The organism is Hydrogenibacillus schlegelii (genome assembly GCF_001653195.1).
Taxonomy (GTDB): Bacteria; Bacillota; Bacilli; order Thermicanales; family DSM-22653; genus Hydrogenibacillus; species Hydrogenibacillus schlegelii.
In genome coordinates this window covers 1-113,471 of record NZ_JXBB01000034.1, presented here as the reverse complement: position 1 = coordinate 113,471, position 113,471 = coordinate 1, and the positions used below count along the sequence as shown (strand labels likewise).

104 protein-coding genes, 3 tRNA genes, 1 pseudogene and 1 riboswitch (1 of these 109 running past the window's edge) are annotated in these 113,471 nt (G+C 68.3%); of the genes and pseudogenes, 81 read left to right on the top strand and 27 right to left on the bottom strand.

The genetic code is table 11. The annotated features are described in order from the left end of the window. From SA87_RS09055 to SA87_RS09040, 4 genes are all read left to right on the top strand, one after another. Nucleotides 1-562, top strand: the 3' portion of a protein-coding gene (locus SA87_RS09055) for a biotin transporter BioY (RefSeq protein WP_082718094.1). Its footprint begins 50 nt before the window's first position; only the last 562 of its 612 coding nucleotides appear in the window; the start codon falls outside the window, past its left edge; it ends in the stop codon at nt 560-562. Nucleotides 563-796: 234 nt separating this feature from the next. Continuing rightward, nucleotides 797-1,132 (top strand): phage holin family protein, encoded by a 336-nt coding sequence (locus tag SA87_RS09050; protein ID WP_066202199.1) that lies wholly within the window; start codon nt 797-799, stop codon nt 1,130-1,132. Nucleotides 1,133-1,289: 157 nt separating this feature from the next. Then, nucleotides 1,290-3,047, top strand: coding sequence for an arginine--tRNA ligase (argS, locus tag SA87_RS09045; RefSeq protein WP_066202197.1), 1,758 nt, complete (start codon nt 1,290-1,292; stop codon nt 3,045-3,047). A 65-nt stretch (nt 3,048-3,112) separates the two neighbouring features. Next, entirely contained in the window at nt 3,113-3,400 is a 288-nt protein-coding gene (locus SA87_RS09040; RefSeq protein ID WP_066202194.1) for a hypothetical protein, read from the top strand. A gap of 110 nt (nt 3,401-3,510) precedes the next feature. On the opposite strand, the gene SA87_RS09035 is transcribed toward SA87_RS09040, so the two are convergent. Further along, nucleotides 3,511-3,717 (bottom strand): SpoIIIAC/SpoIIIAD family protein, encoded by a 207-nt coding sequence (locus SA87_RS09035; RefSeq protein WP_066202192.1) that lies wholly within the window; start codon nt 3,715-3,717, stop codon nt 3,511-3,513. An 81-nt stretch (nt 3,718-3,798) separates the two neighbouring features. Here SA87_RS09035 and SA87_RS13260 point away from each other — a divergent pair, with 81 nt between their 5' ends. Genes SA87_RS13260 through SA87_RS09025 form a run of 3 tightly spaced genes read left to right on the top strand, consistent with a single transcriptional unit; the run spans nt 3,799 to nt 6,279 of the window. Further along, complete coding sequence (locus SA87_RS13260) at nt 3,799-4,008, top strand: hypothetical protein (protein WP_156423446.1); 210 nt, start codon at nt 3,799-3,801, stop codon at nt 4,006-4,008. After that, nucleotides 4,005-5,936 (top strand): hypothetical protein, encoded by a 1,932-nt coding sequence (locus SA87_RS09030; RefSeq protein WP_066202189.1) that lies wholly within the window; start codon nt 4,005-4,007, stop codon nt 5,934-5,936. Before SA87_RS13260 ends, SA87_RS09030 begins: the two co-directional genes overlap by 4 nt. 40 nt (nt 5,937-5,976) lie before the next feature. Next, nucleotides 5,977-6,279 carry an Fpa/YlaN family protein gene (locus tag SA87_RS09025; RefSeq protein WP_066202187.1) on the top strand — a complete coding sequence of 101 codons (303 nt, stop codon included), beginning with the start codon at nt 5,977-5,979 and terminating at the stop codon, nt 6,277-6,279. 104 nt (nt 6,280-6,383) lie between these two features. On the opposite strand, the gene SA87_RS13255 is transcribed toward SA87_RS09025, so the two are convergent. The 5 genes from SA87_RS13255 to ftsW (SA87_RS09000) all read right to left on the bottom strand — a co-directional run bounded on the left by SA87_RS13255 (nt 6,384) and on the right by ftsW (SA87_RS09000) (nt 12,211). Continuing rightward, nucleotides 6,384-6,548, bottom strand: coding sequence for a hypothetical protein (locus tag SA87_RS13255; protein WP_156423496.1), 165 nt, complete (start codon nt 6,546-6,548; stop codon nt 6,384-6,386). 92 nt (nt 6,549-6,640) lie between these two features. After that, nucleotides 6,641-8,119, bottom strand: a complete 1,479-nt coding sequence (locus SA87_RS09015; protein WP_066202185.1) for a Ger(x)C family spore germination protein — start codon at nt 8,117-8,119, stop codon at nt 6,641-6,643. Next, nucleotides 8,112-9,263, bottom strand: a complete 1,152-nt coding sequence (locus tag SA87_RS09010) for a GerAB/ArcD/ProY family transporter (protein ID WP_066202183.1) — start codon at nt 9,261-9,263, stop codon at nt 8,112-8,114. Before SA87_RS09010 ends, SA87_RS09015 begins: the two co-directional genes overlap by 8 nt. After that, entirely contained in the window at nt 9,260-10,894 is a 1,635-nt protein-coding gene (locus tag SA87_RS09005) for a spore germination protein (RefSeq protein ID WP_169793267.1), read from the bottom strand. The genes SA87_RS09010 and SA87_RS09005 overlap by 4 nt, the downstream gene beginning before the upstream one ends. A gap of 180 nt (nt 10,895-11,074) precedes the next feature. Then, nucleotides 11,075-12,211 carry a putative lipid II flippase FtsW gene (ftsW, locus tag SA87_RS09000; RefSeq protein ID WP_066202297.1) on the bottom strand — a complete coding sequence of 379 codons (1,137 nt, stop codon included), beginning with the start codon at nt 12,209-12,211 and terminating at the stop codon, nt 11,075-11,077. 95 nt (nt 12,212-12,306) lie between these two features. On the opposite strand from ftsW (SA87_RS09000), the gene SA87_RS08995 reads away from it, so the two are divergent. Further along, nucleotides 12,307-12,747: a CBS domain-containing protein gene (locus tag SA87_RS08995; RefSeq protein ID WP_066202178.1), complete on the top strand. Its 441-nt coding sequence runs from the start codon at nt 12,307-12,309 to the stop codon at nt 12,745-12,747. Nucleotides 12,748-13,054: 307 nt separating this feature from the next. Here SA87_RS08995 and SA87_RS08990 read toward each other — a convergent pair whose 3' ends face one another. After that, nucleotides 13,055-13,306 carry a DUF2626 family protein gene (locus SA87_RS08990; protein ID WP_066202176.1) on the bottom strand — a complete coding sequence of 84 codons (252 nt, stop codon included), beginning with the start codon at nt 13,304-13,306 and terminating at the stop codon, nt 13,055-13,057. Between the two features lie 162 nt (nt 13,307-13,468). After that, nucleotides 13,469-14,167 carry a helix-turn-helix transcriptional regulator gene (locus SA87_RS08985; RefSeq protein ID WP_066202174.1) on the bottom strand — a complete coding sequence of 233 codons (699 nt, stop codon included), beginning with the start codon at nt 14,165-14,167 and terminating at the stop codon, nt 13,469-13,471. A 166-nt stretch (nt 14,168-14,333) separates the two neighbouring features. Between SA87_RS08985 and SA87_RS08980 the strand changes: the two genes are divergently transcribed. Continuing rightward, complete coding sequence (locus SA87_RS08980) at nt 14,334-15,008, top strand: hypothetical protein (RefSeq protein WP_066202172.1); 675 nt, start codon at nt 14,334-14,336, stop codon at nt 15,006-15,008. A 137-nt stretch (nt 15,009-15,145) separates the two neighbouring features. Here SA87_RS08980 and SA87_RS13545 read toward each other — a convergent pair whose 3' ends face one another. The 4 genes from SA87_RS13545 to SA87_RS08960 form a co-directional block, all read right to left on the bottom strand. Next, nucleotides 15,146-16,276, bottom strand: a complete 1,131-nt coding sequence (locus SA87_RS13545) for a Ger(x)C family spore germination protein (RefSeq protein WP_066202170.1) — start codon at nt 16,274-16,276, stop codon at nt 15,146-15,148. Nucleotides 16,277-16,317: 41 nt separating this feature from the next. Continuing rightward, complete coding sequence (locus tag SA87_RS13540) at nt 16,318-17,502, bottom strand: hypothetical protein (RefSeq protein WP_066202168.1); 1,185 nt, start codon at nt 17,500-17,502, stop codon at nt 16,318-16,320. Then, the gene (locus tag SA87_RS08965) at nt 17,502-18,917 is read right to left on the bottom strand and encodes a spore germination protein (protein WP_169816947.1); all 1,416 of its coding nucleotides are present in this window, start codon (nt 18,915-18,917) and stop codon (nt 17,502-17,504) included. The genes SA87_RS13540 and SA87_RS08965 overlap by 1 nt, the downstream gene beginning before the upstream one ends. 90 nt (nt 18,918-19,007) lie before the next feature. Beyond that, nucleotides 19,008-19,514, bottom strand: a complete 507-nt coding sequence (locus SA87_RS08960) for an N-acetyltransferase (RefSeq protein WP_066202165.1) — start codon at nt 19,512-19,514, stop codon at nt 19,008-19,010. A 308-nt stretch (nt 19,515-19,822) separates the two neighbouring features. Here SA87_RS08960 and SA87_RS08955 point away from each other — a divergent pair, with 308 nt between their 5' ends. From SA87_RS08955 to SA87_RS08765, 39 genes are all read left to right on the top strand, one after another. After that, entirely contained in the window at nt 19,823-20,209 is a 387-nt protein-coding gene (locus SA87_RS08955) for a DUF3397 family protein (protein ID WP_156423481.1), read from the top strand. A gap of 102 nt (nt 20,210-20,311) precedes the next feature. Further along, nucleotides 20,312-21,568: an adenosylhomocysteinase gene (locus tag SA87_RS08950; RefSeq protein WP_066202161.1), complete on the top strand. Its 1,257-nt coding sequence runs from the start codon at nt 20,312-20,314 to the stop codon at nt 21,566-21,568. A 116-nt stretch (nt 21,569-21,684) separates the two neighbouring features. After that, complete coding sequence (gene mraZ / locus SA87_RS08945; protein ID WP_066202294.1) at nt 21,685-22,116, top strand: division/cell wall cluster transcriptional repressor MraZ; 432 nt, start codon at nt 21,685-21,687, stop codon at nt 22,114-22,116. Nucleotides 22,117-22,294: 178 nt separating this feature from the next. Further along, complete coding sequence (gene rsmH, locus SA87_RS08940) at nt 22,295-23,218, top strand: 16S rRNA (cytosine(1402)-N(4))-methyltransferase RsmH (RefSeq protein ID WP_066202159.1); 924 nt, start codon at nt 22,295-22,297, stop codon at nt 23,216-23,218. Between the two features lie 31 nt (nt 23,219-23,249). Then, on the top strand, nt 23,250-23,849 hold the full coding sequence (locus tag SA87_RS08935) for a hypothetical protein (protein ID WP_066441283.1): 600 nt from the start codon (nt 23,250-23,252) through the stop codon (nt 23,847-23,849). Next, nucleotides 23,849-26,083: a penicillin-binding transpeptidase domain-containing protein gene (locus SA87_RS08930; protein WP_066202155.1), complete on the top strand. Its 2,235-nt coding sequence runs from the start codon at nt 23,849-23,851 to the stop codon at nt 26,081-26,083. Before SA87_RS08935 ends, SA87_RS08930 begins: the two co-directional genes overlap by 1 nt. Nucleotides 26,084-26,294: 211 nt before the next feature. Further along, nucleotides 26,295-28,247 carry a stage V sporulation protein D gene (locus SA87_RS08925; protein ID WP_245637697.1) on the top strand — a complete coding sequence of 651 codons (1,953 nt, stop codon included), beginning with the start codon at nt 26,295-26,297 and terminating at the stop codon, nt 28,245-28,247. A gap of 342 nt (nt 28,248-28,589) precedes the next feature. Beyond that, complete coding sequence (locus SA87_RS08920; protein ID WP_066202292.1) at nt 28,590-30,107, top strand: UDP-N-acetylmuramoyl-L-alanyl-D-glutamate--2,6-diaminopimelate ligase; 1,518 nt, start codon at nt 28,590-28,592, stop codon at nt 30,105-30,107. Then, nucleotides 30,098-31,597, top strand: coding sequence for a UDP-N-acetylmuramoyl-tripeptide--D-alanyl-D-alanine ligase (locus SA87_RS08915; RefSeq protein WP_082910517.1), 1,500 nt, complete (start codon nt 30,098-30,100; stop codon nt 31,595-31,597). The genes SA87_RS08920 and SA87_RS08915 overlap by 10 nt, the downstream gene beginning before the upstream one ends. Then, a complete protein-coding gene (gene mraY, locus SA87_RS08910) occupies nt 31,597-32,556 on the top strand; it encodes a phospho-N-acetylmuramoyl-pentapeptide-transferase (RefSeq protein ID WP_066202151.1) in 960 nt (319 codons plus the stop codon). Before SA87_RS08915 ends, mraY begins: the two co-directional genes overlap by 1 nt. A gap of 111 nt (nt 32,557-32,667) precedes the next feature. Continuing rightward, on the top strand, nt 32,668-34,266 hold the full coding sequence (locus SA87_RS08905) for a Mur ligase family protein (RefSeq protein ID WP_066202149.1): 1,599 nt from the start codon (nt 32,668-32,670) through the stop codon (nt 34,264-34,266). Further along, on the top strand, nt 34,232-35,344 hold the full coding sequence (gene ftsW / locus SA87_RS08900) for a putative lipid II flippase FtsW (protein WP_066202147.1): 1,113 nt from the start codon (nt 34,232-34,234) through the stop codon (nt 35,342-35,344). The genes SA87_RS08905 and ftsW (SA87_RS08900) overlap by 35 nt, the downstream gene beginning before the upstream one ends. 123 nt (nt 35,345-35,467) lie before the next feature. Beyond that, a complete protein-coding gene (gene murB, locus SA87_RS08895) occupies nt 35,468-36,373 on the top strand; it encodes a UDP-N-acetylmuramate dehydrogenase (protein WP_066202145.1) in 906 nt (301 codons plus the stop codon). Nucleotides 36,374-36,387: 14 nt separating this feature from the next. Beyond that, entirely contained in the window at nt 36,388-37,677 is a 1,290-nt protein-coding gene (gene murA / locus SA87_RS08890; RefSeq protein ID WP_066202144.1) for a UDP-N-acetylglucosamine 1-carboxyvinyltransferase, read from the top strand. Nucleotides 37,678-37,800: 123 nt separating this feature from the next. Further along, nucleotides 37,801-38,502, top strand: coding sequence for a cell division protein FtsQ/DivIB (locus SA87_RS08885; RefSeq protein WP_066202143.1), 702 nt, complete (start codon nt 37,801-37,803; stop codon nt 38,500-38,502). A 24-nt stretch (nt 38,503-38,526) separates the two neighbouring features. After that, entirely contained in the window at nt 38,527-39,759 is a 1,233-nt protein-coding gene (gene ftsA, locus SA87_RS08880) for a cell division protein FtsA (RefSeq protein WP_066202141.1), read from the top strand. A 209-nt stretch (nt 39,760-39,968) separates the two neighbouring features. Further along, nucleotides 39,969-41,063: a cell division protein FtsZ gene (gene ftsZ, locus SA87_RS08875; RefSeq protein ID WP_066202288.1), complete on the top strand. Its 1,095-nt coding sequence runs from the start codon at nt 39,969-39,971 to the stop codon at nt 41,061-41,063. A 62-nt stretch (nt 41,064-41,125) separates the two neighbouring features. Next, nucleotides 41,126-42,337, top strand: coding sequence for a sigma-E processing peptidase SpoIIGA (locus SA87_RS08870; RefSeq protein ID WP_082718221.1), 1,212 nt, complete (start codon nt 41,126-41,128; stop codon nt 42,335-42,337). A 107-nt stretch (nt 42,338-42,444) separates the two neighbouring features. Continuing rightward, the gene (gene sigE / locus SA87_RS08865) at nt 42,445-43,191 is read left to right on the top strand and encodes an RNA polymerase sporulation sigma factor SigE (protein WP_245637696.1); all 747 of its coding nucleotides are present in this window, start codon (nt 42,445-42,447) and stop codon (nt 43,189-43,191) included. Nucleotides 43,192-43,517: 326 nt separating this feature from the next. Beyond that, nucleotides 43,518-44,294 (top strand): RNA polymerase sporulation sigma factor SigG, encoded by a 777-nt coding sequence (sigG, locus tag SA87_RS08860; RefSeq protein ID WP_066202137.1) that lies wholly within the window; start codon nt 43,518-43,520, stop codon nt 44,292-44,294. A gap of 199 nt (nt 44,295-44,493) precedes the next feature. Then, nucleotides 44,494-44,823: a YlmC/YmxH family sporulation protein gene (locus tag SA87_RS08855; RefSeq protein WP_066202284.1), complete on the top strand. Its 330-nt coding sequence runs from the start codon at nt 44,494-44,496 to the stop codon at nt 44,821-44,823. Nucleotides 44,824-44,966: 143 nt separating this feature from the next. Beyond that, complete coding sequence (gene pgeF / locus SA87_RS08850; RefSeq protein WP_066202135.1) at nt 44,967-45,797, top strand: peptidoglycan editing factor PgeF; 831 nt, start codon at nt 44,967-44,969, stop codon at nt 45,795-45,797. Between the two features lie 70 nt (nt 45,798-45,867). Further along, on the top strand, nt 45,868-46,290 hold the full coding sequence (locus SA87_RS08845) for a cell division protein SepF (RefSeq protein WP_245637695.1): 423 nt from the start codon (nt 45,868-45,870) through the stop codon (nt 46,288-46,290). After that, nucleotides 46,283-47,092: a YlmH family RNA-binding protein gene (locus SA87_RS08840; protein ID WP_066202130.1), complete on the top strand. Its 810-nt coding sequence runs from the start codon at nt 46,283-46,285 to the stop codon at nt 47,090-47,092. Before SA87_RS08845 ends, SA87_RS08840 begins: the two co-directional genes overlap by 8 nt. Before the next feature lie 160 nt (nt 47,093-47,252). Next, nucleotides 47,253-47,747, top strand: a complete 495-nt coding sequence (locus SA87_RS08835) for a DivIVA domain-containing protein (RefSeq protein WP_066202129.1) — start codon at nt 47,253-47,255, stop codon at nt 47,745-47,747. Between the two features lie 173 nt (nt 47,748-47,920). After that, the gene (gene ileS, locus SA87_RS08830; protein WP_066202283.1) at nt 47,921-50,704 is read left to right on the top strand and encodes an isoleucine--tRNA ligase; all 2,784 of its coding nucleotides are present in this window, start codon (nt 47,921-47,923) and stop codon (nt 50,702-50,704) included. 238 nt (nt 50,705-50,942) lie between these two features. Beyond that, nucleotides 50,943-51,482, top strand: coding sequence for a TraR/DksA C4-type zinc finger protein (locus tag SA87_RS08825; protein ID WP_066202128.1), 540 nt, complete (start codon nt 50,943-50,945; stop codon nt 51,480-51,482). Nucleotides 51,483-51,542: 60 nt separating this feature from the next. Continuing rightward, the gene (locus SA87_RS08820; RefSeq protein ID WP_169816946.1) at nt 51,543-53,513 is read left to right on the top strand and encodes a putative bifunctional diguanylate cyclase/phosphodiesterase; all 1,971 of its coding nucleotides are present in this window, start codon (nt 51,543-51,545) and stop codon (nt 53,511-53,513) included. Nucleotides 53,514-53,533: 20 nt separating this feature from the next. Further along, a complete protein-coding gene (gene lspA, locus SA87_RS08815) occupies nt 53,534-53,992 on the top strand; it encodes a signal peptidase II (protein ID WP_245637694.1) in 459 nt (152 codons plus the stop codon). Beyond that, complete coding sequence (locus tag SA87_RS08810; protein ID WP_082718465.1) at nt 53,989-55,188, top strand: RluA family pseudouridine synthase; 1,200 nt, start codon at nt 53,989-53,991, stop codon at nt 55,186-55,188. Before lspA ends, SA87_RS08810 begins: the two co-directional genes overlap by 4 nt. A 473-nt stretch (nt 55,189-55,661) precedes the next feature. Further along, on the top strand, nt 55,662-56,201 hold the full coding sequence (gene pyrR, locus SA87_RS08805) for a bifunctional pyr operon transcriptional regulator/uracil phosphoribosyltransferase PyrR (protein WP_066202279.1): 540 nt from the start codon (nt 55,662-55,664) through the stop codon (nt 56,199-56,201). Nucleotides 56,202-56,267: 66 nt separating this feature from the next. After that, nucleotides 56,268-57,671, top strand: a complete 1,404-nt coding sequence (locus SA87_RS08800; RefSeq protein ID WP_066202124.1) for a uracil-xanthine permease family protein — start codon at nt 56,268-56,270, stop codon at nt 57,669-57,671. Between the two features lie 68 nt (nt 57,672-57,739). After that, nucleotides 57,740-58,975, top strand: coding sequence for an aspartate carbamoyltransferase catalytic subunit (locus SA87_RS08795; RefSeq protein WP_066202122.1), 1,236 nt, complete (start codon nt 57,740-57,742; stop codon nt 58,973-58,975). Next, nucleotides 58,935-60,284 carry a dihydroorotase gene (locus SA87_RS08790; protein ID WP_066202121.1) on the top strand — a complete coding sequence of 450 codons (1,350 nt, stop codon included), beginning with the start codon at nt 58,935-58,937 and terminating at the stop codon, nt 60,282-60,284. Before SA87_RS08795 ends, SA87_RS08790 begins: the two co-directional genes overlap by 41 nt. A 136-nt stretch (nt 60,285-60,420) precedes the next feature. Continuing rightward, entirely contained in the window at nt 60,421-63,645 is a 3,225-nt protein-coding gene (gene carB, locus SA87_RS08785) for a carbamoyl-phosphate synthase large subunit (RefSeq protein ID WP_066202118.1), read from the top strand. Beyond that, nucleotides 63,642-64,481, top strand: a complete 840-nt coding sequence (locus tag SA87_RS08780; RefSeq protein WP_066202116.1) for a dihydroorotate dehydrogenase electron transfer subunit — start codon at nt 63,642-63,644, stop codon at nt 64,479-64,481. The genes carB and SA87_RS08780 overlap by 4 nt, the downstream gene beginning before the upstream one ends. Next, a complete protein-coding gene (locus SA87_RS08775) occupies nt 64,462-65,457 on the top strand; it encodes a dihydroorotate dehydrogenase (protein WP_082718467.1) in 996 nt (331 codons plus the stop codon). Before SA87_RS08780 ends, SA87_RS08775 begins: the two co-directional genes overlap by 20 nt. Continuing rightward, a complete protein-coding gene (pyrF, locus tag SA87_RS08770; protein ID WP_066202114.1) occupies nt 65,454-66,302 on the top strand; it encodes an orotidine-5'-phosphate decarboxylase in 849 nt (282 codons plus the stop codon). The genes SA87_RS08775 and pyrF overlap by 4 nt, the downstream gene beginning before the upstream one ends. After that, nucleotides 66,299-66,940: an orotate phosphoribosyltransferase gene (locus tag SA87_RS08765; protein ID WP_066202112.1), complete on the top strand. Its 642-nt coding sequence runs from the start codon at nt 66,299-66,301 to the stop codon at nt 66,938-66,940. The genes pyrF and SA87_RS08765 overlap by 4 nt, the downstream gene beginning before the upstream one ends. On the opposite strand, the gene SA87_RS08760 is transcribed toward SA87_RS08765, so the two are convergent. Then, nucleotides 66,909-67,277, bottom strand: coding sequence for an Hsp20/alpha crystallin family protein (locus SA87_RS08760; RefSeq protein ID WP_082718468.1), 369 nt, complete (start codon nt 67,275-67,277; stop codon nt 66,909-66,911). The genes SA87_RS08765 and SA87_RS08760 overlap by 32 nt on opposite strands. 197 nt (nt 67,278-67,474) lie before the next feature. Between SA87_RS08760 and SA87_RS08755 the strand changes: the two genes are divergently transcribed. Together SA87_RS08755 and SA87_RS08750 are read left to right on the top strand one after the other, a co-directional pair. Continuing rightward, nucleotides 67,475-68,158, top strand: coding sequence for an NfeD family protein (locus SA87_RS08755; RefSeq protein WP_169816945.1), 684 nt, complete (start codon nt 67,475-67,477; stop codon nt 68,156-68,158). Continuing rightward, complete coding sequence (locus SA87_RS08750; RefSeq protein ID WP_066202106.1) at nt 68,139-69,083, top strand: SPFH domain-containing protein; 945 nt, start codon at nt 68,139-68,141, stop codon at nt 69,081-69,083. The genes SA87_RS08755 and SA87_RS08750 overlap by 20 nt, the downstream gene beginning before the upstream one ends. Nucleotides 69,084-69,099: 16 nt before the next feature. Here the strand turns inward: SA87_RS08750 and SA87_RS08745 are convergent, their stop codons facing one another. Beyond that, nucleotides 69,100-69,783, bottom strand: a complete 684-nt coding sequence (locus SA87_RS08745) for an MgtC/SapB family protein (RefSeq protein ID WP_066202104.1) — start codon at nt 69,781-69,783, stop codon at nt 69,100-69,102. Between the two features lie 454 nt (nt 69,784-70,237). On the opposite strand from SA87_RS08745, the gene SA87_RS08740 reads away from it, so the two are divergent. After that, nucleotides 70,238-70,477 carry a hypothetical protein gene (locus SA87_RS08740; protein WP_066202102.1) on the top strand — a complete coding sequence of 80 codons (240 nt, stop codon included), beginning with the start codon at nt 70,238-70,240 and terminating at the stop codon, nt 70,475-70,477. A 186-nt stretch (nt 70,478-70,663) separates the two neighbouring features. Here the strand turns inward: SA87_RS08740 and aceA are convergent, their stop codons facing one another. After that, the gene (gene aceA, locus SA87_RS08735) at nt 70,664-71,944 is read right to left on the bottom strand and encodes an isocitrate lyase (protein ID WP_066202100.1); all 1,281 of its coding nucleotides are present in this window, start codon (nt 71,942-71,944) and stop codon (nt 70,664-70,666) included. Nucleotides 71,945-72,102: 158 nt separating this feature from the next. Here aceA and SA87_RS08730 point away from each other — a divergent pair, with 158 nt between their 5' ends. The 6 genes from SA87_RS08730 to SA87_RS08705 all read left to right on the top strand — a co-directional run bounded on the left by SA87_RS08730 (nt 72,103) and on the right by SA87_RS08705 (nt 76,703). Then, a complete protein-coding gene (locus SA87_RS08730; protein WP_066202098.1) occupies nt 72,103-72,360 on the top strand; it encodes a hypothetical protein in 258 nt (85 codons plus the stop codon). A 235-nt stretch (nt 72,361-72,595) separates the two neighbouring features. Further along, nucleotides 72,596-73,078: a hypothetical protein gene (locus SA87_RS08725; RefSeq protein ID WP_066202096.1), complete on the top strand. Its 483-nt coding sequence runs from the start codon at nt 72,596-72,598 to the stop codon at nt 73,076-73,078. Nucleotides 73,079-73,106: 28 nt separating this feature from the next. After that, nucleotides 73,107-74,951, top strand: coding sequence for an LTA synthase family protein (locus SA87_RS08720; protein WP_066202094.1), 1,845 nt, complete (start codon nt 73,107-73,109; stop codon nt 74,949-74,951). A 2-nt stretch (nt 74,952-74,953) separates the two neighbouring features. Continuing rightward, nucleotides 74,954-75,967: an EamA family transporter gene (locus SA87_RS08715; protein WP_066202092.1), complete on the top strand. Its 1,014-nt coding sequence runs from the start codon at nt 74,954-74,956 to the stop codon at nt 75,965-75,967. 89 nt (nt 75,968-76,056) lie between these two features. After that, on the top strand, nt 76,057-76,500 hold the full coding sequence (locus SA87_RS08710) for a YugN family protein (RefSeq protein ID WP_066202090.1): 444 nt from the start codon (nt 76,057-76,059) through the stop codon (nt 76,498-76,500). 117 nt (nt 76,501-76,617) lie between these two features. Beyond that, nucleotides 76,618-76,703, top strand: a tRNA-Leu gene (locus tag SA87_RS08705). Nucleotides 76,704-76,976: 273 nt separating this feature from the next. Here the strand turns inward: SA87_RS08705 and SA87_RS13535 are convergent. Next, the gene (locus tag SA87_RS13535) at nt 76,977-77,144 is read right to left on the bottom strand and encodes a hypothetical protein (RefSeq protein WP_169816944.1); all 168 of its coding nucleotides are present in this window, start codon (nt 77,142-77,144) and stop codon (nt 76,977-76,979) included. A gap of 358 nt (nt 77,145-77,502) precedes the next feature. Here SA87_RS13535 and SA87_RS08695 point away from each other — a divergent pair, with 358 nt between their 5' ends. Continuing rightward, nucleotides 77,503-77,784 carry an acylphosphatase gene (locus SA87_RS08695; protein WP_066202082.1) on the top strand — a complete coding sequence of 94 codons (282 nt, stop codon included), beginning with the start codon at nt 77,503-77,505 and terminating at the stop codon, nt 77,782-77,784. 158 nt (nt 77,785-77,942) lie between these two features. After that, nucleotides 77,943-78,365, top strand: a complete 423-nt coding sequence (locus tag SA87_RS08690; RefSeq protein WP_066202080.1) for an Asp23/Gls24 family envelope stress response protein — start codon at nt 77,943-77,945, stop codon at nt 78,363-78,365. A 57-nt stretch (nt 78,366-78,422) separates the two neighbouring features. On the opposite strand, the gene SA87_RS08685 is transcribed toward SA87_RS08690, so the two are convergent. From SA87_RS08685 to gltX, 3 genes are all read right to left on the bottom strand, one after another. Further along, nucleotides 78,423-78,498, bottom strand: a tRNA-Glu gene (locus SA87_RS08685). Nucleotide 78,499: 1 nt separating this feature from the next. Next, nucleotides 78,500-78,573 (bottom strand) — tRNA-Gln (locus SA87_RS08680). Nucleotides 78,574-78,732: 159 nt separating this feature from the next. Then, nucleotides 78,733-80,256 (bottom strand): glutamate--tRNA ligase, encoded by a 1,524-nt coding sequence (gene gltX, locus SA87_RS08675; RefSeq protein ID WP_066202078.1) that lies wholly within the window; start codon nt 80,254-80,256, stop codon nt 78,733-78,735. 188 nt (nt 80,257-80,444) lie between these two features. On the opposite strand from gltX, the gene SA87_RS08670 reads away from it, so the two are divergent. After that, nucleotides 80,445-82,418, top strand: coding sequence for a glycoside hydrolase family 13 protein (locus tag SA87_RS08670; protein ID WP_066202076.1), 1,974 nt, complete (start codon nt 80,445-80,447; stop codon nt 82,416-82,418). Continuing rightward, nucleotides 82,415-82,834: pseudogene (locus SA87_RS08665) on the top strand (DUF2621 family protein); the annotation flags it as partial. The gene SA87_RS08670 and the pseudogene SA87_RS08665, both read left to right, overlap by 4 nt. A gap of 287 nt (nt 82,835-83,121) precedes the next feature. On the opposite strand, the gene SA87_RS08660 reads toward SA87_RS08665, so the two are convergent. Then, the gene (locus SA87_RS08660) at nt 83,122-83,946 is read right to left on the bottom strand and encodes a class I SAM-dependent methyltransferase (RefSeq protein WP_066202073.1); all 825 of its coding nucleotides are present in this window, start codon (nt 83,944-83,946) and stop codon (nt 83,122-83,124) included. A 190-nt stretch (nt 83,947-84,136) separates the two neighbouring features. On the opposite strand from SA87_RS08660, the gene SA87_RS08655 reads away from it, so the two are divergent. The 3 genes from SA87_RS08655 to SA87_RS08645 all read left to right on the top strand — a co-directional run bounded on the left by SA87_RS08655 (nt 84,137) and on the right by SA87_RS08645 (nt 85,931). Continuing rightward, nucleotides 84,137-84,568 (top strand): cell wall hydrolase, encoded by a 432-nt coding sequence (locus SA87_RS08655; RefSeq protein WP_066202070.1) that lies wholly within the window; start codon nt 84,137-84,139, stop codon nt 84,566-84,568. Nucleotides 84,569-84,887: 319 nt separating this feature from the next. Continuing rightward, nucleotides 84,888-85,337: a spore coat protein GerQ gene (gene gerQ, locus SA87_RS14295; protein ID WP_066202275.1), complete on the top strand. Its 450-nt coding sequence runs from the start codon at nt 84,888-84,890 to the stop codon at nt 85,335-85,337. Between the two features lie 141 nt (nt 85,338-85,478). Continuing rightward, nucleotides 85,479-85,931 (top strand): hypothetical protein, encoded by a 453-nt coding sequence (locus SA87_RS08645; protein WP_066202068.1) that lies wholly within the window; start codon nt 85,479-85,481, stop codon nt 85,929-85,931. Nucleotides 85,932-86,161: 230 nt separating this feature from the next. Here SA87_RS08645 and serA read toward each other — a convergent pair whose 3' ends face one another. From serA to SA87_RS08630, 3 genes are all read right to left on the bottom strand, one after another. Next, nucleotides 86,162-87,880, bottom strand: coding sequence for a phosphoglycerate dehydrogenase (gene serA / locus SA87_RS08640; RefSeq protein ID WP_082718236.1), 1,719 nt, complete (start codon nt 87,878-87,880; stop codon nt 86,162-86,164). Then, nucleotides 87,877-89,022 (bottom strand): pyridoxal-phosphate-dependent aminotransferase family protein, encoded by a 1,146-nt coding sequence (locus SA87_RS08635; protein WP_066202066.1) that lies wholly within the window; start codon nt 89,020-89,022, stop codon nt 87,877-87,879. Before SA87_RS08635 ends, serA begins: the two co-directional genes overlap by 4 nt. A 561-nt stretch (nt 89,023-89,583) precedes the next feature. Continuing rightward, nucleotides 89,584-89,931 (bottom strand): hypothetical protein, encoded by a 348-nt coding sequence (locus SA87_RS08630; protein ID WP_169816943.1) that lies wholly within the window; start codon nt 89,929-89,931, stop codon nt 89,584-89,586. Nucleotides 89,932-91,685: 1,754 nt separating this feature from the next. Here SA87_RS08630 and SA87_RS13530 point away from each other — a divergent pair. Next, nucleotides 91,686-91,805, top strand: a complete 120-nt coding sequence (locus SA87_RS13530) for a stage V sporulation protein M (RefSeq protein ID WP_169793278.1) — start codon at nt 91,686-91,688, stop codon at nt 91,803-91,805. Between the two features lie 124 nt (nt 91,806-91,929). Here the strand turns inward: SA87_RS13530 and rpmB are convergent, their stop codons facing one another. Further along, nucleotides 91,930-92,118 carry a 50S ribosomal protein L28 gene (gene rpmB / locus SA87_RS08625; RefSeq protein WP_066202062.1) on the bottom strand — a complete coding sequence of 63 codons (189 nt, stop codon included), beginning with the start codon at nt 92,116-92,118 and terminating at the stop codon, nt 91,930-91,932. 106 nt (nt 92,119-92,224) lie between these two features. On the opposite strand from rpmB, the gene SA87_RS08620 reads away from it, so the two are divergent. From SA87_RS08620 to SA87_RS08590, 7 genes are all read left to right on the top strand, one after another. Further along, entirely contained in the window at nt 92,225-92,581 is a 357-nt protein-coding gene (locus tag SA87_RS08620) for an Asp23/Gls24 family envelope stress response protein (RefSeq protein ID WP_156423515.1), read from the top strand. A gap of 53 nt (nt 92,582-92,634) precedes the next feature. After that, entirely contained in the window at nt 92,635-94,545 is a 1,911-nt protein-coding gene (locus tag SA87_RS08615; protein WP_066202058.1) for a DAK2 domain-containing protein, read from the top strand. 258 nt (nt 94,546-94,803) lie between these two features. Next, nucleotides 94,804-96,870, top strand: a complete 2,067-nt coding sequence (gene recG / locus SA87_RS08610) for an ATP-dependent DNA helicase RecG (RefSeq protein WP_066202055.1) — start codon at nt 94,804-94,806, stop codon at nt 96,868-96,870. A 181-nt stretch (nt 96,871-97,051) separates the two neighbouring features. Next, entirely contained in the window at nt 97,052-97,639 is a 588-nt protein-coding gene (rsmD, locus tag SA87_RS08605; protein ID WP_066202053.1) for a 16S rRNA (guanine(966)-N(2))-methyltransferase RsmD, read from the top strand. A gap of 244 nt (nt 97,640-97,883) precedes the next feature. Further along, nucleotides 97,884-98,387 carry a pantetheine-phosphate adenylyltransferase gene (gene coaD / locus SA87_RS08600; RefSeq protein ID WP_066202051.1) on the top strand — a complete coding sequence of 168 codons (504 nt, stop codon included), beginning with the start codon at nt 97,884-97,886 and terminating at the stop codon, nt 98,385-98,387. A 23-nt stretch (nt 98,388-98,410) separates the two neighbouring features. Further along, nucleotides 98,411-98,956, top strand: a complete 546-nt coding sequence (locus SA87_RS08595; protein WP_066202049.1) for a shikimate kinase — start codon at nt 98,411-98,413, stop codon at nt 98,954-98,956. A gap of 26 nt (nt 98,957-98,982) precedes the next feature. Then, nucleotides 98,983-99,375 carry a hypothetical protein gene (locus tag SA87_RS08590; RefSeq protein ID WP_066202047.1) on the top strand — a complete coding sequence of 131 codons (393 nt, stop codon included), beginning with the start codon at nt 98,983-98,985 and terminating at the stop codon, nt 99,373-99,375. Here the strand turns inward: SA87_RS08590 and SA87_RS08585 are convergent. Together SA87_RS08585 and SA87_RS08580 are read right to left on the bottom strand one after the other, a co-directional pair. After that, entirely contained in the window at nt 99,312-100,415 is a 1,104-nt protein-coding gene (locus SA87_RS08585; protein ID WP_066202045.1) for a YqhG family protein, read from the bottom strand. The two genes, SA87_RS08590 and SA87_RS08585, sit on opposite strands and share 64 nt — an antisense overlap. Nucleotides 100,416-100,527: 112 nt before the next feature. Then, complete coding sequence (locus SA87_RS08580; RefSeq protein ID WP_245637693.1) at nt 100,528-102,276, bottom strand: DEAD/DEAH box helicase; 1,749 nt, start codon at nt 102,274-102,276, stop codon at nt 100,528-100,530. Between the two features lie 191 nt (nt 102,277-102,467). Continuing rightward, nucleotides 102,468-102,570, top strand: a riboswitch (glycine riboswitch). 188 nt (nt 102,571-102,758) lie between these two features. Between SA87_RS08580 and gcvT the strand changes: the two genes are divergently transcribed. From gcvT to SA87_RS08535, 9 genes are all read left to right on the top strand, one after another. Then, the gene (gcvT, locus tag SA87_RS08575; protein WP_066202043.1) at nt 102,759-103,913 is read left to right on the top strand and encodes a glycine cleavage system aminomethyltransferase GcvT; all 1,155 of its coding nucleotides are present in this window, start codon (nt 102,759-102,761) and stop codon (nt 103,911-103,913) included. Nucleotides 103,914-104,116: 203 nt separating this feature from the next. After that, nucleotides 104,117-105,466, top strand: coding sequence for an aminomethyl-transferring glycine dehydrogenase subunit GcvPA (gene gcvPA / locus SA87_RS08570; RefSeq protein WP_066202040.1), 1,350 nt, complete (start codon nt 104,117-104,119; stop codon nt 105,464-105,466). A gap of 11 nt (nt 105,467-105,477) precedes the next feature. Further along, entirely contained in the window at nt 105,478-107,013 is a 1,536-nt protein-coding gene (gcvPB, locus tag SA87_RS08565; RefSeq protein ID WP_082718521.1) for an aminomethyl-transferring glycine dehydrogenase subunit GcvPB, read from the top strand. Nucleotides 107,014-107,228: 215 nt separating this feature from the next. Continuing rightward, a complete protein-coding gene (locus SA87_RS08560; protein WP_066202038.1) occupies nt 107,229-108,389 on the top strand; it encodes an MBL fold metallo-hydrolase in 1,161 nt (386 codons plus the stop codon). 188 nt (nt 108,390-108,577) lie between these two features. Further along, entirely contained in the window at nt 108,578-108,973 is a 396-nt protein-coding gene (locus SA87_RS08555; protein WP_066202036.1) for a DsrE/DsrF/DrsH-like family protein, read from the top strand. 113 nt (nt 108,974-109,086) lie between these two features. After that, complete coding sequence (locus SA87_RS08550) at nt 109,087-109,335, top strand: sulfurtransferase TusA family protein (protein ID WP_066202034.1); 249 nt, start codon at nt 109,087-109,089, stop codon at nt 109,333-109,335. A gap of 209 nt (nt 109,336-109,544) precedes the next feature. Next, entirely contained in the window at nt 109,545-110,864 is a 1,320-nt protein-coding gene (locus tag SA87_RS08545; protein ID WP_156423673.1) for a cation:proton antiporter, read from the top strand. Nucleotides 110,865-111,057: 193 nt separating this feature from the next. Beyond that, nucleotides 111,058-112,008 (top strand): LysR family transcriptional regulator, encoded by a 951-nt coding sequence (locus SA87_RS08540; RefSeq protein WP_066202030.1) that lies wholly within the window; start codon nt 111,058-111,060, stop codon nt 112,006-112,008. Between the two features lie 145 nt (nt 112,009-112,153). Continuing rightward, on the top strand, nt 112,154-113,242 hold the full coding sequence (locus SA87_RS08535; protein ID WP_066202028.1) for a 4Fe-4S dicluster domain-containing protein: 1,089 nt from the start codon (nt 112,154-112,156) through the stop codon (nt 113,240-113,242). Here SA87_RS08535 and SA87_RS12760 read toward each other — a convergent pair. Next, nucleotides 113,155-113,471, bottom strand: a 317-nt coding sequence (locus SA87_RS12760) for a transposase (RefSeq protein ID WP_211264209.1), incomplete at its 5' end; no start/stop codon positions are given. The genes SA87_RS08535 and SA87_RS12760 overlap by 88 nt on opposite strands.

Genomic DNA, 113,471 nt, shown 5'->3' with positions numbered 1-113,471 from the left:
CGCCTTGGCGGCGGCGAGCGTCTACCTCGCCCGCCTCATCCCGCCGATTGTCATCTTCGGCACCGGCGTGCCGGTGAGCTTCATGCCGGCCATCAGCGCCCTGGCCGGGATCCTCCTCGGCGCCCGAAACGGCGCGACGGCGATGTTCGTCTACCTCGTCGCGGGGCTGATCGGGCTTCCGGTCTACGCCGGGGGGACCGGCGGCATCGGGCACGTGCTGGCGCCGACTTTCGGCTTCATCCTCGGCTTCATCGCCGCCGCCTGGGTCGCCGGGCGGATCGCCGGTCAAAGTTCGCACCCGGCGCGGCTCGTCGTCGCCAGCGTCCTGGCCCTCGTGCCGCTGTATGCCGTCGGCATCGTCTACATGGCCGCGGTGCTGAACCTTTACCTGCATCAGCCGGCGCCGATCGCCGGCCTTGTGCTCTCGATGACGCCGTTTGTGATCAAGGACGTCGTGGAAAACGCCGCCGCCGGGCTCCTGGCCGCGGCGCTCATCCGGCGGCTTTTTCCCGAACGGCTCGGGACGGTCGCCGGGGAGGCCGGCGCCCGGGAAGGCGCCTGAGGGGGATTTCCGGCCGTCCCGCCGGTTCCGGATCGGGGAAGGGGGCACCTCCGGCGCGGGTCCCCGGCGGCCGCCGGACGAATGCGGCCTCATCTCCGACGCACCGGATGGCCCGACACCGGCTCGGAGGACGGCGCCCGAAGGCGGGCGCCGTCTTGAATTTTTCGGCGAAGATTTTTGGAGCGCGGAGATTTTTGGCGCGGCGGAGTTTTTTGGTACGATGGGGCGGGAGGGATGCCGGTGATCGCCCGCTGGCTTTTGAACGCCGTCGGTCTGATGGTGCTGCCGTACATTTTGAACGGCATTCGGGTCGACAGTTTCGTCGCCGCCCTCATCGCCGCCCTCATCCTCGGCCTTGCGAACGCCCTCATTCGCCCGGTCATCCTCTTTTTCACGCTGCCGCTGAACGTCGTGACGCTCGGGCTGTTTACGTTCGTCGTGAACGGCTTCATGCTCTGGCTCGTCGGGCTGGTCGTGAAAGGGTTTCACGTCGATTCGTTCCTGTCTGCCGTCTTCGGTTCGATCCTCTTGTCGATCCTAAGCGCCGTTCTCACCCGCCTCATCCGCTGAAGCGGGTTGTAGCCGCGTCCGTCGCCTCGCCGTCTTTCGCCGAACCGCCGAATGACACCTGCCGCTTCCGCCGAGGCAAACGTTGTGGTAGAATCGCTGGTATGTGAAAGGCACGGCCATCCGATGCAAGGCACGGCAAACGGAGGTTGTCGGCTGCATGCTGAAGCGATACGCGGCGGAGCGGCTTTCGTCCGTCATTCCGGACCTTTCGGTCGAGGCGATCGAGGCGGCGCTTGAGGTGCCACCGAACCCGGCGTTCGGCGACTGGGCCTTCCCGGCCTTTCCCCTTGCCAAAACCCGTCGGAAGGCGCCGCCGATCATCGCGCGGGAGATCGCCGAAGCGCTTGCCGCCGGAGTTTCGGGGCTTCGGGCGGAGGCCGTCGGCGGATTTGTCAACCTCCGGCTCGACCGGGCGGCGATCCTTCCGGACCTCCTTCGGGCGCTTTCGGCGCCGGAGCACAAGGCGCCGAAAGTCGGCGCCGGCGAACGGGTCATCATCGACATGTCGTCCCCGAACATCGCCAAGCCGTTCGGCGTCGGACACCTTCGCTCGACGGTCATCGGCCGGGCGCTGGCGAACCTGTACGCCCGGCTCGGCTACACGCCGGTTCGGGTGAACCACATCGGCGACTGGGGGACGCAGTTCGGCAAGCAAATCGCCGCCTACAAGCGCTGGGGCGAGGCGATCGATCGGGACGGCGGTGCCGAAGCCGGGAAGGATCGAATCCGCTTTTATCTCTCCCTTTACGTCCGCTTTCACGAGGAGGCGGAGCGGGACCCGTCCCTCGAAGCAGAAGGACGCCGCTGGTTTCAAAAGCTCGAGGCGGGCGATCCGGAGGCGCGCCGGCTCTGGCAGATGTTCGTCGAAGACAGCCTGCGGGAGTTCGAGCGGATGTATCGCCGCCTCGGCGTCGAATTCGATCGCGTCATCGGCGAAAGCTTCTACAACGACCGAATGCCGGCGGTGATCGACGAGCTCCGGGAAAAAGGCCTCCTGGAAGAGAGCGAGGGAGCGATGGTCGTCCGGCTGGACGACGAAGGGCTTCCGCCGTGTCTCATCCTGAAGTCCGACGGGACGACGCTGTACGCGACGCGAGACCTCGCGACGGCGATCTACCGCCACGACGAAATGGGGGGCGACTGGCTCGTCTACGTCGTCGGCCAGGAGCAGACGCTCCACTTCAAGCAGGTGTTTTCCGTCCTCAAGAAAATGGGCCGGACGTGGGCCGACCGGTGCGTCCACGTGCCGTTCGGGCTGCTTCGCTTTGCCGGAAAGAAGCTTTCGACCCGAAAAGGCCACGTCATCTTCCTCGAAGACGTGATCGACGAGGCGGTGGCGAAGGCCCGGGAGATCATCGAGGAGAAAAATCCGGCCCTGGAAAACAAGGACGAAGTGGCGGAGGCGGTCGGCATCGGCGCGATCGTCTTCGGCGATCTGAAAAACGGCCGCCTCGGCGATGTGAACTTTTCCCTGGAAGAGGCCCTCAACTTTGACGGCGAGACGGGGCCGTACGTTCAGTACACCCACGCCCGCGCCCGGACGGTCCTCGCCCGGGCGGCGGAAGACGCCGATCCGGCGGCGCTGGCGGCGGCGAAGGCGCGCCTTGAAAGCGGCGGGCCCCTTCCGCCGTCCGCGACGGCGGCCCTCATCACGGATGCCGCCTGGGCGGTGCTCGGCGTTCTCGACCGATATCCGGCGGAGCTCCGGGCGGCCCTCGAGCGGTACGAGCCGTCGGTGGTCGCCCGCTACGCCCTCGAGCTCGCCAAGGCGTTCAACCGCTTTTACCACGCCGAACGGATCCTCGTCCCGGACGTCGACGAGCGGGCGGCGAAGCTCGTCCTCGTCGAGCGGGCGGCGGACGTGCTTCAGGACGCCCTCGGGCTCCTCGGCATCGCGGCGCCGGAGCGGATCTAGCCTCTTGACTTTTTCCCGCTTTTCTGCTTTGATAAGCTTAATTGCAGCGAACGGGGTGATGGGAGATGAAGCGCGCCCGCCTGACCATCGCCAAGACGGTACAGAAACCGTTCTACGAAGCGAACGTCGCCGCCGGGACGGAGCACTTCTACGACGAGGATTACCGGGACGTGTGGGTCGATGCGGAAGCCGAGACGGGACATCGCTTCACGATCGCCGAGCGGGTCGAGCTTTTGAAGCAGTCCCAGTCCGTGATCCACTTTCACGCGGGCGGGACGGACTATTTCTTCAGCAAGAACCTGGAAGACTACTGGTTTGAGATCGCCGATCTGATCGAAGATCGCTACGCGTAAGCCGGCGGGCCGCGCCCCGGCGGTATCGGCGCCGAGCGGCGCCGCGATCGGATCGCGATCCGGAGGAAGACGGCCGAGCCGCCCGAGGGCGGCTTTTTTTGGGCTTGAAGTTAAAACCGGAGCAAAAACTGCCGGAGCGTTTCGATCAGCCGGGAGAGCCGCTCGAGCGCCAGGCCGATGACGACGATCAGGCCGAGGGCGTTGACCCACGGGATGTAAGCGTCCTTGTGGAGGGCGGCGAGGATCGTGTCGAGGACGGCGACGAGAATCGCCAGGACGAAGATGAGAATGAGGATGCTCCAGTCGGCGCCGGACACCGCATCGGCCCTCCTCCCGCGGCCGGCCGCTTCCGGCCTGTGGTCCGGCCGAACGATCGTCGGCCAGAGGGCGTCGGCCGTGTGACTAGGCCGATCATATGTCGGCCGGCGGACGGATATGATGAAAAACGGTTTGGCAAAAAAGACGGGAGGGAGACGGCCGTGCGGGCGCTTTTTTTGTGGGCGCTCTTCGTCGCCGTGTGGGCTTGGGGCCGGCCGGCGCTGTTTTGGCCCGCCCTCGGGCTCGCGGCCTTCGCCTGGTGGCGCCTTCCCGGCGGCGAAAAGCGGTGAGTCGAATCGTCCGCCCCATCGGCGCCTTTTGGCTGGCCGCTTTCGCCCTCATGGCTTGGGTCGGCTTTTCTCTGCGGACGGTGCTGGCGTCGCCGCTTCGAACGGCCGAGGGGTGGGTCGCGGCGGCGGTCGGCGGGAAAGCGATGCCGGCGATCGCTTTTCCGGTCGGTCTGGACGGGGAAGCCCTTCGGTCGGCGCTGCGGGCGGCGCTGCGGGAGGATGCCTCTTTCCGGGCGGCGGCCATCGACGGCATCCGGTGGGCGGCCCGGGAAGGCGGGGCGGTGTTTCGTCCGGCGGTCGGGTGGCGGGGGATCGTTCACCCGGCACCGACGATCGCTTGGCCGGCAGGGGCGGTCCGGGTGCCGGCGCTTCAGCCGGTCCTTTCGCTCATCGGAGCCGCGGAAGGGTGGACGGCTGAGGCCCGCTACAACGCCGGCGGCGTCCGGATGCCGCTTTCCCTCGAGCCGGATGGAACGGTCGGCCCGGTGCCGGCCGTCCCCGGCCGGCTGGAGGTCGAACTCCGGGGGCCGCTCGGCGCGTGGCGGATGGCGCGGTCGATCGCCGGGGCGGCGGCGTGGGAGCTCGGCGGGGCGACCGCCGTCCTTCAGGCGGAAGCGCCGGCGGCGCTCCGGCTGACGTTCGATGCGCCGGCGGCGGAGGCGTGGATCGACGGCCGGGGGGCGGGGACCGTCGTCCCCGGCGCGATCCTCGGACCGCTTCCGGCGGGGGAGCATGCGGTGCGGCTCGTCCGGCGGGATCCGTGGGGAACGTCCGAGGCGTCGGCGACGGTCCGGGCGCCGGGGGAAGCGACGCTTCATCTCGACCGCTTCGGCGAGGCGTTTCGGGCGAAGGTCTTCGAAACGCTCGGCCGCCGGTACCGGGCGCTGGAGGAAGCGCTCCGGGGAGAAGGGACGGCCGGCGATTCGGGGGACGGGGCGGCGTGGACGCCGGCGTTCGGGGCGGCCCTCGCCGAGCGCCTCGGCGAGGTGCGGGCGGCCGGAGCGGTCTACGGCGGGCGGCTGCACCGGGCATGGGTCGATCCAGCCTCGATCGCGGTGGACGAGGTGCCGGAGGGGGGACTGATGGTGCGGCTTAGGGCGGTGCTGGAGTACGCGGCGGCGCCGGTGTGGTGGATGCCGGAGCCACCGGACGTCCGGCCGGGCGCTCCGGCCGACGCCGTTCCGGGCGAAACGGCCGGTCCGGACGGCAGGTCATCCGGCGCGGTCGACTCCGCCGATGGAGCAGGCGCTCCGGCCGATCGCCTCCGTCCGGACGGTCGGTCCGGCGGAGCGCTTCGGGGGGAACGGGTGACGCTCGTTTTTTCCGGCGGGGTGTGGCGCCTCGACGATCTCGAGGCGGAGTCGCTTCCGGCGCCGTTTGCCGAAGCCGCCGGTTCCGGGCCCGCGGTGCCGGGCGATGCTCAGGCGGCCGGTCCGTCGGGACCGGGCGAAGCGCCCGCGGTCGACCGGCCGGAGGCGGGCGGTCGGCCGGCGGCCGGGGAGGAGCGAGCGCCGGATCGGCTGGCGGCCCGGGCGGCGCAGGCGGCTCAGCGGGCGGGTTGGACGGAGGTGCCGGTCGGCGAGGCCGTCGTCGTCGGCGTCGACGCCTATGCTCCGCCGGCGGTCGAGCGGCGGGGCGACCGGCTCTTCGGCCGCGAGGTCGAGCGGTGGACGGAGGCGGCCCGCCGGTCCGGGACCCGGCTCGTCTTCGTCGACGTCCCGCCCGGGGCGGCGCCGGCGGCCCTTCGGGCGGGGGCGATCGACGCCTATTTCGGCGGTTTTTCCGAGGCGGCGCTCCGGCGGCTCGTCGCCGGGGTGCCGGCAGCGGTGAAGGGCGCGACCGGCGGCGCCTTTGCCGTCCGGAAGGGCTGGGAGGACGTTCCCTTGATCCGGGCCGTGGAAAGCCTTTTTTCTGGGTCCGGAATGTGATATCATGAATCAGACGCCGTTGGCTTGGGGGGAACGTCGGATGCGGGCACCGGAAGACCTGGCGGCACGGGCGCTTCAGCTCATCTTGAGCGACGCGGAGCAGATCGAACGGCTGATCCGCGTCCAGCTCGACAATTTAACGATGCCGCACTGCCCCCTGTACGAAGAAGTGCTCGATACGCAGATGTTCGGCCTCTCGCGGGAAATCAACTTTGCCGTCCGTCTGGGTCTGATCTCGAAGGAACAGGGGCGACAGATTCTCGATCATCTGGAAAAAGAGCTCACCGAACTGTACAACGCCCACGAGCGCCGCTCGTCGGAAGCCCGGCTGGGATCCGGCTGAGCGGCTTTTTTGTTCGGACACGCCGGCGCCGAATCCGGAAAAGAGCGCCGAGAACCGTAGCGCGCCGAGGACGAAAGGCTCGCCGACGAGGCGGAGAAGCGAGGCTAAGTCCCGAGGCGCATGATCCACCAGGCGGCGATCGGAAGCACCGGCCCGAGGACGGCGAGAAAGACGCCGCTTGCCCGGTGCCCTTCCCACCACTCGTCCCGGGCCGCCTTGAGGCTGTAGAGGCCGGCGGCGGTGGCGAAAAGAAGCGTCATCAGATCCACGGCCCATCCCTCCTTTCCGCTTTTGCCCCGCGTTCCGGCGGGCCGAAACGGGGGAACGATCCGCCCGGTCGGGAGGGGCGGGTTCCGCCACGTCATCCGGGCGGCCGGATCGTACGCCGGCCCAACAAATCCTCAAGCGGCCGGCTTCTTTCGTCCGGATTAAACTGTTTGCCGAAGTCGATCATCTCGATCCGGTAGCGGACCCGAACCCGGGCGTCGGGAAAGCGATCGGCGAAGTCGAACCGCTCCCAGGCGTCCCACGTCCAGAATTTCTGCCGGGCGTAACGGGCCCAGTCGAACAGGTCGACCCGCCATTCCTTCTGCGCCTTGTGGAGGAGTCGCGCGGTCTTTTCGTCCATCTGCTCAAGGATGGATTGAATTAATTTTTTTTGCAGCGACCGGTCGGTGACGTAGTCGACCTTGCTCGGGATGGAGAGGACCTCGACGTAAAACGGGACGTCGACGGTGATCACCATCGGATCCCGGGAAAGGTCGATCCGGATGAGGGGCGGCGTCTCGTTTTTGATCCGGGTGCTGACCTGAAAGATCGGTTTGACGGGATCGCGAAAGCTCATGTAATACGAAGCCACTCGGAGCTTGTGGGCGAGAAGGAGGGCAAGCCGCGTCTCTTCGCCGGTCAGGGCGCCGATCATCTTCCCGCGGTAGACGATCGCCGAACCGATCATCTCCACCGGATCGCCGCCTTTGATCTCGGCTTTGCCGGCGGTCGTGTCGTCCATGCGGCCTTTTTCCCCCGGCAGTGTTCGCCGGGCGGAGGCGTAGACGAAGAGATACGGCTGACCGGCGGCGTGAGCCCGGAGGTAGTCGTTCATGCTGGAGAGGGGCACGATGCCGGTATCCTTCCAGCGGTTTAGCTTGTAGCGGTAAAACTCATAGATGAGCGTCTCGAAGCGGGGGACGTTCTTCCGGATAAAGTCTTCCGCCCGCTCCCGGGTGATGATGACCGGCGTTTCCCGGCGCATTTCCGGATCCCGGATCGTCATCGCGAGGACGGAATACAGATCAACGTTCCGGGCGAGGTCTTCGCTGATGAGGAAGGCCTGCGTCTGGGAGATGTTGATGCGGCGGGTGATGACGGCGTTGGCGAGGTCTTTTGTCATGAGGGGCGTCGTGTTTTTGAGCGTGATGTTCGTCATCCGGGGCTCCCCTTCGGCGGCGGTGCCGAGGGTGATGGTCGCCTTCTGGGTGTTCACGATCTGAAGGGTCACGTCGAGAAGCCCCGGCCGCTCGCCCCGGTCGAAGCCGATCGCGGTGACGAAGGCGATGTCTTCGAGCTCGACCTTATCCCAGCAGCCGCCGAGAAAAAGCGCGAGCAGTGCTGCGCCCAGCCCCTGGACCAGGCGCCTTCCGACGGACCGGCGCTCCGGACCGCCCGTCCGGCCCCCTTCGCCCGCCGCGGCGCTTCGCCCCTTCCGGCACCGCCCGGCGCCTCGGCCGCCTCCGTCCTCCCCGCCGCCCCGGTCCTTCCTGTGGCGTCCGGCGCCGCCCACCCCCGGCGATTCGGCATCCTCCCGGGCGGCCTCAAAAATGCGGTCTTTCCCGTTACACACGGCGCCGTCCCCTTCCGCTCCCCCGGCGGGCTTTCCGGTAATAAAGGACGCCGATCAGGATCAGGGACGGAAAGACGACCGCGGTGAGGAGAATGAGCTTTGCGTCCCGGTAGGCGTACTGGCTGGTAAACGATCGGTACGGGTACAGCCCGGCGACAAAAAGGAGGCCGATGAGGGGGATCGTCAGGCGCTGAAAGGCGCCGGCGCCGAGGAGGACCTGAAGGAGCCAGAGATCGAAGTACAGATAGATGGCAAAGTGGACGACGGCGGCAATCGCCCAGATGGCAAGAAAGATGGCCTCGACGTGGTTGATGTACCAGCCGAAGTGGGCCAAGCGCGTGAGCTGCTGGAAGGGATACACCAGGCCGTTCACCGCCGGATAGCCGAAGGCGGCGATGTAGACGAAAAGAAGCGCCGCGATCGACAGGGCGCCGAGGCCGCCGCCCAGGACCACCCCCCGCCAATACGTTCGGGCGCCGCCGACGTAACGGTCGGCGACAAGGGCGAGGTAGAGGAGGTCGACGTAGAGGGCGAGGTGGGTGAGGGGGCCGGTGAACGCTTTTTCCCCGGTGCCGAGCAGGGGATAGATCTCCCGGTAGTCGAGGACGTCGAAGATGCCGACGAACAAAGCGACGTAGCCGAGCAGGGCGTACGGGAGAAGGAGCGACGCGAGCCGACCGACCGTCTCGATTCCCTTCGCCGCGACATAGCCGGCGACGATGAGGAAAAGGCCGTAGAGAAAGACGCCCGGCGTTTTGGAGAAAAACATCACCTCGAGAAGCAGCGCATACGCCCGGACATTGAGCACCGTCGCCAAGAGAAAGAGGATCAGCCAAAGCCCGAAGACGAGGCGGACCCCGCCGCCCCCAAGGACGTCTTCGGCGAGGGCCCAGATCCCCCGATCGCCGGCGGCGGAAAGGAGCCGGGCGGTGAGCCAGAGAAACGGGAGGACGTAGGCGAAGCCGGCGAGAGCGCTCATCCAGGCGGCGTTCCCGCCGAAGGTGATCCAAAACTCCGGCGTCGTATCCGTCCCCTTGAGGCCGAGAAGAAAAAAACTCATCGCCAAAAGCTCCCGGAGGCCGATCTGTTCGTTGCTGGACGGGTTCGGCCGGTGGAGCGCCGCTTCGGAGAGGCCCGGCTTCATCGCCCGACCCTCCCGGATCGGCCGGCCCCCTCCGCCTGTGTCCGCTTTTCCGCCCGGCGCCGACTCAGGCGCCCGAAGAGGGCGAAAAAGCCGCTCGCGTCGAGGCGGGTCTTCGTCCGGAGGAGAAGCGCCTGCGGCAGCGTCGTTTCCTCCGGGGCCGGCCGCCGGAGGAAGACGTCCTGCGACGACGGCGTGTACGGCGCCCAGGGGGCGTAGTAACCGACGCCGAACGACTTGAAGGAGACGGCGTAGGCGAGGGTGACGGCCAGAAGCAGGGAGAGGCCGAGGAACCCGAGGAGGGCGCTGGCGACGAGAAAGGCAAAGCGCCCGATGCGGAGGGCGAGGTTGAGAGAAAGGTCCGGCTGGGTGAAGGAGGCAAGGCCGGTGATGGCGACGACGATGACGAGAATCGGGCTCACGAGGCCGGCCTGCACCGCCGCCTGGCCGAGGATGAGGGCGCCGACGATGCCGATCGTCGGGCCGATCTGGGACGGGATGCGGACGCTCGCCTCCCGGATGAGCTCGAAGCTGAGTTCCATCAGGAACACTTCCAGCACCGCCGGGAAGGGGACGACCTCCCGGGAGCCGCTGATCGACATGAGAAGGTCGAGCGGGATCATCTCCACATGGTAGTTCGTCGCCGCGATGTAAAGCCCCGGCGTGAGGAGGGTGAGGAAAAAGGCGATGGTCCGGATCGAGCGGATGAACCAGGCGTAGGGGAGCCGCTGGTAGTGGTCTTCCGAGGCGTGAAAGACGTTCCAGTACGTCGCCGGTGCGATGAAGGCGTACGGCAGGTTGTCCTGGAGGATGACGACGTGGCCCTCCATGAGGTGCGCCATCGCCCGGTCTGGCCGTTCCGTCGTCAGCATCGACGGAAGGAGCGAATACGGCCGCTCTTCGATCAGTTGCTCGACGCTTTTCACCCAGTCGTATTCGAGGGCCTCGATGGCGTCGAGGCGGCTTTCGATGTCGGCGACGAGGTGGGGGTTGGCGAGGGACTGGATGTAGGCGACGACGATGCCGGTGCGGTTTTTCTGGCCGATCTCCCGCCGACGGACGATGAGGTCCGGCGAGCGGACGTAGCGCCGGAGGAGGGCGATGTTCGTCTCGAGGCGCTCGGTGAAGCCTTCTTGAGGGCCTTTGAGGACGTTTTCGTTCGTCGGCTTATCGATATTTCGGACGGGGTAGTCGTCGAGGTTGAACGCATACGCCCGCCGGAGCCGGTCGATGAGGAGGACCGGATGGCCGTCGACGAGGGCGTTTTCCACCGCTTCCATCGTTTCGAGGACGACGATGTCGAGGGCGGTGAGTCGCTGATCCCGGAGCGGATCGTGGGTGCGGCCGCCGTCTTTTATTAGGCTGATCGGCCGGATGATGGCCCGTTCGATTTGGTCTTCGTCGGCGATGCCGCGAAAATAAAAGAGGGCCGCCGCCCGCCGGCCGTAGACGAGCTCCCGGCGGCGGAAGTCGTCGTTTGCCTGAAAATGAAACGTCGCCTCCAGCCGCCGGATCGCCGGGGCGAGCCGCCGGGGGATCGGCGTTTGGGGCTGGGTCTTTTTTTTCGCTTCTGTGCGCCGCTTCAGTTCGTCCCGATGGGTGACCAGGGGGTTTTTCCGCCACACGGCCAACACCTCGCCGGCCGTTAGTGTTTGCCGCGGGAGGAAAAACATGTACGCTCGCCGCGGCGGCGGGCGCCGTCTTCTCCGGACGTTCGATGCGGTGCTGTCGTCCGGCGAGGGGGCCGCCGGATGAAACCGTCGCCGGTGGGCCCGGCCGCTTTTGAGGGATCGGCCCGGCCGCTTGCGAGGCCGCTAGCGGCGGGGAAGCTCCCGGGAGAGGGCGAGGACCCAGCCGGTCAGAAGATGCGTCACGACGAGGGACGAGCCGCCGTAGGAGATGAGGGGAAGGGTCACGCCGGTGATCGGCAAAAGCCCGGTCACGCCCCCCAGGTTCATGAGCGCCTGCACCGCGATGGCGCTCATGGCGCCGACGCCAAGGAGCTTGGCGAACGGGTCCGGGTGCCGGAGGGAGAGGACGAACCCGCGGCCGATCCAGGTGGCGTAGGCGAGGAGAAAAACCCCGGAGCCGAGAAAGCCGAGCTCTTCGGCCAGAACGGCGAAGATGAAATCGTTGTACGGGAACGGAAGATAAAAAAACTTCTGCACGCTTTCTCCGAGTCCGACGCCGGCGAGGCCGCCGTGAGCGATGGCGTAAAGGGACTGGATGAGGTGATAGCCGCTCCTGCCGGGATCCTGCCACGGGTCGAGAAAACCGGTGATTCGTTTCAGCCGGTACGGAAAGAGGACGATCGCCAGCACAAGCGGCGGGAGGCTCAGTGCGGCGACGGCGAGCAGGTGGCGGATCCGGGCGCCGCCGGCAAACAGGACGAGGAAGGCGGTGCCGACGAGGATGAGGGCGGTTCCGAGGTCTTTTTGCACGATGAGCGGGAGGGCAAACGCCCCGACGACGACGAAGGGCGGCAAAAATCCCCGGGACCACGTCCGCACCTGGGACCCTTTTTTGCTCAGAAGATGGGCGAGGTAGAGGACGAGGGCGGGTTTGGCGAGCTCGCCCGGCTGGACGCTCAGACTGCCGAGGCGGATCCACGTCCGGGAGCCGTTCAGCTCGACGCCGAGGTGGGGGAGGTAGACGGTAAACAACCCGGCCCAGGCGAGGAAAAGAAGCGGCAGCGTGAGTTTTCTGAGCTGAGCCGGCCGAATGTTTTCGGCGAGGAAAAGGGTAAACAGGGCGACGGCGAGCCAGAGGGCCTGCCGCCGGACGAAGTAAAACGGATCGCCCCATTCCGCGGCGGCGAGGGGAAGGCTGGCGCTTCCGACCATGATGAGGCCGAAAACAGAGTGCGCCACGGTCAAAAACAAAAACAAAAAATCCGGGGCCCGGCGCCGGAGGGCCGCCTCCGGGCGGGCGGACGTTCGGGCTTCGAGCATCATCCGGCGCTCCTTCGCCGGCGGCGATCGGACGCCTTTCGGCGGGATAAAAGTCGACGCCGCAGCGGACATTAATCGCGAGGAGGTGGAAGACGATGCAGGTTCAGGAGATCATGGCCAAGCGGGTCATCAGCGTCAAACACGATGACACCGTTCGAACCGCCGCGCAGCGGATGCGGGATCACGAGATCGGCGCCCTGCCGGTCCTGGACGCCCACGACCGGCTCGCGGGGATTCTCACCGACCGGGACATCGTTCGGCGGGTCGTCGCCGAAGGGAAGCCCGACACGACGGCGGTCAAGGAAGTGATGACGCCGAACCCGGTGACGGTGTCGCCGACGGACGACGTGCGTTTCGTCGCGAAGCAAATGAGCGAAAAGCAGATCCGTCGGCTCCCCGTCGTCGACGGCGGCCGGGTCGTCGGCATGGTCGCGGTCAAGGACCTCGCCGACCACGCCGAGACGCTGAAATACACCGACACCGTCATCCGGGAAGTGTCGGAAGACTACGCCGAACACCGGCAGGAGGTCCACTGACGTCCGGCCGGGGCGCGCCGGCGCCCCCCGGCTTTGGGACCATCACCATCCCCGTCGCGCGATCTCGAGCGGGAGGACGGCGCGGGTCTAGACGATGAAAGGGAGCGCGAGGCGCTCCCTTTCATCGTGTGCGTTTCTTCGCCGCCGGGCCGGCGCCCCGCCGGTGCGCCCTCCGCAGGCGTTCGGATCTCCGGCTTCAGGCCTAAACTCCCGTCGGACGAAGCCGTCCTCGGCGTTCGAGACCCGATCCGGTGCCGGGCGCACGCCGCTCGCTCCGGCGACCGGTTTCCGGTCCCCGAAGCGGCGGTCAGCTCCCGAGGCCCGGGCCGGTGAGCGGCAAAGCAAAGAAGATGACGTACAAAAACGCCACGAACGCCACGACCATGTACCCGTTGAAGAGAAGGAGGTAGGTCCGCTCGCTTAAACCGAGGTAGCTCAGGGCGGCGAAGACGGCCGTCTGGGCGAAGAAAATGAGGGCCATCGGCAGGAGGTCCATCCAGAAACCGATCAGCGCGATGATGAGGGAAAAATAGGCAAGCACGCGGAACATCCGCGCCATCCCGGCATCACCCCCAGGGCTTATTATACCGGATTCTGCCTGTCGATTCGAGCCTCGCTTCGTGGTGGCACCGCCGACGGCGGCACCGCCGATCGCGACCCCGCTTGTCGCGCCCCACCGATCGAGACCGCTTCGAATGTCTCCTTCGACGCGGCGCGAAGACTAGGGGAGGCGGACGGCGATGTAGCGGCAGACCGGCGCTCCGTCGATCATCGACTGCTCTTCGATGAGATCGCTCCTTCCGAGAAAGGCCCGGAAGATGCCTTTTAAATAGGCGTGGTGCAGGGTGCAGACCGTCGGATGCTGGAACGCCTGTTCCTTGAAGGCGCAGCTGTGGACGGCCAGGCGGAAGGCGTCCTCATCGATCGGCTCGACGTCCGGCGAAAGGCCGGGATCGCCGGAGAGGCGCCGGACGTGTTCGACGATCTCTTCCGGCGTGAGGGTCTCCGGCTTCAAGTCGTGTTCTTCAAGGTAACGCCGGGCGAGGTCGTAGCCTTTTTCTTCGGCCACGGCGGTGATCATCTGCTCGCCGTTGTGTTTGAACCGTTCGAGGGCGGTGAGGGCGATGTCGGCCAGCGTCTCGTAATCCCGGTGGGGGAGCGATATCGAGACGCTTTTGTCGACCGCCCGATAAAGGCGGCCCGGCCGGCCGCCTCGGCCGGTATGTTCGATCTCGCCGACGATTAGCCCGACCTCTTCGAGCCGGCTGAGGTGAAGCCGGGCGACGTTCGGGTGGATGCCGAACTTGTCGGCGACGTCCTGAACCGAGACGCCTTCGGGGGTGTTGAGCACGTGCCGGTAAATGGCAAAACGCGTCGGCACGGCGAGGGCGGCGCTCAGGCGGATGAGGCGGTCGTCCATCGTTCAGGCTCCTTTTGTGCCGTTTTCAAACAAAGTATAACCGATCCGTCCGTCGCATGAAAGCATTTATTAATTTGCATCTTTATGTTTGTGGATTTTGGTGTTAGAATATACGTAAATCACCCTGAGTTTCTTTTTTGTAAAACAAAGAGAAAGGGGAGGAACCATGTCGAACGAACGGTGGCCGCTCGTCGACGGGGCGTCCGTTCCCGAGGAGGGGGCGGACGCGGCGCGCGCCGCTTCGGCGGCGGAGCGGTCCGGAGCGAAGGAAAGGCCGGATGCGGCGGAAAGCGAAGCGCGATCGTCGGCCGCACTGACCGCCGAAGGGCGGTTCCGGCGATATGACAGCTGGAAGGATGAAGAAGACCGGCTGCTGGCTTCTCTCGTCCTCGACTACGTGCGAAGCGGCCGAACGCAGCTCGAGGCTTTTGTCGAAGCCGCCGGCCGCCTCGGCCGGACGGCGTCGGCGTGCGGATTTCGCTGGAACAAGGCGCTTCGGACCTTCTACCGGGAGGAGCTGGAGGCCGCCAAAAAAGAGCGGCGGGAGCGGCGCAAGGGCCGGAGCGCCGCCCGGGCCGCCCTCGCCCGGCGGACCGAATTTCAGCCGAAGCTGAGCGTTCTCCTCGCCATGGTGCACGACCTCGAGCGAAGCGTTCGGCGCCTCAAGGAAGAGGTATACCGCATACAGACCCAGTGGGAGGCGGCCGCCCTGGCGCCGGAGGCGGCGGAAGACGCGGCGGGGGGCGTCCGGGGCGCTTCGGGTGAAGCGCCGGCCGCCGGAGGGTCGAAGGCCCGGCCGGAAGAGGCCGGCGAGGCGGAGGACCGGGCGCCGGAAAGGTGAAGTCTGTACCCGGCCGGCATCCGGCCGCGGCCCGGCCGGCGCTTCATGCCCGCCGGATTCGGGCCGCGGTTTGGCGTTCGGTTTTGCGCCCGGCGCCCCGGTGGCCGGGCAGGTTTCGGCCTCCCCGGGCGGGGCGGTCAGCGGAGGACGTTTCCCGTCTCGTAGACGACGATGTGCGTTCGGACGGTGAAGTCGAGCGATCGGATCACCGCTTCCGGGTCCCCCGCGGCCAGCCCCCGGGCGGCCGCCCGAAGGCCGAGGCCGAGGGGATCGACGCCGGCTTCCTGAAGTCGGCGGAGCAGACTTTCCGTCCGCGTTTTGACGTCCGCCTCGATCGCGCGGGTGATCGCCGGGAGGGCGGCCGTTTCTTTTTGCCGCTCGTCGATCGAACCGTAAAGCTCCACGTCCACGACAAGGCGGAGGGTGCGGCCCCGGCTTTCCACCGCGAGGCGGGTCCGGGCCCGGTTCGGGTCCGCCTGGAAGTAGAGCCGGTCGCGGCCGAAGACGAAGTCGACGTTGGCCGTCTCCCCCCGGAGAAAGTTCAGCCACTCCGTCTCCTCCGGCGAGAGGACGAGCCGGAGACGGGATTTGTCGAACAGGCCGCTTCGTTCGATGCGAAACGCCTTTTTGCCGGCGGCCTCGACGAGGGGGAGGATCGGGTCGAGGCCGGGCTCGTAGAGCCGCCGAACGACGTCGAACAGGTAGGCGTGGGTGATGTAAGGGCTTAGGGTGCCGGATCCGTCGAGGGCGGTAAACAGGCTGTTCGACGGGAGCCGTTCCATCGGCGGGCTCACCCGGAGCGCCGCCTCGGCGCTCGGTTCGGCGAGGGCGACGAGGGCGATCCCCTGGATCGTCTCCATGCGGATAAACCAGTCGAGCGTCTCCCGGAGGGGGCGGGCTTCCGCCAGATCCCGACCGATGAAGATGAGCTTCGTGTGGCTGAAGTCGAACGCGTTTTCGTTCATTCCCTGCAGCCGGTGAACGGCTTCGGCGATGAGGCGGCCGTCGGCGGAGAGGAGGAGGAAGCGGTTTTCGCCGGATTTGATGTCGGCCGTCGGGATGGCGATCTTAAGCGTCACCCGAAGGGGGCGGGCCGGATCGTCGCTTCGGTCGACGCCCATGGCGACGACGAAGCTCCGCTTGTCGATGTCCTTGTAGGCGCAGCCGCCGGCCTGCAAGGCGCCGGCCAGGGCGGCCAGGACGAGGAGCATCCGCGCAAGGGGCGCCGACCGACGCCCCGGCACGAGAGGCAGGAGGAGAGGACGCATTCGGCACCTTCCTTTGCCTGCGGCCGCCCTCGGCGGAGGCTTCAGCGGGCCGGGTCCGGGCGGCGGCGCCGGCCTGCCGGGCGGCGCCGGCGGCCGCCCGAGCCGGTCCCGCCGCCCTTTCGTTTGATGGCCCAGGCGATCAGGGCGAAGGCGAGGAGCTCCGCCGGGACGAGCTGGGCGAACCAGAGGCGGCTTACGGCGTAGAGGCGGTCCATCGGCCATTCCCGGTAGGCGGCGGGGATGACGAGGCCGGCAAAGGCGGCCAGGGCCGCCTCCGGCCAGCGGGCGGAAAGCCAACCGGTGAGGCGGGCGCGGACGTCCGTCGCCGCCTTGGCCGGGGCGGCGGTCAGGGGAGCGAGGAAGCGGAGGGCGACGTGCCAATGGAGGATGGCGTTTAAGATGGCGACGTTCAGGTAGCCGATCAGGACCGGGTAGAAGGCCCGCTCGATCGGCGCGTGCTCGATCCGGAGAGCGTTGGCGGCGATGACCCACGGGTACGCGTAGAGGGCGACGGCTTCCGTCCCGAGCAGGGCGATCGGGAGGACGAACAAAAAGGCGTACAGCCCGCCGCCGAGGGCGGCCATGAAGGCGATCCGCCGCAGGGGGTAGTCCGGCGCGAGCACCCGGTGAAAGACGGTGAGGTTCAAAAACCCGGCAAACGGATACGAGGCGGCGTTCAAAGACAGCCAGTCCGGCCGCCCCGTCTCCCGAAGGAGCTTCGCCACGCCTTCCCAGAGGAGCGGCTGGCCGCTCAGGGCGGCGCCGAAGGTGATGAACAGAAGCGGCAGCGTCAGGATGAACGAAAGTTCGAGCCCGAAGAGGACGTTCGGGGTGTCGAAGCGGGCGATGAAAAAGGCGAGGAGGAGAAAGAGCCAGAGGAGCGCCTGGCCGGGGGCGTCGACGTTGAGATATTTGGCGCTGATCTCGGTGATGAGGTAGAGGTTGAGCGCCCCGGCGACGAGCCACTCGAGGGCGAAAAGGGCAAGGAGCGGCGGGGCGAGGGGAGCGGGAAGCGCCGTTTTCCAGAGCGTGGGGATGTCGATCGCGGGCGCCCGGGCGAGCAGGCGGGTGAAGAAGACGAAGTAAACGGACGAAAAAAGCCATCCGGCGGCGAGATCGAGGAAAACGCCGGCGTGGCGCCGCTCGAGGAGCAGCCGCGGGACGGTGCCGATGCCGTTCGCGAGGACGTTGACCAGAAAGAGGTAATACAAAAAGCGCGGTTGCATCAAGCGCCCTCCGGTCCTTTTTCCGTCGGCTTCGGGTCAAAGGGGAGGTACAGGTACGGCTCGCCGAAGCTTTCTTTGCCGGCGAGAAAGAAGATCAGGCCGACGAGGCCGATGCCGAGGCCGACGAGGCCGTAGAGGGAACAGAGGAGGAGGATCGGGTAGCGGGCGATGCGGACGGCGTAGAACATGGCGTTCACCGGGATGACGAAGCTCGAGATGGCGACGACGGCGGCGACGATGAGCATGATGTCCGAGACGAGGCCGGCGGCGGTCATCGCCTGGCCGAGGATGAGACCGCCGACGGTCGTCGAGGTGGCGCTGATGGACTTCGGCAGCCGGACGCTCGCCTCGAGGAGGAGCTCGAGGGCGATCATCATGAAGAGCATCTCGAAAAAGGCGGAAAACGGCACCGCCGCCCGGCTCCCGGCGATGGAAAGCGTCAGTTGCGCCCGGAAGACGCCGGGGTTGAACGCCGTAAGAGCCACGTAAAGGCCGGGGGTGATGAGGGTGACGACGAGGGCGGTGAAGCGGAGGCCGAGGAAAAACGTCCGCACCCAACCGGGGTAGTACAGGTCGTCCATGGCGCTGAAGAAGTCGAAAAAGTACCCCGGCGCCACGAGGGCAAAGGGCGTTCCGTGGATGAGGACGACGACCTTGCCGCGATTGAGCTCGTAGACGATCCGGTCCGGCCGGTCGGTGACCATGAAGGTCGGAAAAAGGGTTCGATGCGGGCGGGCGAAGGCCCGTTCGAGCTGTCCCGCGGCGAAGAGGACTTCAATCCCGCCTTTTTGCACTTTTTCTCGGAGAATGGCCAGGCTCTTCGGGCGGACCCGCGTCGCATCGTACAGGAGGGCGATGTTCGTGTGGCTTTTTTCCCCGAGTTCGGCGAGTTCGACGGCGAGGGCGGCGTTTCGGTAGCGGTTTCGGAGCAGATGGACGTTGAGGAGGAGGTTGTGGCCGAGGGCGTTTTGCGGCCCGTGGAGGGTCGCTTCGATGTCGGCGGGAAGCGGCTGGTCGTCCTTGACGATCCGGATGTCGTAAAGGAACGCCCGACCCCGGTAGGCGACGAGGAGGTGGCCGTTTAAGACGAGGTCGACCGCCGCCTCCGGCGTCGTGTAGGGCACCTGATAGACGAGGGAGGCGAGGTAGTCGGCGAAGGCGTCGCCTTCCGCCTCGAAAAACGGCCGGATGAACTGCCGGACGACCTTGTCCTCGTCGGCGATCGTCTTTAGGTAGACGACTTCCAGGCGCTTGTCGCCGGCGACGAGCGACCGGGCGACGAGGTCCTGGGCGCGTTCTAAGGCTTTTTGCACGGCCCAAAGCCGCTCGTCGGTGATCTGGGCGGTCTCGTGCATGGCGCTCCCGGGCTTTCCAGTGTTCGGTGTGCTGCGGGATGCGATGGGTTCGTCTGCCAACCCTTAGTCTGCCAAGCCGCCCCAAAAACATGCGCCTCCGGCCCTGAAGCCGGGAGGCGCAGCGAAATAAAGGAGGGGAGGTAAAAACAGTCAAGCGTTTGGCTTTCGGCCTTCTCCTCGGGGCTTCGTCGGGGCGAGGCGGACGCCGTCCGGCAGCCAGACGTACGGGTTTTCGCCTCGGTCCCGCTCGGGATCGTACTTGACCGGAACGAAGCCGAGCTTTTCCCAAAACGGCGCCGAGCCGAGGCGGGCGTTCGTCTTGATCGGCTTGCCGAGGCTTTTGGCGTGTTCGACGAGCATCCGGCCGAGGCCGCGGCCCCGGTACGCCGGCAGGACTTCCAGCTTCATGAGTTCGTAAAAATCTTGCGGCGGATCGAAGTAGCGGTCGTATTTGGCGTCGATGAGATAGAGGCTCATCCGGGCGACGAGGGCGTCGCCGTCGTAGATGCCGTAAAAGGGCGAGTCGGCGTCGTCCTCGATGATGTTCGCCTGAAGGTCTTCGAGCATCGAAAGCTCCTGCAGCCCGTACTCGCGAAATTTCTTGAATTCTTCCAGCGTTTTGTAGTTGATCTTGAGCCGCTCGACGGCAAACGGCATCGTTCACACCTCCGTCCGTCCTTTAAGGCCAGTTTACCGGAGGCGGCGGGCCAGCACAAGCCGCCTTGCCGAAAGGCGGCCGGGCCGACGCCTGAGCGGACCGCCGGCCGCGGGTGAATGCGCGCCGGGCGGTGAAGGCGCGCGGGACCGCGGGAGGGCGGGATCCGGAAGGAATCGGGACCTTCGGCGTCGAAACACACGTCCGAAAGACCGCCGCGGTCGAACGGCGTCGGTCCGGGCCGGGAAGGTTCCGGCGCCCGGCCTCCGGGGACGCCGTCCGGCGGCGGACCGGTGAAGCGGGGGATTCGATGGCCCAAGTCATCAAGGCGCTCCTCGGCGTCCTCATCCTCCTGCCGCCGCTTCCGATGGTCCTGGCCTGGGGCGTGGCGCTCCGGGCGACGGGCGACCGGCGGGAAGCGACGCTCTGGGCGCTCTACGTCGGGACGGTCTTTTTTCTCCTCGCCGACGCCGCCCTCTGGCAGGAGGTCGCCGGCGGCATCGCCGGTCTCGTGATGACGCTCGCCGCCGCCGCCCTGGCCGGCGGCACGCTGGCGGCGGCGTTCGTCCGTCGCCGGCCGTCTGTCGGCTGGGCCCGGGCGTTTCGGATCGTCTGGCTCGCGGCGCTTTTTGTGTTTGTGATAGAATATGGCGTGCTGTTTCTGATCGGCGTCTTCCGGACGTGGGCCGGCGGATAGGTCGCGGGCCTCGGCTTGGGCCGCGGCCGACGCGGCCTTTTGGCCGAACCTTTCGCCGGTCGGGTCCGGCGGCGCGGATCGAGCGCGGAAAGGGGTGGCGCGTTGGACGGACGGTTCAACCGGGCGGCGGATGCCGACGCCGGACGCAAAAAGATCGAGTGGGCTCGCCGGCACATGCCGGTCCTCGGGGCGATCGCCGAGCGGTTTGAGCGGGAGAAGCCGCTCGCCGGAGAGCGGGTGTCGATCGCGCTCCACCTCGAGGCGAAGACGGCGGTCCTCGCCCTCGTGCTTCAGGCCGGCGGCGCCGACGTGACGATCTCCGGCTCGAACCCGCTCTCGACCCAGGACGACGTCGCCCACGCCCTCGCCCGGGCCGGGGTGCGGGTCTTTGCCCGGCGGGGGGTGTCGGAAGACGAATACCGGGCGCTCCTCCTGGACAACCTCGAGGCGTCGCGGCCGACGCTTCTCATCGACGACGGCGGCGACCTCGTCAAGCTTCTCCATGCCGAGCGGTCGGACCTCGCCGGCGGCGTCAAAGGCGGCGCCGAAGAGACGACGACGGGGATGACCCGCCTCCGGGCGCTCGCCCGGGAGGGGCGCCTCGCCTTCCCGATGGTCGCGGTGAATGACGCCCGAATGAAGCATCTTTTCGACAACCGTTACGGCACGGGCCAGTCGGTCATCGACGGGATCCTTCGGACGACCAACCTCACCCTGGCCGGGAAGACGTTCGTCGTCGTCGGTTACGGATGGTGCGGCAAGGGCGTCGCCCTTCGGGCCCGGGGAATGGGGGCGAACGTCGTCGTGACGGAGATCGACCCGGTGAAGGCCATCGAGGCGCACATGGAAGGGTACCGGGTGATGCCGATGGCGGAGGCGGCGGCGGTCGGGGATCTCTTCGTCACCGTCACCGGCGGCTACCACGCGATCGGAGCGGCGCACTTTCTCCGGATGAAAGACGGCGCCATCCTCGCCAACGCCGGCCACTTCGACGTCGAGATCGACCTTGAAGCCCTTCGGCGGATGAGCGTCGAGGTGGATGCCGTCCGGCCGAACGTCACCGCCTACCGGCAGCCGGACGGCCGGACGCTGTACGTCCTCGCGGAGGGACGCCTCGTCAACCTCGCCGGCGCCGACGGTCACCCGGCGGAGATCATGGACATGACGTTTGCCCTGCAGGCGCTCTCCCTCGAATGGCTCGCCCGGGAACACCGCGCCGGCCGGCCCCTTCCGCCGGCTTTGCACCCGGTTCCGGAGGCGATCGACCGAACGGTGGCGGAGATGAAGCTCCGGACGCTGGGAATCGCCATCGATCGGCCGACGCCGGAACAGGAGGCGTACGCCGCCCGCTGGGCGTGAATGGTGCATAACTTTTACGGACGAATCCTGCCCGCCGGGCAGGATTTTTTTTGGCCTTGTCGAAGGGAACAGGTGGAGCAAAGTGGTGGAAAGTGGGGAAAAGCGGGGGGACGGACGTGTTTCTCGGCGAGTACCGGCACGCCCTCGACGAGAAGGGGCGGCTTACGCTGCCGGCCCGGCTCCGGGAGGGCCTCGGCGAGCGCTTCGTCCTCACCCGCGGCTTGGAGCAGGCGCTTTTTGTCTATCCTCTGGAAGAGTGGGAGAAGATCGCGCAAAAGCTCCGGGCGCTCCCGTTTACCCGGGCCGACGCCCGGGCGTTCACCCGCTTTTTCTTTTCCGGTGCGGTGGAACTTTCGCCGGACCGGCAGGGGCGGATCACGATCCCGAAACCGCTTCTGGAGTACGCCGGCATTGAGAAAAATTGCGTCATCCTCGGGGTGATGAACCGGGTGGAGATCTGGGAAGAAGGGCGCTGGGACCGCTACGCCGCCGAACAGAGCGCCCTGGTGGCGGAGACGGCGGAGCGGCTTCTGGACTTCGAGGGGTGACGGTTCGTCGCGGGCCCGAACGGGCGGAGGCGGTCCGCTCGGGAAAGGAGGGGCAGGCCTGGTTCGGCAGAGCTGGACTTCGAACGGGAATGCGGCCGGCGACGGCGGTGCGAAGAAGACGGGGAGCGGGCGGAATGGGAATGCCGGCCATCCTCCCGATCGGCCGGAGGGCGACCACGTGCCGGTGCTCCTTCAGGAGACGATCGAGGCGCTCCGGATCCGGCCGGACGGGTGGTACGTCGATGCGACGTTCGGCCGCGGCGGCCACAGCGGGGCGATTCTGGCCCGGCTCACGAGCGGTCGGCTGATCGCCCTCGATCGGGACCCGGCGGCGATCCGGGCCGGCGAGGCGCGCTTTCCGGAGGCCCTCCGGGCGGGAACGCTTCGCCTCGTGAAGGCGAATTTTGTCGACCTGGGGCGGGTGCTGGAGGGGTTGGGGGCGCCGGCGATCGACGGGATCGTCTTCGACCTCGGCGTCTCGTCGCCGCAGCTCGACGACCCCGCCCGGGGGTTCGGCTACCAGGTCGAGGCGCCCCTCGACATGCGGATGGATCCGGAGCAGCCCCTGACGGCTTACGCGATCGTGAACGGGGCCGATGAGGCAACCCTGCAGAGGATTCTCCGGGACTACGGCGAGGAGCGCTTTTTCCGCCAGATCGCCCGGGCGATCGTCCGGGCTCGGGCCAAGGCGCCGATCCGAACGACGACGGAGCTCGCCGAAATCGTCAAGGCGGCGATTCCCGCCCCCGCCCGCCGGACGGGGCCCCATCCCGCCCGCCGGACGTTTCAGGCCCTCCGCATCGCCGTCAACGACGAACTGGAGGCGCTTCGCCGGGCGCTCCGGCAGGCGATCGACCGGCTTCGGCCGGGCGGGCGGATCGCCGTCATCAGCTTTCACTCCTTGGAAGATCGCCTCGTGAAGGAAACGTTTCGCGCGGGCGCCGATCCGTGCGGCGCCCGCGGGCTTCCGCCGGAGCTTCCGTGCGGCGAGACGCCGATGCTTCGCCTCGTCACCCGGCGGCCGATCGTCCCGGGAGCGGCGGAGGTCGCCGCAAACCCCCGCGCCCGATCGGCGCGGCTCCGGGTGGCGGAACGGCTCTGAGGAGAGGACAGAAAGACGGGGGGCAACGAACATGGCGCGCACACGGGTGACGGGAAATGCGCTCCTTCAGGAAGAGCCGGTGTTTTCCGCCGGTCCGGCCGGCCTGGTGACGGCCCGGACGGGGGCGGCGGCCCGTCCGAGGGCGATCGCTTCGCCGAATCCGGCTTCGTCGGCGGCGGCCCGGACGGCGGCGGCCGCTCGGACGGCCGCGGCCCGGAAGGCCGGCCTGGAGGCCGGGGAAAAACTTCTCTACTTCGGTTACGTCTTGGTCCTCGCCGTCGTCTATCTGGCCGTTCTCGGCCGAATGGCTCAGGCGGTGGTGCTGAACGACCGGCTCGTCCGGACGACGGCCGAGATCGAGCGTCTGGAGCGGGAAAACGCCGCGCTCACGCTGGAAGTGGCCGAGCTCAAACGGCCGGAACGGATCCTCGCCGTGGCCCGGGACATGGGGCTTAAGCCCCGCCCCGAAAGCGTGGCGGTAATCGCGGCGCTGCCCCGGGCGGCCGATGCCGCGGGTTCCTCCTCCCGCGCGCCGGCGCCTGAGGCGGGAACCGGCAATGAAGCGGGTTCGGCGGAGAAAAAGGCGGCGGCCGGCGGCGGGACATCGGCCGGCGAAAGCGGGATGCCGTGATGCGTCCTGCCGATCGGACGCGGGGCGCGCCCGGCGCCGGCATCGTCCGGCGCGGGCTTCTCCTCGCCGGCGGGATCGTCCTTTTGTTCCTCGCCGTCCTCGGCCGACTCTTTTACCTGCAGGTGCTCTCCGCCGAGCCGCTCGTCGCTCGGGCCGCGGTCCAGTGGCAGGCGAAGGAGACCCTCCCCGCGAAGCGGGGGACGATCTACGACCGGAACGGGACGCCGCTCGCCGTCGACGGGCCGGCGTACGACGTCATCGCCGTGGTGAGCCCCCGGGCGCCGGATCACGTCGTCGATCCCGCGCAGACGGCGGCGGCGCTGGCCCCCCACCTCGGCATGCCCGCCGCGCGCCTCGAGGCGCTTCTCCGGCAGCCGGGGCGGTATCAGGTGGAGTTCCGGCCGGGCGGCTGGAAAATTTCGCCGGAGACGAAGGCGGCGATCGAGGCGCTCCATCTTCCCGGCATCGTCTTCGTCGAGGACCGGCGGCGGTACTACCCGTTCGGCGCCTTTCTGGCCCATACGCTCGGGTACGTCGATAAGGAAGGCGAGGCCCGGATGGGCCTGGAGGCGGCGCTGGACGACGTCCTCGCCGGACGAGACGGGACGCTCAAGCTCCTCGTCGACGGCAATCGCCGGTTCCTTCCCGGCGGCGTTCAGGATTATGTGCCGCCCGTCGACGGGAAGGACGTCGTGCTCACCATCGACCAGACGATTCAGACGTTTGTCGAGGATGCCCTCGAGGCGGCGGAGAAACAGGTTCGGGCAAAGCATCTCCTTGCCGTCGTCGCCAACCCGAAGACGCTGGAGGTTTACGCCCTCGCTTCCCGCCCCCACTTCGACCCCAACGACTACACCCGGATCACGAACTATCTGAATCTGCCGGTGGCATTTGAATTCGAGCCGGGATCGACGTTCAAGACGATCACGCTGGCGGCGGCGATCAACGAGGGCGTCTACAACCCGGACGAGACCTACCAGGCCGGCGTCTATCGGTCGAAGGAGATCCGGCCGCCGATCCGGGACTGGAACGACGTCCGGGGCTGGGGGACGATCTCGTTTCGGGACGCCTTCGTCCGCTCGAGCAACGTCGGCATGACGATTCTCGGCTACGAGCGCCTCGGCCGGGAGCGGCTTGCCCGCTACTACGAAGCGTTCGGCTTCGGGGCCCGGACGGGCATCGACCTGCCGGGAGAGGCGGCGGGAAGGGTTCCGGACCTTCGTCTCGTCCCGCCCCGGGACGTGGCCTCGACGACGTTCGGCCAGCGGATCGCCGTAACCCCGATCCAGATGGTGGCGGCGGTGAGCGCCGCCATCAACGGCGGGACGCTCATGCGGCCGTACGTCGTCCGGTCGATCGAACGGCGGGACGAGGGCATCGTCTATGAAGCGCGGGAGCCGACGGCGGTGCGCCGGGTGATTTCGCCGGAAGCGTCGGCCCGCGTGCGGGAGGCGATGGCCGCGGTCGTCGAGTCGCCGGTGGGCACGGGCCGGGCGTTTGCCATCCCCGGCTACCGGATCGGGGGCAAAACCGGGACGGCGCAAAAGCTCGGCCCGGACGGAACGTATCGGGACGGGGCGTATATTTATTCGTTCATCGGCTTTGCCCCCCTCGACGACCCGGCGGTGCTCGTCTACGTCGTCGTCGACGAGCCGGAGCTTCCGGCGACCTCGAGCGGCGAAGTGGTGGCGCCGATCTTTAAGGCGATCATGAGCCAGACGCTCGCCTACCTGGACATCCCGCCCGAAGGGGGCGGGCGCCGGAGCGCCGGCGGCGGGAGCGCCGCGGAAAACGGGGATGCTCCGGCGCCGGATCGACTCCGCGACGCGCCTCCGGCCGGTGAAAAGCGGGCGGCGGAAAAGGTCGTTCCGGCGGATGGGGCGGCCGCCGGCGGCGCTCCGCCTGCCGCGGAGCAGGGCGTTCCGCCGGCGGCGGATCGGGGAGTGCCTTCCGCCGGCGAAGTTGAGAGGAGCGCGACGCCGGCGGAGGAGGCGAACGGCGACGCCCCTTGGACGGTGTCCGTGCCGGACGTCCGGGGCCGTTCGAAAAAGGAGGCGGCGGCGCTCCTTCAAGCGGCGGGGCTTGAGGCCGATTTTGACGGAACGGGATATGCCGTCGCCCAGGATCCGGCGCCGGGAAGCCGGGTGGCGGCCGGGACGGCGGTCCGGGTCCGCTTCGAGCCGCCGGCGCCGCCGCCTGGGGCATCCGAAGCGCCGTCCGGATCGGGCGGCTGAGCGTCCGGACGCCGGGCGGCCCAAGGTCCGTCCGTCGGGCGGCCGGGCGTTCCGATCGGGTCGGTCGTGCGGCGCGCCGCCGCGGCGGAGGGGTGAGCCCGTTCCGGAGGTCGGCCGAAGAGCGGCCACCTTGCGAGGGGCTTCGAGGGGGCCCGTCCGCGGGAACGCCCCCGTTCTAGTCCTCTTTCCCCGGACATACGGTGGGGAGGGGATGCGAAAGGGGGCGATGGCGACGAACCGGACCGTCCGGAGGCGGATCGCGTTCTTCGGCCTCCTTGTCGGGGCCGGGCTCTTTCTCATCGCCGTCCGCCTGGCGTATCTCATGCTCGTCCAGGGCGATGCGCTCCTCGCCCGGGCCGAGGCCCTCTGGACGCGGGAGGTGCCGTTTGAGGCGAAGCGGGGGCGGATCCTGGACCGAAACGGCGTCGTCCTCGTGGACAACGAAAGCGCTCCGAGCGTCCTCGCCGTCCCGGCCCAGATCACCGATCCGGAGGGGACGGCCCGGGCGCTGGCGCCGGTCCTCGGCATGGCGGAATCCCGCCTTCGGGAGCTTCTTGCCCGCCGGCAGCTTCTCGTCCGCCTGGCGCCGGAAGGACGGCGGCTTTCCCTCGACCGGGCCGCGCAAGTCGAGCGCCTCGGCCTTCCGGGGATCTACGTCGCCGAAGACTACCGTCGGGTGTATCCGTACGGGACCCTGGCGGCGCACGTCCTCGGGTTCGTCGGCGCCGACAACCAGGGGCTTTTGGGCCTCGAACGCGAGTACGACGCCGTCCTCGCCGGCCGGCGGGGCGCGATCGCCTTTTACGCCGATGCCCGGGGCCGTCGGATGCCGGGGCAGCCGACGCGATATGTGCCGCCGGAAGACGGCCACGACCTCGTGACGACGCTCGACGTGCGCATTCAAGAGATTCTCGAGCGGGAGATGGCGGACGCCTGGCAGACGTACCGGCCGAAGAGCATCATCGGCCTCGTCGTCGATCCGAAGACGGGCGACGTGCTGGCGATGGCGTCTTACCCGACGTTCGACCCGGCCGACTACCGCGCCTACCCGCCGGAGGTGTACAACCGCAACCAGCCGATCTGGCGGATGTACGAGCCGGGGTCGACGTTTAAGATCATCACCCTGGCGGCGGCGCTGGAAGAGAAAAAGGTCGACCTCGATCGGGAGCACTTTTTCGATCCCGGTTCCATCGTCGTCGCCGGGGCGAGGATCCGCTGCTGGAAGCCCGGCGGCCACGGCGATCAGACGTTTTTGCAGGTGGTGGAAAATTCCTGCAACCCCGGCTTCGTCGAACTCGGCCTCCGGCTCGGCAAGGAGACGCTCATGCGTTACGTCCGGGCGTTTGGGTTCGGCGCCAAGACGGGGATCGATCTCCCCGGCGAGGCCACCGGACTTCTTTTTTCCGAGGCGCGGATGGGTCCGGTGGAGCTGGCGACGACGGCGTTCGGCCAGGGGGTGTCGGTGACGCCGATCCAGCAGGCGATGGCCGTCTCGGCGGCGATCAACGGGGGGACGCTTTACACGCCGCATCTCGCCAAGAAGATCGTCGATGCGAAGACCGGCGCGGTCGTCCGGACGTTTGCGCCGCAGGCCAAGCGGACGGTCGTCTCCGAGGCGACGAGCCGGGAGGTGCGGCGGGCGCTCGAGTCGGTCGTCGCCAACGGCACCGGCAGCCGCGCTTACGTCGACGGCTACCGGGTCGGCGGGAAAACCGGGACGGCGCAGAAGGTCGGCCCCGACGGCCGGTATCTCGCCGGCGAGTACATCGTCTCGTTCATCGGCTTCGCGCCGGCGGACGATCCGGCGGTCGTCGCCTACGTGGCCGTCGACCATCCGGAGGGCATTCAGTTCGGCGGCGTCGTCGCGGCGCCGATCGTCGGCCGGGTGCTGGAGGATGTGCTCCACGTCCTGGACATTCCGCCCCGCTCCGGCGGGCTCAAGAAGTCGAAATACGTCTATCCGGAGATGCCGCCGGTGGAGGTGCCGAACTTCATCGGCATGAGCGTCGACGCCCTGCGGCGAAGCTTCTATACGTTCTCTCTCGAAATCGAAGGGACGGGCGACGTGGTGATCGATCAGGCGCCGGCGCCGGGGACGAAGCTCGCGCCGGGAGGGAAGGTGCGCCTGTACCTGGGGCCCCGGCCGGACGGCGGCCGGCGGTAGGACGGCGCATCCGAAGGGGAGCGGCGAATCGGCAATGCGCCTTCCCCGGCGGCGTGCCGCGCGTCGGCGGCGGCCGGCTCTTGCGTCGGGCGTAAAAAAGGAGTATGGTGAAGGGCGTCTCCGTCCGGCCTTGGCCCGAAAGCCGAGCCGCCCGAAGGCCGGACCGTCCGGGGACGTCCCCTTCGGAACTTGAAAAGGCACACCCATGAATTCGGAACCTGACAAGTCCCATGAAACCTGGGGCATGGACTTGGCGAATGAAACAAGTTCATGTGGAAAAGGGAAACGAAGCCGCCGAAACGGACAGACTGAATGGGGCGGCGGGAAAGGACGGCGCACGGCATGCGGCTGGTCGAACTGGTGCGAACCCTTCCCTTGGCCCGGCTTTTCGGCGCCGGCGAGACGGCGGTCGACGGGGTGGCGATCGACTCCCGCCGCGTCCGGCCGGGGGATCTCTTCGTGGCGCTTCCGGGGACGAGGACGGACGGTCACGCCTTTCTGGCGGAGGCGGCCGCCGCCGGCGCCCGGGCGGCGGTCGTCGCCCGGGGTTACGGGGAGACGGCGGCGGGAACGTTTTTGGCGGCGGTGGAGGTGGCGGAGCCGAAGCGGGCGCTTCCGCTCATCCTCGCCGCCTTTTACGGGCAGCCGGCCGACGGGCTTCACCTGATCGGCGTGACGGGAACGAACGGGAAGACGACGACCACCGCCCTCATCCGGCACGTGCTCGAGGCGGCGGGGGTGCCGACGGGGCTCATCGGCACGGTAGAGGTCGCCTACGGCGACCGGCGGGAGCCGGCGCAGGCGACGACCCCCGATCCGGTGGCGCTCTTTGAGACGCTTCGGACGATGCGGGCGACCGGCGTCCGGGCGGTGGCGATGGAAGTGTCTTCTCACGCCCTCGACCAAGGACGGGTGGCCGGCCTCCGCTTTGACCAGGCGGTCTTCACCAATCTGACGCAGGATCACCTGGACTATCACGGGACGATGGAGGCGTACCGGGCAGCCAAGGCGCGGCTCTTCCAGGGCCTCGGCTTTGCCGGCGGCGTGGCGGTCCTGAACGCCGACGACCCGGCCGCTTCGTTTTTCGCCGGGGAGACGGTGCGGCCGGTCGTCCGTTACGGCCTCCTCCGGGACGGGGAGCGGCCGGAGGAGCGCTTTCGGGGCGGGGTGGATGTGCTGGCCGCCGGGGTGCGGCTCGACCGCACCGGCTCGTCCTGGACGCTTCTTACGGCGGACGGCCGGTCGGCGCCGGTCGAAATGCGGCTCATCGGCCGCCACAACGTGGAAAACGCCTTGGCGGCGGCGGCCAGCGCCCTCGCGTACGGCCTCGACGTCGGGACGATCGCCGAGGGGCTCCGGACGGCGGGGCCGGTGGCGGGCCGGCTGGAGCGGATCGACTGCGGCCAGCCGTTTTCGGTTTTCGTCGATTACGCCCACACGCCGGACGGCATCCGGCAGGTGCTCGCCGCCGTCCGGCCGTTTGCCCGGCGGCTCATCGTCGTCTTCGGCGCCGGCGGAAACCGGGACGCGGCCAAGCGGCCGCTCATGGGCCGCGCCGCGGCGGAGGGGGCAGACGCCCTCGTCGTCACGTCCGACAACCCCCGGGACGAGGATCCGGAGGCGATCATCCGGGACATTCTCGCCGGCCTCCCGGCCGAGGCCCGGGAACGGACGATCGTCGAGGTCGACCGGCGGCGGGCGATCGAGCGGGCGGTGGCGCTGGCGAAGGCGGGCGACGTCGTCGTCATCGCCGGGAAGGGCCATGAGACGGGACAGATCGTCCGGGGGATGGTGCATCCGTTTGACGATCGGGTGGAGGCGCGGCGGGCGCTCGAAGGAGGGGGCTTCCGGTGCTCCTGACGCCGGCGGATGTGGCGCGGCTGGCGGAAGCGGTCGTCGGGCGGCCGGACGGCGCCGGCGGGAAGGCGGTCGGCGGCGGGCGTCCGGCGGTGGACGGGCGATCGGGCGGCGGTGCCGATCGCGCAGGAGATGGGGCCGGGCGGCCGACAGAGGGGCCCGGGTTCTGGCGGGCCCCGTTTGCCGGCGCGTCGATCGACTCCCGGACGGTCGGGCCGGGGGAGCTCTTCATTCCGATCCGCGGCGAGCGGTTTGACGGACACGATTTCGTCCGGGAGGCCTTCGCCCGGGGGGCGAGGGCGTCCCTTTGGCAGAAGGATCACGGGCCGCCGCCGGAAGGGGGGCTCTATTTCATCGTCTCCGACACCCGGCAGGCGCTCCTTTGCCTCGGGCGGGAAAACCGGCGCCGGTTCGGCGGGCCGGTCGTCGCCGTGACCGGTTCGAACGGCAAGACGACGGCGAAGACGCTCCTCGCCGCGGCGCTCTCGACCCGGTACCGGGTGCTTGCGACGGAAGGGAATCAGAACAACGAGATCGGGCTGCCGCTCATGCTGCTCCGGCTTTCGTCGCTTCATGATCTGGCGGTCCTGGAGATGGGGATGAACCGCGCCGGGGAGATCCGCCGGCTTTCGGAGGCGGCGGAGCCGGACGTCGGGGTCGTGCTCAACATCGGCGAAGCGCACATCGGCCTCCTCGGCTCCCGGGCGGCGATCGCCGAGGCGAAGCTGGAGCTTTTGTTCGGCCTCTCCCCGGCCGGCGATCTTTTTTATCCGGCGGCGGAGCCCCTCGTGACGGATCATCCGGCCGTCCGCGCCTATCCCGGCCGGCGGTGGCCGGTGGGCGATGAGGGGCGGGTGGCGGCGCGCCTCGTCGACGATCTCGGATGGGACGGGACGGTGTGGGCGGTCCGGGTCGACGGGGGGGCCGAGGTCGAGCTCCGGGTGCCGCTTCCCGGCGAAGCGCTGGGGACGGTCGGGGTCTTTGCTTTCGCCGTGGCACGGCTTTTCGGCGTCGGGCCGGAGGCGGCGTCCGCCGCCTGGCGGAACCTTCCGCCCCTTCCCGGGCGCATGCGCCGGCTTCGCGGTCGGGGCGGGATGACGCTCATCGACGATGCGTACAACGCCGCGCCGACGTCGGTCCGGGCGGCGGTCCGGACGCTGGCGAAGGTCCCCGGCTACCGCCACCGGGTCGCGGTCCTCGGGGAGATGTATGAGCTCGGCCCGCACGGTCCGGCGCTTCTTCAGGCGCTCGCCGAAGAGCCGGCCTTTCAGGCGGTCGAAGTGCTGACGGTGGGTCGGGAGATCGCTCTTCTGGCGGAGGCGCTTCGGGCGCGGGGACGGGCGGCGCGGCATTTTGAAGCCGAGGAAGCGCTCCTTGCGGCCCTATCGGCCTACGCCCGTCCGGAGGCGATCGTCCTCGTGAAGGGTTCCCGGGCGGCGGGGCTCGAGCGGATCGTCGCGGCCCTCTCGGCGCCGGACGGGGTGGGTCGGTGATGGCGGTGCGCCTTCTTGGGATCGCCTTTGTCACCGGTTTTTTGGCGGCGGCGGCGGTGGGTCCGGCCGCCATCCCGCTCCTCCGCCGGTTGAAGTTCGGCCAGGCGATCCGGGACGAGGGACCGGCGTGGCACGCCGGCAAGGCCGGAACGCCGACGATGGGCGGCGTGATTTTCATCGTCGCGGCGCTTTTCGGGGCCTTTTTGCTGGCGATGCCGTCGGCGGAGCTTTATCTCGTCGCCTTTGCCTTTCTCGGCTCCGGCGTGATCGGCGGCCTGGACGACGGGATCAAGATCGCACTCCGGCGGAACCTCGGGCTTACGCCGCTACAGAAGCTCGCGGCACAGGGGCTTTTGGCGGCGGTGTTTTTCCGGCAGTACGTGGCGACCGGCTTTTCGACGGCGCTCGAGACGTACGCCTTCGGCCGGGTGGAGCTCGGCGCTGCCTATTTCTTCGTCGTTCTTCTTCTTTTTCTCTCGGCGACGAACGCGGTGAACCTGACGGACGGTCTGGACGGGCTCGCGGCGGGAGCGATGCTCTTGGCGTCGGCGGCGTACGCCGTCCTGGCGTGGTACGGGTCCCGCTTCGATCTGGCGATTTTCAACGCCGCGCTGGCGGGGGCCCTCGGCGGATTTTTGCTGTATAATGCGCATCCGGCGCGGGTGTTCATGGGCGACACCGGCTCGCTGGCGCTCGGCGGAGCGCTGGCGGCTTCGGCGCTTCTGACGAAGACGGAGCTTCTCCTCGTCTGGCTCGGAGGGCTTTTCGTCATCGAAGCGTTGTCGGTCATCTTGCAGGTGGCGTCGTTTAAGCTCCGGGGTCGGCGGATTTTTCGCATGAGCCCGCTGCACCACCACTTCGAGCTTGTCGGCTGGAGCGAGTGGCAGGTCGTCCTGGCCTTCTGGGCGGCGGAGGCGGTGCTGGCGTTTTCCGCCGTCGCCTGGGCGATCGGCCGCTGAGGCCGGCGGAGGGCTCGGGGGGCGGGGCGTTTTTCTCGGCGGCGGGTCGGCCGGGCCGCGGCCGCGGTTCCGGTCGCCGCGCGAACCGGAGGGCACGAAGGGAGGGCGTCGATGCAGGCGGACAAAGCGGTCGGGCGGTATGCCGGGCGGCGGATCCTCGTCTTCGGGGCGGGCGTAAGCGGCCTGGCGGCGGCGCGGCTTCTCCTCCGGCTCGGGGCGTCGGTCGTCGTGGTGGAACAGTCGCCCGGGCCGCACCGGTGGGCGGAAGAGCTCGCCCGGCAAGGGGCCGAGCTCCTCTTCGGCGATCCGGCGCCGGAGGTCGTCCTGGCCGGAGGGATCGACCGGATGGTGAAAAGTCCGGGGATTCCGTACCGCCATCCTCTCGTGGTCGCGGCGATCGGGCGGGGGATCCCGGTGGAGACGGAGATCGAGCTCGGCTACCACGTGTTTCCCGGCCGGATCGCCGGCATCACGGGGTCGAACGGCAAGACGACGACGGCGACGCTCCTTTACGCGATGCTGGAGGCGGCGGGAATGCCGGCGGCGCTCGCCGGCAACATCGGCCGGCCGTTTGCCGAGGTGGCGCCGGAGGCGGGGCCGGAGACGACCGCCGTGCTGGAGCTTTCGAGCTTTCAACTGAAGGGCGTCGACCGGTTCCGGGCGGAGGTGGCGGTTCTGACGAACCTCGTGCCGCATCATCTCGACTACCACGAGACGATGGCGGACTACGTCGAGGCAAAGTGGCGGCTGTTCCGGCCGCTCGCCGAAGGGGCGCCGGGGACGGCGGTGCTTCCGGCCGCCGGCGCAGGCCTCTTCTGGGCCCGCCTCCGGGACGCCGGCGTGCGGTCGATCGCCTTCGGGCTCGGCGGCGGATCGGGGGAGGACGCCGGCATCGGCAAAGACGCCGACGCGTCAGCGGGGGGCGCCGAAAAGGGCGGGGCTCACGGCGCTTCGGGCGGGACGGCGGACGGGGCGGCCGCCGCGGCGGGAAAGACGCCTCCGCCCGGGGCGGCGCCGCCCCCGGCGGCCGCCATCGTCGCCGTCCGGCGGTCGGGCAACACGGCTTGGGTCGTCCGGCGGGACGGCGGACGGGAGGTGGCGCTCTTTCCGGTGGCGGCGCTCCGGGTGCCGGGGCGGCACAACGTGGAAAACGCAATGGCGGCGGCGGCGGCGGCCTCCGCCCTCGGCGTGCCGCCGGCGGCGATCCGCCGGGCGGTCGAGGCCTTCACCGGCGTGGAGCATCGGCTGGAGTTCGTCCGGGAGCTCGACGGGGTGCGTTTTTACAACGATTCGAAGGCGACGAACCCGGGGGCGGTCGTCCGGGCGCTCGAGGCGCTGGGCGGGCCGGTCATCCTGCTCGCCGGCGGGCTCGAGCGGGGCGAGTCGTTCGCGCCGCTTCGGCCGTTCTGGCAGGACGGAACGATCCGCCGGATGATCGTCTTCGGAGAGACGGCCGGAAGGCTCCGGACGGAGGCCGCGGAGTCGGGGTTTTTTGCCGTCGCGCCGGCGAGGACGCTGGAGGAGGCGGTGGCCATCGCCTGGCGGGAGGCCCGGCCGGGGGAGACGGTGCTGCTTTCGCCGGGATGCGCGTCGTGGGATCAGTTTCGCTCGTTTGAGGAGCGGGGCCGGCGGTTTAAGGCGGCGGTTTGGGCGCTTCGGCCGAAGGAGGGAGACGATGGGACGAAAGGCGTCCGGGACGCCGGCGCTTGACGGGCCGCTCGTCGGGGCGGTCGTCGGGCTCCTTGGCCTCGGGGTGGTCATGGTTCTGAGTGCCAGCGCCGCCATCGCCGCCCATGAGTTCGGCGACCCGTTTTTTTACGCGAAGCGGCAGCTTCTTTTTGCCGTCCTCGGCCTGATGGCGTTCGGCGTCACGTCGAAGGTCGAGCTCGTGCGATGGAAACCGTTCGCCCGGCCGGGGTACGCGCTGGCCTTGCTCCTTCTCGGGATCGTCCTCATCCCGGGAATCGGCGACGTCCGGGGCGGGGCCCGGAGCTGGATCGGCATCGGGGCGTTTTCGATCCAGCCGGCGGAGGTCGCGAAGCTCGCCCTGATCGTCTTTCTCGCCGCCTGGCTCGAACGAAAAGGGGGGAGGGTCACGGCGTTCGGCCGGGGGTTTGTGCCGCCCCTCCTCTACGCCGGTTTGATGTTCGGCCTCATCATGCTGCAGCCGGATCTCGGGACGGGGACGGTGCTCCTCGCGTCGGCGGTGGTGATGATGTTCGCTGCCGGCGTCCGGCTTTTGCACCTCGCGCTGTTCGGGCTGGCCGGCATGGCGGGTTTTTTGGCCCTCGTTCTTGCCGCGCCGTATCGCGTCGCCCGGATCGTCGCGTATCTCGATCCATGGCAGGATCCGCTCGGCGCCGGGTACCAGACGATCCAGTCGCTTCTGGCCATCGGTCCCGGGGGACTCCTCGGCCTCGGGCTCGGCATGAGCCGGCAGAAGTACGCGTACCTGCCGGAGCCGTACAACGATTTTATTTTCTCCATCACCGCCGAGGAGCTCGGCTTCGTCGGGGCGATGCTCGTGCTCGCGCTGTTCGGCGTCGTCGTCTGGCGGGGGGTGGTGGCGGCCCTGCGGGCGCCGGATGCGTTTTCCGCCTTCGTGGCCGTCGGCGTGACGGCGATGGTCGCGGTGCAGGTCCTGATCAACATCGGCGTCGTCGTCGGGCTCCTCCCGGTGACGGGGATCACGCTCCCCCTTTTTTCCGCCGGAGGATCGTCCCTCGTCATCGTGCTGGCCGGCCTCGGGATGGTCCACAGCGTCCTCCGGCACCGGTTGCCGGTGTGAGGCGAAGGGCGGCGCTTTCGCCGGGGCGGCCCCGACCGCCGGAAAGACGACCGGCCGGGCCTCATTCACCCTGAACTGGGCTTTTGCATAGGCTACCCTGGCCTGAGGAAGGAGCGAAGCGTCATGGACGGCTGGATCCGCCGCCTGGAGGCGCTCGACATCGGCACCGTTTGGCGAGGGGTGCGTTTTTCGGCGCTGACGACGTGGGAGATCGGCGGGCCGATCGAAGCGTTTGTCGAGCCGAAGTCGCCGGAGGCGCTCGTCCGGCTGCTTCACTTCATCCGCGCCGAAGGGGTGCCGTGGTTCGTCATCGGCCGGGGGTCCAACCTCCTGGCGCTCGACGGCGGGTTTCGCGGCGTCGTCCTCCGCCTCGGGCCGGCGTTTCGGGAGCTTTCGGCATCCGGCGATCGCCTCATTGTCGGCGGCGGTTACCCCCTCGTCCGGCTGGCGGTGGAGGCGGCGGGGCTCGGGCTTTCGGGCCTGGAGTTTGCCGGCGGCATCCCGGGATCGGTGGGCGGCGCGGTGTTCATGAACGCCGGCGCTCACGGGAGCGAGATGCGGGCCGTCCTGGAAGGCGTCGACGTCGTCTGGCCCGACGGCCGGTCGGAACGCCTCGGGGCGGAGGCGCTGGAGCTTTCGTACCGTTCGAGCGTGTTCCATCGCCGGCCGGGGATCGTGACCCGGGCGTACCTTCGCCTCGTCCCCGGCGATCGAGTCCGGATCCGGGAGGAGATGCTCCGGCTCAAAGCCTACCGGCTTCGGACGCAGCCGCTTCAGGAGCGCACGAGCGGCTCGGTCTTCCGGAATCCGCCGGGGGACTACGCCGCCCGGCTGATCGAAGCGGCAGGGATGAAGGGCGCCCGGGAAGGCGGTGCGGTCGTCTCGACGCTTCACGCCAATTTCATCGTGAACGCCGGCGGCGCCACGGCCCGGGATGTGCTCCGGCTGATCGAGCGGATCCGGACCGCCGTGCGGGATCGGTTCGGTCCGACCTTAGAGACAGAAGTGCGGGTGGTGGGCGAGGGGTAGCGGAGGTGCCCACCGTGGAATCGTTCGTCATCGAAGGCGGCGTGCGCCTGTCCGGAACCGTTCGCGTCCACGGCGCGAAAAACGCCGCCCTTCCGATCCTGGCCGCTACCCTTCTGGCCGACGGGCTGTTCGTGCTGGAGAACGTGCCGGATCTTCTGGACATCCGGTCGATGGAGGAGATCCTCATGGCCCTCGGCGTCCGGGTCAAACGGGAGGGCGAGATGCTCGTCGTCGACGCCCGGGGGCTTCGATCGAATGTCGTGCCGGAGGCGCTCATGAGCCGCATGCGGTCGTCCATTTTCCTCATGGGACCGCTTCTCGCCCGCACCGGCGAGGCCGTCCTCGGTTACCCGGGGGGATGCGCCATCGGCACCCGGCCGATCGACCTGCACCTCGAGGGGCTGAAAAAGCTCGGCGCCGTCATCCACGAGTACGGCGGCACGATCCTCGCCCGGGCGCCGCGCCTCGAGGGGACGACGATCGTCCTCGACTATCCGAGCGTCGGGGCCACGGAAAACCTGATGATGGCCGCCGCCCTCGCCCGGGGGACGACGCGCATCGTCAACGCCGCCCGGGAGCCGGAGATCCAGGAGCTTGAGCGCTTTCTGAACGCCATGGGCGCCCGCATTCGGGGCGCCGGAACCCACGCCATCGTGATCGAGGGGGTGGAGCGGCTCCATCCGCCCCGGCCGCACCGGGTCATCCCGGACCGGATCGTCGCCGGGACGCTCCTCGCCGCGGCGGCGATCACGGAGGGACGGATCGTGCTCGAGGACGTCATCCCGGAGCACCTGGAGGCGGTGATCGACGCGTTCCGCAAGACCGGGGCTCGGATCGAGGTGGCGCCCGACCGGATCGCCGTGGAAGGCGTCCGACCCTACCGGGCGATCCACCGCCTGTCGACCTCGCCCCATCCGGGCTTTCCGACCGACATGCAGCCGCAGCTCCTGGCATACCTCACGCAGGCCGAAGGGACGAGCGTCCTCGTCGAGACGGTGTTCGACGGTCGGTTCCGCCACGTGCCGGAGCTCGTGAAGATGGGCGCCGACATCGTCGTCGACTACCACACCGCCGTCATTCGGGGCCCCCGGCGGCTCGTCGGCGCCCGGGTGCGGGCGACGGACCTTCGGGCCGGAGCGGCGCTCGTCCTGGCGGGTCTCGCGGCGGAAGGGGTGACGATCGTCGAAGGGGCGGTCCACATCGACCGGGGGTACCACCGGCTGGAAGAGACGTTCGCCGCCCTCGGCGCCCGGATCGTCCGGACGACGGAACGGCCGCTTCTCGCTCCGGAAGGGCAGGTGTGACGGCCGGCCCGGCGCCGGCCGGGCCGCCGGGCGGTGGGCCAAAGGCCGGGCGGTAGACCGCAGGACCTATTGAGGAAGCCGCCGAAAAAGCGTAAACTGGGAGGCGAGTAGGAGGTTTGTCCGATGCGCCGGATCGCTTTTCTTTTTTTTGTCTCCGTGGCGATCCTCGCTTATCTCCGCTCGCCCTACAGCCGCCTGGCGGAGATCGAGGTGACGGGACTCGAACGCCTCGAGAAGGCGGACGTCCTCCGGTTTGCCGGCGTCCGGGTCGGCGATCCGGTCTTCGTCCGGCCGGCGGCGATTCGGGACCGGCTGCTTCGCTCCGGCGAGGTGACGGCGGCGGACGTCCGCCTGCGCTTTCCGAATCGACTGTCGATTACGGTTCGGGAAGCCCGCGCCGTCGCCCGGGAGGCCGGCGGCGCCCTCTGGCTCGAAACCGGGGCGATGAGCCGGCTGGGGAAGCGGCCGGCGGACGCCGTCTGGCTGTCGGACGGGCTTTCGACGGCAGACAAGGCGGCCCTCGCCCGGGCGCTCGGGGCGCTTTCGCCGGCGGTCACCCGCCTCATCTCGGAAATCGACCGCGAGGCGGCCGGCGATCGCCTCGTGGTGTATCTTACGACCGGCGACGCGGTGGTCGTCCCGCCGGAAGCGTTCGCCGAGGAAATGGCGCACCTGGACGCCTACCTCGCCGCCGTCCCGCCGGGCGTGCACGGTCGGCTTTACCTCCTCCGGGGCGGCGCGTATTTCGTCGCCTACGGATCGGAGCCGAAAACACCGATCAAGAAAGACCAGGAAACAGGAAAACCGGCCTCCCGCGGCGAATGAAACCGGTAGCCGGAGGTGCCATGGATGAAAGACGGACTCTACATAGCCGCCCTCGATCTCGGCTCCCACACGATCCGCCTCGTCGTCGCGGAGTGGACGAAAAGCGCCTATCACATCGTCGGCGTCGGCACGGCGCCGGCCGTAGGGATCAAAAAAGGGACGGTCGTCGACATCGAAGCGGTCGAGCAGGGGATCCGGGCGGCCGCCGACCGGGCGGCCCGGATGATCGACCGGCCGATCACCGCCGCCGTCGTCGGCGTCGGCGGCCCGAGCGTCGCCGTCGTCGAGACGACCGGCGTCGTCGCCGTCGGACGGGACGACCGGGAAATCCGCCAGGACGACGTCGATCGCGTGATCGAAGCGGCGAAGATCGTCCACCTCCCGCCGGATCGGGTCATCGTCGACGTCGTGCCGACGGCGTACGCCGTCGACGGCCTCTCCGGCGTCCGGGATCCCCGCGGAATGCTCGGCATGCGCCTCGAGGTGCGGGGTCGGCTGGTGAGTGCCGCGAAGACGGCGATCCACAACACCCTTCGGGCGCTCGACCGCGCCGAGGTCGAACCCCTCGCCCTCGTCCTCCCGGCCTTCGGCGCCGGCTGGGCGTATCTCGATCCGGACGCCCGCCGGGCCGGGGCGGTCTGGATCGACATGGGGGCGGAGACGACGACGGTCGCCGTCTGGCAGGACGGCGAGCTTCACGACCTCGTCGTGCTGCCGTTCGGCGGCGCGTACCTCACCCGGGACATCGCTCACGGCCTCGCCACGAGCGAAGACGTGGCCGAAGGGCTGAAGCTCAAATACGGGACGAGCACCGTCCAGGAGGCGGCCGACGGCGTGACGTTCAAGGTGACGCCGATCGGGAAAAGCGCCGCGACGGTCGTCTCGCAGGTGGAACTCGCCGAAATCATCGAACCGCGCCTCGTCGAGATGCTCGCCCTTATCCGGGAGGCGCTCGAGGAGCGGGACGCCGCCGCCGTCCCGGCCGGCGTCGCCTGGAGCGGCGGCACCGTCGCCCTGCCGGGGTTTCTCACCGTCGCCCGGGAGGTCGTCCATCCGGAAAGCCGCCTCGCGGTGCCGGATCAGATCGGCGTGCGGGAGCCGGGGTATGCCGCGAGCATCGGGATGATCGAATACGCCGTCCGCCTGGGCCTTCTGGAGGCGGATCCCCAGGCGCCCAGGCGGCGCGCCGGGGGCGGAGGGAGCCGGGAAGCGGGGTTTTTGGCCAAGGTCAAAAGCTGGCTGAGCGAACTCATCTAGCGCGGCGGGGTGCGGAGAGGTTTGCCGCCGTGGAGGTTTGAAGCAAAGGGGAGCGCTTGCCCGGACCGTCTTCGGGTGTGGGAGAAGCGGGGACGCTCCGGGTGGGGCGCCCGGGCCGAAACCTCTATCCCTGGAAGGAGGTGTACGCCTGGTTCGGAGGGGTCCCTGCCGGAAGCCATTCCGGCAGGTTTTTCGAACCAGGTTTGGACATGCTCGAATTCGATACGGAAAACGTCACCCTGGCCGAGATCAAAGTCGTCGGCGTCGGCGGCGGCGGCTCGAACGCCGTCAACCGGATGATCGAATCCGGCCTCGCCGGCGTCGAGTTCATCGCCGTCAACACCGACGCCCAGGCCCTCGCCCAATCGAAGGCGAAAATCAAGCTTCAGATCGGCGAAAAGCTCACCCGGGGCCTCGGCGCCGGCGCCAACCCGGAGATCGGGAAAAAGGCGGCGGAGGAGTCCCGAGAGGCGATCGAAAACCTCCTCCGGGGGGCGGACATGGTCTTCGTCACCGCCGGCATGGGCGGCGGCACCGGCACCGGCGCCGCACCGATCATCGCCGAGATCGCCAAGTCCCTCGGGGCCCTCACCGTCGGCGTCGTCACCCGGCCGTTCCGCTTCGAAGGGAAGAAGCGGGCGCTGCAGGCGGAGATGGGGATCGCCAATCTGAAGGAAAAGGTCGACACGCTCATCGTCATCCCGAACGACCGGCTGCTCGAGATCGTCGACAAAAACACGCCGATCCTCGAGGCGTTTCGGGAGGCGGACAACGTCCTCCGGCAGGGCGTTCAGGGGATCTCCGACCTCATCGCCGTGCCGGGGCTGATCAATCTCGACTTCGCCGACGTGAAGACGATCATGACGGAAAAGGGGACGGCCCTCATGGGCATCGGCATCGCCTCCGGCGAAAACCGCGCCCAGGAGGCGGCCCGGAAGGCGATCATGAGCCCGCTCCTCGAGACGTCGATCGAAGGGGCCCGGGGCGTGCTCATGAACATCACCGGCGGCCCGAACCTCACCCTCTACGAAGTGCACGAAGCGGCGGAGATCGTTCACGCGGCTTCCGACCCCGACGTGAACCTCATCTTCGGCGCGGTGATCAACGAGCAGTTCCGGGACGAAATCCAGGTCACGGTCATCGCCACCGGCTTCGACGAGGAGCGGGCCGAGCGGCGGCCGCCGAAGGCGGCCCGGTCGACCTTTGAGGCGGAACGGGAGGCGGCCGCGAGCCGGGAGCGGATCACCCTCGACGACTTCGACATCCCGACGTTTCTTCGCAATCGGAACCGCCCGCGTTCCTGATCGACACCCTTCGGGAAAGTGCCCGCGCGGGCGCTTTTTTTATATCCGCCGTTCGACAAACAATGCCCTGCGGCGGCGCTATACTTGGACCGGGACGGGCAAACGCCCGGCCGACCGATCGGACGGGCGGTGCCGAAAAGGCCGTTTTGGCCCGGCGCGGGACGGCGCCGGGAAGGCCGGCCCTGCGTCCCGGACGCCGGGCGACGCGTTGCGGGCCCGTTTCGGCTCGGGCGCGGGGCGGAACCGGGCGGATCGTCCCCGTCGGCGCCGGCCTGGCGGCGGGCGGTCGAGGGAAAGGGGGGAGGACCGTCGTCGTCTATGCCGACCTGCTCTGGCTAATCGATTTTTTAAGCGACGCCCTTGCCCTCTGGCTGGCGGCGTACGCCCTTCGCCGGCGGATTTCCCTCGGGCGGTTTTTGGTCGGGGGGCTCCTTTTAAGCGGGGCGGTTTTCTTCCTGTTCGTGCCGCTTCCTCCGTTCCTCGCCCTTTTCGTCCGGGGCGCCTTTGCCGCCGCCGCGGTCGGTCTCGTCTTCCGGCCGCCGTCGGCCGGGGCCTTTTTCCGGGCGCTTGCGGCCCTCATCGGCGCTTATGCCGCCGTCGCGGGCTTTGCCCTCATGCTGGACGCTCTCGCGGCGCCGGTCGGGCCGGGGGCCGTGACGCCGGAGGGGCTCATCCGGCCGCTTCCGGCGCTATCGACCCTCGCCGCCGGCTTTGGGGTTGCCGCCGTCCTCGGCCGGCTGCATTTTCAGCCGCTCGACGTCTCGGGAGAGACGCTTGTTCGGTTGACGCTGACCGAAGGCGGGCGGAGCGTGACCCTCTCCGCCCTCATCGACACCGGCAATCACCTCGCCGATCCCCTTTCCGGAGAGCCGGTCGGGCTCGTGGCGCTCGCGAGCGTCCGGCCCCTTTTCGCGGACGACGGCGGTCCCGCCCGGCCCGGCGCCGGAAACGACGATCGCCGGGGGGACGAGGTCTCGGTGGGCCCGTCGCCGGAGGCGGTGCTTTCCGCCCTGCCGGAAGCCCTTCGCCGGCGCGCCCGCCTCATCCCGTACCGGGCCGTCGGCGCCGCCGGGCTCCTGGTCGCCGTTCGGTTCGCGGCGGCCGCCGTGGAAGGGCGCCGCGGTCGCCGGGCGCTTCAGGCGCCGCTTTTTGCCCTCGTGCCGGAGGCGCTCGATCCGGACGGCGTCTACGCCGCCGTGCTGCCGCCGGCGTGGCGCCCCGCCGCGTCCTCCCCGGAGCGCCGAGCTCATGAGACGGCGGACGTCTCCCGGTAGCCGGAAGCGGGAAGCGGCCCGTTTTGCCGCCGGTCGATGGCCCCGATCCATTTTCCCTTTGCTCGGCCGGCTCAAGACCGGCCAGCCCCAGAGAGAGGGGGATGCGCATGCGCTTTTGCCTTCGCTCGGCCGTTCGGCGGATGCTTCTTTCCCTTCGCCTGGCCGTCTTTCGCCTCCTTATCCGGCTTCGGCTCGTTCGCCGGCGTCCGGTGCACTATCTGAGCGGACCGGAGTCGCTTCCGCCTCCCCTTTCTCCGGAAGAGGAGGCGGCGCTCATCGAACGGCTCCGGTCCGGCGACCCTGCCGCTCGCTCGGCGCTCGTCGAGCGAAACCTCCGCCTCGTCGTCTACATCGCCCGGAAGTTCGACCAGCGCGGCACGGTGCTCGAAGACCTCATCGGCATCGGTTCGATCGGCCTCATCAAGGCGGTCAATACGTTTGATCCGGAAAAAAAGATCAAGCTCGCCACGTACGCATCCCGCTGCATCGAAAACGAAATCCTCATGTTTCTCCGGCGGAACCACAAGCTCCGGGCGGAGGTGTCCCTCGACGAGCCCCTCAACGTCGACGGCGACGGGAATGAACTCCTCATTGCCGACGTCCTCGGCACCGACGACGACGAGGTGGAGCGGGACATCGAGGCGACGGTGGAGCGGGAACTCCTCCACGCCGCCCTCGAAAAGCTGGACGCTCGGGAGCGGACGATCATGGCGCTTCGTTTCGGCCTCGAAGACGGGCGGGAGCTGACGCAAAAGGAGGTCGCCGACCGGCTCGGCATCTCCCAGTCGTACATCTCCCGGCTGGAAAAGCGGATCATCAAGCGGCTGAAGCGCGAGATCGACGTCCACGCCTGAAGGCGCTTTGCCGCGGCGCCCGGACCTTCGCCGGTCCTTTCCGGCTCTCTCCGCCGGCTTGACCGGCGCCCCTTCGGCGGCGCGATTCCCCGGCGCCCCTCCCGGGGCTTTGCCGCCGCTTCGATGACGGCGCCGTCGCTTTCTCAGGTTGCCGCCTGCCGCTTTTCGGTCGCCCTTCCGAAGCGTATGAAATGCGCCGGGCAGGGGATACTTTAGGCAGCGCTTCGATGCGCTCGGGCGGCGAGCGGCGTGCGGCCCGGCGCCGGACGGCGGGGGCGCCGGACGGTCAAGCCGGCGGCAACGCCTGGGAGGGACGTCGCGTGAGGATGAAGGTGGAGATCACCGGGGTGGACACGTCGACGCTCCCGGTTCTTTCCAACAAGGAGATGCGGGCGCTCTTTGAAGCGATGCATCGCGGGGATCCGACGGCTCGGGAAAAGCTCATCCACGGCAACCTCCGCCTGGTGCTTTCGGTCATCCAGCGGTTCAACAACCGCGGGGAAAACGTCGACGACCTGTTTCAGGTCGGCTGCATCGGACTGATGAAGGCGATCGATCACTTTGATTTGAGCCAAAACGTCCGCTTTTCGACCTACGCTGTGCCGATGATCGTCGGCGAAATCCGCCGTTACCTCCGGGACAACACCCCGATCCGCGTCTCCCGGAGCCTCCGGGACATCGCCTACAAGGCCCTGACCGTGCGGGATCGCCTCACCGCTCAGCGGGGCGAGGAGCCGACGATCGAGGAAATCAGCGCCGAGCTCGGCGTGCCGCGGGAAGAGGTCGTCTTCGCCCTCGAGGCGATCCAGGAGCCGGTGTCGCTCTTTGAGCCGATCTACCAGGACGGCGGCGATCCGATCTACGTCATGGACCAGGTAAAGGACGAGAAGGTCCGGGAGGCGTTCTGGGACGATGAAGTCGCCATCCGCCGGGCGCTCGACGACCTCGGGCCCCGGGAACAGCTCATCGTCGCCAAGCGCTTTTTTGAAGGGAAGACGCAGATGGAGGTGGCGGAGGAGATCGGCATCTCCCAGGCGCAGGTCTCCCGCCTGGAAAAAGCCGCCCTGAGACAGATGCAGCGACACGTCAAGCCCGGCGAATGACGCCTTCCGGCTTTCGAGCCGGCCCGGCCCGGTCGAGGCCGGAGCGCGGGAAAATCCGGCGGCCGTTTTGACCGGCGGCGGGGAGCAGAACGCCGGGGAGCGCCGCACCGGAGAACGCCGGACGGGCGGCGGGGATCGATCGGTCACCGACTCCGACTCCCGGCATATAGTGAGGGAGAGGAGAAAGCGGGTGACCGGGATGATCAAAATTTCCGAATTCCAGACCAAAGACGTCGTCGACGTCGCCGACGGCAAGCGCCTCGGCCGCGTGGGGGATCTCGAACTCGATCTCGTCGAAGGGCGGGTTCGGGCGCTCATCATCCCCACCGGCGGGCGCTTGTTCGGTCTTTTCACCGGCGGCGGGGAGATCGTCGTGCCGTGGGAAAACATCGTCAAGATCGGTGTCGACGTCATTCTCGTCCGGACGAGCGCCCCGCCCAAAACCCGCGATTACGCTTCCCTCGATGACGTTTTGGTCGGCGAGCGGCCGGAAGGCGCCGAGCGCCGGGAGCGGGTGGGAAAGACGTAGGGGGCGCGGCGAGGGGAAGGCGCACCGCAGGACGGCATCCGCCGGCGTCGGTTCGCCGACGGACCGCCTCGGTGGCGTGTCATTCGCCGAAATCTCCGGTATAATAAAAAGCGCCGGGCCGACCGGCAAGGAGGAACGGACGGATGGACGGGCTTCGGCCGAGCGAAGACGGCACCCTATTTCGCCTCGTCGGCTGGCCGGCCGACGTGCCGCCGGAGCGGCGACCGGTCGCCGGCCTCACGCGGGTATCGTTTGGTAATTTTGTTTTTTCGGATGACGAGCCGCCGAAGGCGGTCGTCGGGCGCCGACAGGCCCTCGCCGCGCGCCTCGGCGTCCCGTTCGAGCGGTGGACGAGCGCCCGGCAGGTCCACGGAAACCGGATCGCCGTCGTCGACGAAGGGGACATCGGCCGCGGCCGGGACGATCCCGCCACGGCGATCGACGCCGTCGACGGCCTCATCACCCGGACGGAGGCGCTCCTCGTCCTCTTTTTTGCCGACTGCCTGCCGATCTACCTGTATGCTCCTAAGGCCGTGGCCGTCGGCCTCGTGCACGCCGGCTGGCGGGGGACGGCGGCGAACGTCGCCGCCGAGGCGGTGCGGGCGTTTGCGACGGCCTTCGGCGTGCCGCCGGCGGACCTCTACGCGTACCTCGGCCCCGGCATCTGCGGCCGCGATTACGAAGTCGATGAGCCGGTCGCCGGGGCCCTTCGGTCGGCGTACGGGCCGGAGGTCCCGGGGCTCCGTCCGACCGGTTCCGGGAAATATCGCTTGGATCTTGCCGAAACGAATCGTTTTGCCCTCCTGGAAGCAGGAATTCCGGCGCACCGCGTCGAATGGACCCGTAGATGCACGACGGAGCCGGAGGCCGGCCTTTATTCCTACCGCCGGGACGGGCGGGCGGCGGGCCGCATGGCGGCGTTCATCGCCCTTCCGCCGGGTCACCGGGAGAGCGCGCCAATCGGTCCGGTCTGAAGGCGGCCGCCCTTGGGCCGGATGCCGGCCCGGCGTCTCGGGCATCGACGAAAGGGGGAGAGGCCTCATGATGCAGAAGGTGTTGACCTACCTCGGCCTCGCCGACGAGCGGGAGCCGGAAGCGGAAGTCGAAACGGCGGCGGAGCCGGTGCCGGAAGAGCCCCGGCGGGCGGGCCGCCGGGCGAACATCGCCCTCCTCGAGGACGCCCGGGCGAGACAGACGCAAAAAGTCGTCCTGATCGAACCGCGGTCGTTCAACGAGGTCAAAGAGATGGCGGATCACCTCCGGGCCCGCCGGACGGTCATCGTGAATCTCCACCGCATCCGGCCGGAGCACCTGCAGCGGATGAAGGACTTTTTGAGCGGGGCGGTGTACGTCCTGGACGGCGTCATCGCCCGCCTCGGCGAGGACGTCTACCTTCTCGCGCCGGATCAGGTCGACGTCCAGGGGGCAATCGCGACCTGGGAGGAACAGGAAGCTTCCAATGAATGATTTGCCTCACGGCCTTTGGGAACATCTTCATCCGGAAGAACGGCCTCTGGCCCGCCGGCTCGCCGACCTCGCCGGCCGGGCCCGGAACCGGGGGGAGTGGACGCTGACGCCGTTTCTCGACCCGGGAGAGCGGTCGGTGGCGGAGCTCGTCGCCCGTTCGCTCGGCGCCGGCGTTCGCTTTTACGGCGGCCATCCGGCGGCGGAGCGGGCGCGCGGGCTTTTTGTCCCGTCGGAGGCTCTCCCCTGGGTGGCGGACGATCCGGAGACGTTCGACCTCGGCCTCGTCGATGTCCGCTGGTCGCCGGCGTTCGGCGCCCCGGGGCACCGGGATCTCCTCGGTGCCGTCCTCGGCCTCGGGTTTGCTCGGGAGCGGCTCGGCGACATCCGCCTCGGCCCAGGCCGGGCGGAGATCGTGACGACGGCGGCGCTCGTCCCGGCGATCGCCATCGGCCTCGAGCGGGCCGGCCGGATCGGCGTCCGGGCGCGGCCGGGCGACTGGCAGGACCGCCTTCCGGCCGCCGCGCCGGAACGGGAGGTCCGGACGATTTCCGTCGCCTCCCTCCGCCTCGACGCGGTGCTCGCCGGGGCGCTTCGGCTTTCGCGGGAGCAGGCCCGCCGTCTCGTCGAAAGCGGCGCCGTCCGGGTCAACCACCGGCCGGAACGCGCCCCGGACCGGCCGCTTCAGGCGGGCGATCGGCTTTCCGTCCGGGGGTTCGGCCGGGTGGAAGTCGTCGAGCGGCTCGGCGCGAACCGTTCGGGCCGGGAGCGGCTCGTCGTCGCCCGCCTCGGCGGCCGGCGATGACCCGTTCGTTCAAAAGTTTCGCGGGTCAGAGCCGGAGGGAGGCCGGCGGCGGGGCGGCCCCGGGGCGGGAATCGGGGGGGCGTCGGCCGGGGGATCGTTCGTCCGGCGGCGAAGAAGGCTCAGCGTCGACGTGCGGGACGGGGCAAGAAAGGGGAGGGGCATGCCGCTTACGCCGCTTGACATACATAACAAGGAATTTTCCATCAGCTTCCGGGGCTACAACATCGACGAAGTGAACGACTTTCTGAATGAGATCATCAAGGACTACGACGAACTCCTCCGGACGAACGAGGCGCTCAAAAAGCGCGTCGCGGAGCTCGAGGAGCGCCTCCGGCATTTTGAAAATCTGGAAGAGACGCTCTCGAAGTCGATCATCGTCGCCCAGGAAGCGGCGGAAGAACTCAAGGCGAACGCCCGGAAGGAAGCGGAGCTCATCCTGAAAGAGGCGGAAAAAAACGCCAACCGTATCATCGACGAAGCGCTGACGAAGGCCCGGAAGGTGCAGATCGAGATCGAGGAGCTCAAAAAGCGGGCGACCGTCTACCGGAACCGCTTCCGAACGCTTCTCGAGGCCCAGCTCGAGATGCTCAGGTCCAACGACTGGGACAGCTTGACCGACCGGGAGGGCGGGGACGACGGGCGGACGCTTCCGTGACGGCCGGTCGATCGCCGAGCGCCTTCCCGGGCGGCCGGCCGTGCGCCGCTATTAGGGCCGGCCGCGGGGCGCTTCGGCCGGCCGGCGGCGGACGCCGATTTGCCGAAAAGCCGGGTCTTGCTTATAATGAGGAGAAGGTTTCCGGCGTTTCGGATCGACATGGAGGGAATCCGGTGGACTACCGCTCGACGCTCAACCTGCCCAGGACCGATTTTCCGATGCGGGCGAACCTGCCCCAGCTCGAGCCGAAAATTCAGGCCCGTTGGGACGCGATGCGGATCTACGAGAAAGTGCAGGCCCGGACGAAGGGCCGGCCGAAGTTCGTCCTTCACGACGGGCCGCCGTACGCCAACGGTGACATCCACGTCGGCCACGCGCTCAACAAAGTGCTCAAGGACATCATCGTCCGTTCCCGCTCCCAGATGGGCTACGACGCGCCGTACGTCCCCGGGTTCGACACCCACGGCATGCCGATCGAGCACGCGGTGATCACGCAAAGGGGCGTCGACCGGAAGGCGGTGGATCCGGTGACGTTCCGGAACCTCTGCCGGGATTGGGCGCTCCACTACATCGAACGGCAGACGGCGCAGTTTCGTCGTCTCGGCGTCCGGGGCGACTGGGAGCGGCCGTATGTGACGCTCGAGCCGGCGTACGAGGCGGAGCAGATCAAGGTTTTCGGCGAGATGGCCAAGCGGGGCTACATTTACCGCGGCAAAAAGGTCATCTACTGGTCGCCGTCGGCAGAGACGGCCCTCGCCGACGCCGAGATCGAGTACCGGGAAAAGACGTCCCCGTCGATTTACGTCGCCTTCGACGTGGTCGACGGGAAGGGCCGGCTCGAGCCCGGCGATCGGATCGTCATCTGGACGACGACGCCTTGGACGCTCCCGGCCAACCAGGCGGTCGCCGTCCATCCGGACTACCGCTACGGCCTCTTTCCGTCGCCCCACGGCCGGCTCCTTCTCGCCCGAGAGCTCGTGCCGGCCTTCCAGAAGACGACCGGCATCGCCCTCGAGGAGGAGGTGGCCCGCTTCAAAGGGGCCGAGCTCGAGGGGGTCCGGCTCAAGCATCCGTTTTACGACCGGATCGTCCCGGTCGTCCTCGGCGAGCACGTCACGCTCGACGCCGGCACCGGCGCGGTCCACACGGCGCCGGGACACGGCGAAGAGGACTACGACGTCGGCATCCGCTACGGGCTCCCGATCCTTTCGCCGATCGACGAGCGGGGCGTGTTTACCGAGGAGGCGCCGGGGTTTGCCGGCCTCTTTTACGAAGAGGCAAACGGCGTCATCATCGAGCGGCTTCGCGAAAGCGGCCACCTGCTTCATCACGGAACGATCCGGCACCAGTACCCGCACGACTGGCGAACGAAGCAGCCGGTGATCTACCGCGCCGCCGAGCAGTGGTTTGCCTCGATCGACGGCTTCCGGGAGGCGATGCTCCGGGCGATCGAGGACGTCCGCTGGATTCCGCCGTGGGGCGAGACGCGGATCGCCAACATGATCCGGGATCGGGGCGACTGGTGCATCTCCCGCCAGCGGCTTTGGGGCGTGCCGATCCCGATTTTCTACTGCGAAGACTGCGGCCGGCCGGTCATCACCGATGAGACGATCGAGCACGTCGCCGCGATCTTCCGGCGGGAAGGGTCGAACGCGTGGTACGCCCGGCCGGCCGCGGAACTCCTTCCGCCGGGTTTCCACTGCCCGCACTGCGGCGGGACGCATTTTCGCAAAGAGACGGACACGATGGACGTCTGGTTCGACTCCGGCTCGTCCCACGCGGCGGTTCTCCGGACGCACCCCGAGCTTAAGTGGCCGGCGGACGTCTACCTCGAGGGGTCGGATCAGTACAGGGGCTGGTTCAACTCGTCCCTGTCGACGTCGGTCGCCGTCTACGGTCGGGCGCCCTACGAGACGGTCATCGGCTGCGGTTTCGTCCTCGACGGGGAAGGTCGGAAGATGTCGAAGTCGCTCGGGAACGTCGTCGACCCGAACGACATTATGGCCCGCTACGGCGCCGACATCCTCCGCCTCTGGGTCGCCTCGGTCGACTATACGGCGGACGTCCGGATCTCGGAGTCGATCCTCCAGCAGATCGCCGAAGTGTACCGGAAGATCCGGAACACGTTCCGCTTCCTCCTCGGCAACCTCTACGATTTCGACCCGGCCCGGGACCGGGTGCCGCCGGAGCGGTGGCCGGAACTCGATCGCTACATCTACGCCCGCCTCAAAGCGGTCATCGCCCGGGTGCGGCAGGCGTACGAGGCGTACGATTTTCATGCCGTCTATACGGAGATCCATCAGTTTTGCGTCCAGGATCTGAGCGCCTTTTACCTCGATGTGACGAAAGATCGGATGTACACCCGCCTGCCGGACGATCCGGCGCGGCGGAGCGGGCAGAGCCTCATGCACGAGGCGCTCCGATCGCTCGTCGTCCTGCTTTCGCCGATCCTCCCGCATACGACGGAAGAGGTCTGGTCGTACCTTCCCGGGGAAAAGGCGGAAAGCGTCCAGCTGGTCGATTTTCCCGAGGCGGCGCCCTCCGAGGCCGATGAGGCGCTCCTTCGGGCGTTTCAGCCGCTCCTTCGCGTCCGGGAGGCGGTGCAAAAGGCGCTGGAGGAGGCCAGGCAGGCGAAAGCGCTCGGGAACTCTCTCGAGGCCCACGTCGAGCTCTATCCGGACGGCGAAACGTGGGACGCCCTGTCCCGATACGGGGAAGGGGCAACGCTCGCGGAGCTTTTCATCGTCTCGAAGGTGACGCTCCATCCGCCGGGGACGCCGGTGCCGGAGGGGGCGGTCGACGCCCGCGGCGTCGCCGTCCGGGTCCTCACCGCGCCCGGAAAGAAGTGTGAACGCTGCTGGATGGTTCTGGAAGACGTCGGGGCTCATCCGAACCACCCGACGCTTTGTGCCCGGTGTGCGGAGACGGTCGAGGCGCTCCAGGCGCGGCAGCGGTAAGGTCGGAGGGAGAGCGGGCGCGACAGGGGCGATCGAAGCGGGTGATTTGCGGTTCCGCCGCCGGCGGAGCCGTTTTTTTGTTGTGCCGGGAGTTCGGGAAGGGAAGGTGGGGCAGACTAAGGGTCGCCCGGTTGCCGAATGAGGCGGGGCGGCCGCCGTCGGGCGCCGGTTCGCCCGTCGCGGCCCGTCGGGAGATCGCCGGGCGCAGGAAAGGAAGGCGGGATAAGGAGGCGGACCGATGGCCGATCGTGAGACGTACCGGCGTCTTCTTCTCGCCGAACGGGAAGCCCTCCGGCGTCGGCTGGATGCGAACGAGCGGTTCGGGCTTCAAAACCGCGCCGGGGTGACGGAGCTTTCCCAGGTGGACAATCATCCCGCCGATGTGGCGAGCGATCTGTTCGAGCGGGAAAAAGACAGCGCCCACTACCACGATGCCCTGGCGCACTGGGAAGAAATCGACGCCGCCCTCCGGCGGCTCGACGACGGAACGTACGGCGTCTGCGAGCGTTGCGGGTCGGCCATCGATCCGGAGCGGCTTTGGGTCGTGCCGACGGCCCGATATTGCATCCATTGTCAGATGGCGATCGACGCCAAGCGGCGCCGCGACGTAGCGATCCGGGGCCGGGCGGTGCGGCCGGCGGAGGAAGGGCGAATCGTCGGCGTAGCGCCGGGCGACGACGCGTACGGCGTCGAAGGACCGGGGGTCGACGGAGAGGACATTTGGCAGATGCTCGAACCCTACGGCACGAGCGACGGCGGCGGACCGGTCAAAATGTGACTTTCGGCCTATCGCCGCTTTTTTCCTTTTCCGCTAAAATAGAGATAAACGCGGACAAAGGTGGACGATTCGATGGCTGAGGCGCCGGACGTTCGGAAGGTACTGGATCAATTTCCCTTTTTTTTGGGCTTCGGGCGTCGGTCGGACGCGGGCATCGTCCTCACCGCCGCTTATGGGGCCTGGGCGGCGCCGTTTGTGAAGCGGCTTGAGGCGGCGCCGGAAGGCCTGTCCTTGCAAGCGGCGTTTCCGGAATGGCATGTCGCCATTGAACGGTTTGTGACGTCGATGCTGGACGAGGGTCGGGCGGCGTGGCAGGCGCTTCGGATCGGGGACGACCTGTGGGACGTCTACGTGCTCCCGATCGGACGGGAGGCGTTCTGGGCGCTCGTCCTTCGGATTTCGGGGCGCCGCCGGGAGGGCGGGCGCTTCCCGGTCGAGGTGCTCGACCTCTTCGGCGTCCCGGCCCTCCTGCATCAGGACGGCCGGATCCGCTATGCGAACGAGGCGGCCCGGCGCCTGTTGGGCCGGCGGGGGATGTCGTGGACCGATCTTTCGCCGCTCAAATTGTTCGCTCCGGAAAGCCGGCCGGAGTTTTTAGACTCCCTCATCCACGGCCGGCCGGAGCCGCTCGTGCTTCGAGTGCTCGATGCCGACGGCGCCGAGCGGACGGCAGAGGTGCGGACGGTCCGCCTGCCGGAAGAAAGCGGCATGGCGTACCTTACGGTGATCGGCGGTCCGGAAAGCGCCGTCTTCCCGTCGGGAGAGCCGCTTCGCTACGACCCGAAAAGCGGGTTTTTCAGTCGGCTCGGCTTCTACCAGCGCTTCGGCGAGGCGCTCGATCAGGCGAGACGGAGGGATCGGCGGCTTGCGCTCGCGCTTCTTAACGTCGATCGCTTCAAGTTCATCAACGAGACGCTCGGTCACGCCTACGGCGACCGGCTGATCGCCGAGGTGGCGGAGCGGCTTCGGGGGGCGATCGACCCGGAGCGGATCGGTTGGGTGGGCGCCGACGAATTCGCCTTCTGGATCGACGGGGCTGATCGGGCGGAGTTTCAGGCGGCGCTTCGGCGGGTGCTCGCGGTGTTTGAGCGGCCGTTTCGCCTGAGCGAATATGACTGGCGCGTCACCGCCCGGATCGGCGCCGCCGTCTTTCCCGACGACGGCCGGACGGCGGATGTGCTCTGGCAGAACGCGGCCATCGCCCAGAACGAGGCGACCTCCGGCGAGGCGGTGCGGTTTTTTGCCCCGGAGATGGCGTCCCGTCGCCTTCGGCGCCTCTTGCTCGAGACGGAGCTCCGGGGGGCGATCGACAGCGAACAGTTTGTCCTCTATTTTCAGCCGCTGTATAATGTGGTCAGCGGCCGGATGATCGCTGTCGAGGCGCTTCTGCGCTGGCAGCATCCGACCCTGGGTCTCATCCCGCCGGGGGAATTCATTCCGGTGGCGGAGGAGACGGGCCTCATCGTGCCGCTCGGCCGGCGGGTGCTCTGGGAGGCGGCGGCGGAAATGGAGGGATGGCGACGAAGCGGCGCTTTTTCCGGCGAGGTGCACGTGAACATCTCGCTCCGGCAGTTTGAGCAGCCGGATTTCGTCGATCAGGTGCGGGCCGTCCTCGAGGAGACGGGTCTCCCTCCGTCGCACCTCGTCCTGGAGCTCACCGAGACGGCGATCATGCAAAACGTCGAAGAAAACGTCGCGCGCCTCCGGATGCTGAAAGGGATGGGGGTCAAGCTCGCGATCGACGACTTCGGCACGGGATATTCGTCGCTGTCGTACCTGCACCGGCTGCCGGTCGACACGGTGAAGATCGACCGGTCGTTCGTGAGCGCCGTCCACGCCGCCGGAGACGATGCGGTGATCGCGACGGCGATCATCCACCTCGCCCACGCCCTTGGCCTGAACGTCGTCGCCGAAGGGGTGGAGACGGCGGCGCAGGTCGAGTTTCTTTCGTCGAATGCGTGCTACGACATGCAGGGGTTTTATTTCGGCCGGCCGATGCCGAAAGAAGAACTGATGAAGGCGATGAAGTGAGGCGGATGGAGCGACGATCGTTGACCGGATGGCCTTACTACGGACTGGCGCTTTTCGTCTTTATTCTCGACCGGGCGACGAAGGCCTGGGTCGTGCGGACGCTTTCCCTCGGAGAGACGATCCCCCTCTGGCCGGGCGTGTTTCACATCACGGCGCACGAAAATGCCGGCGCGGCTTTTGGCCTCCTGCAGGGGGCGCGGCCGCTTTTTCTTTTCCTGACCGTCGGGGTCGTCGCCGGGCTTCTCTGGATGCTGCCTCAGGCGGCCCGGCGGTCTCCCTTTGAGGCGTCGGCGTACGGTCTCATCCTCGGCGGGGCGCTGGGCAATTTCGTCGATCGGGCGGTGACAGGCCGGGTCGTCGATTTTCTCGACGTCCGGATGATCCACTACCCGATCTTTAACGTCGCCGACTCGGCGATCACCGTCGGGGCGGGGCTTCTCGCGTGGCATTTCCTCGTTCGACGGAGGGAGGCCGGATGACGGAGACGTCCGTCTCGGATCGGCGGAAGGGGGCTTCCGCTTTGGAAAAAGGGCATCCGGCGGCGCCGGATTCGATCGCGCCGGCGCCAGATGCCGGCGGGGCCAGGGGGGGACCTTCGTTCGCCGATGAAGGGGCGCCGGACGGCGCTTCCGGTGCGGCGGAGCCGGGCGCCGGCGTCGAAGGGGCGGAGGCGATCCGTCCGGACGGGGCCAAAGATGCGGGGGCGGCCGCGGCGCCGGCGGAACCGGTCGGAGACGCTCTCGAGGTCCCGGGCGAAGACGGGGCGGGAGAGCGCTTCTTTACGGTCGGCGCCGAGGCGGTCGGCCTCCGGCTCGACGTCGCCGTAAGCCGCGCCCTCGAGGTCTCCCGGGCCCAGGTCAAAAAATGGATCGAAGCAGGCCGGGTGACGGTCGACGGTCGAGCCGCCCGGCCGGCGGAGCGGCTTTCCGGCGGGGAGGCGATCCGCGTCCGGCCGCCGGCGCCCCGCCCGGCCCGGCCCCGGCCGAACGCCCTCTCCCTTCGCATCGTGTACGAGGATGCGGTCCTCGCCGTCGTCGACAAACCGCCGGGGATGAGCGTCCATCCGTCGCCGGGACACGACGACGACACGCTCGTCAACGCCCTCTTGTATCACCTGAAGGCCCTCTCCGGCATCGGCGGGGAGCTTCGGCCGGGCATCGTTCACCGCCTCGACAAAGACACGTCCGGCCTTCTGGTCGTGGCGAAGACCGACCGGGCACACCTCGCCCTGGCGGCGCAGCTTCAGGCCCGGACGATGAAACGGACGTATACGGCCGTCGTCTGCGGCGTGCCGGCGGAGGAGGTCGGCCTCATCGATCTTCCCATCGGCCGGCATCCCGTCGACCGGAAGCGGATGGCCGTCGTGCCGAACGGCCGGCCGGCCCGCACCCGTTACCGGGTCGTCCGGCGCTTTCGTCGCCATTCGATCGTCGAGGCGTCCCTCGAGACGGGACGGACGCATCAGATTCGGGTTCACTTTGCGGCGATCGGCCATCCCCTCGTCGGCGATCCCGTCTACGGGCGCTGTCGCTTTGGCGCCATGAGCCGGCAGGCGCTCCATGCGACCCGCCTCGGTTTCCGGCACCCGGAGACCGGGGCGTGGCTCGAATTTACCTCCCCGCTTCCGCCGGATCTGACGGCGCTCATCGACGCGCTGAGCAAAAATGAGGCTTGACGTCCGGCGCCCGTTCGGGCATAATACCGTCGACAACCGAACGACTTTTGCGCAGGGATTCACCGATTGAGCACCACCTTTAAAGGCAGTCCAGAGAGGCTGACAAGGTGGTCGTCCCCGGCGCCCAGAAGGATCGGACGCCCGTTTGGCCTGTGGAACGGCCGGGCCGGCGGAAGATCCCGGTCGGGCGGCCGCCCGGGGTTCGGCGGCGGGCGTTTGAAAGCGGGATCGTCCGCCGAACGTCGGGCGGGTTCGCCGATCCCGTTCGATCCTTCGCCAGGAGACGGCGCGCCGTCGAACGGTCGGCGGACGGCCGGTTTTGCCCGTCGACCGTCCGATGCGGCCTCCGTCGGGCGCCGGTTTTGCGCCGGCCCGAGGCGTTCGGGCCGGCCGCGGCAGGGAAACGACCCCTCTCTCTGGAGAGGGGATTTTTTTATGCCGCTCATGGCAAAAAGGCCGGAAGGAGGACGCCGATGCGGGAGATCGTCGACGCGCGGGAGATGCGCCGGATGATCGTCCGGCTGGCGCACCAGATCGTCGAGAAGAACAAAGGGACGGAGGGGCTCATCCTCATCGGCATCAAGACCCGCGGCGTCCCGCTCGCCGGGCGGCTTCAGGAGGCGATCCGGTCGATCGAGGGGGTGGAGGTTCCGGTCGGGGCGCTCGACATCACCTTGTACCGGGATGACCTGACGCCGATCGATCCGAGCGGAGACCCGGTGGTGAAAGGGAAGCAGCTGCCGGAAGACCTCACCGGCCGGCGGGTCGTCCTCGTCGACGACGTCCTCTACACCGGGCGTACCGCCCGGGCGGCGATGGAGGCGGTGATCGACCACGGCCGGCCGGCGGTCATCCAGCTCGCGGTGCTCATCGACCGGGGGCACCGGGAGCTCCCGATCCGGGCCGATTATGTGGGAAAAAACGTGCCGACATCCCGCCGGGAGCGGATCGCCGTCGAACTCGCCGAGACCGACGGTCGGGACCGGGTGCTCCTCCTGGGCGAGGCCCGGTAATGGGCCGCCGCGCCGATTTCGGCTCCGGGGGTCCCCATTCACGAAATGCACGAAGGAGGCCGTCCGATGACGAACCGAGAACGGAGCCCGAACGCGCAAGCGCCGCTCGTGGCCCGGCCGATCTACGACATCGAAGAGACGCCGCCGATCCTCACGCTCCTTCCCCTTTCCCTCCAGCATGCGCTGGCGATGTTCGGCGCGACCGTCCTCGTGCCGCTTCTGACCGGCCTGGACGTCCAGGCCGCCCTCCTTTCGAGCGGCGTCGGGACGCTTCTCTTCCTCGCCGTCACCCGGGGCAGGCTGCCGAACTATCTCGGCTCGTCGTTTGCCTTCATCGGTCCGATCGTCACCGTCGCCCACGCCCGAGGGATCGGGACGGCGCTCCTCGGGGCGCTTCTTTCCGGGGTCGTGTACATGCTCATCGCCCTCGTCGTCGCCCGCGCCGGCGTCGGCTGGCTCGACCGGCTGCTTCCGCCGGTCGTCATCGGTTCGATTGTCGCCGTCATCGGTCTCGCCCTCTCCGGCGTCGCCGTCGGCTGGGCGCTCACGGACCCGGTGAGCGGCGAATACGGCCTCGGGGCGGTCGAGGTGGCGTTTGTCACGCTGGCCCTCGTCGTCGCCGTGAGCGTCTTTTTCCGGGGCTTCCTTTCGGTGATCCCGGTGCTCACGGGCATGCTCCTCGGGACGGCGTACGCTTACGTCCGGCATCCGGAGTGGTTTACGACCGCCATCGGCGGGCTTCCGCCGGCGGTGGAACGGATCGCTTCCGCCCGGTGGTGGACGCCGCCGGGCCTGTTCTACGCCGAGCACATGCACACCGGAGAGGTCCTTCGGGCGATGGCGACGCCGGAAAACTGGCTGTACGCCCTCGTCATCGCCCCGGTCGCGTTTGTCACGCTGGCGGAGCACGTCGGGCACCTGCTCGTCACCGGGAACGTCGTCGGGCGCAATCTCATGCCCCAGCTCCCCCGGTCGCTCTTCGGCGATGGCCTCGCCATCTCGGTCGCCGCCTTGATCGGCGGGCCGCCGAGCACGACGTACGGGGAAAACATCGGCGTTCTGGCGATCACCCGCGTCTTCAGTCGGGCGGTGCTCGCCGGCGCGGCGTTTTTGGCCATCGCCTTCGCCTTCGTGGAAAAGATCGGCGCCTTCCTCATGAGCGTCCCGAAGCCGGTCCTGGGAGGCGTGACGATCGTCCTCTTCGGCATCATCGCCGCCCAGGGGCTCCGCATGTTCGTCGAATACGGCATCGACGTGGCGGAAAAGCGGAACATGATCCTCATCGCCGTCATCCTCGTGGCCGGGATCGGCGGCTTTAAGCTCGAGTTTCACGACGTGTCGCTCGCGCACCTCCTCATCAACCTGACCGTCGACAACATCGCCATGGCGACCTTCCTCGGCATCGCCCTGCATGCGATCCTGCCGGGGAAGGCGAGCGCCTACGGCACCCGCGGCCGGAACGCCGCGTAAGCGAACGAGGACGTGCGCCCCTCGCGAGGGAGGGGCGGCGACGCCGAACGGCCTAAGGAGGATCGACGATGGGATGGCATCTCCTGGATGAAACCGATCGAAGCGTCGCCTGGGCGGAGGCGATCTTTCGCCGCGCCCGGGCGTACCAGCGGGCGTTCGCGGAAAAAAGAAACGCGGCCGCCGGCCGGAGGGCTTGGGCCGTCGCGGCGGCGCCCTGGACCGGAGCGGCGGTGTCGGCGGCCGCCGGCCGGACGGTGGCGCTCGCCTTTTTCGAGCCGAGCACCCGGACGCGCCTTTCGTTTGAGCTGGCGGCCCGGCGCCTCGGCGCCGACGTCCTCGACCTCGACGTCCGGCGGTCGAGCGTGGTCAAAGGGGAAGAGGAGCGGGAGACGCTTCTCACCCTGGAAGCCCTCGGCGCCGAGGTGATCGTCGTTCGGACGGCACGGGACGATCTCCGTCCGGACGCCGGCCGGCTCACCCGGGCGACGGTCGTCGCCGGCGGGAGCGGAATGCATGCCCATCCGACGCAGGCGCTCCTCGACGCGTACACCCTCCTCGAGGCGTTTGGCCGGTTGGACGGCTCAGGTCCCCTGCGCCTGAGCGGGCTTACCGTCGCCCTCGTCGGCGACGTCCGGCACAGCCGGGTGGCGGCGTCCCTCCTGCGCCTTCTCCCCCGCCTCGGCGCTCGGGTCGTCGTCGCCGGTCCGCCGACCCTCGTTCGGAGGGACGACGGCCTCGTGCCGGAGGCGGCGGTCGTTCCGTCGGTGGAAGCGGCCGTCGAGATGGCCGACGCCGTCGTCCTGCTTCGCCTGCAAAAAGAGCGGCTTTCTCCGCAGGACGTGGCGGCCCTCGGCGGAGATGTGGACGTTTTTTTGGCGACGTACCTCGATCGATACGGGCTGGACGCCCGAAAGGCGAGGCGCCTCCGGCCGGGGGCCGTCGTGCTGCATCCGGGGCCCGTCTGGCCCGACGTGGAAATTGCCCGGGCGCTTTTGGACGATCCTCGGGTGCTCGTCCGGCGGCAGGTGGAAAACGGGGTGTTCGTCCGGATGGCGGTCCTGGCGGACGCCCTGGGGCTTTCCGAAGACGAAAAAACCGGTGCCGCGGCGACCCCGGGCGCTTTCGCGGCGTTCGGCGAAGCGCCCGGCGACGCGAAAGCGGCCGGCACGGCGCCCGGCGGGATCATGGCGGCCGGTGATGCGCCCGGCGAACCCGAAGCGGTCGGCGGGACGGACGCTTCGGCCGAGGGGGAGGGGGAGGCCGGTGCGGCGGTGGATCGCGAACGGGCGCCTCTTTACCCCTGACGGCAAGGAAGCGGTCGGCCACCTCGCCGTCGAAGGGGGCTGGATCGCCGACGTCCGCTTTGGCCCGCCGCCTCCGCCGGCGGAAGTGGCCTTGGACGCCGAAGGGCTGTGGCTCTTTCCCGCCTTCGTCGACGTCCACGTCCACTTCCGGGAGCCGGGCCAGACCCATAAGGAGACGATCGAGACGGGCAGCCGGGCCGCCGCCCGGGGCGGGTTCGCCACCGTCGTCATGATGCCGAACACCGATCCGCCCCTCGACCGGCCGGAACGGTTCCGGGCGGCGCTTCGGCAGGCGGCCCGGACGGCCCGGGTGCGGGTCTACGGGACGGCGGCGATCACCCTCGACCAGCGGGGGGAGACCCTCGTGGACATGGCCGCCCTCGCCCGCCTCGGCGCCGTCGGCTTTACCGACGACGGCCGGGGGATCGCCCGCAGCGACGTCATGCGGGCGGCGTTTCGGCTCGCCCGGGCGGTCGACCGGCCGATCCTCATGCACAGCGAGGACGCCGCCCTTTCCGCCGGCGGGGTGTTCCGGCCGGAGGCGCCTCCCATCCGCCGGGGCGTGCGGCCGTGGCCGAAGGAGGCGGAGGCGGCGCCGCTTTTTCGGGATGTCCTCCTTGCCGCCGAGGCGAAGGCCCGCTATCACGTCCAGCACGTCTCGACGGCCCTTTCCCTCGAGGCGATCGCCCTCGGCCGGCGCCTCGGCGCCGACGTGAGCGCCGAGGTGACGCCGCACCACCTCATCCTCACGGCGGAAGACATCCCGGACGTCGATCCCGACACACCGGAAGGGCGCCGGCGCCTCGGCCCGTACAAGATGAACCCGCCGCTCGCGCCGGCGGCGGACGTGGACGCCCTCCGGCGGGCCCTCGCCGACGGGACGATCGACCTCGTCGCGACGGACCACGCCCCCCACGCCGAGGACGAAAAGGCCCGGCCGATCGACCGGAGCCCCTTTGGCATCGTCGGCCTGGAGACGGCCTTTCCGCTTCTTTTCACGGCCCTCGTCCGGACCGGACACCTGACGCTCCGGCGGCTCGTCGAGGCCATGTCCGTCCGGCCGGCGGCGCGCTTTCGCCTCCCCGGCGGCCGGATCGCGCCGGGTGCTCCGGCGGACGTCGTCCTCGTCGATCTCGAGACGCCCCGTCCGGTCGATCCGACGACGTTTTTCTCGAAAGGAAAAAACACGCCCTTTGCCGGCCGGGTGCTCTACGGCTGGCCGGTGGCGACCTTCGTCGCCGGCCGGGTAATTTACGCCGATCCGGACCGCGTGCCGCCGTCCGCGCTCCGGCGCTTCGGCGGGCGCTGAGCGCCGGGCAAGCGGCGCCGGATCGGAGACCGGTTCCGGTCCGGTCCGGGATCGGACCGGAACCGGTGACGCTTTTTCGGTCGGACCGATCTCGCCCCGGCTTCGCCCGCCGTTAACCCAGAAAGGAGTCCGTGCGATGCCCCTTCGACGTGACCTTCGCCGCGTGCTCATCCTCGGTTCCGGGCCGGTCGTCATCGGTCAGGGGGCCGAGTTCGACTACGCCGGCTCCGAGGCGTGCCGTGCCCTCCGGTCGGCCGGCCTCGAGGTCGTGCTCATCAACAACAATCCGGCGACAATCATGACCGACGCCGAGACGGCGGACCGCATCTACTTCGAGCCCCTTACGCCCGAGGCGGTGGAGGCGGTGATCGAGCGGGAGCGGCCCGACGGCCTCCTCGCCGGTCTCGGCGGCCAGACGGGCCTGAACCTCGCCCGAGGGCTGGCGGAGCGGGACGCCTTCCGCCGTTTCGGCGTCGCGCTGCTCGGCACGCCCCTTTCGGCGATCGAAGACGGCGAAGACCGCGAGCGCTTCCGCCGGAAAATGATCGCCCTCGGCGAGCCGGTGCCGCCGTCCGAGGCGGTCGCGTCGGTCGAGGCGGCCCTCGCGTTCGCCGACGCCCACGGCTATCCGGTCTTCGTCCGGCCGGCGTACACCCTGGGCGGCACCGGGGGCGGCAGCGCCGGCGATCCGGAGGCGCTCCGGGAGGTCGTCGGCCGGGCGCTTCAGGCGAGCCCGATCCACCAGGCGCTCGTCGAAACGAGCCTCCTCGGCCTGCGGGAGATCGAGTTTGAGGTCGTCCGGGATGCCGACGATCGGGCGGTCGTCGTCGCGGCGATGGAAAACGTCGACCCGGTCGGCGTCCACACCGGCGACTCGATCGTCGTGGCGCCGCCTCAGAGCCTCCCCCCGGCGGTCGTCCGGCGGCTCGCCGGGGCGGCGGCCCGGATCGTCCGGGCGATCGGCGTCATCGGCGGCGCCAACGTCCAGTTCGCCTACGACCCGGGGCAGGACCGCTATTTTGTGATCGAGCTCAATCCGCGGGTGAGCCGCTCGAGCGCCCTCGCCTCGAAGGCGACGGGCTATCCGATCGCGTACGTGTCGGCGCTCCTCGCCGCCGGCTTCACGCTTCCGGAGATCGAACTGCCGACGACCGGCCGGCGGGCCGACGAGCCGCCGGTGCTTCGGGACGTCGTCGTCAAATGGCCGCACTTTCCGTTCGATGCCTTTCCGGGGATGAGCCGTCGCCTCGGGACGGAGATGCGGGCGACCGGGGAGACGATGACGATCGGCGGGACGCTGGCGGAGGCGCTCCTCAAAGGCCTTCGGGCCCTCGAGCTCGGGCTGGATCACCTGATCGATCCGGAGGTGGCGCGCCTTTCGGACGCCGAGCTTCGGGCCGAGCTCGGAGCGTCGGACGACCGGCGGCTCTTTCGCCTCGCGGAAGCGCTCCGCCGCGGGATGCCGGAGGAAGAAGCGGCGCGGGCGTCCGACCTTCCGCTCGCTTTCGTCCGACCGATCGCCGAAATCGTCGCGGCGGAGCGGCGCCTCCGGGAGGAGGGGCTCCAGGCCGCGGCGGTTCGGGCGGCGAAGTCCCTCGGCTTTTCCGACCGGACGATTGCCGTCTTGACCGGTGAGACGCCGGATGCCGTCCGGCGCTTTCGGGAGGCAAACGCGATCCGTCCCCGCTGGACCGATGGCGGCCGGGCGGCGCCGGGGCGGACGCCGCCCCTCTGGTACGGGACGTATGCCGGGGCGCCGGAGGAGGAGGCTCCGTCCGGCGGCAGGGAAGGCGGCGCGGCGGCTTCGGCGGGGCGGCCCGACGGCCGTCCGACGGTCGTCGTCCTCGGCGCCGGGCCGATCCGGATCGGGCAGGGCATCGAATTCGACTACGCCACCGTTCACGCCATCCTCGAAGCGAAGGCCCGGGGCTATCGGGTGGCGATCGTGAACACCAATCCCGAAACGGTGTCGACCGACTACACGGTCGCGGATGCCGTTTACGTCGAGCCGGCCTCTCAGGAGGAAGTGCTCGCCGTCCTCGAACGGGAGCGGCCGGTCGGCGTTCTCGTTCAGTTCGGCGGGCAGACGGCCCTCCGGCTTGCCCATGCCGTCGATCGGGCAGGCTGGCCGATCCTCGGGACGCCCCTTTCCGCGATCGATGCGGCGGAAGATCGGGCGAAGTTCGACGCCGTGCTCGAGCGGCTCGGCCTCCGGCGGCCGCCGGGCATCGCCGCCCGGACGGCGGAAGAAGCGCTCGAGGGCGCCCGCCGGCTCGGGTTCCCCCTCGTCGTCCGGCCGAGCTACGTCCTGGGCGGGCGGGAGATGGCCATCGTCCGGGACGAGGCGGCGCTTCGGGCGTACCTCGGCCGCTTTTTGCGGGAGCGTCGGGAGGTGCCGGTGCTCCTCGACCGGTACGTCGAGGGGGTGGAGCTCGAAGTCGATGCCCTCACCGACGGCCGGGAGGTGCTCATCCCGGGGATCCTGAAGCACGTGGAGCGGGCCGGCGTCCACTCCGGCGATTCGATCGCCGTCTTTCCGGCGCCGGACGTGCCGGAGGCGATCCGACAGGCCGTCGCCGAAGCGACGGCGAAGATCGCCCTGGATCTCGGCGTCCGGGGGCTCCTCAACGTCCAGTTCGCCGTCCAGGGAAGCGACGTCTTCGTCCTCGAGGCGAACCCCCGGGCGTCCCGGACGCTTCCCTTCCTGAGCAAGGCGACGGGCCTACCGCTTCTCCGCTGGGCGACGGCGATCATGCTCGGGGAGACGCTGGCCTCCCTCGGGGCGCCGTCGGGGCTCCTTCCGCCGCCGGAGGCGGTGTTCGTCAAGGCGCCGGTCTTTTCCTTTGCCAAACTGGCCCGGGTCGACGTGACCCTCGGGCCGGTGATGAAGTCGACCGGCGAAGTGATGGCCCGGGAGCGCGACCCGGCCCGAGCGCTTCTTAAGGCGCTCCGCATGGCCGGCGCCCTTCCGCTTCCCTTGCGGGCGGTCCTCTTTTCCATCGCCGATGCGGACAAACCGGCGGCCATTCCGATCGCCCGGGCGTTTTCCGCCCTCGGGGTCCGTCTCTTTGCGACGCCGGGGACGGCGGCGACTTTTGCCCGCCACGGCCTGGCGGCAGCGTCCGTGGAGAAAATCGGCGGCCCGCCGCCGACGGTGCTCGATCTCATCCGGGAGCGGACCGTTCAGGTCGTCGTCAACACCTACAGCCCCGGGTCGGAGGAAGAGACGGACGGCTTCCGCATCCGCCGGGCGGCGGTGGAGCGGGGGCTCTCCTGCCTCACGGCCCTCGATACGGCGGCCGCCCTCGCCGAGGCGTTGCAGGCGACCTTAAGGGACGGCGTCGGGGAGGGGCGGCGATGAGGACCGGCGCGGCCCGGATCGTCGGCCGCCGGGCGATCGGCCGGTCGATCGTCGAGCTCGCCCTGGCCGTTCCGCCGGCTTTTCCGGAACCCCGACCCGGCCAGTTCGTTCACGTGCGGGTGCCGGGAGACGCCCTCGTCCTCCGGCGACCTTTGAGCGTCGCCGACTGGGACGAGAGGGAGCGGGTCTTAAGGCTCATCTTCCGCGTCGTCGGCGAAGGGACGGCGCGCCTCGCCGCGCTTCCGGTCGGGGCGGCGGTCGACGCCTTTTTGCCGCCGTCGACCGGCTTTCCGCTTTCGGCCGTCCGGGCGGGGGAGACGGCCCTTCTCGTCGGCGGCGGCCTCGGCGTGGCGCCGCTTATCTTCCTCGCCCGGGCGCTTCATGCCCGGGGCGTCCGGGTGAAGGCGCGGATCGGCTTTGCTTGCGCCGAGGACGTCTTCGGCCTCCGGCGCCTTCGGGCCGTCGCCGACGTCGAGCTGTATACCGACGATGGAAGCGCCGGCGCCAAAGGCCGCGTCACCGACGGCCTCGGGCCGGAGGCGGCGTTTCATGCCGCCTTCGTCTGCGGGCCCGTGCCGATGCTCCGGGCGTTCCAGCGGATGTTCCGCGGCGACGGTCGGCCGATCTACGCTGCCCTCGAGGCGCGGATGGCCTGCGGCGCCGGCGCCTGCCGGGCGTGCGTCGTTCCGGTCGCCGAAGGGAGCGCGCTCCGCCACCGGCGAGTCTGCCGGGACGGCCCGGTCTTTGCTCTGGCGTCGCTTCACGTCGCCGGCGTTCCGGAAGACGGCTCGCCGGATGGAGGAAGGGGGTGGGCGGATGGCGGCGGTTTCGTTTGATCCCTTCCGGCCTCCCGAGCGTTTTCCGGCGCTCGAGCACGTCGCCTTCGGCCTCCGTTTCGCCAACGTCCTCATGCCGGCTTCCGGGACGTTCGGCTACGGGGAGGAGTTCGCCGAGCTCTACGATCTCCGCTGGCTCGGCGCCCTCGTCACGAAGGCGACGACCGGCGGGCCCCGGCTCGGCAACGGCACGCCGCGGGTCGCCGAGACCCCGTCGGGGATGCTGAACGCCATCGGCCTCGAAAATCCCGGCGTCGAAGCCGTCGTTCGGGAGGTGCTCCCGGCCGCCCGCCGCCACGGCGTCCCGATCATCGTCAACGTCGCCGGGAGCACCGAAGAGGAGTACGTCGCCGTCGTCCGGGCCCTTGCTGCCTCGCCCGACGTCGCCGCGATCGAACTGAACGTGAGCTGTCCGAACGTCAAGGCCGGCGGAATGGAGTTCGGCACCGACGCCCGGACGCTTTTTCGCCTGACGGAAAAGGTAAAGGCGGAAAGCCGGGTCCCGGTCATCGTGAAGCTCTCGCCGAACGTCACCGACATCGTCGCCTTGGCCCGGGCGGCGGAGGCCGGCGGCGCCGACGGATTAAGCCTCATCAACACCGTCGTCGGTCTGTCGATCGACGTCGGCCGGCGCCGGCCCCTCCTCTGGAACACGACCGGCGGCCTTTCGGGCCCGGCGATCCGACCGATTGCCCTTCGGATGGTGTACGCCGTCTACCCGCACGTCGCGATCCCGATCATCGGCGTCGGCGGGATCGAGACGGTCGACGACGTCCTCGCCTTTATCCTCGCCGGCGCCGAGCTCGTCCAGGTCGGAACGGCCAACTTCCGCGACCCGTACGTTCTCCCGCGCCTTGCGGCGGCGCTTCCCGAACGCCTTCGGGCACTCGGCGTCCGGCACATTCACGACCTTCTCGGCGCCGCCCATCCGCCGGCGGTTCGGGGCGAGAAGGCCGAAAGGAGGGCGGCTCGATGACCGCCGGGAAGGAAGCGGCGACGCCGGCCGCGGATCGCATCGTCGTCGCCCTGGACGTGGCGCCGGACGCCCTGACGGCGCTTCTTCGGGCGCTCGAAGGCGAAGCCCGCTGGTACAAGGTCGGCCTGAGCCTCTTTTACGCCGCCCACCGCGAAGCCATCGCCGCCGTCCGGGCGGCGGGCGGCAACGTCTTTTTAGACTTAAAGCTCCACGACATCCCGTCGACCGTCGCCCGGACCGTCGCTGCCCTGGCCGACCTCGGCGCCGCATGGCTGACGGTCCACGCCCTCGGCGGGCCGAAGATGCTCGCGGCGGCCCAGAAGGCGGCCGAGGGCGGGCCGAAGCTTCTCGCGGTGACGGTGCTCACCCATCACGATCCGTCCGAGCTTCGCCGCCTCGGCCTGGACGCGGAACCCGGACGGGCGGCGCTTCGTCTCGCGGGGGTTGCCGCCGAGGCGGGGCTGTTTGGCGTCGTCGCCGCGCCCGAGGAAGCGGCGGCGATCAAGGCGGCGTATCCGTCGCTCTTCGTCGTGACCCCGGGCATCCGGTGGTCCGGCGCGCCGGCGGCCGGCGACGATCAGGCCCGCATTCTCGATCCGGCGGCGGCGATCCGGGCCGGAAGCGATGCCCTCGTCGTCGGTCGGCCGATCTACGGAAGCGCCGATCCCCGGGCGGCGTTTTTGGCCGTCCGGGACGCCGTCGCCGGGGCGCTTCGGCCGGCTGCGGCCGACCGACCCGGGATCGGTCCCGTCGGTTCGACCGATGCCGGACGCGACGCTTTTTTGTCCCGCGGGCCGGGTCAAACGAACGGGCCGGGTCCCGAGTCAAGGAGGGAAGGCCGATGATCGATCCGTCCGCCCTGCCGACCGCCGAGGAGCAGGCGGCGGTCCGGAAGGCGCTCTTTGAGGTCGGAGCCGTTCGCATTTCGTTCGATCCGATGTTTACCTGGGCTTCCGGGCGGAAAGCCCCCCTTTACGTCGACGGGCGGCTCCTCTATGCCCATCCCGGTCCGCGACGGGCGGCGATCGCGGCGCTTTCGTCCGTCGCTCGACGACTCCGCCCGGTGCCGGAGGCGGTCGCCGGCGTCGCCACCGGCGGGATTCCGCCCGGGGTGCTCCTTGCCGACCGGCTCGAGCTTCCCTTTCTCTACGTGCGGCCGGCGCCGAAGGATCACGGCCGCGGCCGGCAGGTGGAAGGCGAGCTTTCGCCGGGCACCCGGGTGCTCATCGTCGAGGACATCGTCTCGACGGGCAAAAGCGCCCTCGCCGCCGCCGAGGCGCTTCGGGCCGTCGGCCTTCAGCCGACCGGCGTGCTTGCCCTCTACAGCCACCGCCTGCCGGAGGCGGCGGCGCTGGCGGACGCCGGACTTCCCTTAAGCGCCGTCCTCGACTTCCCGGCGCTCGTCGAGGGGCTTCCGGAAGCCGGCCACCCGACGTCCGCCGTCCGCGCCCTCAAAGCGTGGCATGCGGCGCTTTTTTCCTAAATGTCAGGACGACCGTCCGGCCGTCGACGGTGCGGTCCATCGACGCGGCGTCGACGGCCGCCGGAAGGGGGACGGAGACGGCCAGCGCCCGCGTGCGCCGTGCCTGAAAGGGGGCGACCGGATCGTTCCGTTCGACGATCTCGGTGTTTTGCATCTGCAGGGTGACGGCGTGCCCGGCGACGCGGGCGGTCAGCGCTTCCGGGGGGACGCCCGGGGGAAGGGCGACGCGGATGATGAAGCGTTCGCCGTCTTCCTCGGTCCCGACGGCCGGCATCGCCCGCGCGAACGCCCGGTCCAGGGCCTGCCACCACGAAGACCAGGGGATGAGATCCCACATGCATGGTCCCTCCTTCCCCGCCGCTTCGGCGGGGATTCCGGCGCCGACCCGACGGTCCGGCGCCATCGTCGCCCCGATCCGCCGGAATGGCGGAGCGGGGATTTTTCTTTCTTCCCGCAGCATACGCGCCGGGCGGGGAAAGCGGGACGGCGTCGGCCCTTTTCTTCCTCGTAATTTTCTGCTATGATCGCAAAGGGGTGAGTGGTTTGCAGGACGTGTTCGGGGGGCTCGGGGACCCGCTCGTATGGTTCGTCCTCGCCTTCGGCCTTTTTATCGTCGAGGCGTTCACCGTGACGTTCGTCCTCGTCTGGGTCGGCCTCGGGGCGCTCGCGGCGGGAATCGTCACCCTTTTCCGCCCGGAGACGGCCGTCGCCCTCGCCGTCTTTGTTGTCGTTTCGACCGCCCTCTGGTGGGGGACGCGGCCGTTTTCGGAGCGGATGCGGCGTCGGAGCCGGTCGCTTGCGAGCGGCGTCTTTGCCCTTGTCGGGAGGCGGGGATGGACCTTGAGCGCCCTCGACGCCACCGTCCGGGGTGAGGTGAAGATCGACGGGGAGATCTGGTCGGCCCGAAGCGAAAGCGGCCCGATCGCCGCCGGCCGGCCGGTCCGCGTCGTCGCCGTCGAGGGGGTGACGCTCATCGTCGAACCGGATCGGGCGGCCGGACCGCCGGAGGACGGGGCGGAAGCGCCGGGGGGACCGTCGGCGCCAGGGGGCGATGCAAATCCGTCTGTGCCGAATGGCGGACCGAATCCGTCGGCGCCGGTCGGCCCGCCCGGAGGCCCCGGTGGAGGGCGCCGGCTCGGAGACGGCGGCGGCCGGCGGTCCGAGGGTGGAAAAATGTCCAAACGAAAGGGGCGGTGCAATGTTCACCACGTTGTTTAACGTCGTTCTTTTCCTAATCGCCGTTTACCTCGTCGTCCTCCTCATCCGGTCGGTCCGCATCGTCCGCCAGGCGGAGGTCTGCGTCGTGGAGCGGCTCGGGAAGTTTCACCGGGTGCTGGACAGCGGCATTCATCTCATCATCCCGATCATCGACCGCGTGGCGGCGGTGAAGGACCTTCGGGAGCACGTTGTCGAGTTTCCGCCCCAGAGCATGATCACCCGGGACAACGTGAGCATCCAGATCGACAGCGTCGTCTATTATCAGATCACCGATCCGATCCGCAACCAGTACGAAATCGCCAATCCGATCGCCGCCATTGAAAACCTCACGGCGACGACGCTTCGAAACCTCATCGGCGAACTCGACCTCGATCAGACGCTCACGTCCCGGGACACGGTGAACGCCAAACTTCGGGCGGTGCTCGACGAGGCGACGGACAAGTGGGGCATCAAGATCAACCGCGTTGAGATCAAAAACATCGTCCCGCCGAAAGAGATCCAGGACGCGATGGAGCGGCAGATGCGGGCCGAACGCATCCGGCGGGAAGCGGTGCTCATGGCCCAGGGCGAAAAGGAATCCAATATTCTGAAAGCAGAAGGCCTCAAGCAGGCGAAGATCCTCGAGGCGGAGGCCGAGCGGGAGGCGGCGATCCGCCGGGCGGAAGGGGAGAAGCAGTCGCAGATCCTCCGGGCTGAGGGGGAAGCGCAGGCGATCCTGACCCGCGCCGAAGCCCAGGCCCGGGGCCAGCGGATGATCTTCGAGGCGATCAAGCAGGCGGCGCCGACGAAAGAAGTCGTCCAGATCCGCTCCCTCGAGGCGCTGGAGAAGGTCGCCGAAGGGCAGGCGACGAAGCTCATCGTCCCGAGCGACGTCGCTTCCCTCCTCGGCGTCGTCGCCGGAGCGAAGGAAGTGCTCGACCGTTGATCCCCCGAGGGCCCGGCTAGGGCTCCCAGTCGATCGACCGGACGCCGGCGATGCCTTTCAAGGCGGCGACGACGTCGAGGGGCGTGCGCCGGGGTGGAAGGACCACGGCGAGTTCGACGACGACGTCCTCAGGCCGACCGTCGGGGTCTTCTTCGCCGGGGCGGAGGTTCGCCTGAACGATGTCAACCTGGAGCGCCCCGAGGGCGGCGGTGATGGCGCCGAGGCGCCCTGGCCGGTCTTCGACGACGATGGTGAGGGCGTGCGCCTTTTTGCCGAAAAACCGGTCCTCAACCCGCGGCAGAAAGAGCGAGCTGGCGAGGACGATCGCCGTCGCCGCCGCCGCCGGCAGGTAAAATCCGCTCCCGGCGGCGATCCCGATCGCCGCGACGACCCAGAGGGTGGCGGCGGTCGTGAGCCCCTGAACCGTCCAATCCGAACGGCGGAGGATCGCCCCGGCGCCGAGAAAACCGATGCCGCTCACGATTTGCGCCGGGATGCGCGTCGGGTCGTACGGCGTATCCGGGCTCATGTAGGAGCGAAAGCCGTAGATCGACGTCACGGTGATGAGGGCCGATCCGACGGCGACGAACAGGTGGGTTTTGAGCCCCGCCTGTTTGTGTCGCTGCCCCCGTTCCCAGCCGATGAGTCCGCCGAGGACGGCGGCGACGAGGAGTCGCTCGATGAACAACCACGCCTCCATGCACCGGCCTCCTTCCGATCGCGCCCATCATACCACACCGCCCTCGTCCGACCCAAGGCCCGGCGTCCATCCGCCGCCGCTCAGACGGGCATACCTTGAGGAGAGAGGACGTCGCAGGGGAGGCCGTTGCGAGCGTCGGAAGGACACGGGCACCCCCGTCGCACCGGTGTCGGAAGGGGATGGGGTCACCGTTTTGTTCGGGGCGGAAGGGCGCGTGCGTCGGCGCTCAGCTCGCGTCGGAAAGGAGGCGGCGACGTGGAACGATCCCGGACCGATCGCTGGCTTGCCGGGCTGGGAGCGATGTTTCTCTTCCTCGGCTCGAGCACCGGCCTCATGGTCGCCGTCCTCTCTTTCCGACGGGTGCTGGCCCGAAAACGGAGGGCGACCGGGAAGACGCCGATGAACCGGCGGCGGCCGGATCGGGAACCGGTGGATCGGGGGAGGGGAAGCGACGATGGAGCGGCCAAAAGGCGGCGTTCGGCCGACGGGAGGGAAGCGGACGCGGCGGGTCAAACGGGATCGCGGACGCGATCCGATGGAGGCGGGGGCCGTCGAGGACGTCGCGGCGGGCGTCGATGAAGAGGTGTGGATCGCGTTCCTCGCCCTGCTGGCCTCGCTCTTTTATTTTGTCTCCGGTGCCATCGCCCTCTTTCGCAACCTTCCCCTCTGGACGGGGGATAAAAGCGCCGAGTGATGGGACCGGCGGGATGCGCCGAAAGAGGGGACCGACGCCGGGGAGGAGGGCGTAAGGGCGTGGAAGCGGCAGGCCGTGGAAACGAAAGCGCGCCGAAAACGCCGACCGGCCGCCCCGATCATCGGGGCGGCCGGTTTTCGATCTCGGGGAGACCGAACTCGGGGAGCGCCAAGATCCGGAGCGCTCTCAGAACTGTTCTTCTTCCGTCGAGCCGACGAGGGCAAGCGTCGACGAAAGCCCGCCGGAGATGACGAGAGAGACCTGGTCGAAGTAGCCGGCGCCGACTTCCCGCTGGTGCCGCGTCGCGGTGTAGCCGTACGCCTCGCTGGCAAACTCCCGTTCCTGAAGCTCGGCGTAGGCGGCCATCCCCCGATCCCGGTAGTCCCGGGCGAGTTCGAACACGCTGTGGTTGAGCGCGTGGAACCCGGCCAGGGTGACGAACTGGAACTTGTAGCCCATCTCGGCGAGCCGTTCCTGGAACGTGGCGATCGTCCGGTCGTCGAGCTTCTTTTTCCAGTTGAAGGACGGCGAGCAGTTGTAGGCGAGGAGCTTGCCGGGATATTTGGCGTGGATCGCCTCGGCAAACGCCCGCGCTTCTTCGAGGTTCGGCTCGCTCGTCTCGAACCAGAGGAGGTCGGCGTACGGGGCGTAGGCGAGGGCCCGTTCGATCGCCTGCTCGAGTCCGGCCTTGACGACGAAGTAGCCTTCCGGCGTCCGCTCGCCGGTGAGGAACTTCCGATCCCGGGGATCGACGTCCGACTGAAGGAGCGTGGCGCCCAAGGCGTCGGTCCGGGCGATGATGACCGTCGGGACGCCGAGGACGTCGGCGGCGAGGCGGGCGGCGGTGAGGTTCCGGATCGCGAGCGACGTCGGAAGGAGCACCTTCCCGCCCATGTGGCCGCATTTTTTCTCCGCCGACAGCTGGTCCTCGAGGTGGATCGCCGCGGCGCCGGCTTCGATCATCGCCTTCGTCAGCTCAAAAACGTTCAGCGGTCCGCCGAAGCCGGCCTCGGCGTCGGCGACGATCGGCACGAACCAGTCGATGTCGGTCTTCCCTTCGAGGGCGTGGATTTCGTCCGCCCGTTTGAGCGCCCGGTTGATCCGCCGGACGAGGGCCGGGACGCTGTTGGCCGGATACAGGCTCTGGTCGGGGTACGTCTCGCCGGCGAGGTTGGCGTCGGCGGCGACCTGCCAGCCGCTCACGTAGATCGCCTTGAGGCCGGCTTTGACCATCTGAACCGCCTGGCCGCCGGTGAGGGCCCCGAGGGCACGGATGAAGCCGTTCGGGTCGTTTAAGTCCCGCCAGAAGCGTTCGGCGCCGCGCCGGGCGAGGGTGTACTCGATGGTCAGCGTCCCCTGCAGGTTGACGACGTCGTCCGCCGAGTAATCCCGGCGGATACCCTGCCAGCGGGGATTGTGTTCCCAGTCGTGGCGGAGGGCGGCGGCGCGCTCCGGTTTCGTCGGCATGGTCCTCTCCCTTTCCGCGGATTCTGTTATACAATAAACCAAACGCTACACCACTATTATACGACAGTCGCCGCCGATGTCAATCCAATTTGAAACGGCGTTTTATAAAAATGGCAGCGCAAAAATTAGAATTGCCCTGGCCGGGCGTTTGTGCTAAAATGGCGCCAATCCTCAAGGTGGAGATGATGACGGTCGTGAGCCATGTCGTCTACCGCTTCCGCGGTTTCGGGGATCGCCCCGGACTGGGCGAAGCGTTCGAGCAGCGGTTTACGACGATCAAGCTCGCGATGCGGAAGGCTTATCTCGACTGGCTCTACAAGCGGTTTAAGCCGGAGAAGATCCGCACCGCCGAGGCGGAATTTGATCTTTCGGCGATGCAGGCGTACTGGAAAAAAGAGGGCTGGGAGGCCCCGTGACCCGGAGGGGCGGAAGCGGCGTGCCGTTCGCCCGCTCCCAATTCAAAAGGACCTTTTCATCCGACATCCGACGGCCGCGAGGCGGCCGTTTTGTTTTGCGGCCGCCGCTCGGTTGACGGTCGCTTCGTCTTCCTCCGCCGCTTTGCCGACGGCGGTTCGGAGGGGACGTTTGGACGGTTCCCCGCCGGTCGATACTGGATGAAACCGGAAAATCCGGCGATCGGGGGGCGAAACGGTGCTGGGGAAAAGGGCGGAAGGGTGGCTCAGGCCGAGCCTTCGGGAGCTCATCGTCGGCTGGAACGCCGCCGTCGGCGGACTCCGGCCGGCTTACCGCATCCGCCGCTGGGAAGGGCTCGGGACGCCGGAAGGAGACGTCCTTCTGTTCCCGGATGAAGCGCCGCCGGGGACTTTGTTGTGGGGGCGCCTGGGGGGACCGGAGCGGTTCGACGGCGGGCTCTGGGCGGCCGTCCTCGTCTGGCCGGAGCCGAACGGGCTCGAAGCCGTCGTCGCGGCGGCGGCTTTCCTTCGGGCGCTGGCGCCCCGGGCGTCCCATCCGGCCGTCCCGGCCCTCCTTCGGGCGCTCGGCTATCCCCGACCGGATCGGCCCCGGGCGGTGGTGCTCCCCGGGGTGACGCTCCGGGCGGCGCCGGTCGGAGGCGCGGCGTGGGCGCTGAGCGCCGCCTATCGGGCTTGGGAAAAAATTCATTTTGTGATATAAACGGGAGGGGGAAGGGAGAGGAGAGCCGATGGCAGGGGAGATCCTCTGGCCGGTCGCCCTCGGGATCAAACTCGTCTACGCCGGGGCGATCATGGGCGGCGGCGTGACCGCCTCCGGCGCATTCTGGTCTCTGGTGGCCGCGTTGGCGCTCGGTCTGTTGCCGGGTGTTTTCCGCCCGGAACGGCAGCCGTGGGTCCGCTTCGGCATGAACGTCGCCGTCTCGGCGCTTCTGTTCGCCGACCTTCTGTACTTTCGCTATTTCGGCCGTCCGATGTCGATCTACGCCCTGCTTCAGGTGAACAATTTGGGCGGCCTCGGGGGGAGCCTCGAGTCCCTCTGGTCGTGGCGGGAGTGGGTCGTCTGGGCCGACGTCCCGGCGGCGTACGTCTTCGCCCGGCGGTCGTGTCGCCGGCCGAAGCCGTCGATTCCGGCCTTGCAAGCCGTTTTCTTCGGTCTCGTCGCGGCGGCGGCGGTGGGGGGGATCTGGGCCCTGATGGCCGTCCGCACGGCGCCTGCCGAAGCGCCGGCGGCTTTCTCCGGCGGGGAGTCCCGGCCGGCGGTCGGCCGGGGAGCCGTTCAGCGGTACGGACCCCTCGGCCACCACGTCGTCGACGCGCTGGCGATCCTCCGGGAGGGCGAAGCGGCGGCGAATCCGCAAGCGCTCGAGGAGATTGCGGCCTGGTTCCGGAGGCACGATCCGGAGCTCCGGGATTCGTTTGATAACCCCTGGCGCGGCTGGGCGCAGGGGATGAACCTCGTCCTCATTCAGGTAGAGTCGCTGCACAACTTTGTGCTTGACCTTGACATCGAAGGGATTCCGGTGACGCCGAACCTGCGGCGCCTGCGGGAACACGCGCTTTATTTTCCGCATTTTTATCCGCAGACGATCGAAGGGAACAGCTCCGATGCGGAACTTCTGTCGCAGACGTCTCTCTATCCGGCGGCCCGGGGAGCGGCCTTTTACCGGTTTGCCGGTGCGGCTTACCCGTCGCTGGCGAAGAAGCTTCGAGCGCAGGGGTACGCGGTGCTGGCGGTCCACGGGGACCGGGCGTCCTACTGGAACCGGGCGAAGATGTATCCGGGGCTCGGGCTTGAGCCGTTTGTGTCGCTGGAGCATCTGGAAGCGGACGAGATCATCGGCATGGGGCTTTCGGACCGGTCGCTCTTTTGCCAGACGGCAGAGCGGCTCACCCGGACGCCGGAGCCGTTTTATGCGTTTGTGATCACCCTCTCGAGCCACCTGCCCTTTGAGCTTCCAGAAGAAGAGCGGACGCTTCCGCTTCCGCCGGAGCTCGACGGGACGATCGTCGGTCGCTACCTCGAAAGCATCCACTACGTCGACCGGGCGCTCGGGGAGTTCATCGCGGCGCTCAATCAGGCGGGTCTCGCCGAGCGAACGCTGATCGCCCTCTACGGCGACCACGACGGACTGCTCTGGCACAAAGATCGGGACGCGATCGAAGCGGCGTTCGGCGGGCCGATCGACTTTGAGGCGTGGGTGCGGACGTATCAGCCGGTGCCTTTTCTGATTTATCATCCGCGGCTTGCCGGGGAGACGGTGGCGACGATCGGCGGAGAGGTGGACATCGCGCCGACGCTCTCGAACCTGCTCGGCCTTCCCGCCTCGGCGTGGGCCGGTCAGGCGATGGGCCGGAGCCTGCTTGCTCCGACGCCGTCTTATGCCGTCCTTCCCGGCGGCGACTACGCCGAGCCGGCGTTCATCGATCCCGACGGAATTCGGCCGGCGCTTCCGGCCTGGGCCGAAGAGGCGCTTCGGGTGGCGGATCTCATCCATCTGACCCGGTACGTCGAGCGGACGATCGAGGAAGGGGCCGGAGCCGGCGACGATCGGAGCGAAGGGAGGGAGCCGTGAGGATGCGCATGGGGGCCTTGGCCGTCTTGCTGGCGGCGTCCATGTACGGGACGCTGGCGCCGGCGGTCAAGCGGGCGTATGAGGCGGGGCTTTCGTTTGCCGAAGTGACATTCGGTCAGTTGTTCTGGGCGGCGGTGCTGCTTACGGTCGTTCGCGTCGGCCGACGGCTTTTGTTCGACCGTCGCCCCTCGTTCAGCCGCCGGCCCTTCGTCGCTCGCCGGGGCGTTCGGGAAGAGGGGAAGAAGGCGACGCCTTTTAGGCCGGCGGAGGAGCCGGCGGACGAAGGGGGGAGGGGCCGGGCGATCGCCGGCCTCGCCGCCCTTGGCGTCGCCGGCCTCGCCGGCGTGAGCCTCGCCTACTACGGCGCCCTCCGGACGCTTCCGGCGCAGGTGGCGCTCGTGCTTTTGTTTCAGTTCGTCTGGATGGGGATCGTCCTGGAACGCCTCCTCTTCGGCGTTCGCATCACGGCAGGGCGGGCGCTCGCCGTCGTCCTCATCTTCGTCGGCGATGCGCTCGCCCTCCGGGTGTGGGCGATCGACTGGTCGGCGATCGATCTTCGGGGGATGGCGCTCGGCCTTTTGGCCGCCGGGAGCTACACGACGTTTCTCCTCGGTACCGCCCGCATCCGGGCGCCGTATGACGTCGTCGACCGCTCGCTGGTGATGGTCGTCACCGGCGCGCTGGTTGTCAGCGCCTTTTTCCGTCTCACGGAGCCGTCGGCGTCGCTTCTGGCTCCACCGTCGGCGTTCGGGCTCGTCCTCTGGCTCGCCCTCTTCGGCCAGGTCCTGCCGCCGCTTCTGTTCAACTGGGGGGCACCTCGGATCGGCGGGGCGGCGACGACGCTCCTTTCCTCGGCGGAGCTTCCGGTCGGGATGATCACCGCGGCCGTCGTTCTCGGCGAGCCGCTCGGAGGGGTGGAGCTCGCCGGGGTGGCGCTGATCGTCGCCGGCGTGGCCCTCGTCGCATACGGAGGCACGGCCGGCGGGGGGAAGCCGGCAGAGAGGGCCCTTGGGTAGGGCCCGGCATGGATGGGCGCCGCCGACTTCGGGAAGGCTAATCATGGCGTTGCCTCAAAAACGCGGTCTGACGAAAGCGAGGGACGGCCGTGCTTCGCCTTTCCGGGGAAGGGATCGAGGGAAAGGAGATGACCTTCGGCGAGGCGCTTATGCGCCTCCGACCGCTCAGATTCGAGCTCGGCGGCGGTTGGGAGTACGACGGCGGGTACCTCGATCGGCTGCTCGCCCGGGTGGGAGAATCGGACTATTACATCCGCCTGCCGATCGCGGTCGTCGCCGGAGCGCTCGACGCCCCGGCGGCCCGGGTCCGTTTCGGGACGCCGTTTTTGCTCCGGCATGTGCTCCAACACGGCGTCGGGCCGATGCCGGCCCACCCGTTTTTCGACGCCCAGGGCTTAAGCGCGATGTGGAACCAGTTCCAGCCGCCGAAAGACCCCGACGCTCCGATCGACGAGGATCGGTGGCGAGAGGCGTCGGAGGCGGTCGTGCAAAAGGTCCGGGAGGCCCTCGCCGGAGCGCCGGTCGCCGGTTGACGGCGGCCGCCGGCGGATGGGGCGATCTTCGTCCATTTCCGATCGCATGAGCGCAAATTTTTCCGTTGACAACTTGGGCGAGCGGTGTTACGATGTATATCGTCTGACAGCTGTTCTGCGGGTGTGGCGGAATTGGCAGACGCGCTAGATTCAGGATCTAGTGGGCAACCCCCGTGGAGGTTCGACTCCTCTCACCCGCACCACCACGGACATAAAATCCCCTAAAGCCGAGCCGGACGAGGCTTTAGGGGATTTGTTTTTGCTCCCGCTTGGCGTTTCCTTCTTCAGGATGCCGGTGACGAAGCGCCGCTTGCGCCCGAATCGTTCGACGGCCAGAGCGATTCGGGATGGCGCTTCCCCCGATCACGAGCGTAAAGAGGCCGCTCGGTGCCCAATGATCCCCGGATCGAGCCCGAGCAACGCTTCGCACCGGACGAACCGCCGGACGCCGGCGGGAAGCGCGACGAATGTCCGGATCATCGTTCCCCATCCGCCGGGAGGACGTCGGCCTCTCGCACAAACGCATCGACGTCGGCGACCGCCGCCTCCACCGCCCGCTCCCAGAACTTCGGCCGCGTCAGATCGGCGCCGAGGTGCGCCCGGGCCAGCCGCTCGACCGGAAGGCGGCCGGTGTCCCGGAGCAACGCCCGGTAGCGGCGGTGAAACGACGGCCCTTCCGCGATGATGGCCGCCCCTTCGTAAAGGGGATCGTCGCCTTCCGGGCCGGAAGCGGCGCCTCGACGTCGAACCAGGCGAGGCGCGAAAGCCCGAGCCGCTTTGCCTTCGCCTCGAGGTACCGGACGAGGGGCGTTCGCTTCCGGACGACGGCATCCCAAAAATAAGTCTCCCGGGTCTTCTATTCCTTTTTGAGTCCAAGGCGAGGATACCGAAATTCAAACAAATGTTCGAGCGCCGCTTTCGTCCCGCCCCCTGAAGGAGGCAAGCCTTCCCGCGGCGTACTATAATGAATGACAGCACCGGCGTTCTCGGAGGAGGGAGACGATGTCGGATCGGGTGCGGGCCCACATCCGGATCCGCGGGCACGTTCAGGGCGTGGGCTTTCGCTTTTCGATGCGGCGGGAAGCGGAGCGCCTCGGCGTAAACGGTTGGGTGCGGAACCTTCCCGACGGCCGTGTCGAAGCGGTCGCCGAAGGCCCGCGGGATGCCGTCGAGGCGCTCGTCGCCTGGGGGCGTTCGGGGCCGCCGGCCGCCCGCGTCGAGGCGGTCGACGTCACCTTCGGCGCGCCGGAAGGGGAAAAGCCCGGCTTTCGCATCATCGGCTAGGAGGTGCAAAGACGCCGACGGCGAACTGCCTCCGGGCCCGGCTGTTTGGGTCGCCGGCCGACCGGTCGGGTGAAGGCCGGCCGGGATGTCGCTGCCCATTTGACAGGCGAAAGCGGCTTCGGTACGCTAGAGTCAACCGGGGAAAAGGAGGGGTCCGCTTGGAGAACCAGGTTCCGGCTTATGAGACGAATGAGCTGGGGAAAATTCGCATCGCTCCGGAAGTCGTCGGCATCATCGCCGGCCTCGCGGCGCAGGAGGTGGAAGGGGTCGCCGGGATGTCGAGCGGCTTCGTGGAGGAGCTCGTCGATCGCTTCGGTCGCAAGCGGAACCCGTCCCGCGGCGTTCAGGTCGAAGTGGGAGAGCGGGAGGCGGCGGTGGACGTTTCCGTCGTCGTCGAATACGGGCGGGCCATCCGGCAGGTCGCCGAGGACATCCAGCGGAATGTCAAGCGGGCGATCGAAATGATGACCGGGCTCACCGTCGTGGAGGTGAACGTCCACGTCGTCGACATCAGCTTCCCGAAAGAAGAGCGGCCCCAGGAGGCCGAAGTCGTTCCGGAAAAGGCGCCGCGGGTGCGGTAGAGCGATCTTCCGTCCCAAACGAAAAAGGGCGGCAGGCGCCGCCCTTTTTGCTATGTATGGTGACCCCACGGGGACTCGAACCCCGGTTTCCGCGCTGAGAACGCGGCGTCCTGGGCCGCTAGACGATGGGGCCGTGGCTGCGGGACTAGGATTCGAACCTAGACTACCTGATCCAGAGTCAGGCGTGCTACCATTGCACCATCCCGCAATGCCTTCGCTTGCGTCTCTGGGGATCGTCTCCCTCGTGCCGCAAGCAAAACCAATCTTATCACGTATTCTGGCGCAACGTCAAGGGGATTATTGATGCAAATTATGTCATATCCGATCCAAAATGAAACGGCTCCAAAGGCGGCCAAAAGCGCGGGCCCTACGCCCGCGCTTTCAGCCAGTCGATCGCCGCTTCCAGGCGTCGGATCGTTTCGGTTTTGCCGAGGAGCACCATGAGGTGAAAAATCCCCGGTCCGACGGTTCGGCCGCTTAGGGCGAGGCGCGTCGGATGGATCAGGGCGCCGCCGGAGATGCCGAGCTCCGCGATGAGGGCCCGGTAGGCCGCCTCGGTCGTCTCAAGGGTCCACGGCTCGACCGCGGCCAGACGTTCGGCGGCGAGGCGGAGCCGCTCGGCGACTTCCGCCGGGTTTTTGAAGTGCTTGGCGACGCCTTTTTCGTCGTAGGCTTCGACGGGGCGGTAGAAGTAGCTCACGGCGTCAACGAGCTCGACCAGCGTCGCGACCCGCTCCCGGACGGCCTCGATCCGCTCGAGGGCCGTTTTTTTGGCCGCTTCGTCCGGCTCCTCCGGCAAATACCCGGCGGCTTTGAAAAACGGCTCGGCATACGCGTAGACCCGCTCGAGCGGAAGCGTCCGGAGGTAGTGGGCGTTCATCCAGCGGAGCTTGCCGACGTCGTAGACGGCCGGATGCTTGGCGATGCGGGCGAGATCAAACGTCGGGGCGAGCTCCTCGAGGCGGAAGAGTTCGCTCCCGTCTTCCGGCGTGTAGCCGAGGAGCAGGCTGTAGTTGACGATCGCTTCCGGCAAAAAGCCGAGGGCCCGGAATTCTTCGACGCTCGTCGCTCCGTGGCGCTTCGAGAGCTTCGTCCGATCCGGAGCAAGGATCATCGGCACGTGGGCAAACGTCGGCACCGGCGCCCCGAGGGCCCGGAACAGGACGACGTGACGGGGCGTGTTGGAGAGATGCTCTTCCGCCCGGATGATGTGGGTGATGCGCATCTCGGCGTCGTCGACGCAGCTTGCGAAGTGATACGTCGGCATGCCGTCGCTTTTGACGATGACGAAGTCGTCGAGCTGATCCGGCGGGAAGACGACGTCGCCCCGGATGACGTCGTGGACGACGACGGGGCGGTCGAGATCGACTTTCAGGCGAAAGACGGGCTTTCGCCCTTCCGCCTCCCGGGCGGCCCGCTCTTCCGGGGTGAGGTTCCGGCAGGTGCCGGGATAGCGAGGGGTCTTCCCTTCGGCGAGCTGCCGTTTCCGGCTTTCTTCCAGCTCCTCGGCGGTGCAGTAGCACGGGTAGGCCTTGCCTTCGGCGACGAGGCGCTCCAGGGCGGCCCGGTAGAGGGGGAGGCGTTCGGACTGGCGGTACGGCCCGTAAGGGCCCCCTTCTTCCACCCCTTCGTCAAACGTGACGCCGAGCCATCGGAAGCCGTTGAGGATGCTCCGGAGGTGTTCTTCTTTGGAGCGCTCCCGGTCGGTATCGTCGATCCGGAGGACGATTTTGCCGCCGTGACGGCGAGCAAACAGCCAGTTAAAAAGCGCCGTCCTGAGCCCGCCGATGTGCAGTCCCCCGGTCGGACTGGGCGCAAAACGGACGCGGACCGCCTCGTCGGCCGCGTCGGACGGAACGGGACGGGATTCGGCATCGGATAAGCGGTGCAACGGACCGGCTCCTTTCTCGAGCGAGTGATCCCGGTCGTCCCCGGACCGGCACGCCTTTTTATTGTAGCATGTTTGTCCGCTGCATGTTTTGGCCCGGCCGCCGGAAGCGGTTGTGCCCCGAAATTCCCTCCATTAAAATGAAAAGCGCAACGGGGCCCAAAGCACCAAACACGGGAGCGGCGTGCGCGATGACGATGGAAGGCAGGGCCCGCCCGGAGCGGGCATGGTGGAAAGAGGCGATCGTCTACCAGATCTATCCGCGCAGCTTTTTCGACGCGAGCGGCGACGGCGTCGGCGATCTTGCAGGGGTCCTTGCGAAGCTCGATTATCTTCAGGCGCTCGGCGTCGATGCCGTCTGGCTGTCCCCGATCTACCGTTCGCCGGGAGCCGATCACGGCTACGATGTGAGCGATTATCGGGAGATCGATCCTCAGTTCGGGACGATGGCGGATTTTGAGCGGCTCGTCCGGGAGGCGGACGCCCGGGGGATCCGCCTCGTTCTCGACCTCGTCGTCAATCATACGAGCGACGAGCATCCGTGGTTTTACGCCTCCCGGCAGGGGATCGTTCCGTATCGGGATTTTTATATCTGGCGGACGGGGAAAAACGGCGGCCTCCCCAACCGCTGGCGGTCGGTCTTCGGCGGCCCGGCCTGGACGTACGTGCCGGAACGGAATGCGTATTATCTGCACCTATTTAGTCCAAAACAACCGGATCTCAACTGGGACTTGCCGGCGGTGCGGCAGGAAGTCTACCGGCTGATGCGCTTCTGGCTGGAAAAGGGCGTCGCCGGCTTCCGCATGGATGTCATCAACGCCATCGGCAAGCCGGAGCTCGACGACGAGACGGACGCGGTCGGTTTCGAGCGGGTGATCAACCATCCGAAGGCGTTTCGCTATCTGGAGGAGATGTACGAGGCGGTCCTGAAGGGAGCGGATCTCCTCACCGTCGGCGAGACGCCGGGGGTGACGCCGGAACACGCCTGGCGGTACGCCGCTCTCGGGCGGGGCCCGCTGGGGATGATCTTCCCCTTCGAGCACATGACCGTCGACATCGGGGCGACGAAGTGGGAGCCGGCGCCTTTCGACGTCGTCCGGTGGAAGCGGGTTCTCTTCCGCTGGCAGACGAAGCTCGAAGGCCGGGCGTGGCCGGCCCTTTACCTCGGCAATCACGATCAGCCGCGCCCGGTGTCCCGTTTCGGCGACGACGGGGAGTACCGGGTGGCGGCGGCGAAGCTCCTGGCCGCGCTTCTCCTTCTGCAAAAGGGGACGCCGTTTGTCTATCAGGGCGAGGAGATCGGCATGACGAACGTCCGCTTCCCGTCGATCGACGACTACCGGGACATCGAGACGCTGAATTTTTACCGGGAGGGGCGGGAGCGGGGCGTCGCCGAGGAGACGCTCATGGCGGCGATCCACCGGATGAGCCGGGACAACGCCCGGACGCCGATGCAGTGGTCGGCGGGAAAAAATGCCGGCTTTACCTCCGGGACGCCGTGGATTCGGGTGAATCCGAATTACCGGGAGATCAACGTCGAGGCGGCATGGGCCGATCCGGAGTCGGTGCTCCATTTCTACCGCGCCCTCATCGCCCTCCGGAAGCGGGTGCCGGCCCTCGTCTACGGCCGGCTGGTGCCGCTTTGCCCGGACGATCCGGCGGTCATCGCCTTTCTTCGGGAAGACGAGGCGGGGCCGTGGCTGGTGGCGCTCAATTTGTCACCGGTGCCGACGACGTGGCCCCTCCCGCGGCCGATCGCCGGCCGTCCGATGGTCCGGGTGCTGGACAACCGGCACCGCCCGCCGGCGTACTGGGATCCGGCGACGCCGATCCCCGTCGCTTGGGGGGACGGGGAGGCGGCCGCCTTTGCCGAGGTCGGCGGGGGCAAGGCCGCCGGCGGGCCGGAGATCGGCGCGCCCGGAGAGCGGCCGCCGGAACGGGGGGGTCACGGAGCCGGCCCGTCGACGTTCGCCGGAGAAGGGCGACGGGAAACGCCGGTCGGGGCGGCCGGGCCGGACGGGAAGCAGACGGCCGCGGACGTCCGCCGGGGATCGTGGGAGGTCGAGCGGCCGGAGGCGTTTCGGCTCGGGCCTTACGAGGCGCGGGTGTACCGGATGGCGCCGCCCGGGCACCGTCGCCGCCGGCCGGGGGAGGGAGACGGATGAGCGCCTGGGCGCAGTGGCTCGTCATCGGTTGGTCGGCGTTGATGATCGTGTTCTTGAGCATCGGCGGATTTTTCATGTTCCGGAAGTTTCTTTTCTCCATGCCCCGGGTCGACGGTCCGTCGGTCCTTGAACGGCGTCGGGCGCTGATCGAACAAAGCCTTCCCCTCTGGACGGACGAGGGGAAGCGACTGCTGAATGCCCTCGTGGCGCCGGTGCCGTCTTTGTTTCGGGCAGCGGCCAAGGAAGCGATCGCGGCGAAGATCGCCGAGCTCGCCCTGGAGCGCGGTCTTTCGTCGATCGATCCGGCCACGATCGTCGAGGGCTACATCCGGGCGACGCCCCGGCAGGATCACCGGCACCTCATCCGGCGGCTTCATGAGCTCGGCATCGATGCGTCGCCGTATCGGGCGCTCCTCGATCCGTCCGGCCGGTGGACGAAGGCGGAGCTTAAGGCGCGGTCAAAGCAGAGCGACCGGACCCGCGGGTGAGGCGAAGCGGGGGCGGCGAAGGGAAAAGCGGGATTGAACCAAGATTGGGCGGTGCCGGGACGCGGCGAAAAGACGCCCGGGCGGCGCCGGATCCGAAAAAGGCCGGCGATTTTGAAACCGCCGGCTTTTTGCGTGCGCCCGGAAGCGGTGGCCGTCGTACGCCTTCGCTCCGTCCTCCTCCGGAACCGGCGGAAGCCGAAACGCTCGATCGCCTTTTACGTCCGGGGTGCGCCCTTCGTCGCCCGAAAAAGGACGGCGTCCAGATGGGGCAGTGCCGTCCAGGTGAGCCGTTCGTGGGTGCGGAGGGCCTGAAGGAGCGGAAGAAGCGCCCGGGGATCTCCGGAGAAGAAAGCGGGGTTGAGCGGGGCGATCGCCTCCGGATCGAGGCGGCCGTCCGGGGAAAAGAAGCCGTCCGGCGGCCGGGGGCTCGGTGGCCGCTCCGGACCGAACCGGCCGCTCCGGCCGTCGAGGGGATGCCGGTCGAGGACGTCGAGCCGGGAAAATCCGGCGGACCGAAAGGCCTGCTCCCAGTCGTCGGCGCAAAACGGCCGGGCGATGCGGTAGAAGGCGATAAACGCTTCCTTCAGCGCCGGCGGAAACGGGGTGTTCAGGACAAGTTCCCGGGCCAGGACGAAGCCGCCGGGGCGGAGCACGCGGTGCCACTCCCGGAGCGCCCGATCCGAGACGAACAGGGCGACCGACTCGGACCACACGGCGTCGAACGTCTCCTCAGGAAACGGGAGCGTTTCGGCATCATGCGCGAAGACGTCCGCGTCAAGGCCGGAGGCGCGAAGCCGCGCCCGGGCCCGGGCGACGTGCCGGGAATCCCGTTCGACGGCCGTCACCCGGTAGCCGGCGACGGCAAGGCGGACGGTGCTTCGCCCCCCGCCGGCGCCGACCTCCAGGATGCGGGCGCCGGGGCGAAGGCCGGAGGCGGCGAGCGCCGCGAGCATCGCCTCGGAGGCGAGGGGGCCGCCGGGGTGCGCATCGTCGATGCCGAGGCGGGCGATGAGTTCCAGGTAATCGATCCGTTCGTTCATCCGGCACCGTCCTTTTTTGAAGTCGAAGCGTCGGGCCGGATCAGCATATGCGCGCGGGCCGGAAGGCGGCGCGGCGCTTTTCCGCATCCGACGGGCCCGAAAATGGGCGCCGGCGGATGGGTGGGCAAGTTCCCGCCGCCCTTGCCCGGTCATACGGTGGTACCGAGCGACGGAAGAGGGGGAGGGAACGGTGGGTGTCGTTCGGGCGACGTGGGATGAACTGCAGATTCTTGCGCGGCTGATTCGCGCCGAAGCGGAGTCTGAAGGCAAGCTCGGGATGCTCCTCGTCGGCAACGTCGCCGTCAACCGCGTCCGGGCGAACTGCCTCGATTTCCGCGGCATCCGCACGCTTCGGCAAGCGATCTTTCAGTCTCCCGGCGGCTTTGAAGCGGTGCGGAAAGGGTATTTTTACCAGCGCGCCCGGGCGAGCGAGGTCGCCCTGGCCCGGAAGTGCGTGCAGGGGCGGCGGTTTCATCCTGCGACGTTTGCCCTCTGGTTTTTCAAGCCGTACACCGGCGGCTGTCCGCCGCAGTGGTTCCGGCAGTGGAATGCCGGCCGCTACAAGTCCCACTGCTTTTATCATCCGACGGCGTCGACCTGTCCGGGCGTCTACCGGGGATGAAGGCCGCGATCGCGGCGGAAGCCGGCGAGCGAAAGCGGACGGATGGTTCGCCATCGCCAAAAAACCGAAAAAACGGGAAAGGAGCGCGAGGTTCGGGATGTGGGATGCGATGCCGCTTTGGCCTGCGGCGGGGAATGAGACGTTCGGAGCACTGGAGCCGATGGTTTTCTCCGGAATGTGGGGGCAGACGTATGCCGGCACCGGAACCGGGGCCAAAGGGACGGGAACGACGGGAACGAAAGGGACGGAAGGATCGGGGGCGCCGGCTCCCGCGGGGCCTTCGACGGCGCTTTCGGCCGGGACGCCCGGCACGCCGGCGATGCCGCAAGCGACCTGGCCGACGGTCTATCCGACTTACCCGTTTTATTCCTATTATCCGTATTATGCGGGTTCTGCCGTGCCTCCGGTGACCGCCTACGGTCCGCTTCCTCCGAGCGGCGCCGTCGTTCCCGGGGTGCCGATGACGGAAGAGCAGATGATCGCCGAGCAGTCGTACGTGGAAAACATCCTTCGCTACAACAAAGGAAAGACGGCAACGTTTTATCTCACGTATGAAAATAACCGCGAATGGAACGCGATGGTCATCCGAGGCGTCATCCAGACCGCCGGCCGGGATCACATCATCGTGAGCGACCCGGAGACGGGGAAACGCTATCTCCTTCTCATGGTGAACCTGGATTACGTCGTCTTCGATGAGCCGATCACCTATATCGCGCCGAAGGTGCCGCCTTACGTGCAGATGTACCTCGAAGAGTCCCGGGAAGGGTGAGACGGGCCCGAGAACGCATGCAAAAACGCGCGGCCGTGCCGCGCGTTTTTGTTGCCGCCGGGAAAAAGGGGGAGAAGAGACGGCGCTCGGGTTGCCACGGGGATAAAGCGTCAGAAGAGACGAATGGGGGACGGAGATGGGATGGCTGAAGTTTCGCTGAAGGCGCTCGTCGCTTCGTCGGCGTGGGCGGTGCACGCGTCGATGGGCGCGGTCGTCGACCGGCGCCCGACGGGGGAAGAGAAGGACGGTCGGAAAGTCGTTCGGTTCTGGCAGGCGTTTCGCCCCCTCCGGACGATCCTCGGCCGCGGGCGGGCGCCGTGGCTTATCGTCGAAGCGGGGCTCGAGCCGCCGCCCCCGGTGGACGATCCGCTGAACGCCGCCTATCCCGGCCCGTACGCCGAGGGGGATTACGTGCTTTTTCTTCGATCCGACCCCGCCGCCGGCGGCTGGCGCCTCGTCGGCGGCTGGCAGGGGCTGTATCCGGTCATCGGCGGACGGCTCGTCGCCCTCGAAGGCTACGGAACGCCGGAGCTTCATGGCCTCACGGTGGCGGAAGCGGCGATGCGACTTAGGACCGTCAAGCGTTCGCCATAAGTCCGGCGCCGTGCGGTCCGCCGGTCGGTCCTGTCGCCTGCGGTCCGCCGGTTCACCCGGCCGCCGCGCGGGCCGTCGCAGGGCGAAAGCGGGCCGCGCGGCGCCGCCCGGCTCCCGGAACGCCGTCCGGTGAAGCGGCGAGCGCGGGAGCGTCGCGGGATCGGCCCCGTCGCCCGGGTGAAACGACGGCCGCGGAAGGCGGCATGCCGGAGGGCCGTCCGGAAAAACGCTTACAGCGTGAGCGCCCGGACGCGGTCGATGTCGTCGAGCCGCTCGAGGTCGGCGAGGACGTCGGGCCCCGGCGGGTGGTCGACGGTGAGCATCATGATCGCCCGGCCGCCCTCGTCCCGCCGGCCGACCTGCATCGTGGCGATGTTCACGCCGTGGCGGCCGAGGAGCGTGCCGACGCGGCCGATGACGCCGGGGCGGTCGTGGTGGTGAACGTAGAGGATGGGACCCCGGGGGACGACGTCGACGGAAAAGCCGTCGACCTTGACGATGCGGGGGCCCAAGCCGTTCAGGACGGTGCCGGCGGCCGAGAAGCTCGCCCCGGTTTCGTCGGTCGCCTCGACGGTGAGGAGCTTTTCGAACCCTTCGGTCCGGGGGGTCATCTCGGCGGTGACGGCGAGGCGCCGTTGCTTGGCGAGGAAGAGGGCGTTGACGAAGTTGACGTGAATGTCGAGCTGTCGCTTCAAAAAGCCCTGGACGACGGCCCGGGTGAGGGCGGCTTCGTCGTCGGGACCGAAAGCGCCGCCGTAGGTGATCCGGAGCCGGGTCGGCGCCCGCTCGATGAGGGCACCGACGAAGCGGCCGAGGGCATCGGCGAGGGCGAGGTCGTCTTTCAGGCGGGCGTAGACGTCCGGGGCGAGGGAGGGGAAGTTGACGCTGTTTTTAAACGGCCGGCCCCGGAGGACGTTCAGCACCTCCTGGGCGACGTCCCGGGCGACGAGTTCCTGGGCTTCGACGGTGCTCGCGCCGAGGTGCGGCGTGACGACGACGTTCGGGAGATCGAGGAGGGGATTCCCGGCCGGCGGTTCTTCGGCGAAGACGTCGAGGGCGGCGCCCGCGACCTTGCCGGAGACGAGGGCGTCGTAGAGGGCCCGTTCGTCGATGAGGCCGCCCCGAGCGCAGTTGACGATGCGGACGCCGTCTTTCATCCGGGCGATGGCGGCGGCGTCGATCAGGTTCCGCGTCTCGTCCGTCAGCGGGGTGTGCAGCGTGATGATGTCGGCCTCGGCGAGGAGCGTCTCGAAGCTTACTTTTTCGACGGCAAGCGCCCGGGCCCGCTCTTCGGTGAGGTAGGGGTCGTAGGCGATGACCCGCATCTCAAACGCCTTGGCCCGCTTGGCGACTTCCTGGCCGATGCGACCAAGGCCGACGATGCCGAGGGTTTTTCCGGCGAGCTCGAAGCCGAGGAAGGCCTTCCGATCCCAGCGCCCGGCCACGAGGGACTGGTGCGCCCGGGGGATGTGCCGGGCGAGGGCGAGCATCATCGCCAGGGTGTGCTCGGCGGCGGCGATCATGTTGCCGTAGGGGGCGTTCAGGACGATGACGCCCCGTTCGGTGGCGGCGTCGAGGTCGATGTTGTCGACGCCGACGCCGGCCCGGCCGATGACCTTGAGCTTCGGCATGTCGGCGATGAGCTCCCGGGTGACTTTGGTCTGGGAGCGGACGAGGAGGGCGTCCGCCCGGGCAAACGCCGCCCGGCGGGTGGCCTCGTCGGCCCCGTCGACCCGGAGGAGTTCGACGTCGTCGGCGTCGAGGAGGGCTCTGAGGCCGTCGTCGGACAGAGGATCGGCGACGGCGATGACGTACGGGCCCCGGGCGCCGGCGGTAAGGAAGGACGGGGCAGCCTGTTCGCCCGCCGCCGGTGACGTCGGTGCCGGGGCGGCGGTCCGTTCGGTCGCGGTCTCGGTCGCCGTCTTTCCGGCCAGAAGTCGGTCGGTCATGCGAGGGTCACCTCCAGGGCGGCGCGGATGCCGGCGCCGAGTGGGCTTTCGGGGTCGAGGCGCTTCGCGGCCACTTCGAGGGCAGCGATATACTGCAGCACGTCCGCTTCGGACAGATAGCCCATGTGGCCGATGCGGAAGATCTCGTCTTTCAGCTTTCCCTGGCCGGAAGCGAAGACGATGCCGAATTCGTCCCGGACCGCCTGAAGGAGGGCCTTTGGCGTAAAGCGCGTCGGCCGGACGGCGGTGACCGTCGGGGAGGCGACGGCGTCGGCGGCCAGGAGGGGCACGCCGAGGGCCTTCAAGGCGGCCCGGGTCATGTCCCGCATCTTCCGGTGCCGGGCGAAGACGTGGGCGAGGCCCTCCGCTTCGATGAGGTCGAGGGACGCTTCGAGGGCGAAGAGGAGCGTCACCGCCGGGGTGAAGGGGACGGTGGACTGGGCGAGGGAGGCCTCGTACTGCCGGAGGTCGGCGTAAAAGCGGGGGCTTTGGATGCGGTGCATTGCCGCCCGGGCCCGTTCGCCGAGGGCGACGAGGGCGAGACCCGGCGGGGCCATAAGGGCCTTTTGCGATCCGGAGGCGACGGCGTCGACGCCCCAGACGTCCATCTCGACCGGTGTGCCGCCCAGGCTGGAGACGGCGTCGACGACGAGGAGGGCGTCGGAATGTTCCCGGACGACGCGGGCGATGTCGGCGATCGGGTTCAGGACGCCGGTGGACGTCTCGCTGTGGGTGGCGACGACGGCCCGGACGTCGGGGTGAGCCTGAAGCAGCCGCCGGACGTCGTCGGGATCGACGGCCTCACCCCACGGGACGTGGTGAGGAATCGCCTGCCGGCGGTGGCCTTCGGCGATGCGGAAGAAGCGCTCGCCGAAGGCGCCGGTGATGAGGTGGAGCACCTTGTCCCCTTCGTCGGTGACGTTGACGAGGGCCGTCTCGAGGGCGAGGGTGCCGCTCCCGGCGAGGAGGTAAACGGCGCCGGAGGTGCCGAAGAGGGGCCGAAGGCGCGGGATGAGGTCGGCGATGAGGGCGTCCATCGCCTTGTCCCGGTGGCCGATCATCGGCCGGATCATCGCCCGCTCGACGCTCGGCGGAAGCGGCGTCGGGCCCGGAATGCGGAGAAAGGCCTGATCCTTCAGCATGGAATCCCTCCACTCCGTGTCTTTCGAATCGGGAGAATCAAAAAACCTCCCGTCCCTTCCTTTCGGAAGGGGCGAGAGGTTCCTCGCGGTACCACCCTTCTTCGCAGCCGCCGCCCCGTCACGCTCGGCTCGCCTTGAAGCGTTCGGGCGCGCCCGGACCGCCGACTCGACGGCGGACCGTCGGCTCCGAAGCCGGACCGGCGGCCCGTCGTAAACCGCTCGGGCCGCGCGCCGAGCGGAGCAAGCGGCTGCCTCAGTGGCCTTACAGCCGACGATAACGGGTGACCCGTTGTCCGCCTACTGGTCACCGGCGTACGCCGCCGGCGCGTTCGGGGACCGGCTCCGAAGCGCTCGGGCATCGGCGCCGCCGACCGGGCTTCCACCGTCCCCGGCTCGCTCTGCGGCCTCGCGCCGCGCCCCTCTTCTTCCTCGCCTTTTGCCGATGAATTTTGACCTCAACATAGCACGGCGGTGGGACGTTGTCAAGGGTAAGAATTTTGCATGGCCGTGTCAAGGTTCGGGAGGCAGGGATCTCACCGAAAGGGAAATCCGCGCTCAATCTCATGGGAAGACCGGTCTCGTAAGCTCACGCAAAACGAACTTCACCCACGGTTTCCCGGCGAACGGACCTTCCAGCGCCGGAAGATGCCCCTGCAGCCACTCCCCGGCCGCGTGAGCCAGCCCCTGCCGGACATCCGGCTTCCGCCAACGGGGCTTTGCTTCTTTCGCCTCGGACCGGCGCACTTGCGCCTCTGACCGCCCCGCTTCCCCGAAGCGCCCATTCGCCCGGGCCGTCAGTAACCGCGCCAGGGCATCCGCCCCGTGACGGCTCCACCGCGCCCCCTGTCGCTTCATCCGGCGGGCGATTCTGCCGCGTCGATTCCTGGCATTGGATTTACCCGAAAACATCAAGGCATACCGCCGTCACCGGGCAGAAGATAAAAGTGGGATTAAGCGTGGAAGAATCAACAAGGAAAAATTATTTTTCTTTACTTTGGTTACGAATACCTTTTCCGGAAGAGCTAAATCTTGGTAGGGGTGAACGAAACTTGCACCCGTGCATTCTGGGAAAATTATGGGTAAGTTGGGTCATCTCTGCTCGCCGGCAACACCTCGAAGCGAGGATCGTTGGAAAGTGCCTCAATCAAAGCTTCCGACCCGCCTACGTACGTCGAGTCGAGATCGATATCGGTCGCCACGATCCACTGACGATCCTCTGGCCACCAGAGATTCGGTGAGTCCGACCAGACACCGGCAAAGAAGGAAGTCACACAAGACAGGGGCCCCGTGTAAAGGATGTAACGGCGTCCTACCCCCTCCAAACGAGAGGCTTCAAGGACTTCACGGGGGGAAAGTATTTGCCCCCCTTCTCCGGACTGGGTTAGCCCTGCAATCCCTCCCGGTGAAAGGTGGCCATAACCCTCCCACACGGCGAAGAAGCACCGGTTCGGCGTAGTCGTAAAGGCTGCTAGGAACTCAGCGAGCGCGGTAGCATCGTCCTGTTCAAGGCTTCCGCGCCTCGGGGGGTCTTTCCAAGGAGGGCTTCCTTTTCCATATCCCTGACGGGGAATGCTGATGATGTCAAAGCTCATGCGGGGGTAAACTCGTTGCCCGCTCCAAGCGGCAACCTCGGCCCATCTAACAGGTTTCCCCTGGTCATCGTGCGCAGGATGAAGCAACCGGACGTAGCGAGCGAATCTCTCGGGAATCAGTGCGCCGACGTGAGCAAAGGGAGATGCCTGCAGGCTTTGCTCGACCCATCGCGCACCCGAGATGTCACTCAGCAATGTCATGCCACAAGGGTGGGACCATTCCATATCTTGCTTGTTCACATGGGTAACCTCCCTGCGTAAGCCGAAGCTCCACAGAGTCAACGATAGACGGCTTCCACCGACTGATAGTTTTGGCGTAGGACATCAGTTATAGACACAGGTATAGAGAAGAGTTCCGGGTTCTTCCGATAGCGTCTGGAAGCTGTGCATCGGCATTCAGTCCTCCGTCCGGAACGTTCGGGCCTTGCCGATTACCCCTTCTCACAGAAGGATACAACGTAGTTTCAGCATTTGTCCAGGATGAGGGGCGCATGACCTGCAGAGACCGGCCATGGGTCAAACATGTGCTTCGGGAGTTGGCCCGAGCGGAGCAACGGTTGTGGTGAAGAGAATCGGAGCCGGTGAGGTCTTTGCCTACTGAACGTTGACACGCACCGAGCGATGAAATCCGGCCTTGAAAACCGGGCGCGTTTAATCGTTTCCTGGTCGAGAAAAGACGCCGGCCCGAAGAAGGCCGGCATTTTCGTTTGCTCGGCGGGGGCCGGACATAAGCCCGCCGGCCGGCATATACATTTGAAGTAAAACCCGCTCGGAGACGGTCGGAGGGGAGGGAGGCGAGATCTTCCGGCGCAACCGACCGCAGGCGGCGCTCGGGCGCCTCCTCGGCGTCGTCTCCGCCGCGGTGGGGGTCATCGTCCTCATCCGCACGCTTCCGGCCTGGGTCTGGCCGGCGCTGGCCGGCTTCGGTTTCATCGGTTTCGGCTACTGGATGTATCAGCGGAGCTTCTGATCGCCGCGGAGCGATCGTCGCGAAGCGGCCCGGGTGAACGTCCGCTTTGGGACCCGCGAACGTTGGAGAGCGCGCCAGTTCGAGAAAAGGGGGAAGGCGGAGTGCGGTTTTACACGATCAAGCTGCCGCGGCCCGTCGGCGCCGTTGTCCGCTTTTTTTTGCAGCTTTTCGGCGGCGAAGGGAAAAAGCGGGTGGTTAAAAAGGGGGAGCGAAAAAAATAAACGGCGATGAAACGTCGATACTAAAAAAAAAAAGCACCCGTCGGGTGCTTTTTTTTGGGCCGCGTCCGGTTGGCCCGGGCCTTGCTCCTCCGGACCGCGCCTCCTTCCTCCGGATCGCTTCCGGTTAGACGCGCTTCACCTTGCCGGATTTGAGCGCTTTGGCGCTGACCCAGACGCGCTTCGGTTTTCCGTCGACGAGGATGCGGACCTTCTGGACGTTGACGCCCCACCGCCGGCGGGACGCCCGCATCGAGTGGCTCCGTTTGTTGCCGAAGCCGGGCTTTTTGCCGGTAACGAAGCATTTGCGCGACATGGCCGTCCCTCCTCCCGCGCCATGATAGCACATCGACCGCGGGGGTTGCAACGGAGGATTTGAAATTCCCGTCCGAAGCTTTTATAGTGGGGGGAGGAAAGAAAGGGTGAGGCCCGTGTGGCGCATGGACACCCCCGATGGGGTGATCCGCGTCGCTCCGGAGGCGATCGCCCGCCTCGCCGGGTATGCGGCGGGGGAGGTGTACGGCGTCGTCGGTTTTGCCCCGCGGGGACGGATCAAAGATGAGGTGTCGGAACGCCTCGGCAGAAGGACGTATCGGCGGGGGATCGACGTGAGCGTCGAAGATGGAGGCCTTCGGGTGACGCTTTACCTTGTCGTCCGCTACGGAACGAAAATCTCGGAAGTGGCGATGAACGTCCAGGCCCGCATCCGGCATCAGCTCCGGGAAGCGCTCTGGGTCGGGGAGGTGCGGGTCGACGTTTTCGTCGAAGGCGTGCGCTGAGCGGCAAAACCGCCTCAGTTCCGGGCGGTCGTCGTAGCTAAGGAGGCACTCGGGTGGCATCGTCACAACCGACATCGCTCTGGACCGCATCCGGCGCGCTGACCGGCGCGGGGCTTTTGACGCTGCTTGAAGCCGGGCTCGACCGGCTGCGGACGAAAAAGGCAGCGATCGACCGGCTGAACGTCTTTCCGGTGCCCGATGGGGACACCGGAACGAATATGGCGCTCACGATGGCGGAAGGCGTCGCCGCCGCCCGGGAGGCGGCCCGGGTGCCCGGCGCGGGCGTCGGCGCGGTCGCCAAGGCGTTTTCCCGCGGGGTGCTCATGGGCGCTCGGGGCAATTCCGGCGTCATCCTGTCGCAGCTGTTTCGCGGATTTGCCGAGCGGCTCGCCGGCTCGGAGGCGGCGGACGTCCGAGCCTTTGCCGAAGCGCTGGAGGCAGGCGTGAAGACGGCTTACGCGGCGGTCATGAAGCCGGTCGAAGGGACGATCCTCACCGTCGCGCGGGAGGCGGCCCGATCTGCCCGGCAGGCGGTGGATGGCGGCCGGACCGGGCCCTTCGGCCGGCCGGCAGCCCGACCGCGGACGGCGCACCCGGCGATCGCCGAAGCGGAGGCGTTGGGAGCGGCAAACGCCGAAGCGCAGGCGGCGTGGACGGCCCTTTTTGCCGCCTGGCTGGAGGCGGCTCGTGAAGCGCTGGCGAAGACGCCGGAGCTGCTTCCGACGCTTCGGGCCGCCGGCGTCGTCGATGCCGGCGGCTCCGGTCTGATCGTCATTTTTGAGGGGATGGCCGAGGCGCTCGCCGGCGGTCTGGAGGGCGGCGCGTTCGTTCCGGCCGGCGCGTCCGTCCCGGCCGGCGCGTCCGGTCATGCCGACGATCGGCCGCCGGAGGGGCGGCCGGCGGCCGGCCCGGAAGCGGAGGCGTTTCTCGGACCGGAGGATCATCTGCCGCCGGACACCCGGCCGGAAGAGCTCCGATACGGCTACTGCACCGAGGTGATCGTCCGCCTTGAGCCGAATCGGGCGTCGGCGTTTGACCTTGAGGCGTTCCGGGAGGCCGTCTCCCGCTTCGGCGACTCCCTCCTCGTGGCGGCCGACGACGATCTCGTCAAGGTGCACGTCCACTCGGAGACGCCAGGGGCGGTGCTCGACTTCGTCCAAGGGTACGGCGAACTGGTGAAAATCAAGATCGACAACATGCGCGAGCAGATCCGCCGTCGCCTCGCCCGGGTGACCGCCGCCCCGGGCGGTCCGGAGGCCGGGCCGGCGGCCCCGGCGAATCACGCCCGAGAGGGAACGGCGCCGCCGGCGAAGGCCCAGGCGATCGTCGCCGTCGTCGCCGGAGAGGGATTTCGCCGCATCTTCAAAAGCCTCGGCGTTGACGTCGTCGTCGAAGGCGGCCAGACGATGAACCCGAGCGCCGAGGCGATCGTCCGGGCGATCCGCGCCGCCCGGGCGGAGACGGTGTTCGTGCTCCCGAACAACAAAAACGTCGTCCTCGCCGCCGAGCAGGCGGCCGGACTTTCCGGCGGCGCCGTCGTCGTGCCGACGACGAGCGTCGCGGCGGGGCTGGCCGCCGCCCTCGCCTTTCACCCGGCGGCGACCCCGGAAGAAAACGCCGCCCGGATGCAAAAGGCGGCGGAAGCGGTCCGGGCGATCGAGTTCACCCGGGCGGTTCGGGACGCCGTCTACGACGGAGAGTCGATTCGGGAAGGGGAGTGGCTGGCCCTCTCCGGCGGGGCGCTTGTCGCCCGGGGGGAGGACCTCGTGAAGGTGGCCCTTTCGGCGCTCCGGGAAGCCGTGGACGATGAAGCGTCGGTCGTCACCGCTTACTTTGGCGCGGGCCTTCCGGCGGACGTCCGGGACCGGCTTCCGGCGGCCATCCGGCAGGCTTTTCCCGACGTCGACGTGGAAACCCACGACGGCGGCCAGCCGGTCTATCCCCTCATCCTCGCCGTCGAATAAAGCGACGGCGCCGGCGGTCGCGCTTCGAAAAGAGCGCCCCGCGCCGCCGGAAGCGGGGCCCGGCGACGCCGGGCGTTGGGCCGTGCGTGGGGGACCGAAGGGAGGCTGGCCGTTCGGCTGGGCTCCAGGGGGCAGGGCGCCGGCAGCGCGGGATGTCCGGGGGATGCGGCTGACCGGCGGTGTCCGCGGGGCGGCGGGGCGGCGGGTTGGCGCGGCGTTTCAGGGCGCCGCGGCAGCGGAAGACGGAGGTGACGGCGCTTGGAGCTTTCGTCGCCGGTCGATGCCCTCGGCCTCTCGGCGAAAAAAGCGGCGGCGCTCCGCCGCGCCGGCGTCGAGACGGTGGAAGATCTCCTCTACCGGTTCCCGCTCCGGTACGAAGATGCCCGACCGGCAGATCCGGCCGCCATCCGGGCGGACGGTCCGGCGGCGTTCTACGGCGTCGTCACAGGGATGCCGATGCTCAAGTTTTTTTCCCCGGGCAAATCCCGTCTGGCCGTTCGTCTCGACGTCGGCGGTCGGCCGCTCACGGCGGTCTGGTTCAACCAGCCGTATCTGAAGGCGCGCCTTGCGCCGGGGACGGCCGTCTGGGTCTACGGCCCGTACGACGTCCGCCGACGGACGGTCGTCGCCCAGCGGACGGAGATCGCCCCGGCGCGGCCTCCGGACGGAGTCGTCCCGGTCTATCCGGCGACGGAAGGGGTTCGGCCGAAGGAATACCGGGCGCTCGTGGAGGCGGCGCTCGGCCGGGACGATCTCGAGGTGCCGGAAGTGCTGCCGCCGCCGATCGTCCGGCGGTACCGCTTTCCGGACCGACGGGCGGCGCTTCGCCTCGTTCACCTTCCGGCGTCGCCGGATGACGTCGCCCGGGGAAAAAGGCGGCTCATCTATGAGGAGCTCTTTCTCTTTCAGCTGAAGCTCGCCCTTCTCCGGGGCCTCCGCCGGCGGCGGGCGACGGGGGTGGCCAAGCCGGTCGACGAAGGGCGGCTTCGGCGGGCGATCGAGGCGCTGCCGTTTCGCCTGACGGGGGCGCAGGCGCGGGCGCTTCGGGAGATCGTCGCCGACCTTCGGAGCCCCGAGGCGATGTACCGGCTCCTTCAGGGGGATGTCGGTTCCGGGAAGACGGTCGTGGCCGCTCTCGCCCTGTACGCCGTCGTCACGGCGGGCTTCCAGGGCGCGCTCATGGTGCCGACGGAAGTGCTTGCGATGCAGCATGCCCGGACGCTCCGGAAGCTCCTCCCGCTCGACGCCGAGCTCGCCCTCCTTACCGGCCGGACGCCGCCGGCCGCCCGGGAGCGGATCCTCGAGCGGCTTCGGGACGGGCGGCTCGACGTCGTCGTCGGCACCCACGCCCTCATCCAGGAAGACATCGCCTTTCGCCGGCTCGGGCTTGCGGTCGTCGACGAGCAGCACCGTTTCGGCGTCGCCGAGCGGCGGATGCTGCTCGAAAAGGGGGAAGGAACGGATATTTTGCTCATGACCGCGACGCCGATCCCCCGGACGCTCGCCCTCGCCTATTTCGGCGATCTGGACGTCTCGACGATCGACGAACTGCCGAAAGGCCGCGGCGAGGTGGAGACGCTCTGGACGACGCCGGCGCGCTTCGGGGCGGTGCTCGATTTTATGCGGCGGGAGCTTCAAGCCGGCCGGCAGGCGTACGTCATCGCGCCGCTCATCGAGGCGTCGGAGAAGGTCGACTTCGAAAACGCCCTCGCCCTCTACGAGCGGCTGCGGACAGCGCTTTCGGAGTTTCGCGTCGGGCTCCTCCACGGCCGGCTGCCGGGGAAGGAAAAAGACGCCGTGATGCAGGCGTTCGTCCGCGGGGAGCTGGACGTCCTCGTCGCGACGACGGTCGTGGAGGTCGGCGTCGACGTGCCGAACGCGACGGTGATGGTCATCGTCGATGCGGAGCGATTCGGGCTTTCCCAGCTTCACCAGCTCCGGGGCCGCGTCGGCCGCGGCGCGGCGAAGAGCACGTGCATCCTCGTCTCCAACGCCCGGACGGAGATCGCTCGGGAGCGGCTTCGGACGCTCGTCGAGACGCGGGACGGCTTTCTCCTCGCGGAAAAAGACCTCGAGCTCCGCGGTCCGGGGGATCTGTTTGGCGTCCGGCAGAGCGGCCTGCCGGAGTTCCGCTTGGCGGACCTCACCTCGCCGTATGACCGAACGGTCCTCGCCTACGCCCACCGGGACGCCCGGGCGGTCGCCGATGCGCTCCTCGAGGCGCGTTCCGCCGGCCGGCCCCCGGCGTACGAAGGGGAGCCGCTTCCGGCGGCGCTCCTTCGCCTCGCCGATGACGTCCTCCGGCGGCCGGTCGCCCTCGATTAAAAAAATGAGCATCGCGCCGTTCGGCAGCGATGCTCCAGTTGGGAGAGGAGAAACCGGAGGAAGAGCTTTGGGGAACGAAGTCGACTCCCTCGGTTTGCGGCAACCGGCGTTGCCGCTATCCCTATCTTGGACCGGCAAACGGGGAAATATACCCATAGACGCCAGAGGATGGATGTAAAAAATGCGCATTATTGCCGGCAAGTGGCGCGGCCGGCCGCTCAAGACGCTCCCCGGCGCGTCGACGCGGCCGACGCTCGATCGGGTGAAGGAGACGCTGTTTAACCTCATCGGCCCGTATTTCGACGGCGGAACCGCCCTCGACGCTTTTGCCGGAAGCGGCGCCCTGGGCCTCGAGGCGCTTTCCCGGGGCGCCGAGCGGGCGGTGCTCGTCGAACGGAATCCCCGGGCGCTGGCCGTCATCCGAGAAAACGTCCGGGCCCTCGGCGCCGAGGCGGCGGTCCGGCTCCTTTTCCTCGACGCCCGGCGGCTTTCGGAGGTGCTCCCGGCGGAGGGGATCGCCGCCGATCTCGCCTTTTTCGATCCGCCGTACGGGTGGTCCGACGCCGCCCTTGCCGCGCTCCTCGTGAAGCTTGCCGCATCCGGCGTCTTCCGGCCGGGGGCGACGATCGCCGTCGAGCGGGGCGGGCCGTTTTCTGCCCTGCCGGATGAGGCGCCGGCCGTCGGCGGCGTGCTCAGGCGACTGAAGCGCCGGACGGTGGGCGCCGCGACCCTGGAGATCTGGCGTTTCGACCGAAATCCGGCGGGATGAGGCGTTTTCGGGCTTCCGGGTGCGCCGGCTTGATGGCGGGCGGAGAGACGAAACGGGAGCGCGCCCGGGGAAGCGGAAGACGGACCGAGCGCATCGAAGAAGCAGAAAGCGGAGCGGGAGCGGGGAAGCGAAAGGAAAGTTCGCCTTCCGGGCGGCAAGGAGCCGGAATGAGGGGCGGCGGGGAGCCGGATCGGTGCGGAGGCCGGAGCAGGAAAGGAGGGAGCCCGGGCGATCGGGCGAAGCGATGACCGTCGCGGTCTATCCCGGAAGCTTTGATCCGGTGACGTACGGCCACCTCGACATCGTCGAGCGGGCGAGCCGGGTGTTCGATCGGTTGATCGTCGCCGTGCTCATCAACCGGAGCAAGACGCCGCTTTTTACCGTCGAGGAGCGGGTCGCGCTCCTTAAAGAGGCGACGAAGCACCTTGCGAACGTGGAAGTCGATTCGTTTACCGGGCTTCTGGTCGAATACATGCGCCGGCGGGGAGCGCGGGCGATCGTCAAGGGCCTCCGGGCGGTGACCGACTTCGAGTATGAGATGCAGATGGCCCTCATCAACAAAAATCTCGACCCGTCCATCGAGACGTTTTTCATGATGACGAGCAAGGAGTATTCGTTCTTGAGCTCGAGCATCGTCAAGGAGGTCGCCCGCTACGGCGGCCGGGTGGACGACCTCGTGCCGCCGTGCGTCGTGGAGGCGCTCCGCCGCCGCTTCGCCGACCCGGGCGGGCCGATCGAATTCTGCTGAGGGCGGTCGGGGGCGTGACCGGGATGAGACATGTGTTTCTCGTCGGTTTTATGGGCGCCGGTAAAACGACCGTCGGTCCGCTCGTGGCGGCGCGCCTCGGCCGGCGGTGGGTCGACATGGACGCCCTGCTCGAAGCGCGGTTCGGCAGGCCGATCGCCGCCTTTTTTCAGACGGAGGGGGAGGCGGCGTTTCGCCGGGAGGAAAAGGCGCTCCTCTTTCGCCTGACGGACGAGCGGGCGCCGCTCGTCGTCTCGACCGGCGGCGGCGTCGTCGTCGACCCGGAAAACCGTGCCCGGATGCGGGCGGCGGGGACGGTCGTTTTTTTGTACGCACCGCTTTCGGCCGTCCGCGAGCGGGTGGGCGCCGATCCGGCGCGTCCCCTTCTGGCCGGGGGCGAGGCGGCGATGAGGGCGCTTTTCCGCCGGCGGTTCGCCCTCTACCGGGCGGCGGCCCACTGTGCCATCTCGACGGCGCGATTTTCGCCGGAGGCGGCGGCGGCGCGGATCGCCGCGTATGTCCGACACCGGGAAGACGGGCATGCGGGGATGCCGGACGGGACACAATCATAAAAAAAGCCCGTCCGGAGGGGTGCGCCGTGGAGCAGAGAAACGCCTGGCTTTATCTGCTCACGCAAAAGGTCGTTCGCTCGCTCGATCCTCCGCCTGCCCCGACCGAAGCGCCGGGCGACCGGAATGCCGCCCATCCGGAGGCGCCGGAAGCGGCGGGGCCGCGCCGGCCGCCGTGGTGGACGGAGTGGTTCGGCCTCGTGCCGCTTACGGCGGCGTGGTGGTGGTCGCGCCAGAAGTCGAGGCTTGCCCGGGCGACGGCGGTGTGGCGCCGGATCCGGCGATCGGCCGCGGCCGCTTCCGTCCGCGGGGGCGGTCGAACGACCCCGCCCCGGTCGGCCGATGCCGCCTCTTCCGATTACGCTTCGTCCGCCGGAGGACCTCCGGCGGGAGCGGGGCGGGTCCCGTCGTCGAGGAGGTAGAGGAGCGCCGCCTGCTCGAGGGTGACGTCGATCGCCGGCGTGTGGGCCCAGTCGATCTCGGCCAGCCGGCGTTTTTTTTCTTCGCTGAGGGCGGTCCGGAAGGCAAGCGGGTCGTCGGCCCCTTGGCCCCGCGAGGTCGCGCCGGGCGTCTTGGGGACGGTGCCGGATGGGCCTTCCGGCGGTTCGCCGTTTCGGGCGGCGCGCTCGTCCCGGGCGGAAGGCTCAGGCGCGCTGCCGCGGGCGGGACCTTCCCGGCGGTTTCGGCGGCGCCGGGGCGCCGCGCCGTCGCCGGAGCGCCGGAGGAGGGCGTCGTAGTAGCGGGCGATCTTTGCCTTTTCCGCCTCTCCTTCCCGGATCCAGGCGTCGGCCCAGCTCCGGTCTTCGGCTTGAAGCCGCGCCCGAAGGTGCGCCGTCGCTTTTTCCACCGCCGCCGAAAAACGAAAAAGCGGCGTCAAGATCGGCCGGTCGGGTGGCGGGTTGGGGCCGAGCCGGCGGCCGGCGAGGCGAGCGTGAAAGGCCTCATCGAGCGCAAGGTCGGTCAGACGAACGCCGTAGGTGACGAGCCGTTCCCAGCGGAGGGCGGCCGTGTAGGCGACGGTAAACGAAAGGAGAAGCCACGGAACGAGGACGCCGCGGGGGGAGTGGGCGCCGCCGGGAACCGCTCCGGAACCGGCCTCCGGCGGTCGGTTCTCCTCCTCCGGCACTTCAAACGCGCGGGAGAGGCGGCCGAAGGCGACCGCCGCCTCCAGCATCCGCCGAAGCCGCGGTGCGCCGAAGGTGAGCACCTCCTCGTGCATGGAAAGGGCCGGCGGCGTTGCGGTCGGCCGGAGTCCGGGAAAGCGGTACGTCCGAACGAGGGGCGTGGGCGAAAGACCGAGGCTCGTGACGTAGGACCAGTAAAAGGGCCGGTACCGGAGCGCCTCGTCGGCCTCCCGGGAAAGTTCGACGACGAGATGCGCGTCGCCGGCTTCCCGGATGACCGATCGCCGGGCTTCGAAAAAGCGCCGGGCAAAGGCGTAAAGCGCCGCATCGTCCGCCATCGGGCCCCTCCTTTCCAAAGGGAGCAAAGCTCAAGGGAGCGCCCGGCCGGGTCTTCGCGGCGAGGGACGCCCTCTCCCGGGGAACGAAACCAAAGGGAGCGGTCGGCCGGCCCTACTCGGCGAAAGACGCCCGGTCCGGGGGCGCCGCGTTGGCGTCGATCGCCTCCTCCGGGAGGGCCGCTTCGGCCAGGGCGGCCCGGCGGGCTTCTTCCGCCTCGAGCTTTTTCAGGGCGGCGACGACGTTCTCCAGCCGCAAGAGGGCGTCTTTTTCGCTGCGGGCCCGGAGGAAAATCTCGGCGATATGCCGCTCGACGGAAAAGCCTTTCGGCAGCCGCTCGAGGACGTTTTCCAGGGTGCCGACGGCGTTTTCAAAGAGGGCGAGCTTTTCGTAAAGAAGCTTCAGGATCGCCTCTTCGATCGTGCCTTCGGTGATGAAGTGGTAGATGAACACGTCCCGCGTCTGGCCGATGCGGTGGATGCGGCCGATCCGCTGCTCGAGCTTGAGCGGGTTCCACGGCAGGTCGTAGTTGATGAGGTGGTGGGCGAACTGGAGGTTCAGCCCTTCGCCGCCGGCGTCGGTGGCGAGGAGGACGCGGGCCTTTTTTTCGAACAGCTCCCGCATCCAGTCTTTTTTGTTCTGGCCGTAGCCGCCGCGGTAGAGGACGGCGGGGATGCCGGCCTCGGCCAGCGTTTTTTGCAGGAAAAAGAGGGTGCCGTGGAATTCGGTGAAGACGACCGCCTTGCCGTCGAGGTTTCCGAGGAGTTCGACGAGGGTTTTGGCCTTGCTGTGGGTGCGGATCTCCCGGCCGAGGCGGGCGAGCTCGGCGAGCTCCGCCGCGAGCGGCGCGTCCTTCGGGAGCCGCTCGTAGAGGCGGATGAGGCTTTTGTAGACGGCATCGCGGCTCGAGACGAGCTCCCGCTTCAGCGTGAGCAGGGCAAACTGCGGCGGCATCCCCCGACGGGCGTATTCCCGGACGATGAACTGGCTCACGGCGTCGTAAAAGCGCCGCTCCTCTTTCGTCAACCGGACGGGGACGGTGACGACGTGTCGATCCGGGAGGGCGATGTCGGCGTCTTTGCGGCGGTTGCGGATCATGACCTCCCGGAGGACGCCTCGGAGGGCCGGGGCGTTTTTCACCTCCCGGCGGCCGGCGACGAAATGCCGCCGGAATTCGTCTTCGGTGCCGAGGTGGCCGGGGAGGAGGAGGCTCACGAGGGTATAGAGTTCCCGGATATCGTTTTGCACCGGCGTTGCGGTAAGGAGCAGGCAAAATTTTTTCGTGAGCTCCCGAACGAAGCGGTGGTTGGCGGTGCGAGGGTTTTTCAGCTTGTGGGCTTCGTCGACGAGGAGGAAGTCGAACGCCTGCCGGAGGAGGATCGACCGGTGCGGTTCCCGCTTGGCGAGATCGAGGGAGGCGATGACGACGTCGTGGGCCTCCCACATGGGCGCTTTTTTGACGATGGCCGCCGGGATGAGAAACTTCTGCCAGAGCTCCCGCTGCCACTGCAGGGCGAGGGAGGCGGGGACGAGGAGGAGCGCTTTTTTGACGAGGCCCCGGATCATGTATTCCTTCAGGATGAGGCCGGCTTCGATCGTTTTTCCGAGGCCGACTTCGTCGGCGAGGATCGCCCGGCCGCGCATCTTGCGGATGACCGTTTCGGCGGTGGCGATCTGGTGGGGATAAAACGTCATGTTCGGCAGGGCCCGGGGGGCCATGAGCACCTCCGGGGGATCCATCCGGCCGAGGCGGCGGGCTTCGAAGGCGAGCTCGAAGTCCGACCAGCGGTCCCAGGCGCCGTCCCGCTCGGCGGCCATCAGTCGATCGACGAGCCCGAGGTGAAAGCGGATCGTAAGCTCCACCGCCCTCCCCCTTTGCTTTCCGCGTTTGATTTCACGCCGGGGCCGCTTGCGTTCTTCCGGAAGTGTGCTACCATACCGGTAGTATGGAGGCCGGGTCCGGCGCCCATTCGCGGCGGCGCCGGAGCGCCGGTCCGGCGCGCGAGAAACGGTTCGGCGCGTCGGAAAGCGGAGGAAAACGGCATCGATGGCGGATGACGGGCGGGAGAGAGTCCGGCTCGTCCGGCGCCGAAGGAGCAAGCCGCACGGCGGCAGGCGTGCGGTGAAACTCTCAGGCCCATGGATCCCGCACCGGACGCAGCTCTGGAGAGCGCGTCGGGGCCGCCCGGCGGTCCCGGCGCCACCGAAGGCGTAACGCCGGGCGCGCGCCGCCGAACCGTGCCGGTTGCAGGCAGTGCGGCGGTCGTCCCGGGGAAACGCTCAGGTCGACGGACAGAGCGGGCATGCCCCGGCTCTGTCTTTTTGTTTTTGAAAGGAGGCCGGCCGTGGCAGGGCAAAACGGAACGGGGCTCAAGACGACGCCGCTTTATCCGCTGTACCGGGAGACGGCCAAGCTGACCGAATTTGCCGGATTTGCGATGCCGGTGTCGTTTTCCGGCATCCTCGAGGAGCACCGGGCGGTGCGGACGGCGGCGGGGCTGTTTGACGTCTCCCACATGGGCGAGGTGCGGATCGCGGGCTCGGAGGCGGTCCGGCTCGTGGAGCGCCTCGTGACGGCGGAGGCGGGGACGCTCTCGCCGGGGCGGGCGCGGTACGCCTTCGTGCTGAAGGCGTCCGGCGGGGTGCTGGACGATCTCCTCGTTTACCGGCTGGGCGACGATGAATTTTTGCTCGTGCCGAACGCGGCCAACATCGCGCGGATCGTCGCCTGGGCCCGGGAGGTGCGGGATCGGGAAGGCATCGAGGCGGACGTCGACGACCTTTCGCCGCGGGTCGCCCTCCTCGCCCTGCAGGGGCCGAAGGCAGCGGCGATTTTGGGGCGGGTGGCCGCCGAAAGGCACCGGGAGGCGCTTATGGGGCTTAAGCCATTTCGCTTTGCCCAAAACGTCATCGTCGCCGGCGTGCCGGTTCTCCTCGCCTCCCGGACGGGCTACACCGGCGAGGACGGCTTTGAGCTCATGCTGGCCGCCGAGGAGGCGCCGGCCCTGTGGCAGGCGCTCCTCGAGGCGGGGTCGCCCGACGGCCTCGTGCCGGCGGGGCTCGGCGCCCGGGACACGCTCCGGCTCGAGGCGGGGCTTCCGCTGTACGGCCAGGAGCTGACGCCGGAGGTGACGCCCCTCGAAGCGGGCCTGGAGGCGTTTGTCCGTTTCGGGAAGGCGGTGCCGTTCATCGGAGAGCCGGCCCTCCGGCGGCAGAAGGAGGAAGGGGTACCCCGGCGGCTCGTCGGGCTCGTTCTCGAAGGACGGGCACCGGCCCGAAGCGGATACGCCGTCTACCCCGCGCCGGAGGCGGTGGCGCCGGCCGGATCGGTGACGAGCGGGGCTCCTTCGCCGACCCTCGGCCGGCCGATCGCGATGGCCCTCGTCGCGGCCGCCCACGCCGGAGAACCGGTGCTTTTCGTCGACGTCCGGGGCCGGCGGGTGCCGGCGAAGGTCGTGCCGCTCCCGTTTTACCGGCGATCCAAGGCGCCCGGCGGTTAAAGGGCGGCCGGACAGATATCGGGGGCAGGGTGCCTGCCGATCCGGCCGGGTGGGCTGGGCCGCCCGGCCTCAGGGCGGCCGGATTCAGCGTTCGCGAGGGCCGGGAGTCATGGGAGAGAACGGACGACGGGAAAGAGAAGGGGCAAGCGGCGAATCGAACCCAGGACAAGAATCGAACACTGCACAAGAAAGGAAGTCAAGCGGTGGGTCACCGGTATCTGCCTCTCACCGACGCCGACCGGCAGGCGATGCTCGAGGCGATCGGCGTACCGGATGTGGAAGCGCTCTTTGCCGACATTCCGGACCCCGTCCGGCTCAAACGGCCGCTCGATCTCGAACCGGCCCTGACGGAACCGGAGCTCGTCCGGGAACTCGGCCGGCTGGCGGCCAAGAACCGGACGACCGACGCCCTCGTCTCGTTCCTCGGCGCCGGGGCTTATGAGCACACGATTCCGGCGGTCGTCGACCACGTCCTTCGCCGGTCGGAATTTTACACCGCGTATACGCCGTATCAGCCGGAACTTTCGCAGGGGAATCTGCAGGCGATCTTCGAGTTTCAGACGATGGTCGCTTCCCTCACCGGGATGGAGGTGGCGAACGCTTCGCTGTACGACGGGCCGACGGCCCTGGCCGAGGCGGTGCTTCTTTCGCTCCGGGAGACGCGCCGGAAGCGGGTCGTCCTGAGCGAGGCGCTCCATCCTCACGCCCGGAGCGTCGTCGAGACGGTCGTCCGGGATCTCGAGGGGGTGACGGTCGACGTCGCACCGGCGCCGGGCGGCGCCACCGATGCCGGGGCGCTCCGAGCGCTTGCGGCGGACGCCGCAGCGGTCGTCGTTCAGACGCCGAATTTCTTCGGCGTCGTCGAGCCGCTGGGCGCCCACCGGCAGGCGGTGGCGGCAAGCGGGGCGATGTGGATCGTCTCGGCCAATCCGCTCGCCCTCGGGCTCCTTCGTCCGCCGGGGGACTTCGGCGCCGATCTCGTCGTCGGGGACATGCAGCCCCTCGGCATCCCTTTAAGCTTCGGCGGGCCGTACGCCGGGTATCTGGCCGCCCGGATGAAAGACGTCCGAAAGCTTCCCGGCCGCATCGTCGGGGAGACGGTCGACGCCGCGGGCCGGCGGGGGTATGTGCTCACGCTTCAGACGCGCGAGCAGCACATTCGCCGGGAAAAGGCGACGTCGAACATCACGACGAACCAGGCGCTCATGGCGCTCGCGGCGGCGGTGGCGATGAGCGCCTTCGGCCCGCGCGGGCTTCGGGCGCTGGCCGAACAGAACGTCCACAAGACGCAGTACGCCCTTCAGGCGATCGAGGCCCGGACGCCGTTTCGCCGGGCCTACCCGGCCCCGGTGTTCAACGAATTCGTCCTCGAGCTCGGCCGTCCGGCCGATGAGGCGGTGGCGGCGCTCCTCGAGCAGGGCTTTCTCGCCGGGTACCCGCTCGGAAGCCTCGGGGAGGATTATCGGACAAAGCTTCTCGTCACGGTGACCGAAGTTCGGACCAAGGCGGAGATCGACGCCTTCGTCGAAGCGCTCGGGAGGTGGGGCCGGTGAACCCAGAGGCGATGCAGGCCGCCGGGGCGGCGGAAGGCGGCCGTCCGGCCGGCGCGGCGCCGGCGCTGTTCGGGCCGCGGGAGGTGCCGCTTCTTTTTGAGCGCTCGCAGCCGGGAAAACGGGCGGCGGATCTGCCGCCCCTCGACGTGCCGCCGGCAGATCCCGTCGCCCTGTACGGGGAGGCGCTCGTGCGAACGACGCCGCCGCTTCTTCCGGAGGTGTCGGAGCCGGAACTCGTCCGGCACTACACCGCCCTCTCCCGGCGAAACTACGGGGTGGATACCGGCTTTTATCCCCTCGGCTCGTGCACGATGAAGTACAACCCGAAAATCAACGAAGACCTGGCGCGGCTGGACGGCTTTGTGCGCATCCATCCCCTTGCGCCGGTGGAAACGGTGCAGGGAGCGCTGGAGCTTTTGCACCGGTTGGAGGCGGCGCTTCGGGAGATCACCGGCATGGACGCCGTCTCGCTCCTCCCGGCGGCCGGCTCCCACGGAGAACTCGTCGGCCTCAAGATCATCGCCGCCTACCACCGGGCCCGGGGCGAACGGCGCCGGAAGGTGCTCGTCCCCGATTCGGCCCACGGCACCAACCCGGCGAGCGCGGCGATGGCCGGGTTTGAGGCGGTGAGCGTGCCGAGCGACGCCCGGGGCCTCGTCGACCTCGACGCATACCGGGCGGCACTCGGCCCGGACGTGGCCGCAGTCATGCTCACCAATCCGAATACCCTCGGCCTTTTTGAGACGGATATCCTGGCGATCGTCGAGGCGGCCCACGCCGCCGGCGCCCTCGTCTATTACGACGGGGCCAACCTGAACGCCATCCTCGGGAAAAGCCGTCCCGGCGACATGGGCTTCGACGTCGTGCACGTCAACGTCCACAAAACCTTCTCCACGCCCCACGGCGGCGGCGGGCCCGGGGCCGGCCCCGTCGGGGTCAAGGCGCATCTCGAGCCGTACCTCCCGATCCCCCGGGTCGTCGCCGAAAAGCGGCCGGACGGATCGGTCTTCTACCGACTTTCGGAGGACCATCCGCACTCGATCGGCCGCGTCCGGGGCTTCGCCGGAAGCTTCGGGGTGCTCGTCCGGGCGTACGCCTATATCCGCGCCCTCGGCGCCGAGGGGCTTCGCCAGGTGGCGGAAGACGCGGTCCTGGCCGCCAACTATGTGCTCAGCCGGCTCAAGGACGTCTACGACGTTCCGTACGGGGGCCTCGTCAAGCATGAGTTCGTCCTCTCCGGCCGCCGGCAAAAAGCCCGGGGCGTGCGGACGCTCGACATCGCGAAGCGTCTCATGGACTACGGCTTTCACCCGCCGACGATCTACTTCCCGCTCATCGTGGAAGAAGCGCTCATGATCGAGCCGACGGAGACGGAAAGCAAAGAGACGCTCGATGCGTTCATCGCCGCCATGCGGGCGATCGCCGAAGAGGCGGAGCGGGACCCGGCGCTCGTCCGCTCGGCGCCGCACACGACGCCGGTCGGTCGCCTCGATGAGGCTAAGGCCGCCCGGCAGCCGGTTTTGGTCTGGCGACCGGATCGATCCTGATTCCGCCCGTGTGCCTCTTCAACCGCTCGCCTTTCGGCGGGCGGTTTTTTTGCCGCAGTCGCGGACAAAGTCAAAATTACATCGTTCACCGGATTGACATATCTGTGACCGATCGGTAAACTGTAACCAAGCGGTATACCATATAAACCCATGGCGGTATGGTATATCCGTCGCTTTACCGAAACGGCCCAACATCGAGAAAGGGGAGGAGGACCATGGTCCAGGAGACGAAACCGGTTCCGACGATCCCGATCGACGAGCTGGTGAAGCGGATGCACGGGGATGAGGACGTCTTCATTCTCGACGTTCGGAATGCCGACGACTATGCAGGCTGGAAGATCGAAGGCGAACGGGTGCGGTCGGTCAACATCCCGTACTTTGATTTTCTGGACGACGATGAAAGCGTTTTTGCCCGCCTGCCGAAGGACAAGGAGATCCACGTCGTCTGCGCCAAGGGCGGATCGAGCGCGTATGTGACCGAGCTTCTCACGGCGCGGGGCTACCGGGCCGTCTCGGTCGAGGGCGGCATGGAGGCGTGGAGCCAGTCCCTTCATCCCGTCGTCGTTCACGAAGACGACAAACTCAAAGTCATCCAGTTCAACCGCCTCGGCAAGGGCTGCCTGTCGTACTTCATCGTCTCGGAAGGGGAAGCCCTCGTGGTCGACGCGCTGCGCCGGGTCGACTTCTATGAGGACTTCGCCCGCCAAAACGGCTGGACGATCCGGCACGTCGTCGACACCCACATTCACGCCGACCACATCTCCGGCGGGCGTCGCCTGGCCGATCGCGTCGGGGCGCCGTACTTCGTGTCGTCCCACGATATCTTCACCCACCAGGGGGCGCTCCGGTTCGAGCCGCTGGAGCAGCACAAGACGCTTCGGGTCGGCGCGGTCGACGTCGACGTCATCGTCATCCCGACGCCGGGCCATACGCCGGGATCGACGTCGCTCCTCGTCGACAACCGCTTTTTCCTCTCGGGCGACACCGTGTTCGTGAGCGGCCTCGGCCGGCCGGACCTCGGCGGCAAGGTGTCCGAGTGGGCGCAAGATTTGTATGATACGGTTTCCAATAAGCTAAAGGCTCTTTCAGACGACGTCATCGTCCTCCCGGCCCACTATTCCCACCACACGGAAATCAACGCGCGGGGCGTCGTCGGCGCCCGACTCGGCGACCTCCGGCGCATCAACGAGCTGCTTCGGGAGATCGACCGGAAGGCGTTTACGGCGGCGGTGGAAGCGTCCGCGTCGACGGAGCGGCCGCCGAACTTCGAAAAGATCATCGCCATCAACGTCGGAAAGCTCACCGTCGCGCCGGAAGAGGAAATCGAGCTCGAGATCGGTCCGAACCGCTGCGCCGTCCATCACGCCACGGCGTAAAGCATACCGCCACGGCGTAAACGTCCCGCCTCAGTGTAAAAAAGAAAGTCGCCCCGTCCTCTGTCCGTTCTGCCGACCGGTTTCCGGGTCGGCAGAACGGGAGGCGGTCGGCGTTCTGACGGCGCAAGCGTGACGGTTGAAAGTACGGATCAGCGGGCGGCAAAAAGGCAGGGAGAGGAGCCTGAACGATGGGGAAGCGGGTGGCGATCATCGCATCGTCCGGCGGCCTGGAAACGGCTTACAAGGTGTTTAACATCGCGCTTGCGGCGGCCGCCATGGAATCGGAAGTCGGGATATTCTTTACCTTTGAAGGACTTCCAATCATCCACAAGGACGGTCCGTCGATGCTGAAGTTGAAGCCGGAAAACGCTCCGATGGAGGAAGGATTCAAGCGGACGAACGTGCCGCCGATCCAGGACTTGATCCAGATGGCCAAAGAAAGCGGCGTCCGGCTCATCGGCTGCCAGATGACCGTTGATGCTCTCGGCTGGAAGCCGGAGGATTTCATCGACGGGGTGGAGTTCGCCGGTGCGGCAACCTTCGTCGAATTCGCCCAGGATGCCCAGGTGACGTTGAGCTTTTGACCGGCGCCGTTTTCGAAGCTCAGTCGATTTACGTCGAGCGCAAGCGTCAAACGCGAGACGAGCGAGCGGCAAGCAACCGGCCTTGGGGCTGAAATCGGGGAGGAGGCGTTACGATGACGGTTCAGGAGCTTTTGCAAAAGGCGGACAAGGTCGTCGATGCGACGGGCCTTTCGTGCCCGATGCCGGTCGTGCGGGCGAAAAAGGCGATCGACGCGCTTTCCTCCGGTCAGATCCTCGTCGTTCAGGCGACGGACCGGGGGTCGCTCAAAGACATCCCGGCCTGGGCCAAACAGGCGGGGCATGAGCTCATGGAGACGCATGAGGCGGACGGAACGTTCGTCTACGTCATTCGGAAGCGGTAACCGTCCCGAAACGCGCGCGGTGTCGCCGAGCGGTGCACCGGGCGTCGAATGCACGGTCGGGCCCGCGGGCCGCATCCTGGCCTGCGGGTTTTCGGCCGTTCTCGGCGGTCGTACCGGCCGGAGAGGAGGCGGACCAGGCCAAAGAACGCGGCGACGTGCCGGCGATCGACGGTAACCTCGGGGCCGGCCAACGGTGGGGAGAGGGGAGCATGTTTGGGCTGAAGGCGGAAGCGCTGATGCAGCTTTTCTTCGGCCTGGGGGCGGTGATGCTGGCGGCGCGGGCGCTCGGCGCGCTGGCGGAACGGATCTATGTGCCTCGGGTGATCGGGGAGGTCGCCGCCGGCTATGCGCTCGGCCCGTCGGTGCTCGGCACGCTCTGGCCGGCGGCGTACGGGCTCATCTGGCCGGAGGACGGAAAAGCGCTCCTCTGGGTCGTCGCCGTGCTGGGGCTTTATTTTCTCATGCTGGAGACCGGGCTTCATTTCCACCGTCCGGAGGCGATCGCCCGAACGCCTCTTTTCGGCCGCCTGATCGTCGGGACGACGGTGCCGGCGCTCGTTTTGGCGTACGCCCTGGTGCCGTTTTTTGCTTTTTCGCGGCACGCCGGGGAAGCGGCGGTCGGCTCCCTCGGAGCGGCGTCGTTTCGCCTCATCGTCGGCGTCATGACGTCGATCACGGCGGTGCCGATCCTGGCTAAAATTTTCAAGGATTTAAATATCGATCGCACGCCGTTTGCCCAGCTGGTGATCACCGTGGCGGCCTTTCACGATCTTTTGCTGTGGGGGCTTTTGAGCGTGGCGCTGGCGCTAGCCGCCGGGACGTCGTTCGGCGCGGGGGATGCCCTCGGAACGGGGGCGCTCTTCATCGCCCGGACGCTGGCCGTCATGGCCGCCGCGGGGGGGCTGGCGTGGCTTTTCTTTCGCCCCGTGGCCGCGGTATTTCGCCGGCGGACAGCGGGGGGCGGCTGGGCCCTCCCCCTCGTTTTGGGGGCGCTGTTTCTCGGCGCCGGCCTGGCCACCCGTTACGACGTCGAGGCGATCTTTGTCCCGCTTTTCGTCGGGCTTCTGGCGCGGCTTTGGCTGAAGGACGAAGAGCGGCAGGCGGTCGAGGCCGGGCTCGGGCAGCTGCCGCTTCAGATGTTCGCACCGCTTTATTTTGCCGCCGTCGGGTATCACGTATCGTTCGGGGAAACCTTTTCTTTCGCGCTGCTTCTGGAGTTCGCCCTGTTTGCTTATCTTCTCCAGGGCCTTCCGACCTACGCCGTCGCCCGGATGACGGGACAGGGTCGGTTTTGCGCGCTCAACTTCGCCGTCGCCTTCAGCGAGCGGGGGATCCCGGGGACGGTCGTCGCCTCGACGGCGTACGCCCGGGGGCTGATCGACGCGCCGCTGTATACGGTTTTCGTCGTCTTCGCCCTCGGTTCGGCGGCGGCCGCCGGCGTCTGGTTCCGGGCCGTCCGCCGGGGGCGGCGGCCGCTGATGGCGGAAGCGGCGCCGGTCCTCTCCGGCGATGGGCCGCGGGGCCTGTGAGGGCATCGCCGCCCAGCGTTTGGGGGACGGCGAAAGCGACGTGCGCGGGGGCGAAAGAACGCTCGGATCGTGAAGCCCGACGGTCGCGTTGCCGGGCGGATCGAGCGTTCGGGCGGGTCGTCAAGGCGAGCGGGTCGCGCGGTTGGCGAGGCCGGACGAAAGATGCCGTCCGAGGCGGGAAGGGGGATGGGCGATGAACCTGCTCAGCATCGAGCTTTTCTGCCTTGTCTTCGAGCACGGGAGCGTGAGCGAGGCGGCCCGGCGGGCGCACCTCACGCAGCCGGCGGTCACGCGGCACATCCGGTCCCTCGAGGCGTACTACGGCGTGCCGCTCTTTGAACGGACGGAAAGCGGCCTCATTCCAAACGCCTACGGAAAGCGGCTTTATCCCTACCTGAAGGCGATCATCGCCGATCACGAGCGGGCCCGAGAGGCGCTGAAGACGCTTCTTTCCGACGGCGAGACGATGCCGATCCTGCTCGGCGCGACGCGGACGATCGGCGAATACGCGCTCCCGCACGTGATCGCCAACGCGCTCGCTTACGAGGCGCGGTTCGTGTTTGACGTCTACATCGACAACACCCGCAGCATCGTCGATCGGCTGAAGGAGCATCGCTTGGACGTCGCCCTGCTCGAAGGACAGGTGCCGCCGGAGGAGGAGGCGGACGTCGAAGCGATCGGCTTTGCCGAAGACGAGCTCATCCTCGTCGCCCATCCGGCTCACCCCCTGGTCCGCGCCGCCGCCGGCGGCGCCCTCCCGCCGGCGGCCCTGGCCGATGCGGTGCTCATCGTCCGGGAGATCGGTTCCGGAACGCGGGAGCTCGTCGAGCAGGCGCTTATGGAGCGTCTTGGCGGGCCGCGGCCGAAGATGATTGCTTTTAACGCGACGCAGGCGGTGAAGACGGCCGTCGAGGCCGGCCTCGGCGTCGCCTTTCTGTCCGAGATGAGCGTGGCGACGGACATCCGCGCCGGGCGCCTCGTGCATCTGCCGGTGGAAGGGCTCGTCCTCACGCGGCCGCTGTATCTCGCCATGGCGCGAAAGCGGTACCGGCCGCCGCACGTCGAGGCGTTCGTCGCCTGGCTCATGAGCCGGGGCGCCGGGGCGTTTCTCCCACGGGATATAACGGTTCGTTATGGCGCATAACAAAACGCAATAACAAAACGATCGTTTTCAATGTTATAGTGAATCCAGACATCCGACACAAAGATGTCATAGAATCAGCCGAGGGGCGAAGCTTCGCCGGCTTCGACGAGGGGCGCGACGGAGGATCGACGAAGGAGGGTTTGCCGTGATCGAGACGCTCGACGTCATCTCCCCTTCTCCGCCTCAACCGGGTGTGCGCTGGGGGAAAGTGCTCGATCAGAACAAGTGCATCGGGTGCCACGCCTGCTCGACCGCCTGTAAGTCGGAAAACGAAGTGCCGCTGGGGGTCAACCGAACGTTCGTCAAGGCGGTGGAGGTCGGCGTCTATCCGGAGGTCAACCGGTTCTTCCAGGTCACGCGTTGCAATCAGTGCACGGATGCGCCGTGCGTCCCGGTCTGTCCGGTCGAGGCGATGTTCATCCGCCCCGACGGGATCGTCGACTTTGACCGGGAACGGTGCATCGGCTGCAAGGCCTGTATGGCCGCCTGCCCGTACGACGCGATCAACATCAACCCCGAATTTCACAGCATTGAAAAATGTAACTTCTGTGCGCACCGCATCGATCAGGGGCTCGAGCCGGCGTGCGTCGTCGTCTGTCCGACGGAGGCGATCGTCGTCGGCGACCTGAACGACCCGAACAGCGAGGTCTCCCGCCTGATCGCTCGGAACAAGGCGGAGGTGCGGAAGCCGGAAAAAGGGACGTCGCCGAAGGTGTTTTATCTGGGCGCCCACGAAGCGACGCTGAACCCGTCCGTCGCCGCGTACACCGGCGGCAACATGTGGTCGGAGCAGAAGGAAGGGTATCCGGTGGAAACGCTCGAAGCGGGCGGCGTCCAGTCGCTTCCGAACGCCCGCGTCGCCTACGAGGTGCCGCACCGGCCGCCGTGGGACTGGCGGGTGTCGCTCTATACGTGGACGAAGTCGATCGCCGGAGGCGCGTTCATGATCTACGCCTTGCTCAAGCTCTTCGGCATCGCCGTCGATCAGACGTGGACGCTGGCGACGTCCGTCATCGGCGGCTTCTTCCTCGCCGCGACCGGCGTCATCCTCATTTTCGACCTGGAAAAGCCGTGGGCCTTTTACCGGAGATCAAGTCCAGTATCATGTGTAAATTGCCCTCTTCGGCGAATGAAAGGACAGGTCACTCAGGCATTCACAACGTGCAGCATGGCCGGCTCAGTGGATTTCTGTTGTTCCTTCTTCCACTGCCAATACTCATCCATATTCAGGTAGCGGTGCCCAGTGGTCCACGTCTCGTCTATCTCCATGAGTAGCGCTCCAAGCAACCGTATCACGGATTCCCGGTTGGGAAAGATGCGGATGACTCTTTCACGACGGCGAATCTCCTCGTTGAGTCGTTCCACGCCGTTCGTGGTACGCAAGCGCCGCCGATAGCGATCCGGCAAGACCAGCACGGCCGTGACGTCGTCAAAGCCCTCCTCTAGCACCTTGACGGCCTTGG

What these genes read in the sequence shown, in the direction of transcription:
- aceA (WP_066202100.1), bottom strand. Translation starts at nt 71,944, where the DNA reads ATGCCGACGAAACCGGAGCGCGCCGCCGCCCTCCGCCACGACTGGGAA.
- SA87_RS08630 (WP_169816943.1), bottom strand. Translation starts at nt 89,931, where the DNA reads ATGTTTTCGGGTAAATCCAATGCCAGGAATCGACGCGGCAGAATCGCC.
- SA87_RS08585 (WP_066202045.1), bottom strand. Translation starts at nt 100,415, where the DNA reads ATGGCGGACGATGCGGCGCTTTACGCCTTTGCCCGGCGCTTTTTCGAA.
- sigG (WP_066202137.1), top strand. Translation starts at nt 43,518, where the DNA reads ATGAAGGTGGAGATCACCGGGGTGGACACGTCGACGCTCCCGGTTCTT.
- SA87_RS08540 (WP_066202030.1), top strand. Translation starts at nt 111,058, where the DNA reads ATGAACCTGCTCAGCATCGAGCTTTTCTGCCTTGTCTTCGAGCACGGG.
- SA87_RS08985 (WP_066202174.1), bottom strand. Translation starts at nt 14,167, where the DNA reads ATGGACGACCGCCTCATCCGCCTGAGCGCCGCCCTCGCCGTGCCGACG.
- SA87_RS08715 (WP_066202092.1), top strand. Translation starts at nt 74,954, where the DNA reads ATGCGCATGGGGGCCTTGGCCGTCTTGCTGGCGGCGTCCATGTACGGG.
- gerQ (WP_066202275.1), top strand. Translation starts at nt 84,888, where the DNA reads ATGCCGCAAGCGACCTGGCCGACGGTCTATCCGACTTACCCGTTTTAT.
- carB (WP_066202118.1), top strand. Translation starts at nt 60,421, where the DNA reads ATGCCCCTTCGACGTGACCTTCGCCGCGTGCTCATCCTCGGTTCCGGG.
- SA87_RS08595 (WP_066202049.1), top strand. Translation starts at nt 98,411, where the DNA reads ATGAGACATGTGTTTCTCGTCGGTTTTATGGGCGCCGGTAAAACGACC.
- SA87_RS08800 (WP_066202124.1), top strand. Translation starts at nt 56,268, where the DNA reads ATGACGAACCGAGAACGGAGCCCGAACGCGCAAGCGCCGCTCGTGGCC.
- SA87_RS08720 (WP_066202094.1), top strand. Translation starts at nt 73,107, where the DNA reads ATGGCAGGGGAGATCCTCTGGCCGGTCGCCCTCGGGATCAAACTCGTC.
- SA87_RS08810 (WP_082718465.1), top strand. Translation starts at nt 53,989, where the DNA reads ATGACGGAGACGTCCGTCTCGGATCGGCGGAAGGGGGCTTCCGCTTTG.
- SA87_RS08750 (WP_066202106.1), top strand. Translation starts at nt 68,139, where the DNA reads ATGTTCACCACGTTGTTTAACGTCGTTCTTTTCCTAATCGCCGTTTAC.
- SA87_RS08645 (WP_066202068.1), top strand. Translation starts at nt 85,479, where the DNA reads ATGGCTGAAGTTTCGCTGAAGGCGCTCGTCGCTTCGTCGGCGTGGGCG.
- ftsA (WP_066202141.1), top strand. Translation starts at nt 38,527, where the DNA reads ATGAAAGACGGACTCTACATAGCCGCCCTCGATCTCGGCTCCCACACG.
- pyrR (WP_066202279.1), top strand. Translation starts at nt 55,662, where the DNA reads ATGCGGGAGATCGTCGACGCGCGGGAGATGCGCCGGATGATCGTCCGG.
- SA87_RS08930 (WP_066202155.1), top strand. Translation starts at nt 23,849, where the DNA reads ATGCGTCCTGCCGATCGGACGCGGGGCGCGCCCGGCGCCGGCATCGTC.
- SA87_RS08635 (WP_066202066.1), bottom strand. Translation starts at nt 89,022, where the DNA reads ATGCTGAAGGATCAGGCCTTTCTCCGCATTCCGGGCCCGACGCCGCTT.
- SA87_RS08935 (WP_066441283.1), top strand. Translation starts at nt 23,250, where the DNA reads ATGGCGCGCACACGGGTGACGGGAAATGCGCTCCTTCAGGAAGAGCCG.
- SA87_RS09050 (WP_066202199.1), top strand. Translation starts at nt 797, where the DNA reads ATGCCGGTGATCGCCCGCTGGCTTTTGAACGCCGTCGGTCTGATGGTG.
- SA87_RS08855 (WP_066202284.1), top strand. Translation starts at nt 44,494, where the DNA reads ATGATCAAAATTTCCGAATTCCAGACCAAAGACGTCGTCGACGTCGCC.
- SA87_RS08745 (WP_066202104.1), bottom strand. Translation starts at nt 69,783, where the DNA reads ATGGAGGCGTGGTTGTTCATCGAGCGACTCCTCGTCGCCGCCGTCCTC.
- SA87_RS09010 (WP_066202183.1), bottom strand. Translation starts at nt 9,263, where the DNA reads ATGAAGCCGGGCCTCTCCGAAGCGGCGCTCCACCGGCCGAACCCGTCC.
- SA87_RS08795 (WP_066202122.1), top strand. Translation starts at nt 57,740, where the DNA reads ATGGGATGGCATCTCCTGGATGAAACCGATCGAAGCGTCGCCTGGGCG.
- SA87_RS08990 (WP_066202176.1), bottom strand. Translation starts at nt 13,306, where the DNA reads ATGGCGCGGATGTTCCGCGTGCTTGCCTATTTTTCCCTCATCATCGCG.
- sigE (WP_245637696.1), top strand. Translation starts at nt 42,445, where the DNA reads ATGCGCTTTTGCCTTCGCTCGGCCGTTCGGCGGATGCTTCTTTCCCTT.
- SA87_RS13545 (WP_066202170.1), bottom strand. Translation starts at nt 16,276, where the DNA reads ATGCGTCCTCTCCTCCTGCCTCTCGTGCCGGGGCGTCGGTCGGCGCCC.
- SA87_RS08925 (WP_245637697.1), top strand. Translation starts at nt 26,295, where the DNA reads ATGCGAAAGGGGGCGATGGCGACGAACCGGACCGTCCGGAGGCGGATC.
- SA87_RS08845 (WP_245637695.1), top strand. Translation starts at nt 45,868, where the DNA reads ATGCAGAAGGTGTTGACCTACCTCGGCCTCGCCGACGAGCGGGAGCCG.
- rsmD (WP_066202053.1), top strand. Translation starts at nt 97,052, where the DNA reads ATGCGCATTATTGCCGGCAAGTGGCGCGGCCGGCCGCTCAAGACGCTC.
- coaD (WP_066202051.1), top strand. Translation starts at nt 97,884, where the DNA reads ATGACCGTCGCGGTCTATCCCGGAAGCTTTGATCCGGTGACGTACGGC.
- ftsW (WP_066202297.1), bottom strand. Translation starts at nt 12,211, where the DNA reads ATGCTCGAAGCCCGAACGTCCGCCCGCCCGGAGGCGGCCCTCCGGCGC.
- SA87_RS08885 (WP_066202143.1), top strand. Translation starts at nt 37,801, where the DNA reads ATGCGCCGGATCGCTTTTCTTTTTTTTGTCTCCGTGGCGATCCTCGCT.
- SA87_RS08730 (WP_066202098.1), top strand. Translation starts at nt 72,103, where the DNA reads ATGGCGCCAATCCTCAAGGTGGAGATGATGACGGTCGTGAGCCATGTC.
- SA87_RS08980 (WP_066202172.1), top strand. Translation starts at nt 14,334, where the DNA reads ATGTCGAACGAACGGTGGCCGCTCGTCGACGGGGCGTCCGTTCCCGAG.
- SA87_RS08870 (WP_082718221.1), top strand. Translation starts at nt 41,126, where the DNA reads ATGCCCTGCGGCGGCGCTATACTTGGACCGGGACGGGCAAACGCCCGG.
- SA87_RS08550 (WP_066202034.1), top strand. Translation starts at nt 109,087, where the DNA reads ATGACGGTTCAGGAGCTTTTGCAAAAGGCGGACAAGGTCGTCGATGCG.
- SA87_RS08955 (WP_156423481.1), top strand. Translation starts at nt 19,823, where the DNA reads ATGGCCCAAGTCATCAAGGCGCTCCTCGGCGTCCTCATCCTCCTGCCG.
- SA87_RS08905 (WP_066202149.1), top strand. Translation starts at nt 32,668, where the DNA reads ATGCAGGCGGACAAAGCGGTCGGGCGGTATGCCGGGCGGCGGATCCTC.
- SA87_RS08760 (WP_082718468.1), bottom strand. Translation starts at nt 67,277, where the DNA reads ATGTGGGATCTCATCCCCTGGTCTTCGTGGTGGCAGGCCCTGGACCGG.
- SA87_RS08835 (WP_066202129.1), top strand. Translation starts at nt 47,253, where the DNA reads ATGCCGCTTACGCCGCTTGACATACATAACAAGGAATTTTCCATCAGC.
- SA87_RS08920 (WP_066202292.1), top strand. Translation starts at nt 28,590, where the DNA reads ATGCGGCTGGTCGAACTGGTGCGAACCCTTCCCTTGGCCCGGCTTTTC.
- SA87_RS08695 (WP_066202082.1), top strand. Translation starts at nt 77,503, where the DNA reads ATGTCGGATCGGGTGCGGGCCCACATCCGGATCCGCGGGCACGTTCAG.
- ftsZ (WP_066202288.1), top strand. Translation starts at nt 39,969, where the DNA reads ATGCTCGAATTCGATACGGAAAACGTCACCCTGGCCGAGATCAAAGTC.
- argS (WP_066202197.1), top strand. Translation starts at nt 1,290, where the DNA reads ATGCTGAAGCGATACGCGGCGGAGCGGCTTTCGTCCGTCATTCCGGAC.
- murB (WP_066202145.1), top strand. Translation starts at nt 35,468, where the DNA reads ATGGACGGCTGGATCCGCCGCCTGGAGGCGCTCGACATCGGCACCGTT.
- SA87_RS08555 (WP_066202036.1), top strand. Translation starts at nt 108,578, where the DNA reads ATGGGGAAGCGGGTGGCGATCATCGCATCGTCCGGCGGCCTGGAAACG.
- pyrF (WP_066202114.1), top strand. Translation starts at nt 65,454, where the DNA reads ATGACCGCCGGGAAGGAAGCGGCGACGCCGGCCGCGGATCGCATCGTC.
- SA87_RS13540 (WP_066202168.1), bottom strand. Translation starts at nt 17,502, where the DNA reads ATGCAACCGCGCTTTTTGTATTACCTCTTTCTGGTCAACGTCCTCGCG.
- SA87_RS08660 (WP_066202073.1), bottom strand. Translation starts at nt 83,946, where the DNA reads ATGAACGAACGGATCGATTACCTGGAACTCATCGCCCGCCTCGGCATC.
- SA87_RS08775 (WP_082718467.1), top strand. Translation starts at nt 64,462, where the DNA reads ATGGCGGCGGTTTCGTTTGATCCCTTCCGGCCTCCCGAGCGTTTTCCG.
- rpmB (WP_066202062.1), bottom strand. Translation starts at nt 92,118, where the DNA reads ATGTCGCGCAAATGCTTCGTTACCGGCAAAAAGCCCGGCTTCGGCAAC.
- gcvPB (WP_082718521.1), top strand. Translation starts at nt 105,478, where the DNA reads ATGCAGGCCGCCGGGGCGGCGGAAGGCGGCCGTCCGGCCGGCGCGGCG.
- SA87_RS08740 (WP_066202102.1), top strand. Translation starts at nt 70,238, where the DNA reads ATGGAGCGGCCAAAAGGCGGCGTTCGGCCGACGGGAGGGAAGCGGACG.
- SA87_RS08545 (WP_156423673.1), top strand. Translation starts at nt 109,545, where the DNA reads ATGTTTGGGCTGAAGGCGGAAGCGCTGATGCAGCTTTTCTTCGGCCTG.
- serA (WP_082718236.1), bottom strand. Translation starts at nt 87,880, where the DNA reads ATGACCGACCGACTTCTGGCCGGAAAGACGGCGACCGAGACCGCGACC.
- SA87_RS08995 (WP_066202178.1), top strand. Translation starts at nt 12,307, where the DNA reads ATGCAGGTTCAGGAGATCATGGCCAAGCGGGTCATCAGCGTCAAACAC.
- SA87_RS09025 (WP_066202187.1), top strand. Translation starts at nt 5,977, where the DNA reads ATGCGGGCACCGGAAGACCTGGCGGCACGGGCGCTTCAGCTCATCTTG.
- pgeF (WP_066202135.1), top strand. Translation starts at nt 44,967, where the DNA reads ATGGACGGGCTTCGGCCGAGCGAAGACGGCACCCTATTTCGCCTCGTC.
- SA87_RS08560 (WP_066202038.1), top strand. Translation starts at nt 107,229, where the DNA reads ATGGTCCAGGAGACGAAACCGGTTCCGACGATCCCGATCGACGAGCTG.
- SA87_RS08840 (WP_066202130.1), top strand. Translation starts at nt 46,283, where the DNA reads ATGAATGATTTGCCTCACGGCCTTTGGGAACATCTTCATCCGGAAGAA.
- mraY (WP_066202151.1), top strand. Translation starts at nt 31,597, where the DNA reads ATGGCGGTGCGCCTTCTTGGGATCGCCTTTGTCACCGGTTTTTTGGCG.
- SA87_RS08825 (WP_066202128.1), top strand. Translation starts at nt 50,943, where the DNA reads ATGGCCGATCGTGAGACGTACCGGCGTCTTCTTCTCGCCGAACGGGAA.
- SA87_RS08765 (WP_066202112.1), top strand. Translation starts at nt 66,299, where the DNA reads ATGATCGATCCGTCCGCCCTGCCGACCGCCGAGGAGCAGGCGGCGGTC.
- SA87_RS08960 (WP_066202165.1), bottom strand. Translation starts at nt 19,514, where the DNA reads ATGCCGTTTGCCGTCGAGCGGCTCAAGATCAACTACAAAACGCTGGAA.
- SA87_RS08670 (WP_066202076.1), top strand. Translation starts at nt 80,445, where the DNA reads ATGACGATGGAAGGCAGGGCCCGCCCGGAGCGGGCATGGTGGAAAGAG.
- SA87_RS08780 (WP_066202116.1), top strand. Translation starts at nt 63,642, where the DNA reads ATGAGGACCGGCGCGGCCCGGATCGTCGGCCGCCGGGCGATCGGCCGG.
- ftsW (WP_066202147.1), top strand. Translation starts at nt 34,232, where the DNA reads ATGGGACGAAAGGCGTCCGGGACGCCGGCGCTTGACGGGCCGCTCGTC.
- SA87_RS09040 (WP_066202194.1), top strand. Translation starts at nt 3,113, where the DNA reads ATGAAGCGCGCCCGCCTGACCATCGCCAAGACGGTACAGAAACCGTTC.